At 69.5% G+C, this 113122-nt stretch carries 112 protein-coding genes and 1 pseudogene (1 of these 113 cut by a window edge); 77 read left to right on the plus strand and 36 right to left on the minus strand.

Translation table 11 applies throughout. The features are described 5' to 3' along the window. Positions 1-524 precede the first annotated feature (524 nt). A complete protein-coding gene (locus tag B0I29_RS24160) occupies positions 525-1787 on the minus strand; it encodes a nucleotide sugar dehydrogenase (protein WP_111651352.1) in 1263 nt (420 codons plus the stop codon). An 18-nt stretch (positions 1788-1805) separates the two neighbouring features. After that, positions 1806-3575: a stealth family protein gene (locus tag B0I29_RS24165; RefSeq protein WP_245972717.1), complete on the minus strand. Its 1770-nt coding sequence runs from the start codon at positions 3573-3575 to the stop codon at positions 1806-1808. A 239-nt stretch (positions 3576-3814) separates the two neighbouring features. On the opposite strand from B0I29_RS24165, the gene B0I29_RS24170 reads away from it, so the two are divergent. From B0I29_RS24170 to B0I29_RS24185, 4 genes are all read left to right on the plus strand, one after another. Beyond that, complete coding sequence (locus tag B0I29_RS24170) at positions 3815-4045, plus strand: hypothetical protein (RefSeq protein WP_111651353.1); 231 nt, start codon at positions 3815-3817, stop codon at positions 4043-4045. Positions 4046-4109: 64 nt separating this feature from the next. Beyond that, positions 4110-5660, plus strand: coding sequence for a signal recognition particle protein (gene ffh, locus B0I29_RS24175; RefSeq protein ID WP_111651354.1), 1551 nt, complete (start codon positions 4110-4112; stop codon positions 5658-5660). A gap of 68 nt (positions 5661-5728) precedes the next feature. Continuing rightward, positions 5729-6331, plus strand: coding sequence for a Uma2 family endonuclease (locus B0I29_RS24180; protein WP_221402022.1), 603 nt, complete (start codon positions 5729-5731; stop codon positions 6329-6331). A 25-nt stretch (positions 6332-6356) separates the two neighbouring features. Then, a complete protein-coding gene (locus B0I29_RS24185; RefSeq protein WP_111651355.1) occupies positions 6357-7433 on the plus strand; it encodes an amidohydrolase family protein in 1077 nt (358 codons plus the stop codon). 6 nt (positions 7434-7439) lie between these two features. Here B0I29_RS24185 and B0I29_RS24190 read toward each other — a convergent pair whose 3' ends face one another. Both B0I29_RS24190 and B0I29_RS24195 read right to left on the minus strand, forming a co-directional pair. Further along, positions 7440-8867 carry an outer membrane protein assembly factor BamB family protein gene (locus B0I29_RS24190; RefSeq protein ID WP_111651356.1) on the minus strand — a complete coding sequence of 476 codons (1428 nt, stop codon included), beginning with the start codon at positions 8865-8867 and terminating at the stop codon, positions 7440-7442. Next, positions 8857-9339 carry a SigE family RNA polymerase sigma factor gene (locus B0I29_RS24195; protein WP_111651591.1) on the minus strand — a complete coding sequence of 161 codons (483 nt, stop codon included), beginning with the start codon at positions 9337-9339 and terminating at the stop codon, positions 8857-8859. Before B0I29_RS24195 ends, B0I29_RS24190 begins: the two co-directional genes overlap by 11 nt. An 80-nt stretch (positions 9340-9419) precedes the next feature. Here B0I29_RS24195 and proS point away from each other — a divergent pair, with 80 nt between their 5' ends. The 13 genes from proS to B0I29_RS24260 all read left to right on the plus strand — a co-directional run bounded on the left by proS (position 9420) and on the right by B0I29_RS24260 (position 18166). Further along, positions 9420-10826 carry a proline--tRNA ligase gene (proS, locus tag B0I29_RS24200; protein ID WP_111651357.1) on the plus strand — a complete coding sequence of 469 codons (1407 nt, stop codon included), beginning with the start codon at positions 9420-9422 and terminating at the stop codon, positions 10824-10826. A gap of 2 nt (positions 10827-10828) precedes the next feature. After that, complete coding sequence (locus B0I29_RS24205) at positions 10829-11476, plus strand: ribonuclease FAU-1 family protein (protein ID WP_111651358.1); 648 nt, start codon at positions 10829-10831, stop codon at positions 11474-11476. A gap of 173 nt (positions 11477-11649) precedes the next feature. Beyond that, on the plus strand, positions 11650-12144 hold the full coding sequence (gene rpsP, locus B0I29_RS24210; RefSeq protein WP_111651359.1) for a 30S ribosomal protein S16: 495 nt from the start codon (positions 11650-11652) through the stop codon (positions 12142-12144). Beyond that, a complete protein-coding gene (locus B0I29_RS24215) occupies positions 12122-12379 on the plus strand; it encodes an RNA-binding protein (protein WP_111651360.1) in 258 nt (85 codons plus the stop codon). Before rpsP ends, B0I29_RS24215 begins: the two co-directional genes overlap by 23 nt. Positions 12380-12387: 8 nt before the next feature. Continuing rightward, positions 12388-12957 carry a ribosome maturation factor RimM gene (gene rimM / locus B0I29_RS24220; RefSeq protein ID WP_181557967.1) on the plus strand — a complete coding sequence of 190 codons (570 nt, stop codon included), beginning with the start codon at positions 12388-12390 and terminating at the stop codon, positions 12955-12957. Then, complete coding sequence (trmD, locus tag B0I29_RS24225; protein WP_111651362.1) at positions 12954-13718, plus strand: tRNA (guanosine(37)-N1)-methyltransferase TrmD; 765 nt, start codon at positions 12954-12956, stop codon at positions 13716-13718. Before rimM ends, trmD begins: the two co-directional genes overlap by 4 nt. A gap of 119 nt (positions 13719-13837) precedes the next feature. Continuing rightward, positions 13838-14194: a 50S ribosomal protein L19 gene (gene rplS / locus B0I29_RS24230; RefSeq protein ID WP_111651363.1), complete on the plus strand. Its 357-nt coding sequence runs from the start codon at positions 13838-13840 to the stop codon at positions 14192-14194. Between the two features lie 165 nt (positions 14195-14359). Continuing rightward, on the plus strand, positions 14360-15253 hold the full coding sequence (gene lepB, locus B0I29_RS24235) for a signal peptidase I (RefSeq protein WP_111651364.1): 894 nt from the start codon (positions 14360-14362) through the stop codon (positions 15251-15253). Further along, complete coding sequence (lepB, locus tag B0I29_RS24240) at positions 15250-15912, plus strand: signal peptidase I (RefSeq protein ID WP_111651365.1); 663 nt, start codon at positions 15250-15252, stop codon at positions 15910-15912. The genes lepB (B0I29_RS24235) and lepB (B0I29_RS24240) overlap by 4 nt, the downstream gene beginning before the upstream one ends. 41 nt (positions 15913-15953) lie before the next feature. Then, on the plus strand, positions 15954-16415 hold the full coding sequence (locus B0I29_RS24245) for an NUDIX hydrolase (protein WP_111651366.1): 462 nt from the start codon (positions 15954-15956) through the stop codon (positions 16413-16415). Further along, a complete protein-coding gene (locus B0I29_RS24250) occupies positions 16416-17294 on the plus strand; it encodes a ribonuclease HII (RefSeq protein ID WP_111651367.1) in 879 nt (292 codons plus the stop codon). Next, complete coding sequence (locus B0I29_RS24255) at positions 17291-17614, plus strand: DUF2469 domain-containing protein (RefSeq protein WP_067505225.1); 324 nt, start codon at positions 17291-17293, stop codon at positions 17612-17614. The genes B0I29_RS24250 and B0I29_RS24255 overlap by 4 nt, the downstream gene beginning before the upstream one ends. 72 nt (positions 17615-17686) lie before the next feature. Beyond that, the gene (locus tag B0I29_RS24260) at positions 17687-18166 is read left to right on the plus strand and encodes a murein hydrolase activator EnvC family protein (RefSeq protein ID WP_111651592.1); all 480 of its coding nucleotides are present in this window, start codon (positions 17687-17689) and stop codon (positions 18164-18166) included. Here the strand turns inward: B0I29_RS24260 and B0I29_RS24265 are convergent. The 3 genes from B0I29_RS24265 to B0I29_RS24275 all read right to left on the minus strand — a co-directional run bounded on the left by B0I29_RS24265 (position 18134) and on the right by B0I29_RS24275 (position 20605). After that, positions 18134-19321 carry an aminotransferase class V-fold PLP-dependent enzyme gene (locus B0I29_RS24265; RefSeq protein WP_111651368.1) on the minus strand — a complete coding sequence of 396 codons (1188 nt, stop codon included), beginning with the start codon at positions 19319-19321 and terminating at the stop codon, positions 18134-18136. The two genes, B0I29_RS24260 and B0I29_RS24265, sit on opposite strands and share 33 nt — an antisense overlap. Before the next feature lie 18 nt (positions 19322-19339). Further along, positions 19340-20275: a tyrosine recombinase XerC gene (locus tag B0I29_RS24270; protein ID WP_111651369.1), complete on the minus strand. Its 936-nt coding sequence runs from the start codon at positions 20273-20275 to the stop codon at positions 19340-19342. A gap of 87 nt (positions 20276-20362) precedes the next feature. Beyond that, entirely contained in the window at positions 20363-20605 is a 243-nt protein-coding gene (locus tag B0I29_RS24275) for a hypothetical protein (RefSeq protein ID WP_111651370.1), read from the minus strand. 394 nt (positions 20606-20999) lie between these two features. On the opposite strand from B0I29_RS24275, the gene B0I29_RS24280 reads away from it, so the two are divergent. Beyond that, positions 21000-21185 carry a DNA-binding protein gene (locus tag B0I29_RS24280; protein WP_111651593.1) on the plus strand — a complete coding sequence of 62 codons (186 nt, stop codon included), beginning with the start codon at positions 21000-21002 and terminating at the stop codon, positions 21183-21185. 151 nt (positions 21186-21336) lie between these two features. Here B0I29_RS24280 and B0I29_RS24285 read toward each other — a convergent pair whose 3' ends face one another. The 3 genes from B0I29_RS24285 to B0I29_RS24295 are packed head-to-tail and all read right to left on the minus strand — an operon-like array spanning position 21337 to position 24405. Then, entirely contained in the window at positions 21337-22509 is a 1173-nt protein-coding gene (locus B0I29_RS24285; RefSeq protein WP_111651371.1) for a DNA-processing protein DprA, read from the minus strand. After that, the gene (locus tag B0I29_RS24290) at positions 22496-24046 is read right to left on the minus strand and encodes a YifB family Mg chelatase-like AAA ATPase (RefSeq protein WP_111651372.1); all 1551 of its coding nucleotides are present in this window, start codon (positions 24044-24046) and stop codon (positions 22496-22498) included. Before B0I29_RS24290 ends, B0I29_RS24285 begins: the two co-directional genes overlap by 14 nt. Continuing rightward, positions 24046-24405 carry a YraN family protein gene (locus tag B0I29_RS24295; protein WP_111651373.1) on the minus strand — a complete coding sequence of 120 codons (360 nt, stop codon included), beginning with the start codon at positions 24403-24405 and terminating at the stop codon, positions 24046-24048. Before B0I29_RS24295 ends, B0I29_RS24290 begins: the two co-directional genes overlap by 1 nt. Positions 24406-24793: 388 nt before the next feature. Between B0I29_RS24295 and rpsB the strand changes: the two genes are divergently transcribed. From rpsB to B0I29_RS24330, 7 genes are all read left to right on the plus strand, one after another. Further along, complete coding sequence (rpsB, locus tag B0I29_RS24300) at positions 24794-25762, plus strand: 30S ribosomal protein S2 (RefSeq protein ID WP_111651374.1); 969 nt, start codon at positions 24794-24796, stop codon at positions 25760-25762. Between the two features lie 87 nt (positions 25763-25849). Further along, positions 25850-26677, plus strand: coding sequence for a translation elongation factor Ts (gene tsf, locus B0I29_RS24305; RefSeq protein WP_111651375.1), 828 nt, complete (start codon positions 25850-25852; stop codon positions 26675-26677). A 102-nt stretch (positions 26678-26779) separates the two neighbouring features. Continuing rightward, positions 26780-27541, plus strand: coding sequence for a UMP kinase (pyrH, locus tag B0I29_RS24310; protein WP_111651376.1), 762 nt, complete (start codon positions 26780-26782; stop codon positions 27539-27541). A gap of 61 nt (positions 27542-27602) precedes the next feature. Then, positions 27603-28160, plus strand: a complete 558-nt coding sequence (gene frr / locus B0I29_RS24315) for a ribosome recycling factor (protein WP_111651377.1) — start codon at positions 27603-27605, stop codon at positions 28158-28160. 208 nt (positions 28161-28368) lie between these two features. After that, positions 28369-29379 (plus strand): phosphatidate cytidylyltransferase, encoded by a 1011-nt coding sequence (locus B0I29_RS24320; protein WP_111651378.1) that lies wholly within the window; start codon positions 28369-28371, stop codon positions 29377-29379. 63 nt (positions 29380-29442) lie between these two features. Continuing rightward, positions 29443-30621: a dual-specificity RNA methyltransferase RlmN gene (gene rlmN / locus B0I29_RS24325; protein WP_111651379.1), complete on the plus strand. Its 1179-nt coding sequence runs from the start codon at positions 29443-29445 to the stop codon at positions 30619-30621. Positions 30622-30658: 37 nt separating this feature from the next. Next, complete coding sequence (locus B0I29_RS24330; RefSeq protein WP_111651380.1) at positions 30659-31903, plus strand: DivIVA domain-containing protein; 1245 nt, start codon at positions 30659-30661, stop codon at positions 31901-31903. A gap of 64 nt (positions 31904-31967) precedes the next feature. Here the strand turns inward: B0I29_RS24330 and B0I29_RS24335 are convergent, their stop codons facing one another. After that, a complete protein-coding gene (locus B0I29_RS24335; RefSeq protein WP_111651381.1) occupies positions 31968-32204 on the minus strand; it encodes a DUF2631 domain-containing protein in 237 nt (78 codons plus the stop codon). 132 nt (positions 32205-32336) lie between these two features. Between B0I29_RS24335 and B0I29_RS24340 the strand changes: the two genes are divergently transcribed. Next, positions 32337-33887 carry a Rieske 2Fe-2S domain-containing protein gene (locus tag B0I29_RS24340; protein ID WP_111651382.1) on the plus strand — a complete coding sequence of 517 codons (1551 nt, stop codon included), beginning with the start codon at positions 32337-32339 and terminating at the stop codon, positions 33885-33887. Here B0I29_RS24340 and B0I29_RS24345 read toward each other — a convergent pair. Beyond that, on the minus strand, positions 33884-35452 hold the full coding sequence (locus B0I29_RS24345) for a phytoene desaturase family protein (protein WP_111651383.1): 1569 nt from the start codon (positions 35450-35452) through the stop codon (positions 33884-33886). The genes B0I29_RS24340 and B0I29_RS24345 overlap by 4 nt on opposite strands. A gap of 11 nt (positions 35453-35463) precedes the next feature. Further along, positions 35464-36279: a YhjD/YihY/BrkB family envelope integrity protein gene (locus B0I29_RS24350; protein ID WP_111651384.1), complete on the minus strand. Its 816-nt coding sequence runs from the start codon at positions 36277-36279 to the stop codon at positions 35464-35466. A gap of 50 nt (positions 36280-36329) precedes the next feature. Between B0I29_RS24350 and B0I29_RS24355 the strand changes: the two genes are divergently transcribed. From B0I29_RS24355 to B0I29_RS24375, 5 genes are all read left to right on the plus strand, one after another. Beyond that, positions 36330-36809, plus strand: a complete 480-nt coding sequence (locus tag B0I29_RS24355) for a YcxB family protein (protein WP_111651385.1) — start codon at positions 36330-36332, stop codon at positions 36807-36809. Positions 36810-36832: 23 nt separating this feature from the next. Further along, a complete protein-coding gene (gene dxr / locus B0I29_RS24360; RefSeq protein WP_111651386.1) occupies positions 36833-38041 on the plus strand; it encodes a 1-deoxy-D-xylulose-5-phosphate reductoisomerase in 1209 nt (402 codons plus the stop codon). Continuing rightward, the gene (locus tag B0I29_RS24365) at positions 38041-39300 is read left to right on the plus strand and encodes a M50 family metallopeptidase (protein WP_111651387.1); all 1260 of its coding nucleotides are present in this window, start codon (positions 38041-38043) and stop codon (positions 39298-39300) included. The genes dxr and B0I29_RS24365 overlap by 1 nt, the downstream gene beginning before the upstream one ends. 7 nt (positions 39301-39307) lie before the next feature. Then, a complete protein-coding gene (gene ispG, locus B0I29_RS24370; RefSeq protein WP_111651388.1) occupies positions 39308-40480 on the plus strand; it encodes a flavodoxin-dependent (E)-4-hydroxy-3-methylbut-2-enyl-diphosphate synthase in 1173 nt (390 codons plus the stop codon). Positions 40481-40584: 104 nt separating this feature from the next. Continuing rightward, complete coding sequence (locus B0I29_RS24375) at positions 40585-42084, plus strand: hypothetical protein (protein WP_111651389.1); 1500 nt, start codon at positions 40585-40587, stop codon at positions 42082-42084. Here the strand turns inward: B0I29_RS24375 and B0I29_RS24380 are convergent. Beyond that, the gene (locus tag B0I29_RS24380; protein WP_111651390.1) at positions 42033-42872 is read right to left on the minus strand and encodes a GNAT family N-acetyltransferase; all 840 of its coding nucleotides are present in this window, start codon (positions 42870-42872) and stop codon (positions 42033-42035) included. The genes B0I29_RS24375 and B0I29_RS24380 overlap by 52 nt on opposite strands. A gap of 186 nt (positions 42873-43058) precedes the next feature. On the opposite strand from B0I29_RS24380, the gene B0I29_RS24385 reads away from it, so the two are divergent. Beyond that, complete coding sequence (locus B0I29_RS24385) at positions 43059-43625, plus strand: PadR family transcriptional regulator (RefSeq protein ID WP_245972729.1); 567 nt, start codon at positions 43059-43061, stop codon at positions 43623-43625. A gap of 659 nt (positions 43626-44284) precedes the next feature. Here B0I29_RS24385 and B0I29_RS24390 read toward each other — a convergent pair. Continuing rightward, a complete protein-coding gene (locus B0I29_RS24390) occupies positions 44285-44767 on the minus strand; it encodes a GNAT family N-acetyltransferase (RefSeq protein ID WP_111651392.1) in 483 nt (160 codons plus the stop codon). Between the two features lie 99 nt (positions 44768-44866). Between B0I29_RS24390 and B0I29_RS24395 the strand changes: the two genes are divergently transcribed. After that, positions 44867-46813 (plus strand): PAS domain S-box protein, encoded by a 1947-nt coding sequence (locus B0I29_RS24395; RefSeq protein WP_111651393.1) that lies wholly within the window; start codon positions 44867-44869, stop codon positions 46811-46813. Here the strand turns inward: B0I29_RS24395 and B0I29_RS24400 are convergent. Further along, positions 46810-47772, minus strand: a complete 963-nt coding sequence (locus tag B0I29_RS24400; RefSeq protein ID WP_181557969.1) for an LLM class F420-dependent oxidoreductase — start codon at positions 47770-47772, stop codon at positions 46810-46812. The genes B0I29_RS24395 and B0I29_RS24400 overlap by 4 nt on opposite strands. Positions 47773-47902: 130 nt before the next feature. Here B0I29_RS24400 and B0I29_RS24405 point away from each other — a divergent pair, with 130 nt between their 5' ends. From B0I29_RS24405 to B0I29_RS24415, 3 genes are read left to right on the plus strand one after another with little or no spacing between them, the layout of a single operon-like run. Continuing rightward, positions 47903-48535, plus strand: coding sequence for an ATP-binding cassette domain-containing protein (locus tag B0I29_RS24405; RefSeq protein ID WP_111651395.1), 633 nt, complete (start codon positions 47903-47905; stop codon positions 48533-48535). Next, positions 48532-50664 (plus strand): YhgE/Pip family protein, encoded by a 2133-nt coding sequence (locus tag B0I29_RS24410; RefSeq protein WP_111651396.1) that lies wholly within the window; start codon positions 48532-48534, stop codon positions 50662-50664. The genes B0I29_RS24405 and B0I29_RS24410 overlap by 4 nt, the downstream gene beginning before the upstream one ends. 9 nt (positions 50665-50673) lie before the next feature. Continuing rightward, positions 50674-51276, plus strand: coding sequence for a TetR/AcrR family transcriptional regulator (locus B0I29_RS24415; RefSeq protein WP_111651397.1), 603 nt, complete (start codon positions 50674-50676; stop codon positions 51274-51276). Here B0I29_RS24415 and B0I29_RS24420 read toward each other — a convergent pair. From B0I29_RS24420 to B0I29_RS24440, 5 genes are all read right to left on the minus strand, one after another. Then, entirely contained in the window at positions 51273-52328 is a 1056-nt protein-coding gene (locus B0I29_RS24420) for an ABC transporter permease (RefSeq protein ID WP_111651398.1), read from the minus strand. The two genes, B0I29_RS24415 and B0I29_RS24420, sit on opposite strands and share 4 nt — an antisense overlap. Next, positions 52325-53218: an ABC transporter ATP-binding protein gene (locus tag B0I29_RS24425; protein WP_111651399.1), complete on the minus strand. Its 894-nt coding sequence runs from the start codon at positions 53216-53218 to the stop codon at positions 52325-52327. Before B0I29_RS24425 ends, B0I29_RS24420 begins: the two co-directional genes overlap by 4 nt. A gap of 49 nt (positions 53219-53267) precedes the next feature. After that, positions 53268-53927, minus strand: coding sequence for a response regulator (locus tag B0I29_RS24430; RefSeq protein ID WP_111651400.1), 660 nt, complete (start codon positions 53925-53927; stop codon positions 53268-53270). Then, positions 53924-55210 carry a sensor histidine kinase gene (locus B0I29_RS24435; RefSeq protein WP_111651401.1) on the minus strand — a complete coding sequence of 429 codons (1287 nt, stop codon included), beginning with the start codon at positions 55208-55210 and terminating at the stop codon, positions 53924-53926. Before B0I29_RS24435 ends, B0I29_RS24430 begins: the two co-directional genes overlap by 4 nt. Before the next feature lie 125 nt (positions 55211-55335). Further along, positions 55336-55701 carry a MerR family transcriptional regulator gene (locus B0I29_RS24440; protein ID WP_111651402.1) on the minus strand — a complete coding sequence of 122 codons (366 nt, stop codon included), beginning with the start codon at positions 55699-55701 and terminating at the stop codon, positions 55336-55338. Positions 55702-56582: 881 nt separating this feature from the next. Here B0I29_RS24440 and B0I29_RS24445 point away from each other — a divergent pair. The 7 genes from B0I29_RS24445 (at position 56583) to B0I29_RS24475 (ending at position 65098) form a co-directional block, all read left to right on the plus strand. Continuing rightward, the gene (locus B0I29_RS24445) at positions 56583-58106 is read left to right on the plus strand and encodes an amino acid permease (protein ID WP_111651403.1); all 1524 of its coding nucleotides are present in this window, start codon (positions 56583-56585) and stop codon (positions 58104-58106) included. Positions 58107-58119: 13 nt separating this feature from the next. Continuing rightward, positions 58120-59466 carry a glutamine synthetase family protein gene (locus tag B0I29_RS24450; protein WP_111651594.1) on the plus strand — a complete coding sequence of 449 codons (1347 nt, stop codon included), beginning with the start codon at positions 58120-58122 and terminating at the stop codon, positions 59464-59466. Positions 59467-59481: 15 nt separating this feature from the next. Further along, positions 59482-60837, plus strand: coding sequence for an aldehyde dehydrogenase family protein (locus B0I29_RS24455; RefSeq protein ID WP_111651404.1), 1356 nt, complete (start codon positions 59482-59484; stop codon positions 60835-60837). Further along, on the plus strand, positions 60838-61602 hold the full coding sequence (locus B0I29_RS24460; protein ID WP_111651405.1) for a 3-oxoacyl-ACP reductase: 765 nt from the start codon (positions 60838-60840) through the stop codon (positions 61600-61602). It begins immediately after the preceding gene. Positions 61603-61772: 170 nt separating this feature from the next. Next, the gene (locus B0I29_RS24465) at positions 61773-62495 is read left to right on the plus strand and encodes a gamma-glutamyl-gamma-aminobutyrate hydrolase family protein (protein ID WP_111651595.1); all 723 of its coding nucleotides are present in this window, start codon (positions 61773-61775) and stop codon (positions 62493-62495) included. Further along, the gene (locus B0I29_RS24470) at positions 62480-63214 is read left to right on the plus strand and encodes a gamma-glutamyl-gamma-aminobutyrate hydrolase family protein (protein ID WP_111651406.1); all 735 of its coding nucleotides are present in this window, start codon (positions 62480-62482) and stop codon (positions 63212-63214) included. Before B0I29_RS24465 ends, B0I29_RS24470 begins: the two co-directional genes overlap by 16 nt. Positions 63215-63280: 66 nt before the next feature. Then, the gene (locus B0I29_RS24475) at positions 63281-65098 is read left to right on the plus strand and encodes an ATP-binding SpoIIE family protein phosphatase (RefSeq protein ID WP_111651596.1); all 1818 of its coding nucleotides are present in this window, start codon (positions 63281-63283) and stop codon (positions 65096-65098) included. Here the strand turns inward: B0I29_RS24475 and B0I29_RS24480 are convergent. After that, positions 65067-65387, minus strand: coding sequence for an STAS domain-containing protein (locus B0I29_RS24480; RefSeq protein WP_111651407.1), 321 nt, complete (start codon positions 65385-65387; stop codon positions 65067-65069). The genes B0I29_RS24475 and B0I29_RS24480 overlap by 32 nt on opposite strands. A gap of 67 nt (positions 65388-65454) precedes the next feature. Here B0I29_RS24480 and map point away from each other — a divergent pair, with 67 nt between their 5' ends. Together map and B0I29_RS24490 are read left to right on the plus strand one after the other, a co-directional pair. After that, a complete protein-coding gene (map, locus tag B0I29_RS24485) occupies positions 65455-66312 on the plus strand; it encodes a type I methionyl aminopeptidase (RefSeq protein WP_111651597.1) in 858 nt (285 codons plus the stop codon). Then, positions 66309-66998 (plus strand): VIT1/CCC1 transporter family protein, encoded by a 690-nt coding sequence (locus B0I29_RS24490; protein WP_111651408.1) that lies wholly within the window; start codon positions 66309-66311, stop codon positions 66996-66998. Before map ends, B0I29_RS24490 begins: the two co-directional genes overlap by 4 nt. Positions 66999-67005: 7 nt before the next feature. On the opposite strand, the gene B0I29_RS24495 is transcribed toward B0I29_RS24490, so the two are convergent. From B0I29_RS24495 to B0I29_RS24505, 3 genes are read right to left on the minus strand one after another with little or no spacing between them, the layout of a single operon-like run. Beyond that, entirely contained in the window at positions 67006-67713 is a 708-nt protein-coding gene (locus B0I29_RS24495) for a nucleotidyltransferase domain-containing protein (protein ID WP_111651409.1), read from the minus strand. A 19-nt stretch (positions 67714-67732) separates the two neighbouring features. Then, positions 67733-68158 (minus strand): ferritin-like domain-containing protein, encoded by a 426-nt coding sequence (locus tag B0I29_RS24500; protein WP_111651410.1) that lies wholly within the window; start codon positions 68156-68158, stop codon positions 67733-67735. Positions 68159-68168: 10 nt separating this feature from the next. Next, positions 68169-68648: a hypothetical protein gene (locus B0I29_RS24505; protein ID WP_245972718.1), complete on the minus strand. Its 480-nt coding sequence runs from the start codon at positions 68646-68648 to the stop codon at positions 68169-68171. Positions 68649-68842: 194 nt separating this feature from the next. On the opposite strand from B0I29_RS24505, the gene rimP reads away from it, so the two are divergent. From rimP to B0I29_RS24595, 19 genes and pseudogenes are all read left to right on the plus strand, one after another. Then, positions 68843-69463, plus strand: coding sequence for a ribosome maturation factor RimP (gene rimP, locus B0I29_RS24510; RefSeq protein ID WP_111651411.1), 621 nt, complete (start codon positions 68843-68845; stop codon positions 69461-69463). Next, on the plus strand, positions 69460-70476 hold the full coding sequence (nusA, locus tag B0I29_RS24515; protein ID WP_111651412.1) for a transcription termination factor NusA: 1017 nt from the start codon (positions 69460-69462) through the stop codon (positions 70474-70476). Before rimP ends, nusA begins: the two co-directional genes overlap by 4 nt. Positions 70477-70513: 37 nt before the next feature. After that, entirely contained in the window at positions 70514-70840 is a 327-nt protein-coding gene (locus B0I29_RS24520) for a YlxR family protein (RefSeq protein WP_111651413.1), read from the plus strand. A gap of 107 nt (positions 70841-70947) precedes the next feature. Beyond that, positions 70948-71098, plus strand: a pseudogene (locus B0I29_RS47835) (translation initiation factor IF-2 N-terminal domain-containing protein); the annotation flags it as partial. Positions 71099-71205: 107 nt separating this feature from the next. After that, complete coding sequence (infB, locus tag B0I29_RS24525) at positions 71206-74055, plus strand: translation initiation factor IF-2 (RefSeq protein WP_375790599.1); 2850 nt, start codon at positions 71206-71208, stop codon at positions 74053-74055. Between the two features lie 100 nt (positions 74056-74155). Then, a complete protein-coding gene (locus tag B0I29_RS24530) occupies positions 74156-75181 on the plus strand; it encodes a TRM11 family SAM-dependent methyltransferase (RefSeq protein WP_111651415.1) in 1026 nt (341 codons plus the stop codon). A gap of 33 nt (positions 75182-75214) precedes the next feature. Then, the gene (locus B0I29_RS24535; RefSeq protein ID WP_111651416.1) at positions 75215-75508 is read left to right on the plus strand and encodes a DUF503 domain-containing protein; all 294 of its coding nucleotides are present in this window, start codon (positions 75215-75217) and stop codon (positions 75506-75508) included. Between the two features lie 74 nt (positions 75509-75582). Then, positions 75583-76041, plus strand: coding sequence for a 30S ribosome-binding factor RbfA (gene rbfA, locus B0I29_RS24540; protein WP_111651417.1), 459 nt, complete (start codon positions 75583-75585; stop codon positions 76039-76041). After that, entirely contained in the window at positions 76038-77042 is a 1005-nt protein-coding gene (locus B0I29_RS24545; RefSeq protein WP_111651418.1) for a DHH family phosphoesterase, read from the plus strand. The genes rbfA and B0I29_RS24545 overlap by 4 nt, the downstream gene beginning before the upstream one ends. A gap of 452 nt (positions 77043-77494) precedes the next feature. Next, the gene (locus tag B0I29_RS24550) at positions 77495-78814 is read left to right on the plus strand and encodes an MATE family efflux transporter (protein WP_111651419.1); all 1320 of its coding nucleotides are present in this window, start codon (positions 77495-77497) and stop codon (positions 78812-78814) included. A 9-nt stretch (positions 78815-78823) separates the two neighbouring features. After that, a complete protein-coding gene (gene truB / locus B0I29_RS24555; protein WP_111651420.1) occupies positions 78824-79705 on the plus strand; it encodes a tRNA pseudouridine(55) synthase TruB in 882 nt (293 codons plus the stop codon). A gap of 47 nt (positions 79706-79752) precedes the next feature. Next, positions 79753-80685, plus strand: a complete 933-nt coding sequence (locus B0I29_RS24560) for a bifunctional riboflavin kinase/FAD synthetase (RefSeq protein WP_111651599.1) — start codon at positions 79753-79755, stop codon at positions 80683-80685. Positions 80686-80799: 114 nt separating this feature from the next. Continuing rightward, entirely contained in the window at positions 80800-81069 is a 270-nt protein-coding gene (rpsO, locus tag B0I29_RS24565; protein WP_111651421.1) for a 30S ribosomal protein S15, read from the plus strand. Between the two features lie 190 nt (positions 81070-81259). After that, positions 81260-83602 carry a polyribonucleotide nucleotidyltransferase gene (locus B0I29_RS24570; protein ID WP_111651422.1) on the plus strand — a complete coding sequence of 781 codons (2343 nt, stop codon included), beginning with the start codon at positions 81260-81262 and terminating at the stop codon, positions 83600-83602. 84 nt (positions 83603-83686) lie between these two features. Next, positions 83687-84979 carry a M16 family metallopeptidase gene (locus B0I29_RS24575; protein WP_111651423.1) on the plus strand — a complete coding sequence of 431 codons (1293 nt, stop codon included), beginning with the start codon at positions 83687-83689 and terminating at the stop codon, positions 84977-84979. Positions 84980-85072: 93 nt separating this feature from the next. Next, positions 85073-85963 carry a phosphatase PAP2 family protein gene (locus tag B0I29_RS24580; protein ID WP_111651424.1) on the plus strand — a complete coding sequence of 297 codons (891 nt, stop codon included), beginning with the start codon at positions 85073-85075 and terminating at the stop codon, positions 85961-85963. A 4-nt stretch (positions 85964-85967) separates the two neighbouring features. Continuing rightward, positions 85968-86726, plus strand: coding sequence for a 4-hydroxy-tetrahydrodipicolinate reductase (gene dapB, locus B0I29_RS24585; protein WP_111651425.1), 759 nt, complete (start codon positions 85968-85970; stop codon positions 86724-86726). Positions 86727-86769: 43 nt separating this feature from the next. Next, positions 86770-87237 carry a hypothetical protein gene (locus tag B0I29_RS24590; RefSeq protein WP_111651426.1) on the plus strand — a complete coding sequence of 156 codons (468 nt, stop codon included), beginning with the start codon at positions 86770-86772 and terminating at the stop codon, positions 87235-87237. A 5-nt stretch (positions 87238-87242) separates the two neighbouring features. Further along, a complete protein-coding gene (locus B0I29_RS24595) occupies positions 87243-88085 on the plus strand; it encodes an MFS transporter permease (protein WP_221402111.1) in 843 nt (280 codons plus the stop codon). Between the two features lie 411 nt (positions 88086-88496). Here B0I29_RS24595 and B0I29_RS24600 read toward each other — a convergent pair whose 3' ends face one another. Together B0I29_RS24600 and B0I29_RS24605 are read right to left on the minus strand one after the other, a co-directional pair. Then, positions 88497-88901 (minus strand): thiol-disulfide oxidoreductase DCC family protein, encoded by a 405-nt coding sequence (locus tag B0I29_RS24600; RefSeq protein WP_111651428.1) that lies wholly within the window; start codon positions 88899-88901, stop codon positions 88497-88499. Next, on the minus strand, positions 88873-89442 hold the full coding sequence (locus B0I29_RS24605; RefSeq protein WP_111651429.1) for a GNAT family N-acetyltransferase: 570 nt from the start codon (positions 89440-89442) through the stop codon (positions 88873-88875). Before B0I29_RS24605 ends, B0I29_RS24600 begins: the two co-directional genes overlap by 29 nt. 40 nt (positions 89443-89482) lie before the next feature. Between B0I29_RS24605 and B0I29_RS24610 the strand changes: the two genes are divergently transcribed. The 5 genes from B0I29_RS24610 to B0I29_RS24630 all read left to right on the plus strand — a co-directional run bounded on the left by B0I29_RS24610 (position 89483) and on the right by B0I29_RS24630 (position 95478). After that, positions 89483-90715 (plus strand): winged helix-turn-helix domain-containing protein, encoded by a 1233-nt coding sequence (locus B0I29_RS24610; RefSeq protein WP_111651600.1) that lies wholly within the window; start codon positions 89483-89485, stop codon positions 90713-90715. 5 nt (positions 90716-90720) lie between these two features. Further along, positions 90721-91245, plus strand: a complete 525-nt coding sequence (locus B0I29_RS24615; protein ID WP_111651601.1) for a DUF2752 domain-containing protein — start codon at positions 90721-90723, stop codon at positions 91243-91245. A 26-nt stretch (positions 91246-91271) separates the two neighbouring features. Beyond that, the gene (gene dapA, locus B0I29_RS24620) at positions 91272-92165 is read left to right on the plus strand and encodes a 4-hydroxy-tetrahydrodipicolinate synthase (RefSeq protein WP_111651430.1); all 894 of its coding nucleotides are present in this window, start codon (positions 91272-91274) and stop codon (positions 92163-92165) included. Positions 92166-92178: 13 nt separating this feature from the next. Further along, complete coding sequence (locus B0I29_RS24625) at positions 92179-93867, plus strand: ribonuclease J (protein WP_111651431.1); 1689 nt, start codon at positions 92179-92181, stop codon at positions 93865-93867. Positions 93868-93954: 87 nt separating this feature from the next. Then, complete coding sequence (locus B0I29_RS24630) at positions 93955-95478, plus strand: S1 family peptidase (RefSeq protein WP_111651432.1); 1524 nt, start codon at positions 93955-93957, stop codon at positions 95476-95478. A 57-nt stretch (positions 95479-95535) separates the two neighbouring features. Here B0I29_RS24630 and B0I29_RS24635 read toward each other — a convergent pair whose 3' ends face one another. Continuing rightward, positions 95536-95949 (minus strand): YbjN domain-containing protein, encoded by a 414-nt coding sequence (locus B0I29_RS24635; RefSeq protein WP_375790592.1) that lies wholly within the window; start codon positions 95947-95949, stop codon positions 95536-95538. An 86-nt stretch (positions 95950-96035) separates the two neighbouring features. Between B0I29_RS24635 and B0I29_RS24640 the strand changes: the two genes are divergently transcribed. Next, complete coding sequence (locus tag B0I29_RS24640) at positions 96036-98582, plus strand: DNA translocase FtsK (RefSeq protein WP_111651434.1); 2547 nt, start codon at positions 96036-96038, stop codon at positions 98580-98582. Here B0I29_RS24640 and B0I29_RS24645 read toward each other — a convergent pair. The 5 genes from B0I29_RS24645 to B0I29_RS24665 all read right to left on the minus strand — a co-directional run bounded on the left by B0I29_RS24645 (position 98530) and on the right by B0I29_RS24665 (position 103477). Beyond that, positions 98530-99786 (minus strand): glycosyltransferase 87 family protein, encoded by a 1257-nt coding sequence (locus tag B0I29_RS24645; RefSeq protein WP_146616881.1) that lies wholly within the window; start codon positions 99784-99786, stop codon positions 98530-98532. The two genes, B0I29_RS24640 and B0I29_RS24645, sit on opposite strands and share 53 nt — an antisense overlap. 58 nt (positions 99787-99844) lie before the next feature. After that, positions 99845-100312 (minus strand): DUF3291 domain-containing protein, encoded by a 468-nt coding sequence (locus B0I29_RS24650; protein ID WP_111651436.1) that lies wholly within the window; start codon positions 100310-100312, stop codon positions 99845-99847. 32 nt (positions 100313-100344) lie between these two features. Continuing rightward, positions 100345-100986, minus strand: coding sequence for a helix-turn-helix transcriptional regulator (locus B0I29_RS24655; RefSeq protein WP_111651437.1), 642 nt, complete (start codon positions 100984-100986; stop codon positions 100345-100347). Further along, entirely contained in the window at positions 100983-102191 is a 1209-nt protein-coding gene (locus B0I29_RS24660; RefSeq protein ID WP_111651438.1) for a hypothetical protein, read from the minus strand. The genes B0I29_RS24655 and B0I29_RS24660 overlap by 4 nt, the downstream gene beginning before the upstream one ends. Before the next feature lie 62 nt (positions 102192-102253). Further along, positions 102254-103477: a hypothetical protein gene (locus B0I29_RS24665; RefSeq protein ID WP_181557958.1), complete on the minus strand. Its 1224-nt coding sequence runs from the start codon at positions 103475-103477 to the stop codon at positions 102254-102256. Positions 103478-103600: 123 nt separating this feature from the next. Here B0I29_RS24665 and rimO point away from each other — a divergent pair, with 123 nt between their 5' ends. From rimO to pspM, 6 genes are all read left to right on the plus strand, one after another. Then, positions 103601-105061: a 30S ribosomal protein S12 methylthiotransferase RimO gene (gene rimO, locus B0I29_RS24670; RefSeq protein WP_111651439.1), complete on the plus strand. Its 1461-nt coding sequence runs from the start codon at positions 103601-103603 to the stop codon at positions 105059-105061. After that, positions 105058-105648: a CDP-diacylglycerol--glycerol-3-phosphate 3-phosphatidyltransferase gene (gene pgsA / locus B0I29_RS24675; RefSeq protein ID WP_111651440.1), complete on the plus strand. Its 591-nt coding sequence runs from the start codon at positions 105058-105060 to the stop codon at positions 105646-105648. Before rimO ends, pgsA begins: the two co-directional genes overlap by 4 nt. 16 nt (positions 105649-105664) lie before the next feature. Continuing rightward, positions 105665-106150 carry a CinA family protein gene (locus B0I29_RS24680; RefSeq protein ID WP_111651602.1) on the plus strand — a complete coding sequence of 162 codons (486 nt, stop codon included), beginning with the start codon at positions 105665-105667 and terminating at the stop codon, positions 106148-106150. A gap of 158 nt (positions 106151-106308) precedes the next feature. After that, the gene (locus B0I29_RS24685) at positions 106309-106680 is read left to right on the plus strand and encodes a helix-turn-helix domain-containing protein (RefSeq protein WP_111651441.1); all 372 of its coding nucleotides are present in this window, start codon (positions 106309-106311) and stop codon (positions 106678-106680) included. Positions 106681-106920: 240 nt separating this feature from the next. Further along, on the plus strand, positions 106921-107778 hold the full coding sequence (locus B0I29_RS24690) for a PspA/IM30 family protein (RefSeq protein ID WP_111651442.1): 858 nt from the start codon (positions 106921-106923) through the stop codon (positions 107776-107778). Positions 107779-107803: 25 nt separating this feature from the next. Continuing rightward, positions 107804-108592, plus strand: coding sequence for a phage shock envelope stress response protein PspM (gene pspM / locus B0I29_RS24695; RefSeq protein WP_111651443.1), 789 nt, complete (start codon positions 107804-107806; stop codon positions 108590-108592). Here the strand turns inward: pspM and B0I29_RS24700 are convergent. Both B0I29_RS24700 and B0I29_RS24705 read right to left on the minus strand, forming a co-directional pair. Beyond that, positions 108546-109343: a DNA-formamidopyrimidine glycosylase family protein gene (locus B0I29_RS24700; protein ID WP_111651444.1), complete on the minus strand. Its 798-nt coding sequence runs from the start codon at positions 109341-109343 to the stop codon at positions 108546-108548. The two genes, pspM and B0I29_RS24700, sit on opposite strands and share 47 nt — an antisense overlap. Before the next feature lie 6 nt (positions 109344-109349). Continuing rightward, on the minus strand, positions 109350-110138 hold the full coding sequence (locus tag B0I29_RS24705; protein ID WP_111651445.1) for an SAM hydrolase/SAM-dependent halogenase family protein: 789 nt from the start codon (positions 110136-110138) through the stop codon (positions 109350-109352). Positions 110139-110211: 73 nt separating this feature from the next. On the opposite strand from B0I29_RS24705, the gene B0I29_RS24710 reads away from it, so the two are divergent. Then, positions 110212-111138 (plus strand): LLM class F420-dependent oxidoreductase, encoded by a 927-nt coding sequence (locus tag B0I29_RS24710; RefSeq protein WP_111651446.1) that lies wholly within the window; start codon positions 110212-110214, stop codon positions 111136-111138. A 1272-nt stretch (positions 111139-112410) separates the two neighbouring features. Here B0I29_RS24710 and B0I29_RS24715 read toward each other — a convergent pair. Beyond that, positions 112411-113122 carry the 3' portion of an ATP-dependent helicase gene (locus tag B0I29_RS24715; protein ID WP_111651447.1) on the minus strand. The gene runs 3848 nt beyond the window's last position, so only the last 712 of its 4560 coding nucleotides appear in the window; its start codon lies off the right edge, out of view; its stop codon occupies positions 112411-112413.

Consider the following 113122-nt stretch of genomic DNA (forward strand, 5'->3'; position numbering starts at 1 on the left):
CTCTCCTTCTGATCTAGACAATCCGAAGGATCTGCGGTGGCCGCCTCTTTCGTCCCGGAAAGTCCGGGTCATACACCACTTCGGTGGACGTGACCCTCGGCACCGAGGTGTCGGCACACGTAAGGGGCCCATGGCGGTGATGAGGCCTCACATAGTGCGTGTGTGAGCTCGTGTCTCGGCCCTGGCGTGGATGAAGTCGCACGTTGTCGTTGCGTGCGTCCTCAGCAACGCCGGCCGTGCGTTACGTGCGATCTCGTTCCCGCTGATCGTCGTTGCGGTGGCCGCGTATCCGTGGAATCCAACTAGGCGGACGAGGACACACGGTGGTCCCTCGGCGCGCCGAGACGGGAGCACACGGTGGGCCGCCGGCGCGCCGGGACGAAAGCACACGGTGGGCCGCCGGCGCGCCGGGGCGGGAGCTCACCGTGGGCGCCAGGCCCGGCGAGCCGGGAACCCACTGTGAGCTCCCGGCTCGGCTCTGAGCGCGTACCCAAGCAGTGCTCCGCGCGTACCCAAGAAGGGGTTTAAAGGCGGTGCGCCTCGCGCGCCGTGGTGACGCCTCGGGTGTCGAAGAAGCGCTTCGCGATGCGGGCCAGGTGATCCGGGTCGTATTCGCGGTGGTTCTGCACGAGGATGACCAGGTCGGCGGACGCGGCGGCGCCTTCCAGGTCGTCGGTACGGGAGACCGGCACCCCACTGACATCCCAGGTCCGCACGTGCGGGTCGTGATAGGCGACCGTCGCGCCGAGTGCGGCCAGCTGCCGGGCCAGGGGAGCGGCCGGCGATTCGCGCTGGTCGGCGATGTTCGCCTTGTAGGTGATCCCGAGCAGCAGCACGGTGGCACCGCGGACAGCCTGGCCATCGGCGTTGAGCAGGTTCTGGGCACGGCGGGCCACATAGGCCGGCATCGTCGTGTTGATCTCCTGGGCCAGCTCGACGAACCGGAACGGATAACCGAGCTTGCTGCGCACGTTGTGTGAGAGGTAGTTCGGGTCGATCGGGATGCAGTGGCCGCCGACGCCCGGGCCCGGGTAGAACGCCTGGAACCCGAACGGCTTCGTCGACGCCGCGTGGATCACGTCCCAGAGGTCGATGTCGAGCTCGTGGCAGAACCGGGCCATCTCGTTGACCAGCGCGATGTTGACGTGCCGGTACGTGTTCTCGAGCAGCTTCGCGGTCTCCGCCTCCCGGGTTCCGCGGGTCGGCACGACGGTCTCGATGAACCGGCCGTAGAACCCGGCGGCGGCGGACGTGCACGACGGGGTGTAGCCGCCGACCACCTTCGGGGTGTTGTGCGGACCGTAGACCTCGTTGCCCGGGTCGATCCGCTCCGGGGAGAACGCCAGGTGGAAGTCGATCCCGGCGGTCAGGCCGGAGAGCTGCTCCAGCCGCGGGCGCACCTCTTCGTCGGTGGTGCCCGGGTACGTGGTGGACTCCAGCACGACCAGCATGCCGGGGCGCAGGTTGCGCCCGACCGCGGAGGTGGCGCCGAGGACCGCGCGCAGGTCCGGCCCGTCACCTTCGGAGAGCGGCGTCGGTACGCAGATCACCGCGGTGCGGGCCTGCGCGATCAGGGTCTCGTCGGTGGTCGGCAGGAAGCCCTCGGCCACCATCTTTGCGACATCGTCGTCGCTGAGGTCGTCCACGTGCGAACGGCCGTCGGCGAGGGCGCGGACCACGGTCTCGTCGACATCGAAGCCGAGGACGGTGAGGCCGGCCCGGGTCGCCTGCTGCGCCAGCGGCAGCCCGACGTAACCGAGCCCGAGGATGACTACGTCGTAGCTCACGGTAAGACTCCTTGCTGGTCAGGCGACGGGCGGAAGCGCCACGTCGGTGGGTGGGACGGGACGTTCGCCGACGCCGGGCTGGCGCGGTGCGGTGACCGCGCGGGTGGCCGGGGCTGTCGCGGGCCGTGGCTGGCGCAGCTCGAACGGCGAGGCGAACGGCAGGTAGAGCGGCAGGAAGTCGGCGAGCATGGCTTCCTGATCGGCCTTCGCGGCGCTGGCCACGTCCACGTCGTTCAGGCAGAACGCGTCGACGTCGCGAAAACGCAGCAGCCGGGCGAGACGCAGCGCGGTGACCGGCTGGGCCAGGTCGGTGTAGAGGTACTTGATCTTTCCGGGGGCGGCCCGGCCGGTCAGGTACGCGTAGTACTGCTGCAGCGACGACAGCAGCGACAGATCGTCCGGGTGCCGGAACTGGTGTCCCGCGGTCGCCGTCACGTGCTCGGCGAACCGGGCCTCGATCTCGTCGATGACGCTGCGCCGCGACGGGTGCGGCGTGTGCTTCATCTTGCGGGTCAGCACCCGGCCGAAGGCCTGCTCGATGAGCTTGCGGTTGTTCTTCGCCGCCGAGTCGGCCGGCCGGTCGCCGGGACCGCGGGGCTTGACGTCGACCTGGGCCTTCGACGGGAAGAACTTGGTCAGCCCGCCCGGTGTGAAGAACAGGTCCGGGGTGATCGGACGACCCAGGATCACGTCGTCGTTGAGGTACAGGAAGTGCTCGGCGAGCCCGGGGATGCGGTGCAGCCGGGACTCGATCGCCTGCGAGTTGAACGTCGGCAGGGTCCCGGTGTCACCGAAGATCTCCTGGTGGCTGACCAGGGTGATCTTCGGGTTGCCGATGTCCAGCCAGGCCGGCACCTGGTCGTCGGTGACCAGGAAGATCCGGCGGATCCAGGGCGCGAAGCTGTGCAGCGCGCGCAGTGAGTACCGCAGCTCGTCGCGGCTGGCGTACCGGGAGTCGTTCGCGGCCTGCGCGTTGACACCGGTGACCCAGGGGTTGTTCTCCAGGGCGCGGGCCTTGCGGCGCTGCCAGGCCGGGTCGTCACCGTCGACCCAGGTGTAGACCACGTCGATCGGGAACTCGATCCGGTCCGGGTCGACAGCGGTGAAGATCTCGCGGGTGCGGTACCCGGTCACGTCGTCGGGGGAGCTGAACGGGCCGAAGACCGGCTCGGGAGCGATCATCGGCGGCTCGTCGGCGGAGATCGTGTCGGCGACCGGGTTGCGCCGGGGAGCGATCAGCTTGCGGCCCGACTCGCGCCAGAACTCGATCTCGCAGGCGTACTCGGCGCCGAGCAGCATGCTGCCGTCCGGGTCGGTGACCGGCCAGTGGACCGAGACGACCTGGGTGTTCCCCCGCCCGGCTTCGAGGACCGTGCGGAGCCGTCCCTGGTCACGCCCGGCGAGCTCGCGCAGCAGTTCGAGAGCGCGTTCCCGGCCGGACTCCGGCACCGCCACCACGGTCTTCAGCGGTGTGGGCGCGGGCAGCCGGAACCAGTCGATGCCGGCCGCGTCGAGGGCCTGTGCGACCCGGTCCAGGTTCTCCCGGCGTACCTCGGCGGGTGAGGCCGCGTTCGCCACTCGCGCGGCGACGCCGCGCACTCGCAGCACCCCGCCGCTGGTCACCCTTGATCGCCGCGGCATCCGGCTGGGTGCGAGAGGCATGAGGGTACGCGCCAAGCCCAGCCGCCGTTCCGGAGCGACTCGGGGCAGCAGGTGTTTCTCGGCCGACGTGAAGATCCGTCGCCGGACTGCCCAGGGGGTCAGCCGCAGGATCTGCCGCAGGGTCACGCCGTCGTCCTCTCGCCGCATGTCCGCCGAGCGCTTCAACGCGCCAGACGAGACGGAAGTTGCGGTCTATATCAGGAGTTGCACCCTTTAAATGCGGTATACGTGGTTCATGGGCTTCTTGTGGCTGTTTGCGAGAGAGCCCACCCCTAGGGGAACGGATAGGGGTCACGGCCGATGCGGGTTGTTGCGTGCGCACTGCATGGTGGAAAGCGGCAACGCGACGACGGCGGGAGGCCGAGATGGGCAAGGCAGTGGCGTTTCTGGCAGCACTGATCGCTGGTGTGATCGTGGTGGGCTGGGTGGCCAGCTCGCTGCTCGGCGGGTTCCTGTACTACCTGATCGTGGGTGCGCTGGTGGTCGGCGGCGGAGCGTGGCTCTACGCCCGGATCAAGCGCGAGCTGGCGCCCGGGACCCGCACTCAGCGGCGCATCGAGGCAGCGGCCAAGACCTACCGCATGCGGAACAGGTGAGGCTGGGGCGGTGCGGCTAGGCTTGGTGGCGAACGCCAACTACAACTGACCGGGATGTCGCACTGTGTTTGACACCTTGAGTGACCGCCTGTCCGGGATCTTCACCAAGCTCCGCGGTAAGGGCAAACTCACCGACGCCGACATCGATGCCACCGCGCGCGAGATCCGTCTCGCGCTGCTGGAGGCCGATGTGGCGCTGCCGGTGGTCAAGGCGTTCATCGCCAGCCTCAAGGAGCGGGCGCGCGGCGCTGAGGTCTCCCAGGCGCTCAACCCCGCGCAGCAGATCATCAAGATCGTCCACGAGGAGCTCATCAACATCCTCGGTGGCGAGGGCCGGCGCCTCGTGTTCGCGAAGCAGCCGCCGACCGTCATCATGCTCGCCGGCCTCCAGGGCGCCGGCAAGACGACGCTCGCCGGCAAGCTGGCCCGCTGGCTGCGGACCCAGGGGCACCAGCCGCTGCTGGTCGCCGCCGACCTCCAGCGGCCGAACGCTGTCAACCAGCTCCAGGTGGTGGGTGGCCGGGCCGGCGTCGACGTCTACGCCCCCGAGCCGGGCAGTGGTGTCGGTGACCCGGTCAAGGTCGCGAAAGACTCGATCGAGGTCGCCCGGCGCACCGCCAAGGACATCGTCATCGTCGACACCGCCGGTCGTCTCGGCATCGACGCCGAGATGATGCGGCAGGCCGCCGACATCCGCGCCGCGGTCGACCCGGACGAGGTCATCTTCGTCATCGACGCGATGGTCGGCCAGGACGCGGTGCAGACCGCCGAGGCGTTCCGCGACGGCGTCGGCATCACCGGCGTGGTGCTCTCCAAGCTCGACGGCGACGCCCGCGGTGGTGCCGCGCTCTCCGTCCGGCACGTCACCGGCCAGCCGATCCTCTTCGCCTCCACCGGTGAGAAACTGGAGGACTTCGACGTCTTCCACCCGGACCGGATGGCCAGCCGGATCCTGGGCATGGGCGACGTCCTGACCCTCATCGAGACCGCCGAGGCGGCGTTCGACGAGGATCAGAAAGAGAAGATGACCAACAAGCTGCTCGGTGGCGAGCAGTTCACGCTGGAGGACTTCCTCGACCAGCTGATCGCGGTCCGCCGGATGGGCCCGATCGCCAACATCCTCGGCATGATGCCGGGCATGGGCCAGATGAAAGACCAGCTGGCCGAGCTGGACGACAGCCACTTCGACCGGGTCACCGCGATCATCCGCTCGATGACCCCGCAGGAGCGCACCACCCCTAAGGTCATCAACGCCTCCCGCCGCCTGCGCATCGCGAACGGCTCCGGCGTCACGGTGATGGACGTGAACCAGCTGCTCAACCGCTTCACCGACGCACAGAAGATGATGAAGCAGATGAGCGGCATGATGGGCCTCCCCGGCGGCCGCCGCTCCGCGACGAAGAGCCCGAAGAACAAGCGCAAGGGTACGAAGAGCGGCAACCGCCCGCGCGGCGGTGGCGGCGGCATGCCGGCCGGTTTCCCGGGCGGCGGAATGCCGCAGCTCCCGCCGGGCATGGACCCGGGCGCCCTGGGCGGCGGAGGCATGCCGCCCGGCTTCAAGCTGCCGAAACTCGACTTCAACAAGCTGAACAAGCCCAAGGACGACAAACGCTGAAACGTGGCATGGCGCTACCTGCTTCATGCCTAGTACCGTGAGGGGTGAGTCCCATCGAGGAGGAATCGATGAGCGTCACCCTTCACGTTGATCTCGCCGCGCTCCTGGCGCGGCGGGATCTGACCGTCGACGACATCGCAGACCTTCCCGAGGATCTTCGATACGAGTTGATCGACGGAAGGCTCGTTGTGTCTCCCCTCGCCCTGCCCATCCACCAGTTCATCGCCTTCCGGATCGCTGTCGCGAGCGAGGAGCGCTGTCCGGAAGGCGTTCTCGTCAACGGCGAGCAGGCGGTCCTGCTGGACCGGCGCAACGAGTTGCGACCGGATGTCGTGCTCATCTACGAGGAGGGCGCGGGGAGGTCGCCGGTTCGACCGGACGACGTTCCGCTCGTCGTCGAGGTGATCTCGGAGTCGTCGAAGAAATTCGATCGCGACGAGAAGCTGAAGAAGTACGCCTACGTCGGCATCCGCAACTATTGGATCGTCGACCCGCTGGCCGAGCGCGTCACGCTCACCCAGTTCGCGCTGGGTCCCGGCGGGGATTACCAGCAGCTGATCCAGACCGATGAGCTGGTCACCGTCGACTGCCCGTGGGAGATCACGCTCGATCTCCCGGCCTGGACGCGCCGGCGAGATCGGATCCGGGCGGTGGCCCGGCCGGACAGCTGAACGGGTGATCAGGTAGGACTGTTCCATGGCGTTGCATGTGCGTGGGACGGTCCTGCCGGACGGTGAAGTCCGGGACATCTGGCTGGTCGGCGATCGGGTCACGTTCGAGCCCGTCGCTGACGCCGAGACGATCAGCGACGGCGGGTTTGTGGTGCCCGGGCTGGTGGACGCGCACTGTCACCTCGGGATCGCGTATGGGGCGAAGCCGATTCAAGGGCTTGACCAGGCTCGGGAGCTGGCCGCGATCGATCGGGACGCGGGCGTTCTGGCTCTGCGGGATGCCGGTTCGCCGTACCCGTACCCGGAACTTGATGACGAACCTGGCGTGCCGCGCCTCGCGCGGGCCGGGAGGCACGTGGCCGCGCCGCGCCGATACCTGAGGGACATCGGTGTCGAGGTGGCTGCTGACGAGGTGGCCGCCGCGGTGACCGCGCAGGCGAAAGCCGGCACCGGCTGGGTGAAACTGGTCGGCGACTGGATCGACCGCGGTGTCGGTGACCTGGCGCCGAGCTGGGACGCGGCGACCATGGCGGCCGCTGTCGAGGCGGCGCACGCGGCCGGGGCCCGGGCCGCGGTGCACACGTTCTCCGAGGAGGGCGTGGAGATCATGGTGAAGGCCGGGGTGGACTCGGTCGAGCACGGCACCGGCCTCACGCTGGACCTGATCGACGAGATGGCCCGGCGCGGCACCGCCCTGGTGCCCACGATGATCAACATCCGGACCTTCGGGAACATCGCCGATTCGGCGAGGGGCAAATTCGATGGGTACGCGGACCACATGATCGCCCTGCGCGACCGATTCCCATCAGTGGTGCTGGCCGCCCACGAGGCCGGCGTCCCGATCTTCGTCGGCACCGACGCGGGCGGCGGCATCCGGCACGGGCTGGCCGCCGACGAGATGCTCTACCTGCACGAGGCCGGGATCCCGGCGGAGGCGGTGCTCGCCGCGGCGTCGTGGAAGGCGCGGGAGTGGCTCGGCTTCCCGGGACTGGTCGAGGGCGGCCTGGCGGACCTCGTGGTCTACGACGCCGACCCGCGGGTGGACCTGCGAGTGGTGAAGGCGCCCCGCCGGATCGTGCTGCGAGGCGCCGTCATCAGGTAAGCGGGCTCACCGCTCGAATCGCCACAGCTTGAGCTCGGCGCCGTCCCGGCACGCCAGGATCTCGCTCGTCCACGTGCACTCGGCGTTGACCGCGGACAGCGTTCCGAGCGTGGTCCTTCTCCCGTCCACGGCCGAGATCGTGGTGATGTCGTACCCCTTGGCCGTCGGGGTCTGCAGCAGCACGTTCGCGTCGTCGATCCAGCCCTGGCCGATGTGGCCGAAGGTGTCCCCACCCTGGGCGATCACCCGGCCGTCCACGTCGTACAGGCTCGCCGAGCCGCTCGCGCTGGTCACCAGGACCCGCCCGGCCCGGCTGGACGCCGAGAGCAGGGCGTCCCCGAACTGGGCCGTCCAGAGGATCCGGCCAGTCGTCGTGTCGATCACCTTGACGGTCTCCGGGTTCAGGCCGCCGTCCCTGGTGTATCCCTCGGTGGAGGCCACGCAGATCCGACCCGTTCCGCACGGGGCGGCGTCCCGCATGAGGCCGGTCCTGATCGAGTAGAGATCCCGGACCTTCCCGGTGGACACGTCGGCTGCGACGAGCCGGGACGGTTTGTCGAGATATCCGACCGTGTCCTTGATCAGCGCCAGATCGCCGGAGACGCTGAAGCCGGTCATCAGTTTCGGCCGGACGGTCGTCGCCACCGACTTCAGGATCTTTCCGGTGTGGATGTCCCGGACCAGCACCGTGCCGCCGAGCGTGAGCTGCGCGAACCGGTCGTCGCTGAAATGGAGGCTCCGCCTGGTGGTGTTCTCCAGGAAACCGATCGAGTGGCGGGGGCGGTCGTCGCCAGAGGCGGGTACGGACCAGAGCTTCTTGCCGGTGCGCAGCGCGAAACCCTCGGACAGGCCGCCGACGTTGACCCGGACCAGCACCCCGTCGCCGACCACGACGTCGCCGTTGGCCGGGTCCACCGTCTTCCAGAGCTCGGCGCCGGTCTCCGGGTCGCGGACACTCAGGTCCGGCCCGTCGTAGAGGACCATGCCGCCGGGCACCGCGACCGGCCCGTTCATCTCGATCGCGTTGAGCCGGCCGGCATCCCAGACCTTGGCGCCGCTCCGGGCGTCCACCCCGATCACCTCGAGCGGGTCGTTCTCGAAGCCCCCGGACGCGACCGAGACCCGGTCGTCGTTGATGGCGATCATGCTGAGCATGGTTTCGTCGGCCGGCCCGTGCAGGCGCAGGGGCGACCCGATCGGGGCGATTCCGCGGATGGTGTTCGCCGGCAGGATGGGCTCGGGGGAGGGGTCGTGCCGCCAGGCGACGCCGGCGCCGGCGCCCGCGACGACGATCAGCACCGTGGCGGCCGCGGCGATCACCGCGTTCCGGTTGCGGCGCCGCCCGATCCGGCGCGCGGCGTCCGGCCCGGCCAGCGGGAGGACGTCGGCCTGACGGCCCATCGCGGTGAAGATGTCATCCAGATCAGCGGCCACGACGAGCTCCTTCCGGGATCTCTTCCCGATGCAGGGCGGCGGCCAGTCCGGCCCGCCCTCTCGACAGCCACGACTTGACGGTTCCGGCCGAGGCTCCGGTCTCCACCGCGATCTCGGCGATCGACCGGTCCAGCAGGTAATGCAGGGCCAGCGCCCGCCGGTGCGCGGCCGGCAGCGTCCGCATGGCCTGGACCAGCAGGACCACGTCCTCCGACGGTGGTGGCACTGTCGGGCCGGGTGGCTGGGCCGTGGCGTGGTCACGGCGGACGAACAATCGCCGCCATCGGTCGGTGGAGAGCCTGTTCACCACGAGACGCAGCCAGGCCTCCGGATCCTCGTACCCGGAGACCCGCCGCCAGCGCTGCCACGCGCGGGCGTACGCCTCCTGAACCAGGTCCTGTGCCTCGGCCGGGTCACCGGTCAGGCCGTACGCGTATCGAAGCAGCCGCCGGGATGTGTCCCGGTAGAACATGTCGAAGTCGACCTTCACAGAAAGGGACACGGGATGCCCGCCCGGATGGTTGCGCGGCGTCACGACTAGGATTCTTCGACATGGCTCGTGTGCTCACTCCCCGCGCGGAGGACTTTCCCCGCTGGTACCAGGACCTGATCGCCAAGGCGCAGCTCGCCGACAACGGCCCGGTGCGCGGGACGATGGTGATCCGGCCGGTCGGGTACGCCATCTGGGAGCGCATGCAGGCCGACATGGACGCCCGCATCAAGGCGGCCGGCGTGCAGAACGCGTACTTCCCGCTCTTCATCCCGGAGAGCTACCTGCGCCGCGAGGCCGACCACGTGGAGGGCTTCTCCCCGGAGCTCGCCGTGGTCACCCACGCCGGTGGCAAGGAGCTCGCCGAGCCGCTGGTGGTCCGTCCGACCAGCGAGACCGTGATCGGCGAGTTCATGGCCAAGTGGGTCGACTCGTACCGTGATCTGCCCCTGCTCCTGAACCAGTGGGCGAACGTGGTCCGCTGGGAGCTGCGGCCGCGCACCTTCCTGCGGACGACCGAGTTCCTCTGGCAGGAGGGTCACACCGCGCACGCCACCGAGGCGGACGCCCGCGAGCACGCCCGGGACATCCACCACAACGTCTACCAGGCGTTCATGGAGGACATCCTGGCGATCCCGGTCATCCCGGGCCGCAAGACCAAGGGTGAGCGTTTCGCCGGCGCGACGAACACGATGACCGTCGAGGCCATGATGCGCGACGGCAAGGCGCTGCAGATGGGCACCTCGCACGAGCTCGGCCAGAACTTCGCGAAGGCGTTCGACATCACCTACTCCTCGGCGGACCGCACCGTCGAGCACGCTTGGACCACCTCGTGGGGCACGTCGACCCGGATGGTCGGCGGTCTGATCATGGTGCACGGCGACGACAACGGCCTGCGGCTTCCGCCGCGCCTCGCGCCGATCCAGGTTCAGATCATGGTGGTCAAGGCAGGCGAGGGCGTCACCGAAGCGGCGGCCAAGCTGAGCGAGGACCTCAAAACCGCTGGGGTACGCGTAAAGCTCGACGACCGCGTGGACATCCCCTTCGGCCGTCGTGCCGTCGACGCGGAGCTGCAGGGTGTGCCGATCCGGGTCGAGGTCGGCCCGCGTGACCTGGCGACCGGCAACGTGACGGTGGCCCGCCGGATCGACGGCACCAAGTCGCCGATCCCGCTCGCCGAGGTGGTGGGCGCGGTCACCAGCGCGCTCAAGGCCGACCAGCAGCGGATGTACGACGACGCGCTGGCGTTCCGGGTGGAGCACACGGTAGACGTGAAGACCCTCGGTGAGGCGATCGAGGCGTCGCAGACCGGGTTCGCCCGGGTGCCGTGGTCGGCCGTCGGCGAAGCGGGCGAGAAGGAAGCGAACGGCAAGGCCGTGACGGTCCGCTGCCTGACCCGCGAGGACGGCACGATGCCGGAGTCGGACGACGAGCCGGACCTGATCGCGTACCTGGGCCGCTCCTACTGAGCATGGTCTTCATACCGGGCCGGCCGGTCCTCTACCGCAACTTCTCGGGTGGCCGGCTGGTCCATGTCCGGCCCTGCCGGGTGATCTCCGACGACGAGCGCGGGCTGCTGCTCTGGCTGGCCCGCGGCTCGGCCGTCCTCAACCTGGTGGCCGTGGACGGCCGGGGCGTGCGTGACATGACGTTCGCCGAGTGGTCGGTCACCGAGCGCCACCTGGCCCCGGCGACCTGGGCCGGCCCCGGCATCCTGATGTTCCTGCCGGCCGAGGGCGAGCACTCGGTGTGGTTCTTCCGTACCGACGAGGGCGCGTTCCGCGAGTGGTACGTGAACCTGGAGGAGCACGGGGTTCGCTGGGACGACGGCGAGATCGCCGGCGTCGACGTGGTGGACCAGGACCTGGACGTGGTCGCCGGTCCGGACCGCGGCTGGCGGTGGAAGGACGAGGACGAGTTCGCCGAGCGCCTGGCCCTGCCCGAGCACTACTGGGTGCCGGACCCGGACGCGGTCTGGGCCGAGGGCCGCCGGGTGATCAAGAAAATCGAGGCCGGAGAGTTCCCCTTCGACGGGACCTGGACCGATTTCCGCCCGGACCCGGCATGGCCGGCACCCGCCGGGATTCCGCCCGGCTGGGAACGGCCGCCGGCACTGTGACGACCCGGTTGGGCTAACCGGCCTTTCATCTGGCAGAATGGCTTGTTGGTATCCGGCACGCGTCAGGCGCCCTCTAACCCCTGATCGCGACGCCAGTCCACGAGGCATCGGCCCCATGTCCCCACGTGGGTTCCGGTCGGCTCACCCACGTACTTATCAGGAGCGAAAACACCGTGGCCGTTAAGATCCGGCTCCTGCGGATGGGCAAGATCCGCAACCCGCAGTACCGCATCGTCGTCGCCGACTCGCGCACCAAGCGTGACGGTCGCGCCATCGAGTACATCGGCATCTACCAGCCGAAGGAACACCCCTCGGTCATCGAGGTCAAGTCCGAGCGCGTGCAGTACTGGCTGAGCGTCGGCGCGCAGCCGAGCGAGCCCGTGCAGCGCATCCTCGAGAAGACCGGCGACTGGCAGAAGTTCAAGAACCTGCCGGCCCCGCCGCCGCTTCTGGTTGCCCCGAGCCGCCAGAACAAGACCGAGATCTACCAGGAAGAAGCGAAGGCCGCTGCCGGTCTCGCCGACACTAAGCCGGCCACGACCCCGAAGAAGGGCGCCAAGGCCGAGAAGACCGCGGAGTCGAAGCCCGTCGAGGCCGCCGAGCCGAACCGCGAGGCTGTGGCCGAGACGGCAGAGGACCCGGCCGGTGCCGGCGCCGACGCAAGCTGACGGGGCGCTCCGGCCCGCGCTGGAGCACCTCGTCAAGGGCATCGTCGACAACCCGGACGACGTCCGGGTCCGGCTGGTCGACTCGCGCCGCGGCAAGCGGCTCGAGGTTCGCGTGCACCCGGAGGACCTGGGAACGGTCATCGGGCGCGGCGGACGGACGGCCAAGGCCCTGCGTCAGGTGATCGGCTCGATCGGCGGGCGCGGCATTCGCGTCGACATCGTCGACGCGTACTGATTCAGATGCTGCTCGTCGTCGGCCAGATCGGTAAGCCGCACGGGATCCGGGGCGAAGTCTCGGTTGTCGTGCGGACCGACGAACCCGAGGCACGCTTCACCGCCGGTTCGGTGTTCATCACGGAGGTCCCCCGGGACCGCCGGGTGAGCACCGGCCCGGCGGGCGCGCCTGCCGAACAAGGGGTTCGCTACCAAGTTCCCGCACAGCTCACTCTCGAGTCGATCCGCTGGCATCAGGGCCGCGGCATCGCCGTCTTCGAGGGCATCGCCGACCGCAACGTCGCCGAGGAGCTGCGAGGCGTCTTCCTCCAGGTGGACAGCGCCGGTGTGGCGCCGCCGGAGGATCCTGAAGAGTTCAACGACCACCAGCTGATCGGCCTGCGGGTGGAGTCGCTGGACGGCACCGAGCACGGGACCGTGCTGCGGATCGACCACGCGCCTTCCTCGGACCTGATCGTGCTGAAGAAGACCGGCGGTGGGACGGCTCTCATCCCGTTCGTCACCGTGATGGTCCCGACCGTGGACATCGCCGGTGGACGGATCGTCGTCGACCTACCGGAAGGCCTGCTGGATCTGTGAAGGTCGACATCATCTCGATCTTCCCGGACTATTTCGCCCCGCTGGACCTGTCGCTGATCGGCAAGGCGCGGACGACCGGGACGCTGAACCTCTCCGTGCACGACCTGCGGACGTGGACCCACGACGTGCACCGCACGGTGGACGACAGCCCGTACGGCGGCGGCCCGGGCATGGTGATGCGTCCGGAGCCGTGGGGCCAGGCGCTGGACGCGGTCGGATCGCCGGGCGCGACGCTTGTCGTCCCGTCCCCGGTGGGCAAGCCGTTCACCCAGGCCGGCGCGCACGAGCTCGCCGGCCTGGACCACCTGGTCTTCGCCTGCGGCCGTTACGAGGGCATCGACCAGCGCGTGATCGACGAGGCCGCGGACCGGATGCCGGTCCGCGAGGTCTCGCTCGGTGACTACGTGCTCTTCGGTGGCGAGGTCGCGGTCATCGTGATCCTGGAAGCGATCACCAGGCTGCTGCCGGGTGTTCTCGGCAACGCCGATTCGCTGACCGAGGAGTCGCACGCGGCCGGCCTGCTGGAGGCCCCGGTCTACACGAAGCCGGTGTCGTGGCGTGACCGCGAGGTCCCGGACGTGCTGCGCTCCGGCGACCACGGCCGGATAGCCCGCTGGCGGCGCGACCAGAGCATGCTGCGGACGCTGACCCGGCGCCCGGACATGTGGGCCGATTACCCTCCGGAAAATCTGGACAAGAAGGACCGGAAGGCGCTGCTAGAGGCCGGATTTCAGATCCCGCCGGGCCGTGTGGCAGAGTAGTGAGGTTGCCGTCTCCACCCGCGCCGCGGGTCGAGGCGAGGATCCCTTGGAGTGGCGGGGGATCAGAATCACCCACCGCGCACCGACACCCGGTGCGCCTCTAGTACGAGGATGCAGCGATGAACACGCTGGACGATCTCGACGCCCAGTCGCAGCGCACCGACAACCCCGACTTCCGCGCCGGTGACACCGTCAAGGTGCACGCCCGGGTCGTCGAGGGTAACCGTTCCCGTGTCCAGGTCTTCCAGGGTGTGGTGATCGCCCGCCACGGTTCCGGCCTGCGCGAGACCTTCAAGGTCCGGAAGATCAGCTTCGGCGTCGGTGTCGAGCGGACCTACCCGATCAACAGCCCGGCGCTGGACCGCATCGAGGTCCTGACCCGTGGTGACGTGCGCCGCGCCAAGCTCTACTACCTGCGTGAGCTCCGTGGCAAGAAGGCCAAGATCAAGGAGCTTCGCGAGAAGCAGTCCGTCTGACGGACGACCGGGTCCGGCACGCAAGGCGCGGGCGAACTACGCTTGCGCCTGTACCGGACGGTTCTGATGAACCTTTTCAGTCCTACCGCCCGTAACTTTCCCTAGCCGGGAAACTCGGGCGGTAGTGCTGTATCCGGGGGCGGTTCGGCCGGGCGACGGCAGGAGATGCGAAGCGTGGAACCGATGGAAGGCTATACGCCGTCCCGACGACGCCGGTCGATGATCCGGCGTAAGGAGATGCCGCTCTGGCAGGAGCTGCCTCTGCTGCTCGTGGTGGCGTTCTGCCTGGCCGTGCTGATCCGGACATTCTTGGTCCAAGCGTTCTACATTCCGTCGGGCTCGATGGAGCACACGCTGGAGATCCAGGACCGGGTCCTGGTCAACAAGGTCGTCTACGACATGCGTGACCCGCTGCGTGGCGAGATCGTGGTGTTCCGCGGCACCGACGACTGGGCGCCCGAGGTGACCGAGACGGTGAGCAACACCTTCCTCGCGAAACTCGGCCGTACGATCGGCGACCTGGTCGGCGTCAGCCGGCCCGGCGAGCGCGACTTCATCAAACGGGTGATCGGCCTTCCGGGTGACAAGGTGGCCTGCTGCGACGAGCAGGGGCGGATCACCGTGAACGGGATCGGCATCGATGAGCCGTACATCTCCGAGGGCTTCAACTCGGACCTGAACCAGCCACCGATCCCGGGGCAGTGCACGAGCCGCCGGTTCTCTGAGGTGGTCATCCCGGCCGGGCAGATGTTCGTGATGGGTGACCATCGATCGGTTTCCCAGGATGCCCGCTGCCAGGGTCCGGTGCCGATCGAGAACGTCATCGGCCGGGCGTTCGTGGTGGTCTGGCCGAGTGATCGGTTCACCAGCCTCAACGTTCCTGACGTGTGGAAACAGTTCGAGGTGGATCATCCGACCGCTGCCGCGGGCCTGCCGGCCCAGCGCCGGGAGCCGGATCCGATCGTGGCGACCGAGGTTCTGCCGCTCGGGCTCGGCGTGTTTTTATCCGCGCGTTCCGGCATGTCGTTCGTGACTCGACGACGTAGGCTCCGAGCGTGATTGACGAGCAAACCGAAAAGCGCAAAGGGTCGTTCTGGCGCGAGCTCCCCATTCTGCTGGGTGTAGCGATCCTGGTGGCGGTTCTGGTCCGCGCCTTTGTGCTTCAGACCTTCTACATCCCGTCCCCGTCGATGGAACACACCCTCAACGTGTGGGACCGGGTCCTGGTCAACAAGCTCGTCTACGACTTCCGCGACCCGCGTCGCGGCGAGATCGTGGTCTTCAAGGCGCCGTCCGAGTGGCAGTCCGGCACCGAGGGCGAGGACTTCATCAAGCGGGTCATCGGCACCCCCGGTGACAACGTGGTCTGCTGCGACAGCGAGCAGCGCCTGGTCATCAACGGCGTCTCGCTCGACGAGTCGTACATCTACACCGAGGACGACGGCACCCGTAACCAGGTGGCCGATCAGAACTTCGACATCACCGTGCCGGCCGGCCGGATCTGGGTGATGGGTGACCACCGCGAGGCCAGCGGCGACTCCCTGGAGCACTACGAGCAGAGCAGCGCGACCGACGAGGCCGGCAAGCTCGCTGACGCGACCGTCCCGATCGAGTCGGTTGTCGGGCGCGCGTTCACCATCTTCTGGCCGGCGAATCGCGCCACCTGGCTCTCCGTGCCGGATGAGTACGAGACGATTCCGAACGCCTCGGGGCAGTGACCGGTTCGCCGGTTCGACCGCGAGCGCAATAGGCTGGTCCCGTGACCGTGATTGACCGCCGCGCCGGCCGCGTCCTGCTGCTCGACCGGGCCGGGCGCGTTCTGCTGCTGCACGGCGGCGATCCGGCCCGTCCGGGCATGCGCTGGTGGTTCACTCCCGGCGGTGGCCTGGAGCCGGGTGAGACGGTCGCCGAGGCGGCCGTCCGCGAGCTCTTCGAGGAGACCGGGCTGCGCGCGCGGCCCGGCGACCTCGACGGCCCGGTCTGGCACGAGGTGGCCGAGTTCGAGTACGACGGCGGCCACTACCGTCAGGACCAGGATTTCTTCGTCCTGCGCGTCTCCGAGTGGCAGGTCGACACGGCCGGGATGACCGCGGACGAGCAGCTGACCATCACCGAGCACCGCTGGTGGTCGGCCGCCGAGATCGAGTCGAGCACCGAGCAGATCTTCCCGGACGGCCTGGCCGGCCTGCTGCGCGCCACGACGGTGGAAAGGGGCCGGTAAATGCTGGCACCACCGCGCACCGTGGTCCGCCGCGAGGCCGGGCTGTACGCGCTGGAGCAGGCCCTGCAACGCCGGGGCTTCCGGCACGTGGCCGGCGCTGACGAGGCCGGCCGTGGCGCCTGCGCCGGCCCGCTCGTGGCAGCAGCCGCGATCCTGCCCGAGGGCAAGCGTGGCGAGATCCCCGGCTTGGCCGATTCGAAACTGCTCACCGCGGCGGCCCGCGAGCGCGTCTACGAGCAGGTGGTGGCGAAAGCCCTGGCCTGGTCCGTGATGATCATCCCGCCGACCGAGGTCGACGCCCGTGGCCTGCACGTCTGCAACCTCGCGGCGATGCGCCGGGCGCTGGCATCACTGACGGTCCGGCCGGACTATGTTCTGACCGACGGTTTCCCGGTGGACGGCCTCGGAGCTCCGGGCCTCGCCGTGTGGAAAGGTGACCGGGTCGCCGCCTGCGTCGCGGCGGCGAGCGTGCTGGCCAAGGTCACCCGGGACCGTCTCATGGTGGAGCTGGACTCGGAATTCCCGCTGTACGGCTTCGCCGTGCACAAGGGTTACATCACCGATGACCACACTGCCGCGTTGACGAAGCACGGGCCGTGCGCCGAGCATCGGTTCTCGTACGTGAACGTCGCCGCGGCGTCCGGCCGGGGAAACCGGCCGCCCCGTGCGCGCCGCCCGGCCGAGCCGGCGGCGGCCGTACCCACGCTGTTCGACGCAGTCGTTAGTTTCGACGAAACCGCGTCTTCCGACGCGGCTGTTACCGAGCCGCTGCTGCTTCCGGGAGCAGCTGAGGGTACCGTCGGCGTGGCGTCGGGCGGACAGCCTCAGCCACCGGCGTCGGTGGTGGAAGATAAGGCCATGGAGGGCGAGAAACGATGAGCGCAGAGGATCTCGAGAAGTACGAGACCGAGATGGAGCTCCAGCTCTACCGGGAGTACCGCGACATCGTCCGCCAGTTCTCCTACGTCGTGGAGACCGAGCGCCGGTTCTACCTGGCCAACCAGGTCGACCTGCATGTGCGCAACTCCGACGGCGAGGTGTACTTCGAGGTCGAGATGCACGATGCCTGGGTCTGGGACATGTACCGTCCCGCCCGCTTCGTGAAAAACGTGCGGGTGATGACGTTCAAGGACGTGAACGTCGAGGAGCTGGAAAAGCCGGACATCTCCCTGCCGGACGAGCCCGGTTTCGGCGGCTGACGGTTTTCCACAGCCCGCGGTTGTCCACAGGGGCGGTCGCGGGCCAAGGCGATGCCGGGCACGCTGGCCGGCATGTCGTGGTTCGTGGCTGCCCTGATCAGCCTGCTCTCGTTGCCCGTGGCGCCTTCGGTCTACCGCTGGCCGGTGGTCTCGCCGAGGGTGGTGCGGCATTTCGACCCGCCCCCGCAGCCGTGGCTGGCCGGCCACCGAGGCGCTGATCTCGCGGTGCGACCGGGTGCCGTGGTGAGTTCGGCCGGCGCGGGGATGGTTCTCTTCGCCGGCACGATCGCCGGTCGCGGTGTGGTCAGCGTGGCGCACGCCGGCGGTCTGCGGACCACCTACGAGCCGGTGACCGCGGTGGTCGGCATCGGCGATCAGGTCGTGGCCGGTGATCCTCTCGGCACGATCGAAATCGGTCACCCGGGCTGTCCCGAGCCGGTCTGCCTGCACTGGGGACTGCGCCGCGGTGACGCGTACCTGGATCCGCTGGCGCTGCTCGGCCTGGGCCGCGTCCGGCTGTTACCGCTGGAAGGCCGCCAGCAGGGCCGGTAGGTGTTCGGCCAGGTGCTGGTACTCCTCCGGGCGGTTGTAGACCTGGGCGCTCAGCCGGAGCAGCCCGCGTCCGCCCCACGCGTTTACCGAGGTCTCCACCGCCAGCTTGTCGGCGATCCGCTGGCGCAGCGCGAGCGCCTCGGGCGACGTGGTCGCCAGGCCCGCGGGCAGCGGAATCACGCGCATCCCGATCCCCGGTCCGTCGTGGCCGGGCAGATCGGAGGGCGCGAGGCCGAGGGCCTCACCCACAACCCGTTGTCCGTACGCGGCCAGCGCGGCGTTGTGATCCCGTACCGATTCCCAGCCGAGGGTGCGGAGGGTGAAAACGCCGGTGGGAGCGGCCAGCCACGGGGTGTAGTCGATCGTGCCCTGGGACTCGACGGCGAGGGGATAACCCTCCTCCTGGTCCCACGAGACGATCAGCGGGTCGATCCGGCGCCGCCACTGCTGTGCCACGTTCAGCAGCGCGGTGCCCCGGGGTGCCCAGGCCCACTTGTGCAGGTTGCCGACCCAGAAGTCGGCGCCGATCGCCGCCACGTCGACCGGCAGCATCCCGGGCACGTGAGCGGCGTCCACCAGCACCGGGATGTCGTGTTCACGGGCGGCGGCCACGATGTCGCGTACCGGGAAGACGGTCGCGGTGGCCGAGGCGATCTGGTCGACCACCAGCAGCCGGGTCCGGCCGGGGCGCAGCGCGGACCGGATCCGGGAGACCACCTCGGCGTCGGTCGCGCCGAGCGGGATCGCCACGGTACGCGCGGTGGCCCCGGAGCGCCGGCACTGCCGCCGGACCGCCATCGTCACCGCCCCGTACGAGTGGTCGGTGAGCAGGACCTCCTCGGCCGGCTGGAACCGGATCGACTGGAGGATCAGCGAGACGGCGGCGGTGGTGTTCGGCACCAGCGCGCTGCCGTCCGGGTCGGCGCCGAGGAACGAGGCCAGGTGCCGTCGGGTGTGGATCACACGGTCGGCCAGCCCGGTCCCGTAGAACCGGAGCGGGTTCGCCTCCATCTCGTCGCGCAGCCGTTGCTGGGTGCGCTGGACGGTGATCGGGACAGCGCCGAACGCGCCGTGGTTCAGATAGGACACCGCCGGGTCCAGCGTGAACATCAGCCGAGCGCCGGGGATGGACCGTGGCGGATCTTCGGCGCTCATGAATCGGATCGTACGTCGTCAGGCTCGGGGGTGCGCCTGTTTGAATGCCGACCGCAACCGCTCGGTCGACACATGGGTGTAGATCTGTGTGCTCGACAGCGAGCTGTGCCCGAGCAGTTCCTGCACCGCGCGAAGATCGGCGCCGCCGTCCAGCAGATGGGTGGCCGCGGAGTGCCGCAGATCGTGCGGGCTGGTGTGCGGCAACCCGGCGGACCGGGCGGCACCGGCCACGATCCGGCGGACCACTGTCGGCTGGAGGCGGCCGCCTTTCGTGCCGAGGAAGAGGGCGTCCTTGCTGTACCGCCCGGCGAGCTCCGGCCGGCCCACCCGCAGCCACACGTCGAGGGCGTCGCGCGCCGGATGCCCGTACGGAACGGCCCGCTCCTTGGCACCCTTGCCGAAGACGCGGACGACCTGCCGGCCGTGGTCGACGTCGGCGCGGTCGAGGCCGCAGAGCTCGGAGACGCGTACCCCAGTGGCGTAGAGCATCTCGAGGACCGCGCGGTCGCGTACCGAAAGGGGTTGGTTCTCTGATGGGTCTGGCGCCGCAGGCGTCATCATCGCCTCGGCCTGGTCGGCGCGGAGCACTGTCGGCAGGTCCCGGTGCGCGCGCGGGCTGGCGAGCTGGGCGCCCGGGTCGCCGGGCGCGCGACCGGCGCGATGAGCCCAGCCGGTGAAGGCGCGTGCGGCAGCCGCGCGGCGAGCCTGCGAGGTACGCGCGGCGCCCCCGCTGAGCCGGGCCGCGAGCCACCCGCGCAGCACCGTGATGTCCAGGTCGGCGAGGGTGATCCGGCCCTCGCGCACGGCGTGGTCGAGCATCGAGACCACGTCACCGAGATAGGCGCGCACGGTGTGCTCGGAACGGTTCTCGACGCCGGCCAGATGATGCCCGAAGTCGTCCACCGCCTCGCGCAGCGCGGGCGGCAGGGCTTCGTGCATCTGGCGAATACGCATCGGTTGCCATCGTATTTTCTGCCGCGCCCTCGGCCTAGCCTCCTGGTGATCGAGTCCTGGCATGCCAGGACTCGATCACCTCGGGTGTCAGCGGGAGCGTTTCCGGGCCCAGGCGAGGAAGCGCTCGTAGAGGTTCGGCGGCGACTCACCGTTGACGGTCAGGTCGTCGAGGGCGTCGTACATCAGCGCCGTGAGATAGATCTTCAGCAGGGACGGGAACACGCGGTACTCGTCGAGCAGCCCGGTCCGTGCCTCCGGGCAGGGCCAGGGCTGGCCGCAGACCCGGCAGTCCCACTGTGGCCGGACGTGGGTGTGGTCCTCGGCCGTCATGCCGGCCCTCCTTGCTGGCCCGGAGCATCACGGCGGTGGTATCTGGCTGGCGACGGCTGGTTGGCCTGGTGTCGCTGAACTGGCGGAGGGAGGACCGGCGGTGGGGGCGGGTCCTCGGGTGCGGCGTTCGGCGGGTGCTGATGAGCCGGCGGTGGGTTCACGGCGAGCTTGGCGTCGATGCAGGGGGCCGGGAGGCCACAGATGCACCGAAGCCAGAACGTGCGCCAATCGCGGCGGTGCCGGGGAGAAGTCGGCACCGGATCCACAGGCGTGAAGCGTCTAGGCATGAAGGAAAAGTACTTGCCCGACGCCTAGCTGTCCCATAACAAGTTGGACTTCGACTAATAGTCTCACGCCTGCGGTCGATCATGTGGGAGTGAAGCCGATCCGCCTCATGGGCGCACACGAGATCCGCATCCGGCTGGGCGGGGTAAGCCGTCAGCGGGCCTACCAGATCACGAGTCGCGCGGACTTTCCGAAGCCGGCCGCAGACCTTGCTCAGGGCAAGGTTTGGCTGACCGAGGACGTAGAAGCATGGATGAAGGTCCATCGCCGAGACATCGACGACTCCGAGGACTGACCCGCCTCACGCCGGATTTTCTCGGCGTCGGAACGCACCGGCCACCCGCGTCGGCGTACGGTCGGAATGGGACCGTGCGCGGCGGGCAGGCCGGTCGTAACCGTGCGATTCGGACGCTTGATCAGCGGTGAAGAATCACCCGTGCAGGGACTCAACAGCTGTCTAGTCTGAACGCCACTCCGTCGCCCTTCCTGACCACGAGTCCGGCCAGTTCCAGGTAAGACAACCGTCGAAGTACGGTTCGCACGTCCAACCCGGCGGCCGCCGCGAGCTCCTCCGGACTGGACGCACCCCGCCGGGGCAGTGCCTCCAGGATGAGCGCCGACTCCTCGTCCAGAGCGTCCCGCGCGTGGTCCGGCCCACGCGGCGGCTCGGTCAGGTACTCACCGAGCCGTCCGACCTCCTCCAGCACCTCGTCGGCGGACGTGACCAGCCTCGCGTACGGGTTGCCGCGCAGGATCGCGTGACAGCCGACCGACATCGCCGAGGTCACCGGGCCGGGCACCACCATGGCCGGCCGGCTCAGGGCGAGCACCCGGCTCATCGTCTGGGTGGCGCCACTGCGGGCGGCCGCCTCCACCACGACGGTCCCGGCGGTCGCGGCCGCGATGACCCGATTGCGGACCAGGAACCGGTGCCGCAGCGGCTCGGCGCCGATCGGCCACTCGCTGACGATCAGGCCGGTCTCGGCGATCCGCTCGAACAACGCCGCGTTCCCCTGCGGATAAGGACGTTCAACCCCACAGGCAAGGACCGAGACGGTACGCCCACCGGCCGCCAGCGCACCCCGATGCGCCGCCGCGTCGATTCCGAAGGCGCCGCCCGACACGACGGTCCAGCCCTTCTCGGCCAGCGCGTACGCCATGTCGCTCGCGACGTGGGTGCCGTAACTCGTCGCCGCGCGGGCCCCGACGATCGCCACCGAGCGGTCCATGGCCGGACCCAGTGGGTGCGCGCCGCGTACCCAGAAGCAGAGCGGAGGCCGGGTGTCCTGATTGATCCGTCCGGTGGTGCTCAGCCGCAGCCGGGCGAGCTCGTCCACCCGGACCGGCCACTCGGAGTCGGCCGGCACCACGAGCCGGGCGCCGAGCCGCTCACCCCGGTCCAGCGCGGTCTCGGCGAACCGCCGGGCGTCGGTGATCGCGTTCCGCGCGGCCACGGCGGCCCGCAGCCGATGGTCCGGCACGTCCCCGCCGAGCAGCCGGTCCAGCGTTTCTGCCGCACCCACCTCCTGGACCAGGGTCCAGACCGCCCGATGCCCCGGCTCGAACAACCACGTCAAAGCCACCCGAGCCACCCGGTCCAACTGATCAGGGCTGGTCATCGCGATCTCCGTTCAGGTCGGGTTCCTCACCCATCCGCAGCTGGAATGCCTCGGCGATGTCGCCCTCCCGTGGCCGGTCCCGGCCGTCCAGATCAGCGATGGTCCAGGCGATCCGCAGGACTCGATCGAAACCTCGCGCGGAGAGAACGCCCTGATCCAGGGCTCGGCGCAGCAGAACGGTGTCCGGGGGAGGGAGTCCCCAGGGACGTCGTCGCAGTGTGGGGCCGGGCACCTCGCTGTTGTGCCGCCATCCGGCATCGGACCAGCGGGCCCGAGCGGCTTCGCGTGCGCCGGCCACCCTCGCACCGACGGTGGCTGAAGACTCCGCCGGAACCGATAGATCGGTCAGCTGCGCGGCACGCAACGGCCGCACCGTGACATTGATGTCGATTCTGTCCATCAGCGGACCGGAGAGTCTTTCCAGATAGCGTCGCCGCACCAGAGGCGGGCAGACGCAGTACTGGTCGCCGGAGGCGGTGGCGCAGGGGCAAGGGTTCGCGGCGGCCACGAGCTGGACCATTGCCGGGTATTCGGTCGTGCCTCGGACCCGGGCCAGCACCACCCGCCCGCTCTCCAGCGGCTGACGCAGCGCCTGGAGCGAACTGCGGGGCATCTCCGGAATCTCGTCGAGGAAGAGGACGCCCCGATGAGCCAGTGACATGGCACCCGGACGGGCCAGGCCTTGGCCACCGCCGATCAGAGCGGCACGTCCGGCGCTGTGGTGCGGAGCCTGGAACGGCGGGCGGCGGACCAGACCGGCTCCTGGAGGCAGCATCCCGGCGATCGACTGCAGAGCGGTGACCTCGAGAGCCGCGTCGTCGTCGAGCTCCGGGAGGATCGAGGGGAGGCGTTCGGCGAGCATCGTCTTCCCCGCGCCGGGCGGTCCGACCAGCATCAGATGATGACCACCGGCGGCGGCCACCTCCAAGGCATAGCGCGCGGTCTTCTGTCCGGAGACATCGGCCAGGTCCGGTTGGGGACCCGACGCCTTCGCCGGCGCGGGTGGTGGTTCCAGCAGGGGGGCGTCGCCCTGGACGAATTCGACGAGGCGGCGCAGGGAGTCGACGGCTCGGACCGTGACGCCGGGGATCACCGAGGCCTCGTGGGCGTTGTCCAGCGGCACGATGACCCGGGTGACGCCGGCCCGGACGGCGGCCGCGACCATCGGCAGGACCCCGCGGACCGGGCGGACCGTGCCGTCCAGGCCCAGCTCGCCGAGCAGGGCCACCCCGTTCAGCCGCTCGGTCGGCAGGTCGCCGGCGCCGGCCATCAGCGCCGCGGCTATCGCCAAGTCAAAACCGCTGCCATGTTTGGGTAGGCCGGCCGGTAGCAGGTTCACGGTCATCCGGCGGTTCGGCCACTCTCGCCCGGAGTTGACCACGGCTGCGCGTACCCGGTCGCGGGCCTCGTGCAGCGCGGTGTCCGGCAGGCCGGTGAGCACCAGGGCGGGCAGGCCCTGTGAGAGGTCCGCCTCCACCTCGACCAGGTGGCCGGTCACGCCGACCAGGCCGGCGCAGAGCACCCGTGCGTAACTCATCAGAACGCCGCCCTGATGTGCACGACACGGGTGGCGCCGCGCGGCTGCGGGAAGACTTCGACCACGTCGAAGCGCACCTGCTTCGGGCGTACCCTGGTCTCTTCGAGCCATCGCGCGGCGAGAAGCCGCAGCTTGCGCACCTTCCGCTGGCCGACGGCCGCGGATGGCGGACCGAAGGTCGCCGTCCGCCGGGTCTTCACCTCGCAGAAGACCACGTCGTCGCCGTCGCGCAGGATCAGGTCGACCTCGCCGTCCGCGCAGCGCCAGTTGCGGTCCAGCAGCACGAGGCCGCTCTCCTGGAGGTGCCGGGCCGCGAGCCGTTCGCCGTAGGCGCCGATCGCTTTCCGCTGTGTCGTCATGAGGCGGCACCGTGGCAGGGTTCCGAGGGCGCCGCGCGGGACCCTGTGGACGGGCCGGAATTGTGGATAACGCCTGCGCGCTCGCCCGATGTGGTACCGGGCGGGCGTTACGCACAGTGACTTTCGACTCGGTTCCGCAGGCCTGACCCGGGGCCGCCCGGGCCGCCGCGCCGGTTGGCGTATGCTTGACGACGGCGACCGCCTCGTGCGGTCGACCTCGCGCGCCCTCCGACCGTTTCGTTCGCTGGTCCACCCAGCGACGGTGATCGTCGGCGACGGCCCTCCCTGGTCCCGATCTTGTCGGGTCCGACTGTGGCCGCCGACCGGGCGCCAGGACGCCCACCGCCGGTGAGCGTGACAACCAGGGAAGACCAGGGAGTAACTCACCATGGCCGTAGTGACCATGCGCCAGCTGCTGGAAAGCGGTGTCCACTTCGGGCACCAGACCCGCCGCTGGAACCCGAAGATGAAGCGCTTCATCTTCACCGAGCGCAACGGTATCTACATCATCGACCTGCGCCAGACCCTCGACTACATCGAGAAGGCGTACGCGTACGTGCGGACCACCGTCGCCGAGGGTGGCACCATCCTCTTCGTCGGTACCAAGAAGCAGGCGCAGGAGGCCATCGCCGAGCAGGCGACGCGGGTCGGCCAGCCGTACGTGAACCACCGCTGGCTCGGCGGCATGCTGACCAACTTCCAGACGGTGTACAAGCGTCTCCAGCGGATGAAGGAGCTGGAGGGTCTCGGCGACCTGACCGGCACCGCCGCTGGTTACACCAAGAAGGAAACCCTTCAGCTTTACCGCGAGAAGACCAAGCTCACCAAGACCCTCGGTGGTCTGCGTGACATGACCAAGACGCCGTCGGCGATCTGGGTCGTGGACACGAAGAAGGAGCACATCGCCGTCGACGAGGCCCGCAAGCTGGGCATCCCGGTCATCGCGGTGCTGGACACCAACTGTGACCCCGACGAGGTCGACTTCCCGATCCCGGGTAACGACGACGCCATCCGCTCGGCCGAGCTGCTGACCCGGGTCATCGCCGCTGCGGTCGCCGACGGTCTGATCGCGCGTTCCGGCCGTCACCGCGGCAACGCCGACGAGAAGCCCGAGGCGGGCACCGTCGCCGCCGGCGAGCCGCTCCCCGAGTGGGAGCGCGACCTCTACGAGGGCGCCGAGAAGAAGGCCGCTGAGGTTCCGGCCGAGGCCCCCGCCGCCGCTGCCGCCGAGGCCCCGGCTGCTGAGGCCCCCGCGGCCGAGGCTCCCGCTGCTGAGGCGCCCGCCGCCGAGGCGCCGGCTGCCGAGGCTCCCGCCGCTGAGGCTGAGAAGAAGGCCGAGCCGGTCGCGGCCGAGTAATTTCGGCCCGAAGTCCCAGGTGCGTTTCGGCCGCCGCTGCTCCTCGCGGCGGCGGCCGAGTCCCGAACTGACATCGAGAGAAGAGTCATGGCTAACTTCACCGCCGCGGACGTCAAGAAGCTCCGCGACCTCACCGGTGCCGGCATGATGGACTGCAAGAAGGCGCTGGACGAGGCGGACGGCGACTTCGACAAGGCCGTCGAGTTCCTGCGCATCAAGGGTGCCAAGGACGTCGGCAAGCGTGCCGGCCGCACCGCGGCCAACGGCATCGTCGCGCACTCCGGCAAGGCTCTGCTCGAGCTGAACTGTGAGACCGACTTCGTCGCCAAGACCCCCGACTTCGTCGCCCTCGGCGACAGCCTGGTCAAGCTCGGCGAGGAGAACAAGGTCGCGGACGCCGCCGGCCTGCTCGCCGCCGAGCTGAACGGCAAGACCGTTGCCGACACCATCCAGGAGTACGCGGCGAAGATCGGCGAGAAGATCGTCGTGAACCGCTTCACGATCCTCGACGGCACCGTCGCGATCTACCTGCACCGCAAGGCGCAGGACCTCCCGCCGCAGGTCGGCGTGCTTGTCGAGTACACCGGCAAGGACGACGAGGCCGCGGACGCGGACGCCCGTGGCGTCGGCATGCAGATCGCCGCGATGCGCCCGAAGTTCCTCTCCCGTGACGAGGTTCCGGCCGAGACGGTCGAGACCGAGCGTCGCGTCGCCGAGCAGACCGCTCGCGAGGAGGGCAAGCCGGAGCAGGCTCTGCCGAAGATCATCGAGGGCCGGGTGAACTCCTTCTTCAAGGACTTCGTCCTCCTCGAGCAGGCGTCGGTCGTCGACAACAAGAAGACCGTCAAGAAGATCCTCGACGAGGCCGGCATCCAGGTCACCCGGTTCGTCCGGTACGAGGTAGGCCAGGAGTAAGGCAACAAAAGCAGTGACGCCGGGAGGTCGGGTACGCGATTCTGCGACCGGCCTCCCCGTCGCATAAGGTCTCTTGCAGAAACTGAAAGGAAGGCGGGTTCCATGACGATGGTGACCGACCAGTCCGCCACGGTCGACGGTCAGAACCCGCCGACCATGCGGCCGAGGCGGGTTGTCCTCAAGCTCTCCGGCGAGGTGTTCGGCGGCGGTGCGGTCGGCGTCGACCCCGACGTCGTACAGGCGCTGGCCCGGCAGATCGCAACCGTCAATCAGCGCGGCATCCAGGTCGCCGTGGTGGTCGGTGGCGGCAACTTCTTCCGCGGCGCCGAGCTGCAGAAGCGCGGCATGGACCGGAACCGCGCCGACTACATGGGCATGCTGGGCACGGTGATGAACTGCCTGGCGCTCCAGGACTTCCTGGAGAAGGAGGGCATCGAGACGCGGGTGCAGACCGCGATCACGATGGCCCAGGTCGCCGAGCCGTACATCCCGCTGCGGGCGATCCGGCACCTGGAGAAGGGCCGGGTTGTCATCTTCGGCGCCGGCGCGGGCATGCCGTACTTCTCCACCGACACGGTGACCGCCCAGCGCGCGCTGGAGATCCACGCCGACATGGTGCTGATGAGCAAGAACGGCGTCGACGGTGTCTACACCGCCGACCCGCGGGTCGACCCGACCGCTCAGAAGCTGGACAACATCACCTTCCAGGAGCTTCTCCAGCGTGGTCTGCGGGTCGCCGACCAGGCGGCCTTCAGCCTCTGCGAGGAGAACAAGCTGCCGATGCTGGTCTTCGGCGCGGAGGGCGACGACACCATCGTGCGCGCGTGCGCGGGCGAGAAGATCGGCACCCTCATCACCGCGTGATCGCGCGTCCACGTCCCCACATCCCGCACCACCGAAGACAGCGAGGAGGCGAGAAGAGCCGGTGATCGAGGAAACCCTCTTCGAGGCCGAGGAGAAGATGGACAGCGCGGTCGAACACGCCAAGGAGGAGTTCGCCGCCATCCGTACCGGCCGGGCAACCCCGGCTATGTTCTCCAAGATCCTGGTGGACTACTACGGCGCGCCCACGCCGGTCACCCAGATGGCGTCGGTCGGTGTGCCGGAGCCACGCATGGTCATCGTCAAGCCGTACGACGCGTCGCAGCTGGGCCCGATCGAACGGGCGATCCGCGACTCCGACCTCGGCGTGAACCCGAACAACGAGGGTACGCAGCTGCGCATCCACCTCCCGCAGATGACGGAGGAGCGGCGCCGCGAGATGATCAAGGTGGCGCGGGGCAAGGCCGAGGACGGCCGGATCGCAATCCGCAACGTCCGCCGCAAGGCCAAGGACCAGCTGGACAAGCTGGTCAAGGACGGCGAGGCGGGCGAGGACGAGGGCCGTCGTGCCGAGAAGGAGCTGGACGACCTGACGCACAAGTACGTCGGCGTCATCGACGAGCTCCTCAAGCACAAGGAAGCCGAGCTGCTCGAGGTCTGATACGAAGTCCGTACGTCTGCCCGGTCTTGTGCCTTTGTGCCGAGGCCGGGCTTTCGTATGTACGGAACAAACCACCGCTCAGGCCCGCTGTTAACCCTTTTGCTGTGCAGTAGGCTCGGGGCCGACTCCTGTCCGGGGGGAGAACAACAGGCGACGGCACGTAGGGGATGGCTTTGATTTCGCACACGACGGGGCTGCTCGAACTCTGATGTCCTACCTCGATCCGCGTGCCGGCCGTCCGCCGGGCGACGACACCAACGTGCCGGCGCCCTATTTCTATGACACCCCCGCTCCGGCCTGGCCGGAGAACCCCGACGCGGACTCCCCGGTCACCGAGCTGGGAACGGACGTGCCCACGCCGAAAGGCGCCAAGGGCCGCCGCCGTGCCAGCCGGAGCCAGAGCAAGGGCAAGAGCCGCGCCGGGCGCAACCTCCCGGCCGCCATCGGAGTCGGGCTGAGCCTCGGCGTCGTCGTCCTGGCCTCGTTGCTGATCGAGCGGCGTGCGCTGCTGGCGGTCCTGGTCGCGGCATCCGGCATCGGCGTCTGGGAGATGTCCAAGGCGCTCACCGCGGCCGGCAGCCGGGTCCCGCTGATCCCGTTGGTCGGCGGCTCCGCCCTGATGACCGGCCTCGCTTGGTACGGCGGACCGGACGCCCTGGTCCTCGGCCTGCTCGTGACGATCGGCGCGGCCGTGCTCTGGCGTCTCGCCGACGGCCTCGCCGCGGTCCGCCGTGACTTCACCGCCACCGTGCTGACCGCGGTCTACGGGCCGTTCCTGCTGAGCTTCGCGGCGATGCTGGTGTACCCGGACGACGGCGCGTGGCGGGTGATCTGCACCCTGGTGGCTGTGGTGCTCTCGGACACCGGTGGTTATGCGGCCGGTGTCTTCCTCGGCCAGCACCCGATGGCGCCGAAGATCAGCCCGAAGAAGTCGTGGGAGGGTTTCGCCGGCTCGCTGACGGCCGCCGCGATCGGCAGCGGCGCTCTGCTCTTCTTCCTGCTCGACGTTCCGGTCTACTGGGGCCTGCTGTTCGGCGCGGTGATCTCGGTGGTGGCCGTCATGGGCGACCTCGCGGAGTCGATGCTCAAGCGGGACCTCGGGATCAAGGACATGAGCAACCTCCTGCCGGGGCACGGCGGCCTGATGGACCGGCTGGACTCGATCCTGTTCGCTGTCCCGACGGCTTACCTGCTCTTCGCGATCATCATCCCGAGCTGACCCGGTGCCTGCCGAACAAGCTATGGCTGACCGATTCGACGGGCGTGGGAGACTGGATACGCCATGACGATTCTTCCGGTCATCCCGATCAGTCCAGACCAGCCCGACGCGGTGATCACCCGTCGTCGCCCCAGCATGCCGCCGAAGCACCTCGCCGACATGGACCTCGCCACACGCAAGAGCGTCGTCGCGAGCCTCGGCGAGCCAGCCTTCCGTGCGAAGCAGCTCTCCACCCACTATTTCGGCCGCCTGGTGCGTGACGCCTCGGCGATGACCGATCTGCCGGCGGCGTCCCGCGACCGGCTCACCGCCGAGCTCTTCCCGCAGCTGCTGACCCCGCTCCGGGAGCAGGCCTGTGACGACGGCGCGACCCGCAAGACGTTGTGGCGGCTGCATGACGGCGCTCTGGTGGAGAGCGTCCTGATGGGTTACCCCGACCGCGTGACGGCCTGTGTCTCCAGCCAGGCCGGCTGTGGCATGGCGTGCCCGTTCTGCGCGACCGGCCAGCAGGGCCTCACCCGCAACCTCTCGGTGGCCGAGATCGTCGACCAGGTGGTCTATCTGGCCGGCGTCGCGGCCTCGGGCGCGGTCACCGGATCGCCGCCCCGGCTGTCCCGCGTGGTCTTCATGGGGATGGGTGAGCCGCTGGCCAACTACCCCCGGGTGATCGAGGCGGTGCGCCGCCTCACCTCGCCGGCTCCGGAGGGTCTGGGGCTGTCACAACGGCACATCACGGTGTCCACGGTGGGTTTGGTGCCCGCAATGCGCCGGTTGGTGGCCGAACAGCTCTCGGTGACTCTTGCGTTGTCACTGCACGCCCCCGATGATGATCTGCGCGATGAGCTTGTGCCCGTCAACCAGCGTTGGAAGGTGGCCGAGGTACTTGATGCCGCGTTTGATTACGTGGCTCAGACCGGCCGCCGGGTCTCCATCGAATACGCCCTGATCAGGGACGTAAACGATCAGCCCTGGCGTGCCGACCTGCTCGGCAAGCTTCTGAGCGGCAAGCTGGCCCATGTGAATCTCATCCCGCTCAACCCGACCCCGGGGAGCAAGTGGGATGCAAGCCCCAAACCGGTCGAGCGCGAGTTCGTCCGCCGGCTCCGAGAGGCCGGTGTGTCGACCACTGTTCGCGACACCAGGGGGCAGGAGATCGACGGCGCATGCGGCCAATTGGCCGCGGGCGAGCTGACGCAAGCGAGCGCAGGGGGCGCCGCAGCCGACGCGGAGGTGGCACAGTGACTGGGCGCAGGTCCCAGCAAACGAAGTGGGAGACGTTGTGACGAGTCAGGGGCAGCGTTTCCGGCGGCGTGCGCTACGGCGTGGTTACAAGGTCGACGAGGTCGACGCGTTCCTGGACCGGGTCGAGGCGACCCTGGCCGGTGAGCAGGTCGGCCCGCCGGTCGGTGCGCAAGAGGTGCACGACGTCGTCTTCCGGGTGCGCTTCGGCGGTTACGACGAGTGGCAGGTCGACCTCCACCTGGACCGCGTCGAGCGCCAGCTCGCCGAGTTCGAGGAGCGCGGCGGCCGTCCGGCCCCCGACCCCATGCGCGATTCGATGCGTGGCGGCCTCTCAGCGGTCCCTCAGGCGCCTCAGGGTCCCCCGCCCGGCATGATGGGTGCCCCCCAGGGGATGGGCGGCGGCCAGGGCATGGGCGGCGGCCAGGGCCAGTTCGGCCCCGGCCCCGGTGGCATGGGCCAGCTTCCGCCCGGCCCGCAGAACCCGGCGATGAACCCGGGGATGAACCCCGGCATGAACCCGGCCGCGGCCCGGATGGCCCCGCCGACCGAGCGCCTTCCCGCTCCGGTGCGCGACGACCGGATGCTGCCGCCGCAGATGCCCCCGCAGATGCCGCAGCGCCAGCAGATGCCTCAGCCCGACCCCTACGGCCGTTACGACGAGCCCACCGGGTACGGCCAGCAGCAGCCCCCGCAGCGCCAGCCGCAGGCGCCCCAGGGCTACGACCAGGGTGGTTACGACCAGGGCCCGCCGCCCGGTTACGACCAGCAGCCGCCTCGGTACGACCAGGGTCCGCCCCAGGGCTACGACCAGGGCGGTAGCTACGACGGCTTCGAGCCGGGCCGGCACGGCAAGGCCGACATGACGGCCGAGATCCGGATGCCGGACCGTGACCCGCGCGGAGGGTACGGCGCTCCGCAGATGCCGGCCGCGATGCCCGGTTCACCGATGCCGGGTGCGCCGATGAGCGGCCCTCCCGGTGGCTTCGGCCCGCCGCAGCAGCAGTTCGGCCCGCCGGTCGGCGAGCCCGGCGGCGAGCTGCACCGGGTGGACCAGATGCGCCGCACGTTCCAGCCCCGGCGTTTCGGCAGCGGTTACGACCCGATGCAGGTGGACCGGCTCTTCGAGGGCATCCTGCAGGCGATGACCGGTCGCGGCCCGATGCCGGTGAACGAGAACGATCTCGACATGCTGCAGTTCGGCCTCGTACCGAATGGTTATTTCGAGGCTGAGGTCGACGCCGCGCTGCGCGAGGTGAAGGACATCCTCCTGCGCCGCCGCTGAGCGACGAGCCGGACAGCGAGAAAGAGGGGGCCATCGGCCCCCTCTTTTCGTTGCTGAACAGTCGTTACTGGTCGTTGGGGCGCAAACCCGCCCGCCGCAGCACCGCGTCGCCGATGATGATGGCGACCAGGCCGATGGCGATCACGACGAGCCACACCTTCTCGGTGTTGCCCTGCTGGTTGCCCCAGAAGAAGAGCAGCATGATCGCGGCCGAGATGATCGCACCCTTCTGGGCCCGCTTCCGGTTTCCCGGCTTGAGCTGGTCCGGCGCGTAGACCTCGTCGTGTTCATCCGCAGCCACGGTGGCGTCCTCCTATAACCGAGCTATAACGAGGATCTCAGTGTGTCACGGGGTCGCCGGGCGGAACCCGGCAACCCGGCTGTACTTTCGATGCGGCAAAGGGCAACACCGCTTGAGCAGAGGAGCGAACAAGTGCGGATCACCGGCACCGGACACGCGAGCATGCGGATCGACACCGCCGCAGGCAGCATTCTGTGCGATCCGTGGGTGAACCCGGCGTACTTCGCCTCGTGGTTTCCGTTCCCGGACAACTCGCAGCTCGACTGGGAGACCCTGGGAAACGTCGACTACCTGTACGTCTCGCACCTGCATCGCGACCACTTCGACGCGGAACATCTGAAGCGCTTCATCAGCAAGAAGGCGACGGTTCTGCTGCCGGAGTACCCGACCAGCCAGCTTGAGGACGAGCTGCGCGACCTGGGCTTCACCAGCTTCTTCCGGACCAGGTCCGACGAGGTCCACGAGCTGGACGGTGGCCTCAAGGTGATGATCCAGGCGCTGATCAGCCCGACCGACGGCCCGATCGGCGACTCGTCGCTCTGGGTGGAGCACGACGGCATCCGCGTGCTGAACCAGAACGACGCCCGCCCGTCCGACCTGACCCGCTTCAACGAGCTGGGCCACGTGCACGCGCACATGCTGCAGTTCTCCGGCGCGATCTGGTACCCGATGGTCTACGAGCTGCCGGAGAACGCGAAGACCGCGTTCGGCAAGCAGAAGCGGGAGCGGCAGTTCGACCGCACCTGGCGGTACATCGACGACCTGAAGGCGGACTTCGTCTTCCCGATCGCCGGCCCGCCGTGTTTCCTCGACGACGAGCTGTGGCAGTTCAACGACATCCACGGTGACGAGGGCAACATCTTCCCCGACCAGTCGGTGTTCCTGACCGAGTACGCGAAGGTCGGCGGCACCAACGCGGTCGTGCAGCTCCCGGGCAGCGTGACCGAGCTCTCGGACGGCGGCCGGACGCAGTCCACGACGCACCCGACGCCGGTCGACGAGTTCTTCGCCAACAAGGTCGCCCACCTGGAGGAGATGCGCGAGCGCAAGCGCCCCGCCCTGGAGGCGGAGAAGGCGTCCTGGCGGCACCCCGAGGTCGACGTGCTCGGCGAGCTGAAGAAGCGGATCGAGCCGCTGCTCGAGGAGTCGATCTACCTGGCCAAGGGTGTCGGCGGCCCGGTCCGGTTCGACCTGGTCTCCTACGACGGCGAGGAGATCGAGTCGATCGTCGTCGACTTCCCGGGCAAGCAGGTCCGGCCGTACGCGGACGAGAAGGTCCGGTACCGCTTCAAGACCCAGCGTGAGCTGATCGAGCACCTCATCTTCATCGACGAGGGCGACTGGGTGAACTCGCTCTTCCTCTCCTGCCGCTTCTCGGCGGCCCGGATCGGGCAGTACAACGAGTTCGTCTACGCGTTCTTCAAGTGCCTCTCCGAGGAGCGCCTGCAGTACGCCGAGGGCTGGTACGACGAGCACGAGAAGTCGGTCGACGCCGAGGACATCGAGTTCGGCGACTGGACCGTGCAGCGTCGCTGCCCGCACCTGAAAGCCGACCTGTCCCGGTTCGGCATCGTCGAGGGCAACGTGCTGACCTGCCAGCTGCACGGCTGGAAGTTCGACCTGCCCAGTGGCCGATGCCTGACCGGCGTCGGCCACAAGATCAGGGCGACGAAGAACTCCTAAGAAGCGAGATCCTTCAGGATGCGGCGGGCCACGTTGTGGCCCGCCGCGCCGATCACGCTGCCCGCCGGGTGAGCGCCGGCGGAACCGGCGTACAGCCCGTCCAGGCCGGTGAAGTACGGCATCCGCTTGTCGAACGCGACAGTGTTGTCGACGTGGTGGATGTGCCCGCCGGTGATCCCGAAGCGCTTCTCGATCCCGGGCGGCGTGAGCGGCATGACGTCCGCCACGAGATCGCTGGTTCCGGGCGCGTAGCGGTCGCAGATAGCCAGCAATTTCTGGACATATCCGTCGATTTCCGCGTCCCACGAGCTTCCCGCCGGCGCGAACGGCACCGACTGCACGAACAGCGCCGACGAGTGATGCCCGGCGTCATCCTGGAGCGACGGATCGACTGTCGTGTGCAGGTACCACTCGATCGTCGGCTCCGACGGCAGCCGCCCGGCCTGCACGTCCGCCCACATCTCACGCAGCGACGCCATCGGCGAGCCGGAGTCCGGCAGCAGGTGGATGGTCGCGCCGAACGGCGACGGCGCCCCGGCCGGCAGGCACGAGAAGACCGGCAGATCACGCAGCGCGAGGTTCACCTTGAGCGTGGTTCCCGGCCGCCTCACGGCGGCCATCCGATCGGTGAGCTCCGCGGGCAGCGCACCCTGCGGGACAAGACCCATCAATGCGTACGGGTCACAGCTCCCCAGAACGACACGGGCCGAGACGCTCCTCCCGTCGGCGAGCACGACACCGCTGGCAGCCCCGCCGTCGACGGTCACCTCGCTGACCCGGGCGTCCGTGTACAGGCGCGCCCCGGCTGCCCGAGCCGCGTCCGCGAAGATCCGCGAGACGGTGCCCATGCCGCCCTGGGCGATCATCCAGGTGCCGTCCGCGCCGGGCAGCCGGCACATGTTGTGCGCCAGGAAGTTGTGCCCGGTGCCCGGGTCGTCCGGCCCGGCGTTCAGCCCGGAGAGGCCGTCGGTCACCGCGTACATGCTGACCAGCAGTTCGCTCTTGAAGCCGAACCGGTCGAGATAGTCGGCCACGGATCCGCGTACAAGATCTAGGAAAGTGCTCTGGAGCTGCGGCCGGATGTGGCGGTCGGCGATCTCCTCGACGGAGGCCGGCTCTTCGAGCCACGCCGGTGCGAGATCGGCGCGAAGCGCGCCGATCTCGACGGCGAGGGCCTCGTCGGCGGCGGCGTCCCGGGGCGAGAAGAACTGCTCCAGCTGGGCCCGGGTGTCGTCGCGGTCACGGCCGAACAGAAGGTACGGCGAACCGGCCGGACCGGGCGTCGGCAGGAAGTAGTGCGGGTCGCGGCGCAGGACCGGGATGTCCAGGTCGAGCGTGCGCAGCAGCTCCGGTGGCATCAGGCCCAGCAGGTAGGACCCGGTCGACTGGCCGAGGCCGGGAACCTTGGCGAAGGGATGTTCGGTGCGGGTCGCGCCGCCCAGCACGCCGGCGGCCTCGAGCACGACGACGTCGAGCCCGGCGCGGGCGAGCAGAATCGCCGAGACCAGGCCGTTGTGCCCGGAGCCGATGATCACCACATCGGCGCGATCGGGGATGGAGGTCATGGCGAGCGAGACTACCCCGCGAAGAGGCCGGGCACCCTCGGTGAATCGTCCGTTAAATACGTCTTGACGGTGTGCGTGACGGTGAACCCGGCCAGCAGGACGATGTGGAACAGGTAGAGCCAGAGGAGCGTCGCGACCATCGCGCCGATCTCGGCGAAGCCACCGAACGGCACACCCAGGTCCAGCGGCAGCGAGCAGAACAGCACCGCGCCGTGCAGGAACCCGGACAGGTTCGCCGCGGTGAACGAGCCGATCACGATCGTCGAGAGCCAGGGTGGCCGGCCCGGCGCGACGTACCGGAAGACCCAGATCACCACCGGGGTCAGCACCAGCCAGGTGGCGAGGAACGAGAGCACCACGCCGAGCACCGACCACCAGCCGCCGCGCAGCCAGAGTCCGCTCGTGGTCGGCAGCGCGAGGAAGAGGGCGAGCAGAAGTGCGGGCGCGGCCGCCAGCAGCGGAAGCCAGAGGATCCGGCCGCGCCAGCCGACCAGCGACTCCCCGGGACGGCGCAGCGAGACGAAGGCCCGGCGCAGACCCTCACCGTAGAGCGTGGCCGGCAGCAGGCTGGCGAGCGCCAGCATCGGCGTCAGGTTCAGGCCGGCCTCGATCAGGGCGGCGAGCGCCTGCGGCGCTCCGATCGCGTCCGGCAGGGCGGTGATGGTCCGGCCGGTCAGATTTCGTACGCGGTCAGCGCCGATCACCAGCCCGGTGAGCCAGACCGCGAGCAGGGCGACCGGCACCACCGCGATGGCGGCGTAGAACGTGATGGCGGCCGCGTGCAGGGAGACGTCGCGTCCCCGCAGCGGCGCAAGCAGCGAGCGCACGTCGATGGGGTACCCCGTCGGGCCCTCCGGATCACTAGGATCCAGCGCTTATGCCGCCCTTCGCATTCTCCGCGCAGATCACCGATGATCAGCTGCGCATCGCCCTGAACGTGTTTCTGCGAGGTCAGTACCGTCTGATCCGCATCATGGGCGTGGCGCTGATCGTGCTCAGCGTGGTGCCGCTCGCACTGGGCGACGTCATCTTCGGGGTGATGGCGATGCTGCTGGGGCTCGTCATGATCTCGGTCGCCCCGGCGCTCAATACCTGGGTCGTGCTGCGGAAGATTCGCGACCAGCTCGCCCGCCCGACCGAGTACCGGATCGACGAGGACGGCGCCTGGATCTCCAACGACCTGGCCGAGAGCACGTTCCGCTGGCCGGGTGTCGACCGGCTGGAAGAGGCTCCGGGGATGCTGATCGCGCGGGTGGGCAAGGCCGGCTTCTTCGCGATTCCGACCGGCGGCCTGCCGCTGACGACCGCGTCGGCGCTGACCGCGTTCGTCCGTTCTCAGGTCCCGGCCCAGCGCTGAGCGGCGTGCGCGCCTGCGGGAGGATGGGCACCATGCGCGACCTCGTTCTGCTCGGGTCCACGGGATCCATCGGTACTCAGGCCATCGACATCGTCCGCCGCAACCCGGACAAGTTCCGGGTGGTGGCCCTCGGCGCCGGGGGTGGCAACATCGAGCTGCTCGCCGCCCAGGCACTGGAGCTGAGCGTCGAGGTGGTCGGCGTGGCCCGCTCGTCGGCCGTACAGGATCTGCAGCTGGCTTTTTACGCCGAGGCGCAGAAGCGCGGTTACGCGACCGGTGACTTCAAGATCCCCAAGATCGTGGCCGGCCCGGACGCGATGACCGAGCTGGCGCGCTGGAAGTGTGACGTCGTGCTCAACGGCGTCGTCGGCAGTCTCGGCCTCGCCCCCACGCTGGCCGCCCTCTCCGAAGGCCGCATCCTCGCCCTGGCGAACAAGGAATCCCTGGTCGCCGGCGGGCCGCTGGTCCGGGCCATCGCCAAGCCGGGCCAGATCGTCCCGGTCGACTCGGAGCACTCCGCACTCGCGCAGTGCCTGCGCGGCGGCCGGGCCGACGAGGTACGCCGTCTCGTGCTCACCGCGAGCGGGGGAGCGTTCCGCGGCCGGCGGCGCGAGGAACTGGGCAACGTCACACCGGAGGAAGCGCTCAAGCACCCGACCTGGGACATGGGCCCGGTCGTCACGATCAACTCGGCGACGATGGTGAACAAGGCGCTCGAAGTGATCGAGGCGCACGAGCTGTTCGCGGTGCCGTACGACGACATCGAGGTGATGGTCCACCCGCAGTCCGTGCTGCACTCCCTGGTCGAGTTCACCGACGGCTCCACGCTGGCGCAGGCCAGCCCGCCGGACATGCGGCTGCCGATCGCCCTGGCGCTGGCCTGGCCGGACCGGGTGCCGGCCGCGGCCGCGGCGGTCGACTGGACGCAGGCACACAACTGGGAACTGCGCCCGCTCGACGAGGAGGCGTTCCCGGCGGTCCGGCTGGCGAAGGAGGCGGGCCGCACCGGCCGATGCCTGCCGGCGGTCTACAACGCCGCCAACGAGGAGTGTGTGGCCGCTTTCGTCTCCGGTCGGCTACCTTTTCTGGGCATCGTCGACACCCTTGAGCGGGTGCTCGCGGCGGCCCCGGATTTCGCGGAACCCGGTACCGTCGATGACGTGCTTGCCGCAGAGGCATGGGCGCGGGCCCAGGCACAGCGGACCATCGCGACAGTGGCTGAAGGAGCCTGATGCTTTTCTGGCTGGGTGCGGCGGCTTTCGCGCTGACCATCCTGATCTCGGTGAGCCTGCACGAGCTGGGTCACATGATCACGGGCAAGCGCTTCGGGATGAAGGTGACGCAGTACTTCGTCGGCTTCGGCCCCACGATCTTCTCGTTCAAGCGCGGCGAGACGGAGTACGGCCTGAAGGCCATCCCGCTCGGCGGCTTCTGCAAGATCGTCGGCATGACGCCGCAGGACGAGGACGTCCTTCCGGAGGACCAGCACCGCGCGATGTGGCGGTTCCCGGTGTGGAAGCGGACCGTCGTGATGTCGGCCGGCTCGATCACCCACTTCCTGCTCGCGATCGTCGGCGCGTACTTCATGGCGCTCACCGTGGGCCTGCCGAACACGGACATCCCGCAGACCGCCGAGGCGCAGCGATCCGCCCCGGCGATGATCTACGTGGGTGACTGCATCCGCACCACGCTCGCCGACACCTCCACCGAGTGCGTGCCCGGCACGGGCAGTGCCGTGGCGGCGCCGGCCAAGGCCGCCGGTCTGGAGACCGGTGACCTGATCACCAAGGTGGGCGTCAAAGACGTCGCCAACTACGGCCAGCTGACCGACGCGATCCGCTCCTCGGCCGCCGGGCCCACCCCGTTCACCTACGTGCGTGACGGCCAGACCGCCACCGCCACGGTGAACCTGGTGAGCGCCGAGCGCACCCCGCTCGACGACCCGAACGGCGCGGTGTCGCAGGTCGCGGTGGCCGGCGTGAGCTGGACCACGGAAGAGCCGTCGGTTCTGACGTACGGTGCCTTCGGAGCTGTCCCCGCGGCCGGCGACTTCAGCTGGTACCTGGTGGAGAACTCCTTCAAGGCCATGGCGCGGATCCCGGAAAAGGTCCCCGCCCTGTGGAACTCGATCACCGGCGAGGAGCGTGACCCGGACACCCCGATCAGCGTGGTGGGCGCGAGCCGGATCGGCGGCGAAGCGATCGAGAAGGGCGTGCCCGAGGTCTTCTGGCAGGTCTTCATCTCGCTCAACATCTTCATCGGCCTGTTCAACCTGCTGCCGCTGCTCCCGCTCGACGGCGGCCACATCGCCATCGCGTGGTTCGAAAGAGTTCGCTCCTGGCTCTACCAGCGTTTCCGGCGGCCTGATCCGGGCCGGGTCGACTACTACAAGCTGATGCCGGTGACGTATGCGGTCATCCTCATCGGTGGCGCGTTCACGGTGCTCACGGTCACCGCGGACATCATCAACCCCATTACGATCTTCAAGTGAGCTGAATGTGACTGCGATCAGTCTGGGAATGCCGGCCGTACCCCCTCCGCCGTTGGCTCCGCGTCGCAAGAGCCGCCAGATCAACGTCGGCGGGGTGCTGGTCGGTGGTGGCGCCCCGGTCAGCGTTCAGTCGATGACGACCACGCTCACCTCGGACGTCAACTCGACGCTGCAGCAGATCGCCGAGCTCACCGCGTCGGGCTGTCAGATCGTCCGGGTCGCCGTCCCCTCGCAGGACGACGTCGAGGCGCTGCCCGCCATCGCCAAGAAATCGCAGCTGCCGGTGATCGCGGACATCCACTTCCAGCCGAAATACGTGTTCGCCGCGATCGACGCGGGCTGCGCGGCGGTCCGGGTCAACCCGGGCAACATCCGGCAGTTCGACGACAAGGTGAAGGAGATCGCGAAAGCCGCCGGCGACGCGGGCATCCCGATCCGGATCGGCGTCAACGCGGGTTCGCTCGACAAGCGGCTGCTGGAGAAATACGGCAAGGCCACCGCCGAGGCGCTGGTCGAGTCGGCTCTCTGGGAGTGCTCGCTCTTCGAGGAGCACGGCTTCCGGGACATCAAGATCTCGGTGAAGCACAACGACCCGGTCGTGATGATCCGGGCGTACCGGCAGCTGGCCGAGCAGTGCGACTACCCGCTGCACCTCGGCGTCACCGAGGCGGGCCCGGCGTTCCAGGGCACGATCAAGAGCGCTGTCGCGTTCGGCGCGCTGCTGGCCGAGGGCATCGGCGACACGATCCGGGTCTCGCTCTCCGCCCCGCCGGTCGAGGAGATCAAGGTCGGCAACCAGATCCTGGAGTCGCTGGGTCTGCGCGAGCGTGGCCTGGAGATCGTCTCCTGCCCGTCCTGCGGGCGGGCCCAGGTCGACGTCTACACGCTGGCCGAGCAGGTCACCGCCGCGCTGGAGGGCTTCCCGGTCCCGCTGCGCGTCGCGGTGATGGGCTGCGTCGTGAACGGTCCCGGTGAGGCCCGCGAGGCCGACCTCGGTGTGGCCTCCGGCAACGGCAAGGGCCAGATCTTCGTGAAGGGCAAGGTCATCAAGACGGTGCCCGAGTCGATCATCGTGGAGACGCTGGTCGAGGAAGCGCTGCGGCTGGCCGACGAGATGGGCGCCGAGCTCCCCGAGGAGCTGCGCGACCTGATCCCCGGCCCGACCGTCACGGTCCATTAGTCCCGGTTCGGTCACGGAGTTCAAGGAGATCCATACGCGGGGCCTCCCGTGGCGGCAAGGAGTCTTTACGATGCGCTCCTTGTCTTTCACGGGAGGAACCCGCGATGCACCACCGCTCGGCCTGGCGCCTGGTGGCCGGACCGGCTGCCGCCATCGCGGCAGCCCTGTCGCTGACGACTCCGGTCCTCGCGGCCGCGGCCACCACCCTTGATGTCGAGCTGACCGCCGTCACGCTCGGCGTGGGGGCACAGACCCCGATCGAGACGCTGCTCAGCGCCAGCCCGGCCGCCACGCTCGTCAGCCCGACCGTGCGGTACGAGATCTCCGGCCTCACCGGCGTCACTGTCGTCTCGGAGGACTCGTACTGCGAGAGCTTCTCCGGCACCGTGCTGGTCTGCGCCCGCCCGTTCGAGCTTGAGGTGGGCCCCAGCCCCGAGGCCGGACACTTCGGCGTCGCCCTGAAAGCCTCCGGCAGCGCTGTGGCGGGGGAGTCCGGCACGCTCACTGCAACGTTCGGCGCCGACGGTGTCACCGAGGCCACCGACCAGGTCACCATCACGGTCGCCGACGACGTGGATCTGGCCGCCGGGGAGTCGTACGCGCTCGGCGTCACCCCCGGCGAGGCGTTCACGGCATCCCTGCGGGTCACCAACACCACGGCGAAAGTGGTGCGCGGCGCCGACGTCCGCTCGCATGCCGGTTACGCCTTCGAGGCCGCCGAGAAGTTCAGCAACTGCGTCTACCGGGAGGACGACCGGCTGACCGGCTGTGTCTTCGAGCATGATCTGTTGCCGGGTACAACGTACGAGGTGGCCCTGCCTTTCACACTGCGCAAGGACACGATGGCGCCGGGTGCGAGCGCCGGCGAATTCGAGTGGCTGACCGCCGGCGACCACACCGATGACAGGAAAGCGACAACGGCCGGCACGCTCCGCCTCACTCCCGTCGCGAGCGCTGGGCGTGCGCCGCGGACCGGCGGGGACCCGGAGGACAGCTGGCAGGCCGTCACCGTGAACGCGACAGGCAAGCAGGGCGCCGACATCGCCGCGGTGGGCACGCAGGTGCACGGCGAAGCCGGCGCCGTGGTCGACGCCACGTTCGGCCTGCGTAACAACGGCCCGGCGACGATCGACTCAAGCCGGCCCGGTGACGCCGCCGGCGTCGTGCTGGTGACGGTTCCGTCCGGCACCACTGTCACGAAGGTGCCGGAGTCCTGCTCCGTCGCCGAATACGACAGGACCGATCTGGATGCCGTGCAGTACTACTGCGGGGTGGGCCCGCTCTTTCCGGCCGGCGAGACGGTGACGTGGACGTTCGGGCTGCGCATCGCCACGGTTCAGGTGGACGCCACCGGCGCGGTCGAGTCGAATCCGGCGTGTCAGTGCGCGCGATTCGACCAGGACATCGACAGGTCGAATGACAGAGCCGAGCTGATCGTCAACCCAGCCGGCCGGGGTGCTCTCCCGATTGCCGGCCCGCGGGGTGTCATGATCGGCCTGACCGGCGCGTTGCTGCTGGCGGCCGGCATCGCCGCGTTCCTGATGGTCCGCAATCAGAACAACACGGTGGCGAACGACCCCGCCGAAACGAAACCGCAGCGCTGATAGACCCGCCGTGCCGCCCGGTTGTAGTCGTTCACGTACAGGCTCACCGTGGGCGCCACCCGGCGCAGCGCGTCCGCCACCACCGCCGCCATGGCCGCGGTGGCGAGGCCCTGCCCCCGGTGGTCCGGGTGAACCCAGACGCCCTGGACCTGTGTCGTCCGCCGGGTGATGATCGCCAACTCGGCCTTGAAGATCACTTGGTCGCCGTCGAACCGTGCGTACGCCCGCTTGCCTTTCACCAGCTCGGCGATCCGCCGCCGGTAACCGCGCCCGCCGTCGTCCTGCATCGGTGAGACGCCGACCTCTTCGGTGTACATCGCCACGGCCGCCGGGAAGAGCTGGTCGACCTCGCTGGGCCGGACCAGGCGTACGTCGGGGTCCGGGCGTACCAAAGGGTCTCGGTCCGTGACGAGAAGCGGCTGGTTGGGCCGCACGTCGCGGGCCGGACCCCAATGGCCGCTGAGCCGGTCCCACAGGTCCAGGACCGCTTCCGAGCGGCCGATGATCGACGAGCAGATCCGCGCCTCGGCGCCGAGCAGGTCGGCGAAGGCCGCGACGGCCGGCGGTGTGGCGCCGACCGGCACCAGATGCGCGCCGGACCAGATGATCGACTCGATGCGGCGTGCGGGTTCGTAGCCGTAGATCCGCCCGTCCGAGCGCCACCAGTTGAGCCCGTGCGAGGCCACCCGTTCGGCGATCTGGGCACCCGCGTACGGGTCGGCGTCCAGGATTCGCTGGACTGCCGGGCGCTCGGGCTCGCCGAGCTGGCGAATGGGCACCGTCAACACAGGTACCAGATTGCCAGATGGCGGGTGCTCGACACCTACCGCAACCCAACGATCCCAGAAACCCTTGCCGACGACAGTTCGCCGATATATCGTCTAACTATCGACGAACGAACGGAGAAGATCATGAGGTACACACACGACGGCGAGCGCGGCCACGGTTTCGGTGGCCACGGCGGACGCGGCTGGATGTTCGAGGGCCGCCGGCGCGGCTTCGGATTCCCGCCCGGGTTCCCCTTCGGCGGTGGCCCCGGCCCTGGCGGCCCCGGCTTCGTCCCGCCGGATTTCGCGGGTCACCGCCCCCGGCGAGGTGGCCGAGGCAGCCGGCAGAACGTGCGGCCCGCCATCCTCGCGCTCCTTCTCGAAAGGCCGATGCACGGCTACGAGATGATCCAGGAGCTCGACGCACGCACCAACGGCATCTGGCGCCCGAGCCCCGGCTCGGTCTACCCGACGCTCCAGCTCCTCGAGGACGAGGGCCTCATCGAGGTCACCGCCGAGGGCGGTCGCAAGAGCTACCAGCTCACCGCCGACGGCCGTCCCGAGGCCGAAACCGCCGCGGAGAACCCGCCGTGGACCCAGTTCGGCGAGGACGCCATGTCCCAGGTGCAGGATTTCCGCGACGCGGCGGTCGGCATCATGGGTGCTCTGAAGCAGGTCGGTTTCACCGGCACCGCCGAGCAGCGCCAGAAGGCGCTGGAAGTGCTCAACGAGACGAAGCGCAAGCTTTACGCCATCCTCGCCGACAGTGAGTAAAACCCCCGGAAAAGCGCGCTCAGACTTCCTGAGCGCGCTTTCCTTCTTTGGGTACGCGTAACCGCAAGCCCCCGTGGCACCCACCGCGACCGATTGCCCACACCGGGCCGCCCGGCGCCCATCGCTACCGCTGCATGGTCACCCTCAAACCCGAGCTCGTGTCTCCCGCCGCACGAGGCGTCTTGCAGATCTTGTGCGGTTCGGCCACCCGATCAACCGCGAACGCACGAGTTTGCCGGGTAGGCCGGGGTAGCGGGTCGGTCCGCGAACTTCCGGGTGACGCGCTGTCACTACAAAGGTGGAGAATTCTGGCTTTGTGGAGACCTGTGGTGGTCAGATCACCCACAAGTCTCCAAGATCAGGCCAGCCGATTTGCCGGCCGCCCACCCTCCGTGACAGGCCGGTGAGATGAGCGACGTCGGCCGGCCGCCCGGCCGCAGCCGACGAGAATTCTGGACGCCGTGCCGCCTGGCCGCACCGAGACGAGGTCGCACGCAACGACTCGGTGCGGCTTCATCCACGCCAGGGCCGAGACGAGAGCTCACACAGCCATTCGGTGCGGTCTCATCACTGTTGTCGGCGCCTTTCGTGTGCCCGCGTCCCTGGCCCGGTTGGCGGGGTGAGGCTGTGCCGGGACTGTCCGCGGCTGGGGCGGGCCGTTACAGGGCTTTGTAGTAGTGGACCAAGGGGAGCGCGGTGAAGCCGGCCTTCTCGTAAGCCGCTCGGGCCGGGGCGTGGCCCGGGTCGCCGCCGGTGCCGATGCCGGCCACCGTGAGGCCGTCGGCGCGCATGCGTTCCAGGGACTGCGCGATCAGGGCCGCGGCGATGCCACGGCGCTGGTGGTCCGGGTCGACCGCGATCATCTCGATCTCGCCGCTCGACGCTTCCCTGTCGTGGATCGAGGCGGCGAAGCCCACCGGCCGCCCGTCGCGGACCGCCACCAGTGTGTGCTCGGCGTGCTCGGTGCAGACCCGGGCGACGTCGCGGGCCTGTGAGGCGAGCCAGTCCGGGTAGACACGGGAGTAGATCTCCGAACCGAGCACCTTCTCGAAGGACGCGAACACCGGCGCCCAGGCGCGCAGCGAGAAATCGACGACCGTCGGCACATCGTCCGCTGTGAGCAGTCTGATCTCGAACGTCATACCGAACAGCCTGACATCTTCGGCAAGCGGGATATCGGCTGGGAAAGGGGGAATGCTCGCCTAGGCTCGGGTCTATGCCCCGGTGGAATGAGGTGCGGGGTGGCTAATCCTTCTGATGCTGTGGTGATCGGTCTGCTCGAAGCGGCACCCGACGCCATCATCGGCGTCGACCGGGACGGGCGCATCGCCGTGGTGAACGCGCAGACCGTCCGGCTGTTCGGGTACGAGCGAGCGGAACTGATCGGTGAGCCGATCGAGTTGCTGATCCCGGAGCGTTTCCGGCCGCAGCATCCCGGCCACCGCCAGGAGTACCTGCGGGATCCGCGTCCCCGGCCGATGGGTGCCGGTGTCCCGCTCGCCGCCCGGCGCAAGGACGGCAGCGAGTTCCCGGCCGAGATCTCGTTGTCGGCGCTGGCGGCCGAGGACATGGTGGTCGCGGCCGTCCGGGATGTGAGCGATCGGGTACGCCGGGAGGCCAAATTCCAGGGCCTGCTCGAAGCCGCCCCGGACGCGATCGTCGGCGTCGCGTGTGACGGCCGGATCACCCTGTTCAACGCGCAGGCCGAGCGTCTCTTCGGATATTCGCGCAGTGAGCTGCTCGGCCTGCCGATCGAGGTGCTGGTGCCGGACTCGGCCCGGCCCGGCCACCCGGACAAGCGGCTCCGGTACTTCGCCGATCCGCAGCCCCGGCCGATGGGTTCGGGCCGGCCGCTCGGCGCGCGCCGCAAGGACGGCTCCGAGTTCCCCGCCGAGATCAGCCTTTCCGCGCTCGAGACCGAGGACGGCGTGATCGTCTCGGCGGCGATCCGGGACGTCACCGATCGGATCGAGGCGCAGGCCGAGCGACAGCGGCTGGAAGCGGAGGGCGAACGCCTCGCCGCGGCCGCCGAGCGGGAACGGCTGGAGGCGCAGCTGCATCAGTCGCAGCGTCTGGAGAGCCTGGGGCAGCTGGCCGGCGGGGTGGCACACGACTTCAACAACCTGCTCGCCGTGATGCTCAACTACACCGGGTTCGTCGCCGAACAGATCCAGGACGCGGCCGACGCCGAACCGGGCAGCGACTGGCCGCAGGCCGCCCAGGATCTTCAGCAGGTGCTGCGGGCCGGGCAGCGGGCCACCGAGCTGACGCATCAGCTGCTGGCGTTCGGCCGCCGCGAGGTGGTCCGGCCCCGGGTGCTCGACCTCAACGTGGTGATCCGTGAGGTGGAACAACTGCTCCTGCGTACGCTCGGCGAGCACATCCGGCTGCACGCGGAGCTGGAGCCGAGGCTGTGGCCGGTGCTCGCCGACCCGGGTCAGATCGAGCAGGTGCTGGTGAACCTGGCGGTGAACGCCCGGGATGCGATGCCCGGCGGCGGCACGCTGACCGTCCACACCGGAAACCACGAGGACGCCGGCGGAGGCCGCCATGTCCGGCTGCGAGTGGGCGACACCGGGACCGGGATTCCGCCCGAGGTGCTGGAGCGGGTGTTCGAGCCGTTCTACACGACGAAGGCGCCCGGCCAGGGCACCGGTCTCGGGCTGGCCACGGTGTACGGCATCGTCACCCAGGCCGGCGGCTCGGCGACCCTGCAGTCCATCGTGGGCGCCGGCACCGTTTTTACCGCGTTGCTGCCGGTCACCGCCGAGCAGCCGGTCGCGCCGGCGCCGGCGGTGGCGCCGGCCCAGCTCCGGCACGGCGGGGAGACGATCCTGGTGGTCGAGGACGAGGTGGCGCTGCGGGCGGTGACCGAGCGGATCCTGACCCGCAACGGGTACCGGGTACTCACTGCCGCCAGCGGCCCGGAAGCCATGAAGATCGTGGAGGACCCGGCCGTCGAGGCGGATCTGCTGCTCACCGACGTGATCATGCCGCACATGCACGGGCAGGAGCTCGCCGAGCAGATCCGCCGGATCCGGCCGGGCATGCCGGTGGTCTTCATGTCCGGTTATGCCCAGCCGTTCATCACCGGTGGCGGCACTCTGGACGCCGGCACCATCCTGATCACGAAGCCGTTCGCCCAGCCCGAGCTGCTGCAACGCCTCCGCGAAGCGCTGGACGGCTAGCGTCCCAGGGCGGTGATCAGCTCGCCCAGGGCGGCAGCGCCACCGCGCTCCAGTTCCGGCGTCGGCATCAGGGCCATCACCGGGACGGTCACGCCGGCCCGGGCGTACGCCTCGACGCGGGTGCGGCACTCGTCCGGTGTGCCGTGCACGATCAGCTCGTCGACCAGCGAGTCCGGGATCGCGGCGAGCGCGCCCTTGCGGTCACCCGCTTTCCAGGCCAGCCACATCGGGTCGAGGATCTCGGACCGGCCGAGCCAGCGGTGGAACGCCGCGTACGCCGGAACGGTCAGGTACGACGTGATCATGCGGCGGCCGACCGCGCGGGCGTAATCGGCGTCCTCGGTCGGGATCACGAAGATCCGGGCGGCCACCTCGAACCCCGGGCCGGCCTCTTTCGTCTCGGCCAGCGCGGTCGCCACGTCGGTGGCCGAGAGCCAGTTCAGGATCACGCCGTCCGCTTCGGCGGCGGCCAGCCGGAGCATCTGCGGGCGCAGCGCGGCGAGCAGGAGCTGCGGCGGGACCGCCGGCGGGCGTTCCAGCCGGAACCGCCGGACGGTGAACGACGGGTACTGCTCGTCGATCGTCTCGCCGGCCAGCGCGGATTTCAGGAACCGGAGCACGTCGCGGCTGCGGGCGAACGGCTCGGTGAAGTCCACCGCGTTCCAGTCGCCGACGACGACCGGGGACGAGGCGCCGATGCCGAACTGGAAGCGCCCGGGCGCGGTCTCGGCCAGCGCCGCGGCGGTCATCGCGAGCAGGCCGGGCCCGCGGGTGAAGACCGGGGTGATCGCGGTGCCCAGTTTGAGCCGGGACTCCCACGCGGCGGCGAGCGTCAGCGGTGTGAAGGCGTCCGTGCCGTTCACCTCCGACGACCAGACGTCGGTGAATCCGGCGTCGGCCAGTCCCCGGAAAACGGCGGCGTGCTCCGCGAGCGGAACGCCACTGAGCGGCACGGTCATGCCCCATCGCATCGACATGCCCTTGATCCTGCCGGTCGGCGGCGCGTGATGTCCACCACCTGACGATGTTGACGCGTACCCATGTGGGTATGTTTTTGAACTGACCAGTCAGTCTAAATAGGGAGCCGACATGTCGGTGCTCACCGCGACCGGCGCCGGGGTCCGGCACCACCGCCGCTGGCTCGTGCGCGGCCTTGACCTGCGGGTCGAGCCCGGCGAGCTGGTCGCGGTCACCGGTCCACCGGGCAGCGGACGCACCAGCGCGTTACTCACCCTGGCGAGGCGGCTGCGGCTTTCCGCCGGCACGGTCGACATCGTGGGTACGGCTTCACTGGGCCATGTTCCCGATGTGGAGGAGCCCGAACCGGTCTTCACCGTGGCGGAGCACATCACCGAGAGGCTCGCCCTGCTCGGCCGGCCGCGTGGCGAGGACGTGCCGCTGCACGGGCTGGACCCGGAGCTGCGCGGGCGGGATCTGACGCCGTATCAGAAGCAGGTCCTCGGGCTGGTCCTCGCGCGCATGGAACGTCCCTCGGTGATCGCGCTGGACGGCGTCGACGCGGGACTGGACGCCACCGAACGGGCCGCCCTGTGGGAGCTGCTCGGCGAGATCACGGCGAGCGGCGTGGCGGTGCTGCTGACCGCACGTGAGGTTGCTCCGGCCGAAGTGGACCGGATCGTGCTGCTCAGCGATCCGCAGACGGACGAACCGGGGCTGACGACCGTACACATGGGTGGCCGGGAAAAGGGTGACCGGGAATGAAGAGCCTGACCCTCGCGGGTTTTGAACTGAAGCGATTTCTGCGCAGCCGGCTGACGGCGGCGGCGCTGGCGGTCCTCGCGGTGGTGCCGCTGCTGTACGGGGCGCTGTATCTGTACGCGTTCTGGGATCCCTACGGCCGGCTGAACCACATCCCGGCGGCGCTGGTCGTCGAGGACACGTCCGCGAAGGCGTCCGGCGGCGAGACCGTGCGCGCCGGGCAGGACCTCGCCGACGAGCTGATCAAGCGGGAGATCTTCGACTGGCACGTGGTCGACGCGGCGGACGCGGAGCGGGGCTTGGAGGACGGGAAATACCAGATCGAGCTGCTGATCCCGGCCGGGTTCTCGGACGATCTGGCGACCGCGCCGGACGCCGGCAGCATGCCGCGGACCGCGCAGCTCAGCGCGGTGAGCGACGACGCCACCAACTACCTTTCCGGAGTCTTCGCGCGGACCGCGTTCGACGAGGTGCGGGCGGCCGCGGCGTCGAGTGCGTCGGCGCGGTACTTCGACCAGATGCTGATCGGGTTCACCGATCTGAAGGAGCAGACGCAGAAGGCGGCGGACAGCGCCGGGCAACTGCGGGACGGTTCCGCGAAGCTGGAGGGCGGCGCTGATCGTCTCTCCGGCGGGATCGACGATGCTGAGGCGGCGACCGGGAAGCTGGCGAACGGGATCGACAAAGCCGGTTCTGGTGCTGATGAACTGGCGGACGGCCTGAAGCGGTTGGAGGCCGGTTCCGCGCAGCTGGCGTCGGGGACGGCGGAGGCCGCGCGGGGTGGTCGTCAGCTGGCGGACGCGGTTGATGCCGTCTCGGACCGGATCGAACCGGTGCTGCGGGACAACGCGCAGACCATCGCCGATGCGGCGCTGCTCGTCGCCAAGGGTGCGGACACGCTTTCCGCGAATGTCGGCGCGATCGACGATGCGGCTTCCCAGGCCGTGACTGATGCCCGGAAATTGCAGAAATATCTGGACTCGCTCCCGGATGACACCGAGGGCGTCGAGCGCGCCCGTGTTCTGGCCGCCGACCTGGTCGCCGACGCTCAGCGCATCCAGTCCACGATCGACGCTGCCGATCTGGACGGCCTCAGCGCCCGGCTCAAGCAGGTGGCGAAGGACGCCCGCGCGGTCGCGGCCGCCGCACCGCACCTCGCCGACGATGTGAAAGCCGCCCGCACCCAGGTCGACAAGCTCGCGAACGGCCTGGACTCGCTCGCGACCGGTGCGAAGAAGCTGAACACCGGTCTCGGACAGTCGGCGGACGGCGCCACTGATCTGCGCAACGGCATCTACAAGCTCTCCAGCGGCGCCCGGCAGATCGAGGACGGCCTCGGCACGCTGTCCACGGGCGGGCACCAGGTCGCGTCCGGCCTCACCCAGCTGACCGACGGTGCGTCGAAGCTGACCGACGGGCTTTCCGACGGCGCCGACAAGATCCCGGCGTACAGCGACACCAGCGACCGGGCCGACGTCCTGGCCGACCCGGTCTCGCTGGACCGCGTCGTCCGCCACCCGGCCGGAACCTACGGCGTCGGCTTCGCCCCGTACTTCCTGGCCCTGGCGCTCTGGGTCGGCGCGATGATCAATTACATGCTGCTGCGGCCGCTGAACCGGCGCTATCTGGCGTCCGGCGCCCCGCCGCACCGGGTCGCCCTGGCCGGTCTGCTGCCCGGCGTCGCGATCGGGGTGGTCCAGGCCACGCTGCTGTTCCTGGTGGTCCGGTTCGCGCTCGGGCTCTCGCCGGTGCACCCGCTGACGACGTACGCGCTGATGGCCGGCACGGCCGCCGTCTTCGCGGCGATCATCCAGCTGCTCGGCGCGGCGCTCGGCCCGGCCGGACGGGTCGCCGCTCTGGTCCTGCTGATGCTCCAGCTCACCTCGTCCGGCGGGACGTACCCCGTGCAGACGTCGCCGGGCATCTTCCAGGCCATCCACCCGCTGCTGCCGATGACGTACGTGGTCGAGGCGATGCGGCACTCGATCGACGGCGGGTCGGGCACGACCGTGGCACACGCGGCGCTGATCCTGGCCGGGTTCGGGCTGGCCGCCGCGCTGCTGACCGTGGTGCTCGCGGGCCGGAAACGGCGGATGACCGCCGCGGACCTGCACCCCGAACTGGTCCTCTAGGGTTCTCCCGTGGGTTCTCTCGCAGGTGCGGACGGCCGGAGCCGGCGGCGTCTCGACAGCCGTCAGCGGCTCTTCGAGGCGGCGGTGGAGCTGATCGCTGAGCAGGGTTTCTCGGCGACCACTGTCGACGACATCGCGCTGCGCGCCGGCGTCGCCAAGGGGACCGTCTACTACAACTTCAAGTCGAAGAACGAACTCTTCGAGGAGCTGCTCCGGCACGGTGTCGGGCTGCTCACCGAGGAGTTCCGCACCGCGGTCGCCGGGCTGCCGGCCCGGGACGCGGTGCGGGCGCTGGTCCACGCCCAGCTGGAGTACATCCGGCGTTATCGGGCCTTCGCCCAGCTGCTGCTCTCCGAGATGTGGCGTACCAACCGGGAGTGGCAGCAGACCCTGATCCTGCTCCGCGAGCAGGCCATCGGGGTCATCGCCGAGACCGTTCAGTCCGGCGTGGACTCCGGCGACCTGCCCGCTGAGCTGGACGTGCGGGTGGCGTCGGCGGCGCTTTTCGGTGTCGGGCTGGTGGTCGCGGTGGACTGGCTGGTGTTCCAGCCCGACCGCGACATCGCCGACGTGGAGGAGTCGTTGCTGGCGATCGTCCGCCGGGTCGCCTAGGCGTTCTTCCAGGCGGCCAGCAGCGACGTCTTCTGCCGGGTCCGCATCAGCGAACCCTGGTAGATCCGGGCGCCGGCGGCCAGCAGCAGCACCGCGGTGACCGCCAGGATCAGCAGCGACACCAGCGGCTCCCAGGCCGCCGCGTCACCGTTGAACGTCCGGATCGGCATGGCGATCGGCGACGAGAACGGGATGTACGACAGAATCCGCTGCGCCTCCGCGTTGTCCTGCAGGAACAGCACCGCGAAGAACGGGATCAGCACGGCCATCTGCACCGGCGACGACGTGCTGGTGATCTCCTCCTGCCGGGAGGCGAGCGCGCCGACACCGGCCCAGACCGTCGCCAGCATCAGGAAGCCGAGCACGAAGAACGGCAGGAACCAGCCGAGCGCCGGGCCGACCGCGTTCACCACGCCGGTGTCCACGTCGGTCACCTTCATGCCCACGAACGCCACGAGTGCGAGCAGGGCGATCTGACCGAACGCCAGCAGCGTCATGGCCGCCACCTTGCCGGCCAGCAGCGCCCGCACCGAGACGCTGGACACCAGGATCTCCACGATCCGGGTCTGCTTCTCCTCGATGACGCTCTGCGCGATCTGCAGGCCGTACGTGTACGACGTTATGAAGAAGAGCATCGCCAGGATCGACGGGATCAGGAACTTCAGGAACGGGTCCAGGTCGCCGGCTTCGAGAAGGCGTACCGGCGGGGCGACGCTGAGCGCCGCCACCACCTCGGACGGCGGTTCCTCCATGGCGAGGACCTCAGGCCCGGGTACGACAGCGGCCTCCACCTCGCCGTCGCGCAGCAGCCGCTCGGCGGCAGTGACGTCGGTGACCTCGACGACCTCGAACCCGGCCTGCCGCAGCGGTGCGGTCGCGGCCGGCACGGCGGTCGCCACCTTCGTCGGTCCGCCGCCGAGGATCGCCGGCAGCACGATCGAGGCGATCACGATCACCAGGAAGAACGCGGTGCTGTAGAGGAACGCCTTGTCCCGCAGCTTGGTCCGCAGCTCACGGGCCGCGACCAGCCGGGTGGCCTCGAAGGTTGTCACTGGATGACCTCTCGGAAGATCTCGGCGAGGGAGGGGCGGACCGGGCCGAACGACCGGACCGGGCCGCGGTCCAGGGCGGCCCGCAGGATTTTCTGGTCGTCCGTCTCCGGCGTCAGGTCCAGGACGGCACGTGGGCCGTCCAGCTCGACCAGCGTCACGCCGGGTTCGTCGCGCAGCCAGCCCGCGTCGGCGTCCACCTCGATCGAGTACCGGGGGAGGGCGTACTGCTCACGCAGGTAGGAGCGGGGACCGGAGGCGCGGATCGTGCCGTCCGCGATGATCACCAGGTCGTCGCAGAGGCGCTCCACCAGGTCCAGCTGGTGGCTGGAGAAGAGCACCGCGGCGCCGGCCGCGGAACGCTCGCGCAGCACCGCCACCACGGTGTCGGCGGCGAGCGGGTCCAGCCCGGAGAACGGCTCGTCGAGGACCAGCAGCTCCGGCTCGTGCACCAGGGCGGCGGCGATCTGCACCCGCTGCTGGTTACCCAGCGACAGCTTCTCCACCAGGTCGCCGGCGCGCGGGCCGAGATCCAGGCGGTCCAGCAGCGTGGCGGTCCGCGCCTTCGCGTCAGCGGCACTCATCCCGTGCAGCCGGCCCAGGTAGACGACCTGCTCGGCGACGGACATCTTCGGGTACAGCCCGCGTTCTTCCGGCATGTAGCCGAAGCGCTGCCGCACCTCCCGGGTGATCGGGGCGCCCCGCCAGGTGGCTTCCCCGGACTGGGCGCCGAGCACGCCCAGGATGATCCGCATCGTGGTGGTCTTGCCGGCGCCGTTCGCGCCGACGAAGCCGGTCAGGCGGCCGGCGTCCACGGCGAAGGACACGTCCTTGAGAACGTGCCGGTCGCCGAAGGACCGGTTTACGGCATCGACGTTGAGGACGGTGGTCATGGGTAAACGCTATGGCCGGACCGCGCCGCTGTCGTCCGGCTGGAGAACGTCATCCCTGCGAAGGACGAACAACCCCTAATTCGTACGCGAGAACCACCGCCTGCGTCCGATCGCGGGCACCGAGTTTCATCAGCACCCGGCTGACGTGCGTCTTCACTGTCGTCTCGCCGAGACGCAGGCCGGCGGCGATCTCGGCGTTGGTGGCGCCGCCGGCCAGCAGGACCAGCACCTCGTGCTCGCGCGGGGTCAGCTCACCGAGTCGCACCGTGGGCTCTGGTACACGTGGCCTCGGTGCCGTGAATCCGGCGATGACACGGCGGGTCACCGCCGGGGCGAGCAGGGCGTCACCGGCGGCGATGACGCGTACCGCCTCGGTCAGGTCCTCGGGGGTGCCGTTCTTCAGCAGGAAGCCGCTGGCGCCGGCCTGGAGTGCGGCGTACAGGTAGTCGTCGCGGTCGAACGTGGTCAGGATCAGCACCGACGGGCCGCCGGCCGCGGCGATCCGGCGGGTCGCCTCCAGGCCGTCGACGCCGGGCATCTCGACGTCCATCAGCACGACGTCGGGGCGCAGGCTCAGGGCCAGTTCGGTGGCGCGTTCGCCGTCCGCGGCCTCGCCGACGACAGTGATGTCGTCCTCCATCTCGAGGATGACCCGGAAGCCGGTGCGGACGAGGGCGTGGTCGTCCGCGACGAGGACGGTGATCGTCACGTGGTTTCTCCTGCCATGGCTTCTTTCGGCACGGCGGTGTGCGGGAGCCTCACGCGTACCCGGTAGCCGCCGCCGGATCGGGGTCCGTTCTCCAGGACGCCGTCGTGGACTGCCACGCGTTCGCGCATGCCGATCAGGCCCATCCCCCCGGACTTATCCGATTTATCAGCATTTCCGTCGTCGCTCACGTCGAGTTCCACCTCGCTGCTCAGATAGCGGAGGCGAATGTCCAGAGTGGTCGCGCGGGCGTGCTTCAGGGTGTTCGTCACGGCTTCCTGCGCGATCCGGTACGCCGCCTGCGACACCGAGTCCGGCAGCGGCACCGGGTCGCCGAAAACAGCGAAGTGGACGGTCAGCCCGGTCTCCCGGGCGCTGTCGGCGATCTGCGGGATCCGGTCCACGCCGCTGGTGGCGGCTTCCGCCGTCGCACCCGACGCCCGCAGTGCGCCCAGCATCCGGCGCAGCTCGTCCACCGCGGTCCGGGCGCCCTCCTCGATCGCGGTGAGCGCGGTCCGCGCCCGGGCCGGATCCTTGTCCAGGGCACGCCGGCACGCGGACGCCTGAATGCCCATCACCGACACGTGGTGAGCCACGACGTCGTGCAGCTCCCGCGCGATGCGTACCCTCTCGTCGATCACCGCGCGCTCGGCCGCCGCGGCCTGGGCCGCGCGCAGTTGCGCCGCCTGCGACTCGACCGTGTCGAGCCGGCGGGCCGCCTGCCAGGCGGAGTCGCCCATCAGGTAGACCGCGACGAAGAAGACCACGTTGACGATGTACAGGTTGAAGACCAGCGCCCAGAGTGCCGGCAGCTCACCGGAAGCGCCGTCGAACCCGTCGCCGACGATCTCGTCCCACGACATCACGAACGCGACGGTCAGCCAGACGAACATCGCGGCGATGATGACCAGCCGCAGGTTCCGCGCCCGATGCCGGACCGGCCCCCACGCGCCGAGCGTGTAGATCGCGGCGAACAGGGCGTACGAAGCGACCTGTTGCTCCTGCGCGCCGCGGAACTGGCCGCCGATGAAGAGCGCCGACATCACGATCGCGGCCGCGTCCGGCCGGCTCCGCCGCCAGATCAGCGGCAGCGTGGTGCCGAGCGCCCAGGCGATCTGCTCGATCCTGGCCGGCGCGTCCTCGGTGTGCAGCATGCCGAAACTGCGTGAGAGGAACAGGTTGAGCACGGCGCCTGCCGCGACGCCGAGCCCGATCCACAGATCGGTCCGGCGCTGCGCGGCGGTCGGCCCGGGGCGACGCCATTCTTCGATGTTCCGCGTGCGCATGGAGTGACCATCGCACGGGTGAACCTGTCAGAGGCCTGAGGGGGTCAGGTCCTTGCGAGCCGGGGTCGTCGGGCCGGGGTCATCGGGCCTGCGTCATCGGGCCTGGGGCGTCGGGCGGGTCTGCGTCATCGCGTTCTGGTCGTCGGGCGGGCTTGGGTCGTCGGGCGGGCCTGCGTCGGGATCGTGGCGTCCTCGCTGGGCTCGAGCGTGCCGCCGAGCGCGACGATGTGCCGGTGCGCGGCGGCGAGACGGTCCTCCAGCGTGACGATCCGGCAGGCGGCGGCGAGCAGGAAACCCTGATCGAGCAGCACCCGGACGCGGGCCGCGAGGTCGAGTTGATGGCGGGAGTAACGGCGGTGCCCGCCGGACGAGCGTTCCGCCTCGATCAGCCCGGTGTCGTCCAGGCTACGCAGAAAGGCCGCGGTCACGCCGATCAGCTCGGCGGCCCGGCCCATGGTGAACGCGGCAACATCACGAGTCTCCGCGGCCATGCTCTCCCTGTCTGTCCCCGCATAGGTCCAGGGCCCCGGCGGGTAACCGGAGCCCTGGATTTTCAATTCTTGTGCCGATCACTGTCGGCGCATGTTGGTCGACCAGCTGCGTGCCGCTAGCAGTCGACCGGAGTGATGAGCATCGGCTGCGATCACCTCTCGTCGGGCCGGGGACGTTGTGATTACGCGTTTCTGCGGTATCTCGTCCTCCTTCTCCAACTCAGCGTCTGTGCCAGTTGCTAACCGGTTTGTGAGAACCGGCTCCGTCGGCCGTGACCGACCCATTGAATGTATGCCTCCCCTCGCCGGATTTCTAGAGTCGCCGCTGTAGATTTTTTAGCGGCCACCCTAATTGACCTGCGAGAATGAGGCACCCGGTCAATGCCTCACGCGCACCCCGCACCCTGCCCCCGGGCACACCCACCCGCCCGCGAGCGTGTCGACTTCGGGTTCGCTACGCCCCCAAAATCGACACGCCGGCGGGATGCTCACGGCGCGTCGGGGGCGCCGCGGTTGGGCGTACGGAAAGGGTGGAGGGTGAGGTAAATGCGTTGCTGGGGGGAAATGGGGGTGCGAGCCTTGGTGGCAAGCGGGTCCTCGGACGGCTCGTGAGTCCAGGGCCACTCGTGATGGCCCTTCGCGGCGGTGCGGGGTGCGGTCACCTCTCTCTTCAGCGCGCCCCCACGCGCAAGCGCCCACCTCGCGCCGCCGCCCCCACGCTCTCTCCATAAAGGTCGCGCTGACTTTCGCGGGGCTGTTTGGACGGGTTTCGGTGGGCGTTGGTTGATCAATTAACGCGCGTCATTGACGGCTGTAACACGGCGGCGAGATCATCACGGCATCGCGTGGTCCAGGTCACACCCGGGCAAGGGAGCACTCAGATGAGCGCTGATCACGGCATCGCCCCTACTTCTGATGAAGAACGACTCGCACAACTCGGTTACAAGCAGGAGCTGCATCGGCGCCTGTCGGGTTTCTCCAACTTCGCCGTCTCCTTCTCGATCATTTCCATTCTGGCCGGTGCGATCACCTCGTACGGCATAGCCATGACGGCGGGTGGCCCGATGGCCATCACGCTGGGCTGGCTGTTCGTCGGCATCATGGTGACCTTCGTGGCGCTGGCGATGGCCGAGGTCTGCTCGGCCTATCCGACCGCCGGCGCCCTGTACTGGTGGGCCGCCGCTCTGGCCAAGAAGAACAAGCCCGCGTGGGCCTGGTTCGTCGGCTGGTTCAACTTCCTCGGTGAGGTCGCGGTGACCGCGGCCATCGACTTCGGCGCGGCGATCACCACGTCGGCGTTCCTCAGTCTCGCCTTCGACGTGGAGGTGACGACCGGGCGCACGTTCCTGATCTTCCTGGTCATCATCATCGTGCACGGGCTGCTGAACACGTTCGGCGTGAACCTGGTGCGGCTGCTCTCCGACGTGAGCGCGTGGTGGCACCTGGTCGGTGTCGCGGTGATCGTCGGCGTGCTGGCCGTGGTGCCGGACCAGCACAAGCCGGTCTCCGAAGTGTTCTTCGAGGTGCAGAACGCGACAGGCTTCAGCTTCTCCGGGGCGGGCGTCTACGCCGTCCTGATCGGTCTTCTGATGGCGCAGTACACCTACACCGGGTACGACGCCTCGGCGCACGTGGCGGAGGAGACGCACGACGCCGCCCGGGCCGCACCGCGGGGCATTGTGCTGTCCGTCGTCGTCTCGGTGATCGCCGGTTTCGTGCTGCTCTTCGCGATCACCTGGTCGATCCAGGATTACGAGGGTGCGCGTACCAGCGATCTCGCGCTGCCGCCCGCGCAGATCTTCATCGACGCGGTCGGGCACGACCTCGGTACGTTCCTGCTCTTCATCTGCATGGTGGCGCAGTGGTTCTGCGGCATGGCCTCGGTCACCGCGAACTCCCGGATGTCGTACGCGTTCGCCCGCGACGACGCCATCCCCGGCGCGCGGATCTGGAAGAAGGTCAACGCGCGTACCGGTACGCCGACCAACTCGATCTGGCTCTGCGTGACGCTGTCGATCCTGCTGGTGCTCCCGTCGCTGTGGAACACCACGGCGTACCTGGCGGCCACCTCGATCGCGGTGATCGGCCTCTACATCGCGTACGTCGGACCGGTGCTGCTGCGCCGCCGGCTGGGCGACGACTTCGAGCCGGGTCCGTGGAACCTCGGGAAATGGAGCGCCCCGATCGGCTGGATCGCGATCGTGTGGGTAGGTGTCATCTGCGTGCTGTTCGTGCTGCCGACCGCGAGCCCGATCACCGCGTCGACGTTCAACTACACGATCGTCGCCGTGGCGGTGGTGCTCGGCGCGGCCACGATCTGGTGGTTCGCCAGCGCGCGTAAGTGGTTCACCGGCCCGAAGCAGAACCTGATCGAGAAGGCCCACCACGGCGAGCAGATCGACTGATTGGATGGCGAACATGGATCTCGAGGAACTCGACGTCTCGGTCGACAACGGCAGCATCGACACGGTGCTGCTCGCCCTGACCGACATGCAGGGGCGGTTGCAGGGCAAACGGCTGCACGGGCGCTACTTCCTGGACGAGGTGGTGTCCGGCGGCAGTGAGGGGTGCAACTACCTGCTCGCCGTCGACGTGGACATGAACACGGTCGACGGGTACGAGATGTCCTCGTGGTCCACCGGGTACGGCGACTTCGTGATGCGGCCGGATTTCAGCACGCTGCGCCGCGTCCCGTGGCAGCCCGGCACCGCGCTGGTGCTCGCCGATCTCTTCGACACGGCGGGGCAGCCGGTGGCGCCCTCACCCCGGCAGATCCTGCGCCGCCAGCTGGACCGGCTGGCGGCGCACGGTCTGACCGCGTACGCGGGAACCGAGCTGGAGTTCGTCCTGTACCGGGACACGTACGAGCAGGCGTTCACCAAGAGTTACCGGGACCTGACCCCCGCCAACCAGTACAACGTGGACTACTCGCTGCTCGGTACCGCCCGGGTGGAGCCGCTGCTGCGCCGGATCCGCAACGAGATGTACGGCGCCGGCCTGATCCCGGAGAGCGCGAAGGGCGAGTGCAACCTCGGCCAGCACGAGATCGCCTTCCGGTACGCGGACGCGCTCACCGCCGCCGACGGGCACGTGGTCTACAAGAACGGCGCGAAGGAGATTGCCGCGCAGGAGGGCATGGCGCTCACCTTCATGGCGAAACCGAACGAGCGGGAGGGCAACTCCTGCCACATCCACTTCTCGCTGCGTAACCCGGAGGGCAAGTCGGCGATGCTCGGCGACGGGCCCGCCCATCTGAGCGAGACCGGTCAGCGGGTGCTGGCCGGGCTGCTCGCCACGATGCGCGAGTTCAGCCTGCTCTTCGCGCCGAACATCAACTCGTACAAGCGGTACCAGCCGGGCTCGTTCGCGCCGACCGCGGTGCGGTGGGGCGTCGACAACCGGACCTGTGCGCTGCGGATCGCCGGGCACGGCGAGGGGATGCGGGTGGAGAACCGGGTGCCGGGCGGCGACGTCAACCCGTACCTGGCGATCTCCGCGCTGATCGCGGGCGCGCTGCACGGGATCGAGAACGAGTTGTCGCTCGAGGACGAGTTCGCCGGGAACGCGTACCTGGACGCCGACGCGCCCCGGGTGCCCGGGACGCTGCGCGACGCGGCCACCCTCTGGTCGGACAGCGGCGTCGCGGAAGCGGCATTCGGGTCCGAAATCGTCTCCCATTACGCGAACATGGCGAAGGTGGAACTGGCCGCTTACGACGCGGCGGTCACCGACTGGGAGTTGCGCCGCGGATTCGAACGTCTCTGAGGGGATGATCAAGTCGTGACTGAGGTGATCAACCCATCGACGGGCGAGGTGCTCACGACCGTACCCTCGCTGGGTCTGGCAGAGACCGACGCGGCGATCGAGCGTGCGCAGAAAGCTTTCGGGAAATGGCGCGAGGTCGCGCCCGGGGACCGGGCGCGGCTGTTGCGCCGCTTCGCGGCGGTGGTCGAGGACCACATCGAGGAGCTCGCGCTTCTTGAGGTACGCAACGCGGGGCACACGATCGGCAACGCTCGCTGGGAAGCGGGCAACGTCCGGGACGTGCTGAACTACTACGCCGGTGCGCCGGAACGCCTCTCCGGGAGGCAGATCCCGGTGCCCGGCGGCATCGACATCACGTTCCACGAGCCGCTCGGCGTCGTCGGGATCATCGTGCCGTGGAACTTCCCGATGCCGATCGCCGGCTGGGGTTTCGTGCCGGCGCTCGCGGCCGGCAACACGGTGGTGCTCAAGCCGGCCGAGCTGACCCCGCTCACCGCGATCCGCCTCGGTGAGCTGGCGCTCGAAGCCGGCCTGCCGGAGGACGTCTTCCAGGTGCTGCCCGGCAAGGGCAGCGTGGTGGGGCAGCGGTTCGTCACCCATCCGGCGGTCCGCAAGGTCTGCTTCACCGGGTCGACGCCGGTCGGCAAATCGATCATGGCGGGCTGTGCCGATCAGGTGAAGCGGGTGACGCTGGAGCTGGGTGGCAAGAGCGCCAACATCGTCTTCGCGGACGCTGATCTTCAGGCGGCCGCGGCGGCGGCTCCCGGCGCTGTCTTCGACAACGCGGGTCAGGACTGCTGTGCCCGTTCGCGGCTTCTCGTCGAGGCTTCGGTCTACGACAAGTTCCTGGCGATGCTGGAGCCGGCGGTGGCGAAATTCCGGGTATTGGACCCGTCCAGCGAAATGTCGGAAATGGGGCCGCTGATCTCTTCCGGTCAGCGGGATGTCGTCGCCTCCTATGTGGATGGCGCCGACGTGGCGTTCCGCGGAACCGCCGACTTCAAGGATGGCTGGTGGTTCCCGCCCACCGTTCTGCTGGCCGGCTCGGCGGACGACGCGCACTGGCGTGAGGAGATCTTCGGGCCGGTGGTGAGCGTGCTGCCGTTCCGCGACGAGGCCGAGGCGATCCGGCTCGCCAACGACACCGAGTACGGCCTCTCCGGCTCGGTCTGGACCCGGGACGTGGGCCGGGCCCTGCGGATGTCGCGGGCCGTGGAGACCGGCGCGCTCAGCGTCAACAGCAATTCGTCGGTGCGGTACTGGACCCCGTTCGGCGGGATGAAGCAGTCCGGCCTCGGCCGCGAACTGGGTCCGGACGCGCTGCTGTCGTTCACCGACGTGAAAAATGTATTCATCTCTATGGGGGCTTGAGTGGAGCGTCTGCAGGACCGCGTTGCCGTGATCACCGGTGCCGGTAGCGGCATCGGGCTGGCCACGGCGCGGCGTTTCGCCGCCGAAGGCGCCTTCGTCGTCTGTGTCGATATTTCCGAAGAAGCGGGCAAGGCGATCGCCGAAGAGGTCGGCGGCGAGTTCGTGGCCTGCGACGTGAGCGACGAGGAGCAGGTCAAAGCGCTCTTCGACGGCGTCGTGGAACGGCACGGCCGCGTCGACATCGCGTTCAACAACGCCGGCATCTCGCCGCCCGACGACGACTCGATCCTGGTGACCGGCATCGACGCGTGGGAACGCGTCATCCGGATCAACACGACGAGCGTCTTCTTCTGCTGCAAGTACGCCATCCCGCACATGCAGCGGCAGGGCAAGGGCTCGATCATCAACACCGCGTCGTTCGTGGCTCTGCTCGGCGCCGCGACCTCGCAGATCGCGTACACCGCCAGCAAGGGCGGGGTGCTCGCGATGACCCGTGAGCTGGGCGTCCAGTTCGCCCGCGAGGGTATCCGGATCAACGCGCTCTGCCCTGGGCCGGTCGCCACGCCGCTGCTGATGGATCTCTTCGCGAAGGATCCGGAGCGGGCAGCGCGCCGTCTCGTGCACGTGCCGATGGGCCGGTTCGCCGAACCGTCGGAGATCGCGGCGGCGGTGGCGTTCCTCGCGAGCGACGACTCCTCGTTCATGACGGCGAACCAGTTCGTCGTCGACGGCGGGATCACGGGTGCGTACGTAACACCGCTGTGATGTTTCAAGACCCGTTACGGTGGGGATGAGACAACATACGCCCAGCTCAACAAGGTGTATTGGGGTCGAATCCCCGCCCGCGCGGGTCGATCCCCGTGTAGGTGGGACAGATGGACCCGTCACGCGGCGCCGGTTCTCCGGCGCCGCGCGCCTGTGACTACGGTGGTGCGATGCGTCCGATCATCGGCATAACGTCCTATGTGGTTCCGGCCACCTGGGGTGTCTGGCAGAACCTCCCCTCCACCCTCGTGCCGCACGACTATGTCGAAGCGGTCACGCTGGCCGGTGGCCGGGCGATTCTGCTGCCTCCGGACGACCGGGACGCCGACGTGCTCCGCGCCCTCGACGGCCTGGTCCTGGCCGGCGGTCCGGACGTCGACCCGGCCCTCTATGGCGCTGCCCCGCATCCGGCGACCGAGTTCCGCGCCGAGCGGGACGCCGGCGAGATGCTGCTGCTGCGGGCCGCCCTCGACGCCGGCCTGCCGCTCCTCGCCGTCTGCCGGGGGATGCAGCTGCTCGCCGTCGCGGCCGGCGGATCACTGCACCAGCACCTGCCGGAGACGCTCGGCCACGAACGGCACCGGCCGGCGCCGGGTGTGTACGGCGAGCACGAAGCGACCTTCACGCCGGGCAGCCGGATCGCCGATCTGATGGGTGCGGACCGCGCCATCCACTGCTTCCATCACCAGGGCGTCGCGGACGCCGGATCGCTGACCGTCACCGGGCGGGCGGACGACGGCACCCCCGAGGCGGTCGAGGACCCGAACGGGGGATTCGTCCTCGGCGTGCAGTGGCATCCGGAATACCGCAGGGACCAGCGCCTGTTCGGCGCACTAGTCGATGCAGCCAGAACCAGGATGAAGGAGAACGGCACCGCATGCGCAGACCGCTGATCGGCCTCACCTGTTACGCGCAGCACATCCAGTACCAGCGCAACGAGTTGATGGCCGCAATGCTGCCGATGAACTACGTGAAAGCGGTGCACGCCGCCGGCGGCAGAGCCGTTCTGATCACGCCGGACGATCCGGGCACCGACGTGCTCGAATCGCTGGACGGCATCGTCTTCACCGGTGGCGGCGACGTCGACCCGGTCGCCTGGCAGGCCGAGCGTCACCCGGCCACCGAGGTCGACGAGGTACGCGACGCCGCCGAGCTGATGCTGATGCGCGCGGCCCTTGCGGCCGACCTGCCGGTGCTCGGCGTCTGCCGGGGCATGCAGGTGATGGCGGTCGCCACCGGCGGATCGCTGCACCAGCACCTGCCCGATCTGGTCGGGCACGAGCGGCACCGGGCCGCCGCGGGCACCGACCCGCTGGCCGCCGGCGCCTCCGATTACGGCCGGCACGACGTCGTCGTCGACGAGAACAGCCGGGCACACCAGCTGTTCGGCCGCCACCTGACGGTGAACTCGTTCCACCATCAGGCGGTCGCCGACCCGGGTGAGTTCGTACCGGCCGGCTGGTGCCCGGACGACCGGGTCGTGGAGATCCTCGAACACCCCGGGCTGACCTTCGCTCTCGGCGTGCAGTGGCACCCGGAACGGACCACGGACCTGCGGGCGTTCACCGCGCTGACCGAGGCCGCTTCGGTGGGTGCGATCATTCCGGCATAAAACGTGGGGAGGTCCGCATTGGGGCTGACGAGCCGGTTGCGCATCGCCTTCGACCGAGGCGGCGAGATGGGCGCGCGAATGTCCGCTCTGGACTGGTCCGCCACCACGGTCGGTGATCCGTCCGCCTGGCCGGAGGAGCTGACCGGCGCGATCGTCACGATGCTCGCCTCGCGGGCGCCGATCGTCGTCTGCTGGGGGCCGGAGCACACCGCCTTCTACAACGACGCGTCCCGGTCGGTGACCGGCGGCGAGCCCGGCCGGCCCGTCGCCGAGACGTGGGACGTGCGGGCGCTGCTCGACGGCGTGATCGCGAACGACGCGTCGTTCGCGTCCGAGGATCACCCCTTCACGCTCGACCCGATCCGGGACGCCGAGGGACGGCCCGCCGGGGTCTTCTGCATCATCACCGACAAGACCGCGGCCTCCGGCGACCTCTGGGAGATCGTGGGCCGGCTGCGCGGCCTGGTCGACGTGGCCTCCTCGCTGAACGCCGTACCGACCACCGCCGAGGTGCTCGACGTCGCGGCCCGGCACGTGCTCGCCCTGACATCGGCCGGCCGGGTCGTGGTGACCGCGCCGGAAGCCCGGGCCGAGCAGGACGGCGGGGCCACCGTGCCACCGTCCGAACCGGACGTGGTGCTGCCGCTGCCGTCGGACAGCTCGCCGGACGACGCCGGGCCGCCGCTCGGCGAGCTGCGGGTCTGGGACGGCGCGGACGGCCCGGCCGAACCGGCGCTGCTCAACCAGCTGGCCCGGCTGATCGGGCTGCGGCTGGCGAACGCGCGGCTCTACGAGACCGAGCACCGGATCGCGTCCACGTTGCAGCACAGCCTGCTGCCGCAGTCGCTGCCCCGGGTGCCGGGCGCGATCGTGGCGAGCCGGTACGTGCCGGGCAGCAGCGAGGCGCGGGTCGGCGGCGACTGGTACGACGCGATCGCCGCCCCGGACGGCGAGTTGTTCCTGGTCATCGGCGATGTGGTCGGCAAGGGCGTGCAGGCCGCGGCGGGCATGGGCCAGTTGCGGAACGCGCTTCGGGCGTACGTTCTGGAAGGTTTTGACTGTGGCGCCGCGCTGACCCGGCTGAACCGGCTGGTCGACACTCTCGGGCGGCGGCAGTTCGCCACGGTCATCTGTGTGGCGTTCGATCCGCGTACCCGGAGGTTGCGGTTCTCCTCCGCCGGGCATCCGTCACCGATCGTCGTGGAGGGTGGCAAGGCGGGTGAGTTCCTCTACGCCACCGCGATGGGGCCGCCGATCGGCGCTCTCGGCAACGTCACCTACCCGACCCGGGAACGCGAGCTCTCCTCCGGCGGCCGGCTGCTGCTCTACACCGACGGCCTGGTCGAGGACCGCCGGCAGGGCATCGACACCGGGCTGGCCGAGCTGACCGCCGACGTCGCCCGGCCGACCGATCACGTGGAGGACCTGCTGGACGCGCTGCTGGTGAAGGCGGCCCGGCACGCGCGCCGCGACGACATCGCGCTGCTCGCGCTGGAGGTGACCGAACCCCGCGAGTTCGTCCTGCGGCTGCCCGCCGACCCGTCCCGGCTCACCGTGATGCGCCGCCGGCTGGAGGACTTCCTGACCGCGCACGCGGTACCCGACAACGACGCGTTCGACCTGGTGGTCGCGGTCTCCGAGGCCGCGGCGAACGCGATCGAGCACCCGCTCGACCCGGACGAGCCGGTGATCGTGGTGGAGGCCTCGCACACCGGTGACGCGGTCGTGGTGACGATCCACGACACCGGTCGATGGCGTCCGGCAACCGATGCGGGTTTCCGCGGGCGTGGCCTGGCGTTGATCGGGGCGCTGACCGAGCTCTCCGTGCACCGCTCCCCGCAGGGCACCGCGGTTACTCTGCGGCGCCCGCTGAATCCGGCTTGAGCCAGGGCTGCCCGGCCAGCCCGGAGATCTCCAGCACCCGCAGAACCCGGGACGAGGGGAACACTGTGAGCCGGCCCGACGGGTAGTGCTCGGCGAGCCGGGTCAGGGCGTGGATGGCGGCCGAGTCGAAGAAGCTCACCCCGCGCAGGTCCACGGTGGCGGCCGCCGCGTCCGGCGGTGTCGCGGTGCTGAACAGCACGTCGGCGGTGGCCATGTCGACCTCGCCGGTCACGATGACGGTGACGTGGTCGCCATCGACCGCGCCCGCCACCGAGAAGTCTTGATCCACCGGAACAGGTTTTCACAGGGGTCCGAGGGCGGCAAGAACGGGGCTGCCGGGCGGATAGGCTGTGAACATGTCCGTACGTGCCCCACTCAGCCCGGGAAAGCAGTCGCGCGAGCGATCGGTCCCGGCGCAGATCGTCCGCCCCGAGTACGTGGGGAAGAAGAAGCCCCGCGAGTGGCGTGGCTCCCATGTGCAGACTCCCGAGACGATCGAGAAGATGCGCGTCGCCGGCCGGATCGCCGCGCAGGCCACCGAGCTCGCCGGTGAGCACTGCAAGCCCGGCGTCAGCACCGACGAGATCGACCGGGTGGTGCACGAGTTCATCCTCGACCACGGCGCGTACCCGTCGACGCTGGGTTACAAGGGCTTCCCGAAATCCTGCTGCACCTCACTCAACGAGGTGATCTGCCACGGCATCCCGGACTCCACGGTCCTGGAGGACGGCGACATCATCAACGTCGACGTGACGGCATATCTGAACGGCGTGCACGGCGACACCGACGCCACGTTCTGCGTCGGCGAGGTGAGCGACGAGGCCCGCCTGCTCGTCGAGCGCACGCACGAGGCGATGATGCGCGGCATCCGTGCGGTCGCGCCGGGCCGCCCGATCAACGCGATCGGCCGGGTCATCGAGGCGTACGCGCGCCGCTTCGGTTACGGCGTGGTCCGCGACTTCACCGGCCACGGCATCGGCGAGACGTTCCACTCCGGGCTGTACATCCCGCACTACGACAACCCGCGCCTGGAAACCGTCATGGAACCGGGCATGACCTTCACCATCGAGCCGATGATCACCCTCGGCACCCATGAGTACGACATCTGGAAAGACGGCTGGACGGTCGTCACGAAAGACCGCAAGTGGACGGCCCAGTTCGAGCACACCCTCGTGGTGACCGACGACGGCTACGAGATCCTCACCCTCCCGTGATCCTGCCGGCCGAGCACCATCACGCCGACGTCTCCGGCGGGTGGCTGAGGGCCGCGACGTTCGGCGCGATGGACGGCCTGGTCACCAACATCGCGCTGATCGCCGGGGTGGGTGGCGCCCGCTCCGGCCATCACACGCTGATCCTGACCGGCGTCGCGGGCCTGGTGGCCGGGGCGATCTCGATGGCGATCGGCGAGTACACCAGCGTCCGGACCCAGAACGAACAGGTCGCCGCCGAGCTCGACAAGGAACGCCACGAGCTGCGCGTCAACCCGGACGGCGAGGCCGACGAGCTGGTGGCGGCGTGGACGGCCCGGGGTCTGCCGCTCGCGCTGGCCCGGCAGGTGGCCGACGTCCTCAAGGACAACCCGGACCAGGCGCTGCGGGTGCACGCCCAGGAGGAGCTGGGTGTGGTCCCGGACGAGCTGCCCAGCCCGTGGACGGCCGCATCGTCGTCGTTCGTCTGTTTCGCGGCCGGCGCGCTGATCCCGCTGCTGCCACTGCTCGCCGGTTTCGAACCGTTGTGGCCGGCGCTGCTCGCCGGTGGAATCGGTCTCTTCGTGGTGGGTGCCGTGATCGCCCGGCTGACCGCCCGGCCGTGGTGGCGCGGCGGGCTGCGTCAGTTGCTGCTGGGCGGCGCGGCGGCCGGTGCGACGTTCGTGATCGGCACGATGCTCGGCGCCTGAGGGACGCTCAGTCGAAGAGCTCGCCCAGCGTCCCGTCGACCGGGCGGCCCCGGGCGGCCAGCTCCTCGGCCTGGTAATTCAGGATCGCGTCGAGTTCCTGCATGTCGGCCATCGCGACGCCGGTGTGTTTCACCGCGTCCGCCTCGTTGCGAAAGTACGTCCTGGTCAGCAGGCCGGCGACGAGCGCCGCGTGCACCCGGGCCTTGGCCATCAGGACCATCGCGGCGTCCGTGTCGTGCCACTGGGTGAGCCGGACCGCGCGGGCGTGCGCGTTGCTCGCCAGGGCCCAGTTGTGGCGGGCCAGCCGGGTGAACTCGGCCGGGCGGGACTCGGACAGTAGCGTCAGGTGGGCCTCGCGCTGGTCGGCGAACCACTCGTGCGGGTCGTGGAGCGGCAGGGTCGTCAGATATCCGTCCGCCACCAGCGGCCAGCTCGGGGTGAGAACCCGGGCCAGGCCCAGACCGTCCTCGGCGGTGACCACGGCCAACGAGACGCGGACGCCCTCGACCTTGCGGCGGGTCGGTTTCGGGCCGGTCTTCGGGCGATATGTGACCACCACCACGTTCACGTCGCTGGATTCGACGTCGTCGCCGTGTGCGACCGAACCGCGGACGCCGATGGCCTGGACCTCGGCCGGCCACCGTTGCTGGACGACGTCACGGAGGCGGATCGCGAGCGACCCGCGGACTGAGGTGGTGTCGAGCTCGCCGATCACCGCCCCATTCTCCAGACTTTTAGCCCGGACGTCCGGGGAAAGCCATGGTCAGCGGCGTCGTGCCGGAATATTTGCGCCAGGCCGTCGCGCGGACCGCGGAATCGGTCATTGCCGACAGGGCGGCGTTGCGCTGGCTCTGCTCGGTGACCGGCAGCACGGCCCGCCACGCCTGGGCCACACCGTCCTCGATGTGTACGGCCAGCTTCAGTGCGCTCGCCCGGTCGGTCACCTCGAACGGCAGGGCGTACCCGGCAGGTGCGGGCGCGGCGCTGGCCTTCAGTTCGGCGATCCGGTCCACCAGGTAGTCGCGGCGCTGCCGGTGCACCTGCTCGCTGTCCCGGGCACCCTTCACCTCGCGCTCCTTGGTGAGGTGCACGCCGATCAGCCCGTACGCGTAGATGGCCGCTTCCTCGGCGGCGAGCGCGGCGGTCAACTGTTCCTTCACGGCAATCCTCTCAGCGCAGCGCGCTCGCGTGGGTGGCCCGGCAGGCGGCGATCGATCCGACGAGGGCCGCGCGGTCCGCCGGTGCGGCCAGGCACGCGGCGATGGCCGTTGTCTGCGCGTCCTGCTCGGACTTGCGCAGCTGGGCCAGCGTCTCGTCGGCGGACCCGGCCGGCGGGGCGGCGGACGCGACCGGCGCAGCGGCGCCCGACGGCAGCACCGTGCCGATCAGCGTGGCCAGCGCGGCGGCGTGCGCCCGGTGGTCCTCGGCGAGCGGGGTGAGCTGCTCGGCCAGGGTGGCCTGAGCCTGGATCGCCAGGTCGTACGCGGCGGCCATGGCCAGCGCCTCGTCGAGGATCGGTTGCAGCGGGTCGGGGGCCGGCTCGGGCTCCGGCTCGTCGTCGAAGAGGCCACAGCCGGCCAGCGTGGCCGCCGCCACGATCGCGCCGGTCGCGGTCAGTATCCGCCGGCGTGTGTGTACCGAATCGCTCATCCGCACCGGGCCAGTCAACACCATCGGATCGAAGGCCTCCGGCACGGCCCGTTGACCTGCACGCGGGGTGGAATCGGAGCGGCGGCGCTCCGGCCGGGGTCCCGGCACGTTACGCTCTGCGTCAGCTGCGGGGCCGATTGCTGCCCGGCGGCATATAGTCGTTCCAGCACGAAGCTAGTGAGAGGTCGAGCCCGATGACGCAGCGTGGTCGCGCCGGGGCCCGGCCCGGTGGGCACCCTGGTAGCCGCCGTACCAGGCCGGAAGCCGAAACCCGTACCCCTGCTGTTCCCCGCGTCGATCTGACCGCGGCGCGTGCCCGGGTCCGTGAGGTGATCGAGCCGGTGGTCGCCACCTCCGGTTACGACCTGGAGGACGTGCATCTGTCCCGGGCGGGTCGCCGGTTCGTGCTGCGGGTTCTGGTGGACAACGACGGTGGCATCAGCCTGGACGATGTGGCGGTCATCTCCCGGGCGATCTCCGACGCGCTCGACACGGCCGACGAGGCCGGCGGCGAGGTGCTGCCGGGGGAGTACCAGCTGGAGGTCGGCTCGCCCGGTGTGGACCGGCCGCTGACCGAGCCCCGGCACTGGCGCCGCAACACCGGCCGCCTGGTCGCGGTGAACGGACTTACCGGGCGGGTGCTCTCGACCGATGACAAAGGTGTGGCGCTGGACGTGGACGGCAAGACCCGTGAGCTGGCCTGGGCCGAGCTCGGGTCGGGCAAGGTCCAGATCGAGTTCAAGCGCATGGACGAAGCCGAATTCGGCGACGTAGAAGACGACGACGAAGAAGACGAAGGGGAGGGCGAGGAATGAACATCGACCTCGCGGCGCTGCGCGCCCTGGAGCGCGAGCGGGAGATCCCGTTCGACACCATTCTTGCGGCCATCGAGACCGCACTGCTGACCGCTTACCGGCACACCGACGGCGCGGAAGGTCACGCCCGAGTGGAGATCGACCGCAAGAGCGGTGTGGCCTCCGTGCTGGCACAGGAGCTCGACGCGGACGGCACCGTCGTCCGTGAGTACGACGACACCCCGCACGACTTCGGCCGGATCGCCGCGATGACCGCGAAGCAGGTCATCCTGCAGCGCCTTCGCGAGGCGACCGACGAGCAGCACTTCGGCGAGTACGCCGGACGCGACGGCGACCTGGTCACCGGTGTGGTGCAGGCCGACGCGGCCCGTGCCGAGAAGGGCATCGTGATCGTCGACCTGGGCAAGCTCGAGGCGGTTCTGCCGCAGTCCGAGCAGGTTCCGGGCGAGCGGTACGAGCACGGCTCCCGGATCCGCAGCATCGTGGTGCACGTGGCGAAAGGCTTCCGCGGCCCGCAGATCACCCTGTCCCGGTCCCACCCGGCCCTGGTGAAGAAGTTGTTCGCCCTCGAGGTGCCGGAAATCGCGGACGGGACCGTGGAGATCGCCGCGATCGCCCGTGAGTCGGGTCACCGCACCAAGATCGCGGTCCGTTCCACGGTCTCCGGCGTGAATGCCAAGGGTGCGTGCATCGGCCCGATGGGCCAGCGGGTCCGGGCCGTGATGAGCGAGCTGCACGGCGAGAAGATCGACATCATCGACTGGTCGGATGACCCGGCCCAGTTCGTCGGCAACGCGCTCTCGCCGGCGAAGGCGCTGCGGGTCGAGGTGGTCGACGCGGCCACCCGTACGGCTCGGGTCACCGTGCCGGACTTCCAGCTCTCGCTGGCGATCGGGCGGGAAGGTCAGAACGCCCGGCTGGCCGCCCGGCTGACCGGTTGGCGCATCGACATCCGGCCGGACAACGAGCCCACCGGAGTGTCCGACCGGCCCGCGGCAGGGGCGGGGAACTGACCGGATACGCGTTCGCTGCGAACGAGGGGTAGACTCGGTGACGGTCGGCCCGACGCGAACCTGCGTCGGCTGTCGTAATCGCGCGCCGGCCGCATCATTGCTGCGGTTCGTCGCGGTCGGATCCGGGGGAGACCTTCGGCTTCTACCCGATCCGGGCCGCCGACTGTCGGGACGGGGAGCGCATCTGCATCCCGTTCCGGCCTGCTTCGAGCAGGCAGAGCGGCGTCGCGCCTTCGGGCGTGCGCTACGTCTCACCGGTGTTGCTGACACCGAGTTGCTTGCCGAGCACATCCGTTCGGTCTCCGTGCCGTTCGGACCCACCGATGACGAGGCGTCGGCGTCTCGTCACGACCCAGCAAGGTAGGACGACCCAGATGAGCACACGATGAAGTCCCTGAAATGACCAGGCTTCTAGTGCACGAGTGAGGTCTGTGCGGGTACTGCTCGCACGACCTCGAAGTGAGGAGTGCAGTGCCAGGCAAGGCCCGCGTTCACGAGCTCGCCAAAGAGCTCGGGGTCGACAGCAAGACCGTGCTCGCCACGTTGAAAGAAATGGGCGAGTTCGTCAAATCTGCGTCCAGCACCGTCGAGGCCCCGGTGGCCCGTCGGCTTCGTGGCGCCCTCGAGGCAGGTGGCGCCGTTCCGGCTTCGCCTTCGTCGCCGGCGTCCGGTCCCTCCGCGTCCAGCGCGCCGGGTGCCCCTGGTGGCAACCCGCGCCCGGGCCCGCCGATGGGGCGGCCTCAGCCGCCGCGTCGTCCCGGCCCGCCGCAGGGTGGCGCTCCCAGCGTCGCCCCGACTTCGCCGGCACCCTCGCCCGGGCAGTTCGCCCGGCCGAAGCCGGCTCCCGGCCGTCCCGGCCCGACACCCGGTCCGGTCACCAAGCCGGCCAGTGCGCACGACATCGAGGTGGCCGCCGCCGAGGCGCGCGCCTCGGCGTTGAAGGCTGAGCAGGAAGCGGCCGTCAAGGCGGCTCAGGCTGCTCAGGCCGCACGTGCCCGTGACGCCGAGCGCCGGCCTCCGGCCGACGGTGGCGCGTCTCGTGGCACCGGCCCCGGCCCGCGTCCGGGTCCCGGCATGGTTCCGCCGCGTCCGGGTTCGCCCGCGGCCGGTCGTAACCCCAACCAGGGCGGCGCTCCTGGTGGACCGCGTCCCGGCCCTGCCGGTGGCGCACCTCGTCCGCCGGCGCGTGGTCCCGGTAACAACCCGTTCGGCGTCTCCGGTGGCGCGGCTGCAGGCCGTCCGTCCCCGGCTTCGATGCCGCGTCCCAACCAGCCCGGCATGCCGCCGCGGCCCAGCCCTGCTTCGATGCCGCCGCGGCCTAGCCCCGCGTCGATGCCGGCGCAGCGTCCGGGTCGTCCGGCCGGTCCCGGTGGCGGCGCTGGCCGTCCCGGCGGTCCCGGTGGCGGCGCTGGTCGTCCCGGCGGTCCCGGTGGCGGCGGTGGCGGCTACCGCGGTGGCGGTGGCGGTGCCGGCGGTGGCTTCCGTCCTGGTGGCGGTGGCGGCGCTGGTGGCGGCTTCCGTCCCGGTGGTGGCGGCGGCGCTGGTGGCGGCTTCCGTCCCGGTGGTCCCGGTGGCGGCGGCGGTGGCCCGGTCGGCGCAGGCGCTCCCGGACGTCCGGGTGGCGGCGGTGGCCGTGGTCGTGGCGGTGGCGCGGCGGGTGCCTTCGGGCGTCCCGGCGGCCGGCCGACTCGTGGCCGCAAGTCGAAGAAGCAGCGGCGTCAGGAGTTCGACAACCTCTCTGCTCCGCAGATGAGCTCGGGCGCCCCGCGCGGTAACGGCCAGGAGATCCGGCTGTCCCGCGGTGCGTCGCTGTCGGACTTCGCCGACAAGATCAACGCCAACCCGGGCTCGCTCGTCCAGGAGATGTTCAACCTGGGCGACATGGTGACCGCCACGCAGTCGGTGTCTGACGACACCCTCAAGCTGCTCGGCGTGCACCTGGGCTTCGAGGTTGTCATCGTCAGCCCCGAGGACGAGGACCGCGAGCTGCTCGCGCAGTTCGACATCGACCTCGACGCCGAGGTGGCGGAGGACCGTCTGGTCGTTCGTCCGCCGGTCGTGACCGTCATGGGTCACGTCGACCACGGTAAGACGAAGCTGCTCGACGCGATCCGCAAGACCAACGTTGTCGCCGGCGAGGCGGGTGGCATCACCCAGCACATCGGCGCCTACCAGGTCGTCGTCCCTCACCAGGGCGAAGACCGGGCGATCACCTTCATCGACACCCCGGGTCACGAGGCGTTCACCGCCATGCGTGCTCGTGGTGCGAAGGTGACCGACATCGTCATCCTCGTGGTCGCCGCCGACGACGGCGTCATGCCGCAGACGGTGGAGGCGCTCAACCACGCCAAGGCGGCCGACGTGCCGATCGTGGTCGCGGTGAACAAGGTCGACAAGCCGGACGCCAACCCGGACAAGGTCCGGCAGCAGCTGACCGACTACGGCCTGCTCGCTGAGGAGTACGGCGGCGACACCATGTTCGTGAACGTGGCCGCCAAGCCCGGCATCGGCATCGACGACCTCCTCGAGGCCGTCCTGCTGACCGCCGACGCGGCGCTCGAGCTGACCGCCCCGATCGACGGCCCCGCACAGGGTGTCGCGGTCGAGGCTCACCTGGACAAGGGTCGCGGCGCTGTCGCCACCGTCCTGGTGCAGAAGGGCACGCTGCGTGCCGGCGACTCGATCGTGGCTGGTGGCGCGCATGGTCGCGTCCGGGCCATGCTCGACGAGAACGGCGCCCAGATCGCCGAGGCGGGTCCTGCCCGTCCGGTCCTGGTGCTCGGTCTCACCTCGGTTCCCAGCGCGGGCGACACGTTCCTCGCTGCCGAGGACGACCGCACGGTGCGTCAGATCGCCGAGCAGCGGCAGGCTCGCCGTCGTGCGGCGATGTTCGCGAACTCGCGTCGTCCGAAGTCGCTCGACGAGATGATGCGCGACATCAAGGAGGGCGAGAAGGCTTCGCTCACCTTGATCATCAAGGGTGACGGTTCCGGATCGGTGGAGGCCCTCGAAGAGGCGCTCTTCAACATCAAGATCCCGGACGAGGTGCAGCTCAAGGTCATCCACCGCGGTGTCGGTGCGATCACCGAGAGCGACGTCAACCTGGCGTCGGCGTCCTCGGAGCAGGTTGCCACGATCATCGGCTTCAACGTCCGGGCCTCGAACAAGGTCAAGGAAATGGCCGACCGCGCCGGCGTGGAGATCCGCTACTACAGCGTGATCTACCAGGCCATCGAGGAGATCGAGGCGGCCCTGAAGGGCCTGCTCAAGCCGGAGTACGAAGAGGTCGAGCTCGGCACGGCGGAGATCCGCGAGGTCTTCCGCTCGTCGAAGATCGGACTCATCGCCGGCTGTATCGTCCGGACGGGCCTGCTCAAGCGCAACGCCAAGGCGCGGATCCTGCGCGATGGCGTCGTGGTTGGCGACAACGTCACGATCAGCTCGCTGAAGCGGTTCAAGGACGACGCGACCGAGGTCCGCGAGGGCTTCGAGTGTGGTCTGACGCTCCAGGGTTACGGTTCGCCGCAGGTCGGCGACGTGATCGAGACCTTCGAAATGCGTGAGAAGGCGCGGGCGTAACACCCCGCGACGGACGGCCTCGGCGCGAAAGCGCCGGGGCCGTCCGTCTTTTCAGGGGTACGCGCGAATCAGGCTCAGCCGTCGTTGAAAGAATGGCACCATGTCCCGCTACGCCATGCTGCTCGCACCGTCCGCCAACCGTGTCTACGCCGACCAGGCGGCACGCATATCCCAGGCGGAGCTGGCCGGGTTCGCGCCGGTGCTCTCCTCCGGGATCGACGAGGTCGACGTGGCCGAGATCGGCGGCGTGGAGTACCTGACGTTCTCCGCCGAGCTGACCGAGCTCGACATCGCGTACCTCTCGAACCTCTCCTCGGCGTACGCCCTCTACGAACGGGTCGAGGACCTGCTGCGGCCGCTCATGCTCACCCCGCTGGCCCGGTATGACAGTGACCTGATCACCATCCCGAAGTACGCCGGCAAGACCAACGAGCAGTTCACCAAGCTCGTGCTGAACCTCACCCTGCTCGGCTCCGCCTTCGCCCGGCGGATGCTCGACGGCAACCTCACCGTCTTCGACCCGCTGTGCGGCCGCGGCACCACGCTCAACCAGGCCCTGATGTACGGATATGACGGCATCGGCGTGGAGATCGACGGCAAGGACGTCGAGGCGTACAAGCTGTTCCTGCAGACGTGGCTGAAGCGCAAGCGGCTCAAGCACACCGCCGACCTGGTCCCGGTGCGCCGGCAGGGCCGCCGGGCCGCCCGCCGGCTGGAGGTGACGATGGCCGCCAGCAAGGACGACCACAAGTCCGGCGCGGTGCAGAAGATCACCGTCTTGAACGCCGACACCACCGGGCTGGACGGCCTGATCAAGGGCAACGTCGCCGACCTGATCGTCACCGACCTGCCGTACGGCGTCGCCCACGGCAGTTACGACGAGGACGGCGGCGGCATCACCCGTCGCCCGCTGGACCTGCTGGAGCGCGCGGTGCCGGAGTGGCTGAAGCTGCTGCGCCCGGGCGGGGCGGTCGGGATCTCCTGGAACACCAAGGTCGCCAAGCGTGAGCTGGCCGAGGACATCCTGGTGGCGAACGGCCTGAAGCTGATCGATTACCAGCCGCTGTCGCACCGGGTGGACCAGGGCATCGAGCGTGACGTCGTGGTGGCCCGCAAATACAGCTGACGCCGATGGGGGTCCGGCGTACCCTGCTCGCTGATGTATATCGAGACCGCAGTCTTCGACCTGCTCCTGCCCGGTGACGCGCAATCGCTGAAGCAGAAGCGTTCCTACGTCCGCCCGATCATCGCGATGCTGAAGAAGTTCGAAGTCAGCGTCGCCGAGGTCGGTTTCCACGACCTGCACGGCCGTGCCCAGATCGGTGTGGCCGCGGTCGCGCCGGACCCGGCACAGGCCCGCAGCGTCGTCGACACCTGCGAGAACCAGGTGGCCGGCCGTCCCGAGATCGAGTTGCTCTCGGTGAAGCGACGGCTGTACGGGGACGACGACTGACCTAGGTAGGCTTGCTCGGTTAGGGCGGGATGGTGTTGACCGACCCGCGGGATAGACAGTCGGAGGTGGGCTAGATGGCGGATCCGGCCAAGACACGGAAGCACGCAGAGCGAATCCGTGAGCTGGTGGCGTCGCTGGTACGGGAGATCAAGGACCCGCGCCTCGGCATGGTGACGATCACGGATGCCCGGATCACCGGCGACCTGCGTGAGGCGACGGTCTTCTACACGGTTCTCGGCGACGTGGCCGAGCAGGCCTCGACGGCGGCGGCCCTGGAGAGCGCGAAAGGCATGCTGCGGACCCGGGTCGGTCACGCGCTGAGCCTGCGGCACTCGCCGAGCCTCGCGTTCGTCCTGGACAACGTGCTCGACACGGTCAAGGAGATCGACGACCTCCTGGAGCAGGCGCGCCACCGGGACGAAGAGGTCCAGCGGCTGGCAGCCGGCAAGGAGTACGCCGGCGAGGCCGACCCGTACAAGAGCGACGAGGACGAGGACGCCGAGTCGGTGGGTGCCGCCGAGGACAAGGGGTGAGTCCTTCCGCCGAGCAATGGGCCGCCGCTGTGGCGGCGGTCCGCTCGGCCGGCGCCGGCGACGAGGTCCTGCTGATCTGCCACGTGAACCCGGACGGGGACGCGCTGGGCAGCATGCTCGGCTTCGCCCTCGGATTGCGGCGGCTCGGATTCACCCGGATCCAGGCGACGTTCCCGGGCCAGTTCAGCATTCCGGACCCGTACGCTGGTCTGCCCGGTCTTGATCTTCTGGTGCCGGAGACGGACGCCTACGGTGACCCGGGCATGGTCATGGTCTTCGACGTGGCGAGCGAGTCCCGCCTCGGCGGGCTCGCCGGCCGGCTCGCGGCCGCGCCCCGCAGCGTCGTGCTGGACCACCACGCCTCCAACACCGGTTTCGGCCAGGTGCGCCTGGTGGACCCGCTGGCCGCGGCCACGTCGGTGGTGGCCGAGCAGCTGCTGAGCAGGCTCGACGTGCCGCTGGACGCCGAGATCGCCGAGTGCTTCTACGTGGCGCTGGCGACCGACACCGGCTCGTTCAAGTTCGACATGACCACGGTGGCGGTGCACGAGTTGGCGGCCCGGCTGATCGCGACCGGGATCCGTCCCGGCGAGATCTCCCGGCGGATCTTCGACAGCAAGCCGTTCGGCGCCATGAAACTGACCGGCGAGGTGCTGGGCCGCGCGGTGCTCGATCCGGCGGCGGCCGGCGGCCTCGGCATGGTCTGGACCTACGCGACGCTGAGTGACCTGGAGCGGTACTCCCAGCCGCCCTACGTGCTGGACACGCTGATCGACCCGGTCCGCTCGGTGGCCGAGGCGGATGTCTCGGTGCTGGTGAAGCAGGTCGGAACACGCGAGTGGTCGGTGTCACTGCGGAGCAAGGGCGCGGTTGATGTGAGTGGTGTGGCCATCTCCCAGGGCGGTGGCGGTCACCGGCTGGCGGCCGGTTTCACCGGTTTTGGGGAGCCGGATGACGTGGTGGCCACCGTGCGTCGCCTATTGGACGATTTCCTGAACTGATCGACGTTTGCGCAGTTGAATGGGGGTCACCCGAACGGGTGGCCCCCATCTTCGTTGTCCCGGATAGCGGGATCCACCCAACGGCCCGCCGGGTGAACGTTAGTTTGGGACCTGAACGGTGATTTGGTTTCACGCGGCTGACACCACCGCCTCTCCGTGAGACCTCGAGCCTCCCGGGTCCACCGACCCGGGCCGGCGTCATCTCCGCCAAGGACCCGGCGATCCCGGGCCGGCCCTCTTGTGACGCCTCGCTCGACCGATTCTGGGCGCCCGTCTCCGTGCGGCGCGCCCACACCCACCGTGTGGAAGGAAGCCCTCTCATGGCTGCCAAGCAGAAGCCCCAGCCCAAGCCCGCCGACGACGCCCGCGAGCAGGCTCGCCGCGCGCTCCAGGCCTCGCTGGACACTCGCCAGTAACCGCTCTTTTTCGTCGGGCGGGCATCATGGGCAACCATGAGCCCGCCTGTCGCGTCTGAACCCACCGCCACACCCCGGCGGATCGCCGCACTGGCGCTCCCCGCGCTCGTGGTGCTGGCCGCCGAGCCGCTCTATGTCCTGGTGGACACCGCTGTCGTCGGCCACCTCGGCCCGCTGGAGCTGGCCGCGATCGCCGTCGGCGGCACCGTGATGTCGGTGGCAGCCTGGTTCGGCACGCTGATGGCATATGGCACGACCGGCCGCGCCGCCCGCCGGTTCGGCGCCGGTGACCGTGCCGCCGCCGTGGCCGAAGGCGTGCAGGCGTCCTGGCTCGCGCTCGCCATGGGTCTGCTGCTCGCGCTGCTCGGCCTGGTCGGGGCCGGACCGGTGGCACACCTGCTGGCCGGCAACGAGCAGACCGCCGAGGCGGCTGCCGGCTGGATGCGGATCGCCGCGTTCGGCGCCCCCGGCCTGCTGCTCGCCGCGGCCGGGAACGGCTGGATGCGGGGCGTCCAGGAGACCCGGCGCCCACTGTGGATCGTGCTCGGCGCCAACGTGCTCTCCGCCGTGCTCTGCCCGGTGCTGGTCTATCCGCTCGGCCTCGGCCTGACCGGCTCGGCGATCGCCAACGTCACCGCGCAGACCGTGGGCGGCGGACTCTTCCTGGTGGCGCTGATCCGCGAGACCCGCGACCTGCGGCCGGTGCCCTCGATCATCGTGCGTCAGGTCGTTCTCGGCCGTGACCTGCTGATCCGTGGTGCGGCCTTCCAGGCGTGCTTCCTCTCCGCCACCGCCGTGGCGTCCCGGTTCGGCATCGCGGCCGTCGGCGCCCACCAGATCGGGTTGCAGCTCTGGTTCTTCGCGGCGCTCGCCCTGGACGCGGTGGCGATCGCCGCGCAGTCCCTGGTCGGCGCGGCACTCGGCGCCGGCGACGCGGACCAGGCCCGGGACGTGGCCCGCCGGGTGACGGTGGCCGGCGGTGTGGCGGCGGTGGTCTTCGCGGCACTGGCGGCGGCCGGGGCGCCGGTGATTCCGGGCTGGTTCACGCCGGACCCGGCCGTGCACGACCAGGCGATGATCATCTGGCCGTGGTTCGTCGGGCTGCTCCCGTTCGCCGGCGTGGTCTACGCCCTGGACGGGGTCCTGATCGGAGCGGGGGATGTGGCTTTTCTGCGTACCGTCACGATCCTCTCGGCGGTGCTCGGGTTCCTGCCGGCGATCTGGCTGGCGTACGCGCTGGACCTGGGCCTCGGCGGGGTGTGGGCCGGCCTTGGTCTGTTCACCCTGATCCGATTCGTCACTCTTGTCTGGCGGTGGCGGTCACCACGATGGGTCGTGGTCGGTGCCACCCGCTAGGGTTTTGCGGTGAACGTGGACGGACTCATCGTGGTGGACAAGCCGGCCGGCATGACGTCGCATGACGTCGTCGCCCGGATCCGGCGGCTGGCGAAGACCCGGCGGGTCGGGCACGGAGGGACGCTGGACCCGATGGCCACCGGCGTGCTGATCATCGGGGTCAACAAGGCGACTCGCCTGCTTACCTACGTGATCGGCGCCTCGAAAAGCTATGCCGGGACGATCCGTCTGGGACAGACGACGATCACCGATGACGCCGAGGGTGAGGTTGTCGCGACCGTCCCCGCCGGGCATGTCGGAGACGACGCCATCAACGCGTTTCTGGCAACCCAGGTCGGCGAGATCAGCCAGGTGCCCAGCGCGGTCAGTGCCATCAAGATCAAGGGTGTCCGGTCCTACAAGCGCGTCCGGGACGGCGAGGCGGTGGAAATCCCCGCCCGGCAGATCACGATCTATCAGCTCGATGTCCTGGAGATTCGCCGCGACGGCGACGTCATCGATGTGGACATCGACGTGACCTGCTCCTCCGGCACCTACATCCGGGCCATCGCCCGTGACCTGGGCGCGGCGCTCGGCGTCGGCGGCCACCTCACGGCCCTGCGCCGGACCGCGGTCGGTGACATGACGCTTGACGCGGCGGCCACCCTGGCCGAGCTGGAGGAGCGCGCGCCGGACGTGGTCTCGCTCCCGATGGCCGAGGCGGCCCGCCGGGCGTTTCCGCAGCGCGTCGCCTCCGAGGAGGAGACCGGAGTCCTCCGGCACGGCGGTCCGCTGTCGCCTGCCGGCATCGAGGGGCCCTATGCGGTCTTCGATCCCGACGGCGTGCTCCTCGCGATCGTCAGCGAGCGTGACGGAAAGGCCAGGGCCGAGATCGTCCTGGCGCCCGCCTGAGTCGATACGCTGAGCCGGTAACGAAGAATCGACAGGGAGTGTTTTCGATGCAGCGGTGGCGGGGCTACGAGTCGGTCCCCGGTGGATGGGGTCGTTCGGTCGTGACGATCGGCGTCTTCGACGGCGTGCATCGCGGGCACCAGGCGATCATCGGGCACGCGGTGAAACGGGCACGCGACCTCGGCCTCCAGTCGGTCGTGGTGACCTTCGACCCGCACCCGGCCGAGGTGGTCCGCCCGGGCTCGCACCCGGCGGTGCTGACCGAGCCGGTCCGCAAGGCCGAGCTGATCGAGGAGCTCGGCGTCGACGCGCTCTGCGTGGTGCCGTTCACCCCGGCCTTCTCGCAGCAGACGCCGAACGCGTTCGTCCACGACGTGCTGGTCGAGGCCCTGCACACGGCCGTGGTCGTGGTGGGGGACAACTTCAGGTTCGGCCACAAGGCGGCCGGTGACGTCACGATGCTGGAGACGCTCGGCCGGACCTTCGGGTTCACCGTCGAGGACGCGCCGCTGGTCTCCGAGGACGGGCTGGTCTTCTCCTCGACGTACATCCGCAGCTGCGTCGACGCGGGGGACGTGCGGGCCGCGTCGGTCGCGCTGGGCCGGCCGCATCGGCTCTCCGGCGTGGTGGTCCGCGGTGACGCTCGTGGCCGGGAGCTCGGATTCCCCACCGCCAACCTGATGGTCCATCGGTACGCCGCTGTTCCGGCCGACGGCATCTACGCCGCCTGGCTCACCCGCACCGGGGAGAACGCCGGTCGCTGGGCCGCGAGTGTGTCGATCGGCACCAATCCGACTTTCTCCGGCCGGGAGCGCCGCGTCGAGGCGTACGTGCTGGATTTCTCCGGTGATCTGTACGGTGAGCGGCTCAGCCTCGATTTTGTCGCGCACCTCCGTGAGCAGCGAACATACGACGGAATCGAGCCGTTGATCGCCCAGATCCAGGCCGACGTCGAACAGACCCGGGTAATGCTCACGTGACCGGCTGGTAGTGTGGAATGGTCGTTGGAATATCCGACACCGGTCCCGCCTGCCTGCCCGACGCCGCGGGGCGCGGGGTAACCGTGCAATCGGCAACACAGAAGTCCGGAGAACATGGCGCTCGATCAAGAGACCAAAAACAAGATCATGGGTGAGTACGCGACCAAGGAGGGCGACACCGGTTCGCCCGAGGTTCAGGTCGCCATGCTCACCAAGCGGATCGCCGACCTGACCGAGCACCTCAAGGTGCACAAGCACGACCACCACAGCCGGCGTGGCCTGCTGCTGCTGGTCGGCCAGCGTCGTCGCCTGCTGAACTACGTTCAGAAGAAGGACATCGCGCGTTACCGGACGCTCATCGAGCGTCTCGGCCTGCGCCGATAGTTTGCTGAGGGAGCGGCCGTCCGGCCGCTCCCTTGGAAATCTCACCCCACGGACCCGCGCGGATCACACCGTCAGCACCGGTCCTCGGTAGTGGTTCCCAGGCCTTGGACCTGGGCACTTCGATCGAAGACCGGCTCGACTGGAACGCGCTGTAGACCGCCGGGTCCTCGACGAAGGAGTACCGCACTTCATGACAGAGCAGAACACCGCTCTCGGCACCGAATCCCGCACCGCCGTCATCGACAACGGATCGTTCGGCACCCGCGAGATCGTCTTCTCCACCGGCCGCCTCGCACAGCAGGCTGCCGGTTCGGTGATCGTCCAGCTGGGCGACACCACCGTCCTCTCCGCCACGACCGCGAGCAAGCAGCCGAAGGAGCACTTCGACTTCTTCCCGCTGACCGTGGACGTCGAGGAGCGGATGTACGCGGCCGGCCGGATCCCCGGCTCGTTCTTCCGCCGCGAAGGCCGTCCCAGCGAGGACGCCATCCTCACCTGCCGCCTGATCGACCGGCCGCTGCGCCCGTCGTTCACCAAGGGCCTGCGCAACGAGGTTCAGGTCGTCGAGACCATCCTCGCGCTCGACCCGGCACACCCGTACGACGTCGTCGCCATGAACGCGGCGTCGATGTCGACCAAGCTCTCCGGCCTGCCGTTCAGCGGACCGGTCGGCTCGACCCGCGTCGCGCACGTCGAGGGTCAGTGGATCGCGTTCCCGACCCTGGAGGAGCTCGAGCGGGCCACCTTCGACATGGTCGTGGCCGGCCGGGTCACCGCCGACGGCGACGTCGCGATCATGATGGTCGAGGCTGAGGCCACGCCGCACGCGATCAAGCTGATCTCGGCCGGCGCCGCCGCCCCGACCGAGGAGATCGTCGCCAGCGGCCTCGAGGCCGCGAAGCCGGCCATCCGCGAGCTCTGCCGCGCGCAGAGCGAGCTGGCCGAGATCGCCGCGAAGCCGGTCGCCGACTTCCCGGTCTTCCTGGACTACCAGGACGACGCCCTGCAGGCTGTCAGCGACGCGGTTCGCGCCGAGGTCGCCGAGGCTCTGAAGATCGCCGGCAAGCAGGAGCGCGAGGAGTCCCTCGACCTGGTCAAGGCGAAGGCGCACGAGCTGCTCGACGAGCGGTTCGAGGGCCGGGAGAAAGAGATCAGCGCGGCTTTCCGCTCGATCACCAAGTCCGAGGTCCGGCAGCGGGTCCTGCGTGAGCAGATCCGCATCGACGGCCGCGGCCCGCGCGACATCCGCCCGCTGACCGCTCAGGTCGGCGTGCTGCCCCGCGTGCACGGCTCGGCCCTGTTCGAGCGCGGCGAGACCCAGATCCTGGGTGTCACCACGCTGAACATGCTGCGCCTCGAGCAGTCGCTGGACACTCTCGCTCCCGAGAAGACCAAGCGCTACATGCACAACTACAACTTCCCGCCGTACTCGACCGGTGAGACCGGCCGGGTGGGCTCGCCGAAGCGCCGCGAGATCGGCCACGGCGCGCTGGCCGAGCGGGCCCTCGTGCCCGTGCTGCCGTCGCGTGAGGAGTTCCCCTACGCGATCCGTCAGGTCTCCGAGGCCCTCAGCTCCAACGGGTCGACGAGCATGGGCTCGGTCTGCGCCTCGACGCTGGCCCTGCTCTCCGCCGGTGTCCCGCTGAAGGCGCCGGTCGCCGGCATCGCGATGGGCCTGATCTCGGACGAGGTCGACGGCAAGACGCAGTACATCGCGCTCACCGACATCCTCGGGGCCGAGGACGCGTTCGGCGACATGGACTTCAAGGTCGCCGGTACGAGCGAGTTCGTCACCGCTCTGCAGCTGGACACCAAGCTCGACGGCATCCCGTCGGACGTGCTGGCCGGTGCCCTGCAGCAGGCGCACGAGGCTCGCGCCACGATCCTCAGCGTGATGACCGCCGCGATCGAGGCCCCGGCCGAGATGAGCGAGTACGCGCCGCGCGTCACCACGGTGAAGATCCCGGTCGACAAGATCGGCATGGTGATCGGGCCGAAGGGCCAGACCATCAACGCGATCCAGGACGAGACCGGCGCCGACATCTCCATCGAGGACGACGGCACGATCTACGTCGGCGCGACCAACGGCCCGTCGGCCGATGCCGCGGTCGAGCGGATCAACGCGATCGCGAACCCGACCATGCCGAAGGCCGGCGACAAGTTCCTCGGCACCGTGGTGAAGACGGCCGCGTTCGGCGCGTTCATCTCGCTGCTGCCGGGCCGCGACGGCCTGCTGCACATCTCCAAGGTGGGCGACGGCAAGCGGGTCGACAAGGTCGAGGACTTCCTGAACGTCGGTGACAAGGTCGAGGTCTCGATCGCGGACATCGACGCTCGCGGCAAGATCTACCTCGACAAGGTCCGCCCGGAGGGCGAGGAGGCCCCGGCCGCCGCGCCGGCAGCTTCCGGTGAGGGTCGTCCGGAGCGGGCGCCGCGCGAGGACCGCGGTCCCCGTGAGGGTGGCGCGCCCCGTGAGGGTGGCGGCGAGCCCCGCCGTCGCCGGCAGCGTCCGGCCGGCGAGCGCCGCGACTAAGTGACAGCGAACAACCGCGGGCCGGCCGAAAGGCCGGCCCGCGCCGTTACCCCATCCGACCGCCCCGCCACCACCCTAAAACGGATGAAAAGCATTTCCCTTCCGGACGGAATCCAGAAAACGGTCCTGCCCAGCGGCCTGCGCATCCTCACCGAGTCGATCCCGCACACCCGCAGCGCAGCGCTGGGGATCTGGGTGGGCATCGGCTCCCGGGACGAGACGCCGTCGCTGCACGGCGCCTCCCACTTCCTCGAGCACCTGCTCTTCAAGGGCACGCACAAGCGCACCGCGCTGGACATCTCCTCGGAGATCGAGGCGGTGGGCGGCGAGACGAACGCCTTCACCACGAAGGAATACACCTGCTACTACGCGCGGGTGCTCGACGCTGATCTGCCGCTCGCGGTCGACGTGCTGTGCGACGCGCTCGCCGACTCGCTCCTGGATCCGGACGACGTCGAGACCGAGCGTGGCGTGATCCTCGAAGAGATCGCCATGCACGAGGACGAGCCCGGCGACGAGGTCCACGACATCTTCTCCGAGGCGATCTTCGGAAATCACCCGCTCGGGCGGCTGATCTCCGGTACGCCCGAGTCGATCACCCCGATGACCCGGGACCAGATCAACCGGTTCTACCGCAAGCGCTACACGGCCCCCGAGGTCGTCATCGCGGCGGCCGGCAACTTGGACCACGCGGCCGTGGTGAAGATGGTCCGCAAAGCCTTCGCCGGCACCCCGCTGGACACCGAGCCGGCCGCACCCGCGCCGACCCGCCCGTGGGAGAAGCCGGTACGCCTGCAGAAGCCCTCGACCGTCGTCGTACGCCGCGACACCGAGCAGGCGCACATCGTCCTCGGTGGTGGCGGCCTGGGCCGGCACGACGAGCGCCGGTTCGCCCTGGGTGTGCTGAACAACGTGCTCGGCGGCGGCATGTCGAGCCGTCTCTTCCAGGAGATCCGGGAGAGGCGCGGCCTGGCCTACTCGGTCTACTCGTACGCGAGCCAGCACGCCGACGCCGGCCTGGTCGGCGTCTACGCCGGCTGCGCGCCGACCCGGGCCCAGGAGGTGCTCGACCTGATCCGGGTGGAGCTCGACCGGGTCGCCACGGACGGCATCACCGCCGGTGAGCTGCTCCGGGGCAAGGGCATGGTGAAGGGCTCGTACGTTCTGGGCCTGGAGGACACCGGGTCGCGGATGAGCCGTCTCGCCAAGTCGGAGCTGCTGCACGGCGACATCATGGGTGTCGACGATCTGCTGGCCCGGGTGGACGCGGTCACCGTCGACGAGGTCAACGCGGTCGCCGCCGAGCTGTTCTCAGGCTCCGGCGGGCGTTCGCTGGCCGTGGTGGGCCCGTTCGACGAGGCCGATTTTTCGGCCTGATTACCCTTGGACCCCGTGACAACGCTGGAGACACCGCCCGAGACACCCGCGACCCCGCCGCCACCGGAACTCCGGAGGCGCCGGATCATCGGGATGCTGATCTGGGCGGTGGTCTTCGCGGTAGGTGTCTACTTCACCGGGGTGCCCACCAGCGACCCGCTGATCGCTTTCGGCTGGCTGTGGCTGGCGACGATCGCGTGGCGCAACTACGAGCCGTGGAAGACGCACCTGCGGTTCCTGCGGGACTGGCTGCCGATCTGCCTGCTCCTGGTGATCTACAACGTGTCCCGCGGTTACGCCGACAAGCTGTTCGCGCCGCATGTCACCGAGTTGATCGCCATCGATAAGGCGATGTTCGGCTGGTTCACCGGCGACCTCACCCCGACCGAGTGGCTGCAGAACCACCTCTACCAGCCGGACACGGTCCAGTGGTGGGAGGTGGTCACCTCGATCGTCTACTTCTCGCACTTCCTGACGCTGCCGACGATCGCCGTGGTGCTCTGGATGCGCTCCCGCCCGCAGTGGGCCCGGTTCATGCGCCGCTGGTTCACCCTCTGCGTGTTCGGCCTGGTCACGTACTTCCTGTACCCGGCGGCCCCGCCGTGGTGGGCGGCGGAACCCGAGCACGGCTCGCTGATCTCGGCGACCCGGATCTCGACGAACGGCTGGGACGCGATCGGCCTGCACGGCGCCGGCAACACCCTCAACGCGCTTCAGGTCGAGGCGTCGAACCCGGTCGCGGCGATGCCGTCGCTGCACACCGGTTTCGCGTTCATGGCCGTGGTGTTCTTCCTGCCGGTGGTCCGGCGGCGCTGGTGGCCGCTGCTGCTGGCGTACCCCCTCGCGATGACCTTCACGCTGGTCTACTCGGCCGAGCACTGGGTGATCGACGTGCTGGTCGGCTGGGCGTACGTGGGTGTGGTCTTCCTGGTGGTGGGCGCTGCGGAGCGGTGGTGGGAGGCCCGCCGCCGTACGTTAAATTGACGGTGTGACAGACCTGCCTGAACCCATTCGTGTCGGTGTCCTCGGTGCTCGGGGCCGCATGGGCCTCGAGGCCTGCAAAGCGGTCGACGCGGCCGCCGACCTCGAACTGGTCGCCATGATCGATCAGGGTGATCTGCTCTTCCAGGCCTCTGACACCGGCGCTCAGGTCCTCGTCGACTTCACCAACCCCGACGTGGTGATGGACAACCTGCAGTGGGCGATCGAGCAGGGCATCAGCGTGGTGGTCGGCACGTCCGGCTTCACCGAGGACCGCCTTGAGCAGGTCCGGGGCTGGCTCGCCGCGAAGCCCGAGGTCGGCATCCTGATCGCTCCGAACTTCGGCATCGGCGCCGTGCTGATGATGCAGTTCGCGGCTCGGGCGGCCCGCTTCTTCGAGTCCGCCGAGATCATCGAGCAGCACCACCCGCGCAAGCTCGACGCGCCCAGCGGCACCTCGATGCACACCGCCAAGGTGATCGCCGAGGCCCGCGCCGCGGCGAACTGCCCGCCGATGCCGGACGCGACCAAGGAGGAGCAGCTCGGCGCCCGCGGCACCGACATCGACGGCGTCCGGGTCCACTCGGTCCGCGCCGCCGGTCTGGTCGCCCACCAGGAGGTGCTGTTCGGCACCACCGGCGAGACGCTGACGATCCGGCACGACTCGCTGGACCGTTCCTCGTTCATGCCGGGTGTGCTGCTCGCAGTTCGCAACGTGCGGCAGCGCCCGGGTCTGACCATCGGCCTCGACCCGCTGCTGGACTGACCCGCTGCTGGACTGATTGCGCGCGGTGGCTAGGTTGGCGTCGATGACCGAGCAGACGACGACCCAGCCGCCGACGGCCGAGCTGACGCCGACCGGCCGCCGGGTCCGGGTCCTGGTGACCGTTGCCGGGCTCGTCCTGCTGCTGGCCGGCACCTTCTGGGGCCAGGACGACGACTTCCCGTTCGGCCCCTTCCGGATGTATTCGACCGCGCCCGATCCGAACGGCGCCGCGAAGGACACCCGGGTCGAAGGGGTGGACGTGACCGGCGCCGTCGTGGCGATCACCGAGGCGAACAGCGGCATCCGCCGTGCCGAGATCGAGGGCCAGCAGGCGGCATACGAAGCCGACCCGTCGCGCCTGAGCCGGATCGCCGCTGCCTACGCCGAGCACACGCCGGGCGCTCCGGCGCTGCGTGAGGTGCGCATCGTGATCCGCTGGCATCTGGTCGAGCACAGCCGCCCGACCGGCACCTACACCGACGAGGTCGTCGCCGATTGGGTGAAACGGTGACGCGCCTGGTCCGCTGGCTGACCGAGCCGGTTCCGAAAGGCCGGGTCGCCGCGTTCCGTACGCTGGTCTATCTGTTCGTCGCTCTTGATCTTGTCGTTTTCACGCCGTGGGTGCGCTCGCACGCGAACACGCCCGGTGATCTTTACGAACCGCTGCTGGTCGGCCGTCTGCTGCATCTGCCGACGCCCGGCCCGCTGCTGGTGAACGGCATATTCTGGGCGCTGATCGTGCTGGCCCTCGCGGCCGCGACCGGCCGCGCGCCGCGCCTGCTGGGCTGGACGGTCTTCCTGCTCTACTTCGAGTGGATGATCATCGCGATGAGTTACGGCAAGGTCGATCACGACCGCGTCGGCCTGCTCGTCGCGCTGGCGGTCCTGCCGACTGTCGGCGCAGCCCGACACGGTGATCAGGAACGGACAGAAGCCGGCGGCTGGGCCCTGCGCGTCACGCAGATCGCGGTCATTTGCACCTATTTCCTGGCGGCGCTGGCGAAACTCCGCTTCGGCGGCATCGACTGGGTGACCAGCTCAGTCCTCGCCCAGGCGATCATCCGCCGCGGCACCGCCCTGGCCGACCTGATCGCCGGCGTACCCGGCCTGCTGATCCTCGCGCAGTTCGGCATCATCGCGTTCGAGCTGCTCAGCCCACTGATCTTCTTCGTGCCGGCCCGCTGGCGCAGCGCGGTGGTCGCGTTCTTCTACAGCTTCCACGTGATCACTTTCGCCACGATCACGATCTCTTTCGCCCCGCATCTGGTCGCGATGGCGAGCTTCCTACCCTTAGAGAAGATCAAACTCTTTGGGTACGCGTATCGGGCCCGGACAAAAGCAGTCGACGCGCCCCCGTGAGTCCCCCGCGACCCCAGAGCGCCGTCCAGGCCGCTGCGCGCCCTACGGCGCCCGGTGCACCGTCCCGCCCGCCCCAGGGCTGATCCCACCGCCGCTGCGTCCCCGCGTGTCGAGTTCGGGTGCGTATCAAGCCTGAAGTCGACACGCACTCTGCGAATCGTTGGCCTGTGTCGATTTTGGGGTTGATGTGCGCCTCAACTCGACACGCGTTGGGCGGGAAGCTCGTGGCGTTATGCCCTTGGCCCCGCCGGGCGGACCCGGGGATCTGTGGGGGCTGCTGGGTTTGCGGGAGCTGGGGTCTTGGGTCGCCGGGGGGGTGGGGTGGGTGCGCCGGGGTGGGGACCGTCAGGTGTCGGGAGACTACGGATGCCGTCGGCTGCGGTTGGGCGACCCCGGACGCGTACCCAAGGATCAGGGGTGGGGGCGGACCGCACAGGCGGCTGTGCCGCCGGGCATGAGGTGGCGGTGGTCGGCGACCCACTGGTAAGCGGGCCAGGCCGCGAAGCGGACCGGGCCCAGGGTGAGCGCCGCGCCGGGGAGTGACCAGAAACGGCCTGCGTCTTTCAGCAGGAGCGCGATGGCGTCCGGGCCGGCGGCGGTGGAGCCGTCCGCGGCGACCCATTGGACGGCGGCTTCGCACTGTTCGACGGTGAGGCCCAGGGCCTTGAGGTCGGCGAACTGCCAGGGGATGACCTTGGCGTGGGTGGGGATGCGGCGCTCGATGAAATCGGCGCAGAGGGTGCAGAAGGAGCAGTCGCCGTCGAAGACGAAGGTGGGTGTCACTGTTCTATTCTCCGTCGCGGTCGAGCGATACATGCAGGCGGACCTGGGGTACGAGAAGGTCGTCCACATCGAGGGCTCGGCCCGCTCCGTCGGGCTCCCAGCCGGTGGAGCCGAGGAACTTGAGCATCGCGCTGTCGGCTTCGTAGGCCCAGGCCACCGCGGCCCGGAACTTGTCGTCGCGCCAGTGGTCGACCACGGCTGCCAGCAGCCGGCTGCCGTGGCCGCGACGGGCCCAGCGGGGCTCGATCAGCAGGTCGGTGACGGCGGCGACGTCGTCCGGCAGCGGGGTCTCCTCAGGGGCCAGGGCCTGCTCGTCGGCGGGGCCGGCGGCGGCGAAACCGACGACGTTCTTCGCCGTGTCGCTCTGCTCCACGGCGATCAGGACGCGGTGCCGGACCGACGGGGGCGCGGTGATCGCCTCGGTCCAGCCGCGAGCGAGGTACGCCTCGTCGAGGTTCGCCAGAACGTGCGGCGGGAACATCCGGCGGTACGCGGTGCGCCATGTGGAGAGCTGGATGCGTGCGATCTCCGAGGCGTCCTCGGGACGCGCGGGGCGGACGAAGCCGAGAGCCATGGCCGCAACTTTGTCACACCCCTGTCCTATGTTGCTTCACGTGGCTGTCCCCGATTCTCTCTCCGTCGCCCAGGCCCGCCGGATCACCCTGGCGGCGCAGGGTTTCGCCGACCCGAAACCGGGTGGCGCCACCGACATGCGCCACCTGCGCCGGGTGCTGCGCCGCCTGCACCTGATCCAGATGGACTCGGTCAACGTGTTGCAGCGCGCCCACTTCATGCCGCTCTACAGCCGGCTCGGCCCCTATCCGGTCGACCTGCTGGAGCGGGCCGCCTACAAGCGACCGCGGGACCTGTTCGAGTTCTGGGGGCACGAGGCCTCGCTGATCCGCACCGACCTGCAGCCATTCTTCCGGTGGCGGATGGCGCGGGCCGCCGAGTTCGCCTGGGGCAACATGCGGCGGATCGTCGCCGAGCAGCCCGAGCTGGTCGCCTGGGTGCTCGACGAGGTCCGGTCCCGGGGCCCGATCACGGCCGCCGAGATCGAGCACGACGCGCCCCGCAGCAAGGACCACTGGGGGTGGAACTGGTCGGTGGTGAAACAGGCCCTGGAGTGGCTCTTCTTCACCGGTCAGATCACCGCGGCCGACCGGACCAACTCGTTCGCCCGGCGTTACGACCTGACCGAGCGGGTGCTGCCCGCCGCGGTGCTGGAGGCGCCGACGCCGGCGCCGGAGACGGCTTTCCGGCACCTGGTGGAGCTCTCCGCCCGGACGCTGGGTGTCGCCGCCGAGCCGGAGCTGCGTGACTACTTCCGGTTGCCGGCGCAGGCGACGAAACCGGCGATCGCCGAGCTGGTCGAGGCCGGCGTCCTCCGGCCGGTCACGGTCGCCGGGTGGAAACAGCAGGCGTTCCTGCACCACGAGGCGCGGCTGCCGCGCTCGATCAAGGCACGCACGCTGGTCAGCCCGTTCGACCCGCTGATCTGGGAGCGGGCCCGCACCGAGCGGCTGTTCGAGATGACCTACCGCATCGAGATCTACGTGCCCAAACCCCAGAGGCTGTACGGCTACTACGTGCTCCCGTTTCTGCTGGGCGACCGGTTCGCGGCCCGGGTCGACCTGAAAGCGGAGAGGCGGACCGGTGAGTTGCAGGTGCCGGCGGCCTGGCTGGAGCGCGGCGCCGACCCGGAGGAGACGGCCGCCGCGCTGGCCGCCGAGCTGTTCCGGCTGGCCGCCTGGCTCGGCCTGACCAGCGTGGCGCCGCCGGAGCGAGGTGACCTGGCGGCGGCCCTCGCCGACGCGCTCAAGGCGGGCGACCCGGGTGTACCGTGACCGCCATGAGCAGTGAGCAGCCGCCGATCCAGGGGCCGCCGGTGCCCCCGGAGTGGCTGACTTATCAATACCCGCCACCCCAGCAGGACCGGGTGACCCGGTTCGTCGACAAGGTGATGGCACGCTCCCCGATCTGGCTCGCCCCGGTCGCGCTGCTCGCCTGCATGGGTGCCGCGGCGGGATACACACTGGTCACCGACCCGGTCTCGGCCGAGGCCGGCGCCGAGCCGACCTGCCTGCTGAAATATGTCACCGGTTTCGTCTGCCCGGGCTGCGGCGGCACCCGCGCGGCGTGGTACCTGTTGCACGGTGACCTGCCGGCGGCGGCCCGGCACCACGCGCTCTTCGTTTTCGCGGTGCCGTTCATGCTCTATATCTACGTGGCCTGGGCCGGGCGCAAACTGTTCCGCTGGCGACTGCCCCAGTTGACCATCAGTCCGGCCGCCATGATCACATTCATGGGGGTCTGGGCGGTCTGGAGCATCCTGCGTAACCTCCCATGGGCCCCGTTCACCGCTTTCTACGTGTGACCGGGGCGTCCGATAGGTTGTCAGGTATGACGCACGACCCGCGGCCCTTCGGACGGCTGCTGACCGCCATGGTGACCCCGTTCACCCCGGACGGATCCCTGGACCTCGAGGGCGCGGCACGACTCGCCGCCCACCTCGTTGACGAGCAGCGCAACGACGCTCTCGTGGTCAGCGGGACCACCGGGGAGTCGCCGACCACGACCGACGCCGAGAAAGACACCCTGCTGCGCGTCGTGGTCGACGCTGTCGGCGACCGGGCGAAGGTTGTCGCCGGTGTCGGCACCAACAACACCGCGCACACCATCGAGCTGGCCAACGCCGCCGAGAAAGCCGGCGCGCACGGCCTGCTGGTCGTCACGCCGTACTACAACAAGCCGCCGCAGGCGGGCGTCGAGCGGCATTTCCGCACGGTCGCCGACGCCAGCGGACTGCCGATCATGGTCTACGACATCCCGCACCGGGCCGGTACGGCGATCGCCACCGAGACCATGTGCCGGATCGCCGAGCATGAGCGGATCGTCGCGGTGAAGGACGCCAAGGGCGACCTGATCGCCACGTCCTGGGTCCTCTCCCGGACCGACCTGGCCTACTACTCCGGCGACGACGCGGCCACTCTGCCGCTGCTCTCGATCGGCGGGGTCGGCCTGGTCGGCACGTCGACGCACTTCACCGGTGTGCTCGCCAAGGAGATGATCGAGGCGTACGAGCGGGGTGACACCGCCACCGCTCTGACTCGTCACCGGCAGGCTCTCCCGCTGTTCACCGGCATCTTCCGGTCACCGGGGACCATGCTGGTCAAAGCGGGTCTGAATGCTTCCGGGCTGCCTGCGGGGCCCGTCCGATCACCGCTGGTGGACGCCGGCGCGGACGAATTGAACCAACTGCGCAAGGACGCCGCCGCAGCCGGCATCGTGCTCTGACAGGAAGAGGCGAATGAGTCAAGCTCACGTGGAGCTGGGTCCGCCACCGCCGCTGCCGGAGGGCGCACTCCGCGTCACTCCGCTCGGTGGGCTCGGCGCCATCGGCCGCAACATGACGGTCTTCGAGTACGACGGCAAGCTGCTGGTCGTCGACTGCGGGGTGCTGTTCCCCGACGTCGAGCAACCGGGCGTCGACCTGATCCTGCCCGACTTCGCACCGGTCCTCGACCGGCTCGACGACATTCAGGCGATCGTGCTGACGCACGGCCATGAGGACCACATCGGCGCGGTGCCCTACCTGCTCGCCCACAAGCCGGACATCCCGCTGGTCGGCTCGGAGTTCACCCTCGCGCTGGTCGAGGCGAAACTGGCCGAGCGGCGCCTTGATCCGTACACGCTGACCGTCCGCGAGGGCGGTATCGAACGGCTCGGCCCGTTCGAGTGCGAGTTCTTCGCGGTCAACCACTCGATCCCGGACGCGCTGGCGGTCGCCGTGCGCACCCCGGCGGGTCTGATCCTGCACACCGGCGACTTCAAGATGGACCAGGTGCCGCTGGACGGCCGGATCACCGACCTGGCCGGTTTCGCGCGGCTCGGGGCGGAGGGCGTCGACCTGCTGCTCTCCGACTCGACAAACGCCGAGGTCCCCGGGTTCGTCACACCGGAACGCGACATCGGCCCGGTGCTCAGCTCGATCTTCGGCAAGGCGCGTGGCCGGATCATCGTGGCCAGCTTCGCCTCGCACGTGCACCGCGTGCAGCAGGTGATGGACGCCGCCTGGGAGCACGAGCGCAAGGTCGCCCTGATCGGCCGTTCCATGGTCCGCAACATGGGCATCGCCCGTGAGCTGGGCCTGCTGCGCATCCCGGACGGCCTGCTGGTCGGCCTCGACGAGGCGACGCACCTGCCGCCCGACGAGATCGTCTTCATGTCGACCGGTTCGCAGGGTGAGCCGATGAGCGCCCTGGGCCGGATGTCCACCGGTGACCACCGGCACATCTCGATCGCCTCCGGCGACACCGTGGTGCTCGCCAGCTCGCTGGTTCCGGGCAACGAGACCTCGGTCTACCGGGTCATCAACCAGCTGTCCCGGGCCGGCGCCACGGTCGTCCACAAGGAGACCGCCAAGGTGCACGTCTCCGGGCACGCGCCCGCCGGCGAGCTGCTGTTCCTGCTCAACGTGGTCCGGCCGAGCAACCTGATGCCGGTGCACGGCGAGTGGCGGCACCTGCGCGCGCACGCCCAGCTCGGCATCGAGTCCGGTGTCGCGCCGGATCGGGTGGTGCTCTGCGAGGACGGCGACGTGGTCGACCTGGTCGAGGGCCACGCCCGCGTGGTCGGCCGGGTGAAGAGCCGGTACGTGTACGTCGACGGCCTCGCGGTCGGCGACGTCAGCGAGTCGCTGCTCACCGAGCGGCGGATCCTCGGCGACGGCGGTTTCATCTCCGCCACCGTGGTGATCGACTCGGTGACCGGCAAGGTGGTCGGCGAGCCGAGCATCTCCGCGAAGGGCTTCTCCGAGGACCCGGAAGCGTTCAATCCGGTCATCCCGTTGCTCACCGCGGCGCTGCACCGGTCGGCCGCTGACGGCGTCACCGACCCGCATCAGTTGCAGCAGGTCGTGCGCCGGACGGTGGGCCGCTGGGTCAACGACGCGTACCGGCGGAGGCCGATGATCGTACCCACTGTGGTGGAAGTCTGAGGGGTTTTTCAACCATTCTCGGACTAGCTGCGTACTCCCTGGCACGGTGCCGCCCCCACGGCACCGATGGCGGAGGGAGTTCTCCAGATGCAGCGCAGACCGATCGCCGTGGCGGCGGCGGTGGTGGTGGCCGGTGGAGCGGCGGTGGCATTCACGCTGCCGTCGCTCGCCGGGACCAACGAGTCGGCCGATACGGCCGTCACCACCGATGGTGTCTCGCCGGAGCTTCTCAAGGCGTTGAAACGCGACCTGGGCCTCAGTGGCGACCAGGCGCGGACCCGGCTCGCCCGGTCCGAATGGGCCGGCGGTGTCTCGGCGACACTGGCCGCGCAGACCGGCGAGGATTTCGGCGGCGCCTGGCTCGCCGATGACGGCACCACGCTGAAGGTCGCGGTGACCGGTAAGGACGCGGCCGAGGCAGTGAAGGCCGCCGGCGCGGTCCCGGTGCTGGTCAAGCGCAGCGAGGCCCAGCTGGACGAGGCGAAGACCAAGCTGGACGCGGTGGTCTCCGAGGCCGCCGGGCTGACCGGCTGGTACGTCGACGTGCCGACGAACAAGCTGGTGGTGGTCGCGCGTACGGCGGACCAGGCCGACGCGCTCGAGTTCGCCACCGACGCCGGTGTTCCGGCCTCCGCACTGACCGTGAAGGTCAACAAGGCGCAGCCGAAGCCGCTGTTCGACGTACGCGGCGGTGACCCGTACTTCATCAACCTGGACGGCGGGCAGGCCCGCTGTTCGATCGGTTTCTCGGTGGATGGCGGCTTCGTGACCGCCGGGCACTGTGGCGCCGTGGGCACCACGACCACCGGCTTCAACGACGAGGCGCAGGGCACCGTGGAGGCCTCGGTCTTCCCGGGCGAGGCCGACATGGGATTCGTCGCGGTGAACGGCGACTGGACCCCGCGCGCGGTGGTCAACGACTTCGAGGGCAACGAGCTGCCGGTCGCCGGCAACACCGAGGCTCCGGTCGGCGCGGCGATCTGCCGGTCCGGTTCCACCACTGGCACGTTCTGCGGCACGATCCTCGCCAAGAACCAGACCGTCCGGTACCCGGAGGGCGCGGTCACCGGTCTGACGCGTACCGACGTGTGCGCCGAGGGCGGCGACTCCGGTGGGCCGTGGCTCTCCGGTGACCAGGCCCAGGGTGTGACCTCGGGTGGTTCGGGTGACTGCACGGTCGGCGGGGAGACGTTCTTCCAGCCGGTCAACGAGATCCTGGCGACGAACAACCTGACGCTGGTGACCAGCGGTGGGGGAGCGGCGGCGGAGGAGACGACGCCGCCTGCCGCGGAAACCAACGCCTGCGCCGCTCTTCCGGTTCAGCGTGAGGGCGACATCGCCCGGGCCGGCGCCACCCAGGTCCAGCCGAACGGCGGGGCATATCGTGCCCGCGCCGGCACGCACACCGCCTGCCTGGACGCTCCGGACGGCACCGACTTCGACCTGGTGCTGCAGCGGCAGAACAACCGTGGTTCGTTCCGTACCGTGGCGCGGGCCGAGGGTGACGGGGACAAGACGCTGAGCTTCACCGGCCGGTCCGGCACGTACCGGTACGTGGTCGTCTCGGCCAGCGGCACCGGGTCCTACCAGCTGGGCTTCAACGTCTCCTGAGGCGTTTCCTGAAGCACTGTCATGGCCTCCACGCACGCGTGGAGGCCATGACTTCGTTTACAGGGACGTCTTGAGCTCACCCAGCGACTCGCCCAGCCGGCAACCGGTGGCGATGCCGCAGAGCAGCACCTGGTCCAGCTGTTCGAGGGTGACGCCGCGTTCCCAGTCGGCCGACACCTCGCCGATGACGATGGCCTGGCCGTCGTCGGTGACCTGGACGTACGCCTTCGGCCAGAGCTGGTCGCGGTTCCACGCGTTGCAGAACTCGTACAGTTTCGGCACGTCCTCGATCGCGAAGACGTGCTGCATCATCGCCCGGACCTGCAGCATCTCCTGCCGCGCGCCGAGCCGGAAGAAGTAGATGAGGTTGCCCTGGAAGTTGCCGGCGATGTCGCCGTCCGCATCGACGAAGTACGCGAACTTACGAGCGTCCAGCGCTTCCTTGATCATGTCGTTACTGAGAGGCTGCACCTCGTGATGGTAATTGCCCGGAAAGCGAGAAGCTGTCACGGTGCGCCTTCTCGGCAGGATGGCCCTCGCGGGCTACGGTGACATCCATGGCGGGCCGTACTCCTCCGGCGAGCCGGGGTCGCGCCGCGTCCACGCCGCGCGGCGCCGGTACCAACCGTGCCCAGCAACCGGCCGCGCGCAAGCCCGCGGCTCGGAAACCGGCCGCGCGTACCGGCACGACACGTAAGACGACAGCCGCCGCCCGTAAGCGTCCGGTGGCCCGCCGTTCCACAGCCGGCGCCACGCTCGCGACCGGGCTCGGCCGCGGTGTCGGCGCGCTCTGGATGGGCATGGCGCACAGCGTCGGCTGGGTGTTCCGCGGGGTGGGCCGGCAGGCCGCGACCGCCCGCAACATCGATCCCGAGCATCGCCGGGACGGCGCCGGGCTGCTCCTGCTCGGCTTCGCGATCCTGATCTCGGTGTCGATCTGGGCGAACAGCGGCGGGCCGGTCGGCGTCTGGCTGGCCGACACGATCCGGCTCTTCCTCGGCAGTCTCGCGGCGCTCTTCCCGCTGCTGCTCTTCTACGGCGCGATCCGGCTGATGCGCGAGCCCGCCGACGCCGACCATCGCGGGCGCACCCTGGTGGGCTGGACGGCGATCATCGTCTCCACGGCCGCCCTGATGCACGTCTCCGAGCGTCCGGGCGACAGCCTCGCCGTGGATCAGGCCGGTGGCCTGCTCGGTTACGGCATCGGCGGGTTGCTGGAGCGGGCCGTGACCGCCTGGGTGGCCGTACCCCTGCTGGTCCTGCTCTTCGTCTTCGGCTTCCTGGTGATCACCGCGACGCCGATCGCGCGCATCCCGGAGCGGATCATCCAGGTGATCGACCTGGTTTCCGGGCGCGCGGCGCCGCACCAGCCGCGGCCCGTCGCCGAGCTGCCCGAGGACGACGACGAGGAAGAGGCCGCCGAGCCGAAACCGCGCCGCCCGGCACGGCGGCGGCAGGCCGCACTGGTCGAGCCCGAACAAGAATCGGTGCCCCCGGACGACTTCGACGAGGAGATCATCCTCCACGACACGGTGGCCCTGCCGAAGGTGCCGACCAGCCGGAAGAAGCCGCCGCCCGAGCACACGCCGATGCCGCCGACCCGGGCCGAGCAGCTGGAGATCTCGGCGGTCAAGGGTGATTACCGGCTGCCGCCGGCGAACATCCTCGCGACCGGCCCGCCGGCGAAGGCCCGCAGCCGCGCCAACGACGAGATCATGGCCGCGCTCACCGGGGTCTTCGAGCAGTTCAACGTCGATGCGCTGGTCACCGGCTTCACCCGGGGCCCGACCGTCACCCGGTACGAGGTGGAGATCGGCCCGGGCACCAAGGTCGAGCGGATCACCCAGCTCTCCCGCAACATCGCGTACGCGGTGAAGTCCCCGGACGTGCGGATCCTCAGCCCGATCCCGGGCAAGAGCGCCGTCGGCGTGGAGATCCCGAACACCGACCCGGAGAACGTGTCGCTCGGTGACGTGCTGCGCTCGCGGGCGTCGGCCGCCGACCACCACCCGATGCTTGTCGCGCTCGGCAAGGACATCGAGGGCGGGTTCGTCGTTGCGAACCTGGCGAAGATGCCGCACATCCTGATCGCCGGCGCCACCGGCGCGGGCAAGTCGAGCTGCCTGAACTCGATCCTGGTGAGCCTGCTGTCCCGGGCCACGCCGGACGAGGTGCGGCTGCTGCTGGTCGACCCGAAACGGGTGGAGCTGACGGCGTACGAGGGCATTCCGCACCTCGTCTCGCCGATCATCACGAACCCGAAGAAGGCCGCCGACGCCCTGGAGTGGGTCGTCGCCGAGATGGACAAGCGGTACGACGACCTGGCCGCGAACGGCGTACGCCACATCGACGACTTCAACCGCAAGGTGCGCAGCGGCGAGATCACCGCCCCGCCGGGTGTCGAGCGGGAGATGAAGCCGTACCCGTACCTCCTGGTGATCATCGACGAGCTGGCCGACCTCATGATGGTGGCGCCGCGCGACGTGGAGGACTCGGTCGTCCGGATCACCCAGCTGGCCCGGGCCGCCGGCATCCACCTGGTGCTCGCCACCCAGCGCCCGTCGGTCGACGTGGTCACCGGCCTGATCAAGGCGAACGTGCCGTCCCGGCTGGCGTTCGCCACGTCCAGCCTGGCCGACTCGCGGGTCATCCTGGACCAGCCGGGCGCGGAGAAACTGCTCGGCCGCGGTGACGGTCTCTTCCTGCCGATGGGCGCGTCCAAGCCGGTACGCATCCAGGGCGCCTGGGTCGACGAAAAAGAGATCCACGCGGTCGTCAAGTTCTGCAAGGACCAGCGCGAGCCGGAGTTCGCCCAGGGTGTCACCGACGCCCCGCCGACAAAGAAGAAAGAGATCGACGAGGAGATCGGCGACGATCTGGCACTGCTGATCCAGGCCATCGAGCTCGTCGTGACCAGTCAGTTCGGCTCGACCTCGATGCTCCAGCGCAAGCTGCGGGTCGGTTTCGCCAAGGCGGGCCGCCTGATGGACCTGATGGAGAACCGGAACATCGTCGGCCCGTCCGAGGGCTCGAAGGCCCGCGACGTGCTGGTCAAGCCTGATGAGCTGGAAGAGGCTCTCGCCGATCTTCGCGTCGACGGCTGACCGGCTCGGAGTGCCCGCCGCGGAACCAGCCCGCCGGCGGCTGGGCACGCAGCGCGTCGGTGATCACGGTGTGCCCGAGAACGAGCACGGCGGCCCCCATGATCACGGCGAGCGGGACCATCGAGAGCGAGTGGAAACCGAGCAGCGACGGCGTGTACGAGCCGAGTGACGCCGTCTGGACCAGCAGTGGGACGTACCAGAGCCGGGGCCGGTAGAACACCAGCACGACGGTGAGCACGTCGCCGAGGTAGAAGTAGCGCTCGTGCATGCTCGGCAGCGTGTACGGCACCAGGATCGCGAAGAACGCGGCAAGAGTGACCAGCCGGACGGCATCCAGCCGGACCCGCCGGGCCACGGTCAGGTAGCAGATGCCGAGGACCAGTGCCGCGGTGAAGCCGTACCCGAGCAGCCGCAGTGCCTCGACCCGGCTCTCCTGGTCGTACCAGGTGGCGGAGAGCTGATCGACGCCGAAGAAGGCGAAGATGTTCGGCGCGTGCGCGTTCAGCGCGGTGGTCGTGTACTTGGCCTGCCGGCTGGGTTCGTACATGGTCAGCAACTCGAACGGATCGCGCCCGAGCAGCATCGCCGGGACGTCCAGCAGCACGAACACGATCGGCCCGGCGAGCAGCGCACGCCATCTGATGCGCCCGGCCAGCACGCAGACCAGCAGCAGCGGGAAGATGAAGACGCCCTGCGGCTTGAAGGCGAACGCGATGGCGCAGAACGAGACGGCCCAGACCGGCTTGCCGCGCAGCAGGAAATAGAGGCCGCCGACCGCGAACGACGCCCACATCGAGTCGATCTGGCCCCAGAAGGCCGCGTTGATCGTGACGGTCGGCAGCATCAGGACGATCAGTCCGGCGGCCACCGCGGGGTGACCCGGGCGGCGCAGCGCGACCGTCCGATAGGCGAACCAGGCGAGCAGCAGATCGAACACCACGTACACGGCCTTGATCTTCAAGATCAAAGACCCGGGAAGGTACGTGGTCAGCAGCAGCAGGTAGAGGTACGGCGCGTTGTAGTTGCCGATCTGCCGGTCCATGCCGTGGATGCCGCCGGCCGCCTCCAGCTGGTGGTACCAGCGGATGAACACCAGCATGTCGTAGGTCAGCTGGTCGCGGCCGGCCCAGCGCACGCCGGCGGCGATCACGAGCAGGGCGCCGACCAGGAGCGTGGCGGGCAGATTGGCGCGGAGGCGGGTCAACGGCACATCTTGCGACAGTACTGATGTGAGCTTTCGGTAAGGTGTGGCTCGCTGTGAGTCAGTTATGACTTTGCTGAAGAGCGGGCGCCGGAAACGGCTGCCGGAACGTGAACGCCTCCTGGCCCGGCCCGTCGGCGGCCAGCCGGTCGAGCAGGTCGAGCGACTCCCGCATCGTCGGCGTGTGGCCCGCCGGGACCCACCAGAGCACCAGCGCGGACTCCGAGCCGTGCGGGAGGAACCACTCCCGGCGGCGGCGCAGGTAGTCGAGATGCTCGCTCTGGTACGCGAACGCCCTCAGATGCTCGACCGACTCCCAGACCGAGAGTGTGTAGATGCGCAGCGGGTCGGCGGGCGCGGCGATGGTGCCGTCGCCGGCCTCGCCGATCAGCCGCCAGACGAAGCCGGGCGAGCGGTCGGCCAGCGCGTTCATCACGGTCAGGCCGGTGACGAACTCGGACATCGACGGGTCGTCCAGCGGGGCTCGGAGGCGGGCGGTGTTCATCTGGGCCAGGTGGAAGCCGGTCATGTCGTCCAGCTCATCAGCCCGGCTTTCTATTGTCAATCAGATTTGGATTTAGACAGAGTCACACAGCATCTGCCCGGGGCGGCGTCCATCCGCGCCGACCACTCGCTGCCCTCCAGGAGGCCGTTGATCAGGGCGAGGTTCATCCCGCAGACCAGCGGCGGGAAGTGCTCCGCGAGCCGATGGAAAGGACAGTTCCGAAAAATCGCGGTTTCGCCGGAAAAATCGGGCTCGTAACCCTGCTCGGTCAGCCGGGTGACCACGTCCGCGCTCCGCAGGCCGCGCCCGTGCGCCCGTGCCACCTCGTTGAGCGTCTCCTCGGCGCCGACCCGCTCCAGCGCCTCGGCCAGCAACTCGGCGGCGCCGCGATAGGCGCGCGGCGGCACGCTTACCGCGTGCTCCGCCGCGGCGAGGTGGTACAGCTTCGCGGGACGCCCGGCCCCCGGGCCGGTCCTTCCCGACAAGCGAGCGTACGAGGCGTCGAGCAGCCCCGCCGCCACCAGCTTGTCGAGATGGAACGCCGCCAGGGTGCGGCCCACACCGAGGGCCTCTGCCACCTCGTCCCGGCCGACCGGGTCCGGCTTCGCTTCCGACACGATTCGGTACGCGTTCCGGCGTACCGAATCGGAAAGAGCGGCGACGGCCGCGAGGTGGGTGAGGTCTTCCGGGGTTGTCACCCGGCAATCGTATTGCCAACCGGAGTTGGTGCTAGAGGGGCCGGTTTCCGGACTCGGAACAGGTATCCGATCGTGGTGGCGAGCGCGGTGAAGACCAGCAGCGTCAGGATTCGCAGGTCCACCGGCGCCGGCTTGGCCTGAACCAGGTACGTCTCGTAGGTGATGATCGACGCGGCCTGGACCAGCACCGGCACGAACCAGAGCCGGCGCGGCACCCAGAACGCGGCGACCACGGTCAGCACCTCGGCGAGCATGAAGTACCGCTCGTGCATGCCGGGCAGCAGGAACGGCGCGAGCAGCGAGGAGGCGGCGGCCAGGACCACGACGTGCTCGGTGTCGAGAACGACCTCGCGGGCGACGATCAGGAAGATCAGCCCGAGGATCGCGGCGATCGCGAAGAGGATGCCGGCGGTGCGGACCATGTCCAGGTGATCCTCGGCCGGCCGGATGAAGGCGTAGATGTTCGGCGCGTTGAGGGTGAGCTCCGGGAACCGGTCGGTCTGGCCCACGTAGATCAGCATGAGATCGCCGAACGGCCGCCCGGCGAGCCAGGCCGGCACCGCGAACAGCACGTAGATCACCGGAATCGTGATCATGCAGCGCCACCGCAGGCGCCGGGTCAGCAGCAGCGCGGCGAGCGCCGGGAAGAGGAAGATCGCCTGGACCTTGAACGCGAACGCCACAGCGATCAGCGCGGTGCCGGCCCACTGCCGGCCGCGGAGCAGGTGGTAGAGCCCGGCTACGGCGAAGGCGCTGTAGATCGTGTCGCACTGCCCCCAGTACGAGCCGTTCAGCACCACGGTCGGCAGCAGCAGCACGCTGAGGCCGGCGAGCAGCGGCATCCGCCAGCCCGGGCCGCGCAGCGCCACGATCCGGGCGGCGTAGACCGCGAGCACGCCGTCGAAGAGCGCCGAACCCAGCTTGATCCAGAAGAGCACCGGCAGCGGGGTGTGCTGGGACAGCCAGGTGAAGCCGGTGAGCAGGTAGAGGTACGCGACGTTGTAGTCGGAGAACGGATGCGCCAGGGCCGCGAAGCCACCGTGTGCCGCGATGAAGCGGCTCCACGGCCCCAGGTACCAGTCGTAATCGACGGTCTCGAGTCCGAAACCGAGAGAGCGTACGGCGATGGCCACCGCGATGAGAGCGGCGGTCAGCAGCACCTCCGGTGCGACGCGTGACCCGGTGGGCGCACGGTCTCCGTCCAACGTCGCTCCCCGTCAGCGCGATCGACACAGATGGACGGAAAGATACCGGTACCGCGCCGCGTCTAGACGAGCGCGGGCACCCGTTCGGGGTCCCTCGCCGGTGTCCGCGCCACTTCCGGCAGTTCGGGCTCATCGGGCAGCTCGGTGTGCCGCAGCAGCTGGGCGGCGGTGGCCACCAGGGCCGCACCGGCCAGCAGGGTCAGGATCCGCAGGTCCACCGCCGACGGCGACCGGAAGAGATAGGACTGGTACCCGATGAAGACCGCGACCTGGGTCAGCACCGGCAGGAACCAGAGCCGCCGCGGGAGCCAGAACGCCGCGACGACCGCGAGCACCTCGGCCTGCATGAAGTACCGCTCGTGCATGCTCGGCAGCAGGAACGGCACCATGATGCTGAACGTGGTGAAGAGCAGGACGATGCCGGTCTGGTCGAGCCTGACCCGGCGGATCAGCAGCACGCTGACGAACGCCAGCACCGCGGCCACCGCGAGCAGCGACCCGACGGCCCGCATCATGTCCACCTCGGCGCCCGGGCGGACGAACGCGTAGATCGACGGCGCGCCCATGGTCATGCTCTTCCAGGTGCCGGTCTGACCGGCGTAGATGAACATGAGGTCGCCGAACGGCCGGCCCACCAGCCAGGCCGGCACCGCGGCCAGGACGTAGATCGCCGGGATCACCGTGAGATGCCGCCAGCGAACCAGGCCGGCCAGCAACAGCGTCAGCAGGGCGGGGAAGACGAAGATCGCCTGCAGCTTGATGGTGAGGCTGACGGCGAGCAGCGCGACACCCCACCACGGCTTGTTGCGGAGCAGGTAGTAGATCCCGGCCAGGGTGAAGGACGTGTAGATCGAGTCGCACTGTGCCCAGTAGGAACCATTCATCACGACGGTCGGCAGCAGGAGCACGCCGGCCGTGGCCAGCGCCCGGATACGCCAGTCGCTCCAGCGCAGCCCGACGATCCGGCCCGCGTAGTACGCCAGCACCGCGTCGAAGACGACAGTGACCACCTTGATGAGGAACATCAGGCCGAGCGAGGTGTTCGTCGAGATCCAGGTCAGGGCGGTCAGCAAATACAGGTAGGGCATGTTGTAATCGGCGAAATCGTACGCGAGGGCGGGAATGCCACCCTTCGCGGAAATGAACTCACTCCATGGCCGCAAGAAGGCCAGATAGTCTCCGGAGATCATGCCGAAGCCCAGGTAGCGGACGGCGCCAGCAACGCCGATCAGGGTAATGAAGAGCACTATCTCCGGGATGATCCCCCGAATCCGGATTGTCTGCACGGATTCAAGAATCTACAAGTTTAATCTGTCCAGAATCCGCGATCTCGGTGAACAGTGCGTACTCCACGGGTTACCGGCCGAGCGGACGAAGTTGGCGCCGCCCGCGCCCGGTAACCTAGCTGAGTGTCTGTAACCCCTTCTCCTCATCGCCGCGTCGCCCTCCTGACCCTGGGCTGTGCCCGCAACGAGGTCGACTCGGAAGAGCTCGCCGCCCGTCTCGACGCCGACGGCTGGGAAGTGGGTACCGATGCCGAGGGCGCTGACGTCGTCGTCGTGAACACCTGCGGCTTCGTCGAGAAGGCGAAACAGGACTCCATCGACACGCTGCTCGCGGCCGCCGACACCGGCGCCAAGGTGGTGGCCGCCGGCTGCATGGCCGAGCGGTACGGCAAGGAGCTCGCCGAGAGCCTCCCCGAGGCCAACGCGGTGCTCGGCTTCGACGACTACACCGACATCGGGGCCCGCCTCGACAGCGTGCTGCGCGGCGAGAGCCACGACGCGCACACCCCGCGGGACCGTCGCGAGCTGCTCCCGATCACCCCGGTGCAGCGGCACACCGCCAAGGTGGTCGTGCCCGGTCACGCGACCGTCGACGAGCACACCCCGGCCCACCTGCGCAAGATCCTGCGCCGCCGGCTGGACAGCGGCCCGGTGGCCTCGCTCAAGCTGGCCAGCGGCTGCGACCGGCGCTGCGCGTTCTGCGCGATCCCGGCGTTCCGCGGCGCGTTCGTCTCCCGCGACCCGCAGGAGCTGCTCGCCGAGGCGGAGTGGCTGGCCAAGACCGGCGTCCGCGAGCTGGTCCTGGTCAGTGAGAACAGCACGTCGTACGGCAAGGACCTGGGCGACCCCCGCCTGCTGGAGAAACTGTTGCCGCAGCTGGCCGCGGTCGACGGCATCGTGCGGGTGCGTGCCAGTTACCTCCAGCCGGCCGAGACCCGGCCCGGCCTGGTCGAGGCGATCGCGACGACGCCCGGCGTCGCGGCGTACTTCGACCTCTCCTTCCAGCACTCCAGCGAGACGGTGCTGCGCCGGATGCGGCGTTTCGGCTCCACCGAGCGCTTCCTCGAACTACTCGAGTCGGCCCGCAAGCTGGCGCCGGCGGCCGGCGCCCGGAGCAACTTCATCGTCGGCTTCCCCGGCGAGACCAAGCAGGAATACGAGGAGCTGGTCCGGTTCCTCAACGAGGCCCGGCTCGACGCGATCGGCATCTTCGACTACAGCGACGAGGACGGCACCGAGGCCGCCGGGATGACCGGCAAGGTCAGCGAGGCCACCGTCCAGAAGCGGTACGACCGGATCACCTCGCTGGTCGAGGAGATCTGCGGCCAGCGCGCCGAGGAGCGGATCGGCAGCACCGTCGAGGTGCTCGTCGACTCGATCTCCGACGACGAGATCGAGGGCCGTGCCGAGCACCAGGCTCCCGAGGTCGACGGCTCCACCACGCTGGTGGCCGGTGACCAGGGTGTCGACGTCAGCGCGCTGCGCCCCGGCGACCTGGTCCGGGCGCGGGTGACCGGCACCGAGGGCGTCGACCTGATCGCGGTGCCGGTGGAGATGATCTCGGCTGCTCCGGTGCCGCGGTGACCAACGAGCCCGCTCCGGTGCCCGCCCCGCGCGTGGTGTCGCTCTACAACGCTGCCAATGCGTTGACCGTGATCCGGATCGTGCTCGTCCCCGTTTTCCTGGCCTTCGTGGTCGCCTCCGAGATGACCGACACGGACTGGCGGATCGCGGCCTGCCTCGCGTTCTGCGTGGCCTCGGCGACCGACTTCGTGGACGGCTGGATCGCCCGCCGGTGGTCCCTGGTCACCTCGTTCGGCAAGGTCGCCGACCCGATCGCGGACAAGGCTCTGACCGGCACGGCGCTGGTGCTTCTGTCCGCGTACGATCATTTGCCCTGGTGGGTGACGATCGCGATCCTCGTTCGTGAGTGGGGTGTTACCGCCCTGCGGTTCTGGGTGATCCGATACGGCATCATTCCGGCCTCCCGTGGTGGCAAGCTCAAGACCGGCCTGCAGATCGTGGCGATCGCCTGGTACCTGTGGCCGGTCCCGGAGCCGTTCCAGTGGATCGGCGTCGTCTTGATGGGCGCCGCTCTGGTGGTCACCGTGGTCACCGGTGTGGCGTACCTGGTGGAGGCGTTGCGGATGCGCGCCGCCGCCCAGAGGTAGGAGACACCCCGTGGAGATGCCGGTGGCCGCCGCCGCGGCGGTGCACGCGCTCGTCGAACGAACCGAGACGCTCGCGACCGCCGAGTCCCTCACGGGTGGCCTGGTCGCCGCGACGATCGTGGAGATTCCCGGTGTCAGTGCGGTGTTCCGTGGCGGGTTGATCGTTTACGCCACCGAGCTCAAGGCGCGCTTGGCGGGCGTACCCCAGCAGTTGCTCGAAGAGCGAGGCCCGGTGGACGGTGACGTGGCCGCGGCGCTGGCGTCCGGAGCGCGGGAGCGCTGCGGCGCGGATTGGGGCCTGGCGACCACCGGCGTCGCGGGGCCGGAACCGCAGGACGGCAAGCCGGTGGGACTGGTCTACGTGGCGGTCGCGGGCCCTGGTGGCACCCGGGTGCGCGAGCTGCAACTCGCCGGAAATCGGGCGGCCATCCGCACCGAAAGTGTGACGGCCGTCCTGCAATTGCTCACCGACATGATCCATGCCGCGCCGGCCCCGGCCTGAACTGGGAATTCGGCTGTCGCAGTGATCGTTGTCCCCAATGGCCGCCGCCCGAGGGATCGGGAATTCGGCGGGGCGGGATGTCGGCATGGCTCACGCCAGGTACGGTTGCGGGAAGCCTCCGGCGTATGCCGGCGGCCCCGCCCGCAGGAGGAGGTGCCATGGTCCTGCTACGCCGCGTTATAGGCGACGCACTTCGGGCGCGCCGGCAGGGGCAGCACCGCACGCTGCGCGAGGTGTCGACCGCCGCGAACGTGAGCCTGGGTTACCTGTCCGAGATCGAGCGTGGCCAGAAAGAGGCGTCCAGCGAGCTGCTCGCGGCCATCTGCGATGCCCTCGGCGCCCGGCTCTCCGAGTTGCTCAGTGAGGTCAGCAACACTTTGTCTCTCGCGGAGAACATGGAAGGCGTGCTCGTCCCGGTCGAGGACCAGACGATGTCCGGTGACGTCTCCGTCTCCGTGCGCCAGGATTCACCGCTGAAAGCGACGCTGCACGCGACCCGTAAGAAGCGGGACGTCGTTTACGCAGCATGATCAGGTCGATGCGCTCCGGGCTCCCGCATGGGACGGCCCGGCGCGCATCTGTGTCTTCTGGTCCGTGTCGTCTCCGCTCAGGGGAGCGTAGCCTCGAAGCCGGGGGAGAACCCTGAGATCCCCCCGAGGTCACGTGACGTCACTGGCGTCGAGCTGACACGATGGGTTTCGCGCCACTGGAGTTTCACGACGATTCCGGGGGCGCGTCCGGCGGAGCGACATTTGAGGGGACACCACGAGATGGCGAATCCGTTCGTCAAGGGCTGGCATTACGTGATGGCGCTCTTCGGCGCGAAAATCGACGAATACGCCGACCCGAAGGTCCAGATCCAGCAGGCCATCGAGGACGCGCAGCGACAGCACCAGGCGCTCGTTCAGCAGGCCGCGGCCGTCATCGGCAACCAGCGGCAGCTCGAGATGAAGCTGTCCCGGCAGATGACCGAGGTCGAGAAACTGCAGGGGATGGCGCGTCAGGCGCTGGTCCTGGCCGATCGGGCCCGTGCTTCGGGCGACGAGGCCGAGGCCCAGAAATACGAGGCGACCGCCCAGACACTGGCGACCCAGCTGGTCTCCGGCGAGCAGTCGATGGAAGACCTGAAGACGCTGCACGACCAGGCTCTCGGCGCGGCCGGCCAGGCACGCAAGGCCGTGGAGAACAACGCGATGGTGCTCCAGCAGCGCATCGCCGAGCGCTCCCGCCTGCTCAGCCAGCTGGAGCAGGCCAAGATGCAGGAGACCGTGGCGAAATCGCTCGAGTCGATGTCGCAGCTCGCCGCGCCGGGTAACACCCCGTCGCTGGACCAGGTGCGCGACAAGATCGAGGAGCGGTACGCGAACGCCATGGGCCGGGCCGAGCTGGCCTCCAACTCCGTCGAGGGGCGGATGCTGGAGGTGCAGAAATCCAGTCTGGACCTGGCCGGTTCGTCGCGGCTGGAGCAGATCCGGTCGAGCATGGCCGGCGAGAAACTGGGTGGCGCCGCGGCGCAGCCGGCCGTGGAGCAGAACGCTCCGGCCGCCGACCCGGCCAGCGTGGCACGGCTCGACGAGATCAGGGCCAGCATGAACCAGAAGCGGGGCGACACCTCCGCTGCCGGCTGAGTTTTTCCTTGAGGAGGGCAGCGCGATGGACGAGCGGACCAGATACTTCCGGCGGCTCAAACGACTGCGTGGCGCTGCCCGCCGATGGAGTGTCCTGGGCGGCGGCCTCACCGGCGCCGCGGTGGTGCTGACGCCGTACGCGGGGATCGGCATCGCCGACGCCGCGTGGGCGGCCGCCGCCGGTGGCTCGGTCGTGCTCGCCTGGTTCCGCTGGAGCGACCACCGGGTGCTCGCCGCGACGCCGGCGCCGCCGCCATCCCTGGGCTCTCCGAAACTCACCGCGGCCCTGGAGAGCTTCCCGGCCGGCCGCACGGTCATGCAGGAGGTTCGCCGGCAGCGCAGCCGTTACGCGTTGCGTGGCTCCGGGATCGTCGACGCGTGGGACCGGCTCGACCGGGCCTCGCAGACCATGGTGGGTCTCGCCGGCCGGTTGACCGGGCCCGGCGAGGCGGCGCTGCTGGAAGCGGCGACCGCCGAGGAGTGGCTGCGCGATCTGGGCCAGCGGGTGGCCAGTGTGGAGCGGGCCATCCCGCTGACCCAGTCCGGCCAGCGTGACGGGCTGGAGCAGGCACACGCCGGGCTGACCGTCCAGTTCACCGAGGGCGTCACGGAGTACGAGAAACTCGTGGCGGCGGCAGCGAGTTATGTCGCTGAGGACGGGCATCCGGTCGCGGACACCCGCCACCCGGCGTACTTCGGCCTGATCGAGGCGACCGACCGGTTGCGGGGCTTCGCCGAGGGTCTCGCCGAGCTGCGGACCACCGAGATCAGGATCCCGTCCGATCGGGCTGGCAGCGCGGACACCAGTAGGTGACCCGCTCGTCCTGTTCGGCCTTCTGGATCGGGCCGGCACAGCGGCGGCACGGCTGGGCCCGTCTGCCGTAGACATAGCTCGTCTGTCCACGACGCAGCGATCCGGTGGTGGTCTGTGTCCACCGGCCCTTGTTGGACGCGACGAGTTTCTGGGCGAGCACGACCGTACCCATCAGGTCCTTGATCTTCTCGACCGGCGTCCACGGCCACAGGCCGCGCAGGAACAGCGTCTCCGCCTTGTACAGGTTGCCCACGCCGGCCAGGTTCCGCTGGTCCAGCAGGGCCTCCGCGATCGATGCGGACGGTTTCGCGCTGATCCGGCGTACCGCCTCGGCCGGGTCCCAGTCGGCGCCGAGCAGGTCCGGCCCGAGATGGCCGACGAGCTTCTCCTCGTCGGCGGTCGGGATCAGCGCCAGCTCGTGCAGGTGGTACCCGACCGCCACCGACCGCGCGGTCTTCAGCGCCACGCGGATCAGGTGCGCCGGGCGTCCGGTCCAGCGTTCGCCGGGTGCGTAGGCCCGCCAGGCGCCCTCCATCCGCAGATGCGAATGGAGGGTGTGCGGTTCACGACCCTCGCGGGTCAGGCGCAGCAGCAGGTGTTTGCCGCGGCTCGCCGACTCGGCCACGGTCCAGCCGGTCAGGTCGGTGGTGGCCAGCTGCGGCACCCGGAAGTCCGATCCGGTCAGCACCTCTCCGGTGAGCGCCTTCTCCACCACGCGTGCCGTGTTCCACACGGTGTCGCCTTCTGGCATGGGGTATCAGCGTTCGGTGATGCGGATGATGTCGCCGGGGCGGACCGACAGGACCACCACAGCTCGGCCGTTGTTGACGGCGATGGACGCCCGGTCGGCCGAGTCGGTGAAGACCAGCAGCTCGCCTGCGCCCACGTCGGCGAAGGTCGCGCCGCGCCGGGCCCGGACGTTGCCGTTCACGGTCAGCTCCGGGCCGAGGCCGGTCAGCACCGAGCCACCGGCTGCCAGCTGCACGTTGCCGAACCGGTCGACGGTCAGCACCTCGGCCTCGATCCAGCCGTCGCCGACTGTCACGAGGGGGTCGGGTAGGCGTACCAAAGTGGTGGGATCGACCGGCGGCCCGGCGTCGGCGGCGGCAGAGCCGGCGGCGAGCCGGGCCGCGGCCGGTGCGAAGACGTCGCGTCCGTGGAACGTGCGGGAGACGTCGCCGAGCGTCCAGTCCTTGTTGCTGAGCTCGTGGGCGGTCGTGACGCCGCCGAGTGCCTCGGCCGCCCAGATCAGCAGGCCGTTGTCCGGGCCGACGAGCACGCCGTTCGGGGTGGTCAGCACCACGCCGCGGCGGGCCGTGCCGACGCCCGGGTCGACAACCGCGAGGTGCACCGAGGGCGGTAGGTAGGGCGCGGTCTGCGCCAGGACGGCGGCGCCGCGGATCACGTCGGCCGGCGGAACATGATGAGTGACGTCGATCACTCTGGCCTGCGGCGCGACTCGGGCGATCGATCCGTGGCACGCGGCGACGAAACCGTCGAATGTGCCGTAATCGGTCGTAAAACTGATCCATTCATAACCGGCCATGGTGACTGACGTTACTGCCTGTTGTTTCGGGGTGCGGGACAGGCGCGCCGCGCCTCCGTGGCAGTGTGGATCCATGCGTCTCGTGATCTTCACCGAACCCCAGCAGGGCGCCAGCCATGACGATCTCCTGCGGGTGGCCAAGGCCGCGGAGGATGGCGGCTTCGACGGATTCTTCCGCTCCGACCACTACCTGAAGATGGGTGACGGGTCCGGTCTGCCCGGCCCGACCGACGCCTGGATCACCCTGGCCGCGCTAGCCGTGCAGACGTCCCGGATCCGGCTCGGCACGCTGGTCAGCTCGGCCACGTTCCGGCTGCCCGGCCCGCTGGCGATCGCCGTGGCCCAGGTGGACGCGATGAGCGGCGGCCGGATCGAGTTCGGCCTGGGTGGCGGCTGGTTCGAGGCCGAGCACCAGGCGTACGGCATCCCGTTCCCGGCGCTCGGCGAACGCTTCGACCGCCTCGAAGAGCAGCTTGAGATCATCACCGGCCTGTGGAAGACGCCGGCCGGTTCGCCGTTCTCCTTCGACGGCAAGCACTACCAGCTGGTCGACTCCCCGGCGCTGCCGAAGCCGGTCCAGTCCCCGCTGCCGGTCGTCGTCGGCGGCCACGGCAAGAAGCGCACCCCGGCGCTCGCGGCGAAGTACGCCGCCGAGTTCAACGTCCCGTTCTCCAAGATCTCGGACCTGCCGGCGCAGTACGAGCGTGTCCGTGCGGCGAGTGCCGCTATCGGCCGCGCCGAGCCGCCGGCGTTCTCGGCCGCGTCGGTGCTGTGCGTGGGCCGCGATGACGCCGAGGTGCGCCGCCGGGCCGCGGCGATCGGCCGCGAGGTCGAGGAGATGCGCGAGAACGGCGGGATCGTGGGTACGCCCGCCGAGGCGGTCGAGATCATCAAGAGGTACGGGGAGGCCGGGGCCTCGCGTTTGTTCCTGCAGGCCCTTGACCTGTCCGACATTGATCACATCGAGCTGGTCGCGTCCGAGGTGGCTCCGCAGTTGTAGCGGGGTGGGGTGTGGTGGGGGTGGCCGCGTGTCCGTCGTGATCTTGGCGGGTTGCGTCTGTGGTTCGGGTGGTCGAGTTTCGCTGTTTCGCCGGGCGGGTGTTTTGCCGCGGCTCTCGTTGCGGAGGGTGATGGGTGATGGGTGTTGGCGGGGCGGGCCTTATGTATGGAGACCTGTGGGGGTTAGAGCACCAGTGGGTCTCCAAGATTCGCCGGTCACTCAGCTGGTTCATCACCATCGGTCACAAGGGGTGACCGGCATCCTCTGAGGCCTGCCAATGGCGGTTGCTCGGCTCGGTTGTTGGTGGGGGGCGGGGTAGGCGTTTGACGGGGCTTTGGGGCGGTGAGCGCACGCGGACAGGTTTTGCGTGCGCTCACCGCCGCTACGTGAGGTGTTTCGTGTGCGCTCACCGCCGCCGGGCGAGGTTGTTCGTGGCTGGCTGATCAGAGCCGGGTCCTGCGGAACCTCGATCGCTGCGGAACCCCGGATGCTGCGGAGGTCCGGGCACTGCGAGGTCTGGCATCGCGCGGCGTAGATGAAGTCGCACCTAACCGCTCGGTGCGGGTTCATCTACGCCATAGCCGAGATTCGAGCACACACACCGGTTAGGTGAGCGCTCATCACCGCTGGGCGGCTCTTCCGCGTGCCGGAGTCTCGGTTGCGCGCGGTCACTCTCCGGCGACGTCGACCCGTAGGCGGCTTTCCGTGCGCTGGAGCCTCGATGACGTGCGCTCATACTTCGTCGACGTCGACCCGGAGACCACCGTGGGCCATCAGCGGCCGGCCGGCCGCCACGGGCGAAGGGCGACGGGCGAAGGGCGACGGGCGACGGGCGACGGGCGATAGGCGACGCTGGGCTGGCCTACCTGTTGTCGTGGACGCCATGCGAGGCCCCGCTCCATCGTGATCAAGGCAAGCTCTCGACCGCCCAACGGCCGCTGAGCGTCACGGCCCTGCGGATCAAGCCGGCTCCCGACGTGAATCTCGCGTGTGGACCTACCTCGGCGAAGAAGCACAACATTTCGAGGCTTGGAACCGCCGCCCGATCAGGACCAAGATCACCGCCAGCGCCAGCGCCAGCGCCACCGCCAGCGCCAGAAAGCGCACGACCCAAACGCCCCACAAAAGTCGAACAGCCAGAACCCGCCAAGACCTCGCCGCCAAACCGAACTACCGCTGTGAGCGGTCACCCCATCAGACGTGCAGGCCATCGCAGTGAACGAGTGCCACGCTCACGCGTGAGGGTTATCGCCGTGAACAAGGCGGCGCGGGTCAGGCTCGCAGGCGCAGGCCTCTCGGGGTTGCTCGGAAGCCGGCCGCCGTCAAGGCGTCGCTCAGCGGTGACGCGTTCACCGACTCGCCGTCGGCCCGTTCGACGGACATCGTCCCCAGTGCGCCGGACCGCACCGCCGCGGCGAGGGCCTGCCCGGCCGCGGTCAGGGCGTCGCCGTCGTTGCTGAAGGACAGCAGGGTCCGCCCGCCCCGCTCGACGTAGATCACCAGGTCGCCGCCGACCAGCACGACCAGAGCGCCTGCCTTGCGGCCGGCCCGGTGCCCGGCTTTCGCGGTGGGCTCGCCGTCGCCGCTGTCGACCACCCGGTCCGGCCAGGGCAGTGCCGCGCCATAGGGGTTCGCCGGGTCGGTGGAGGCCAGCACCACCGCCGTGGCACCCGTCCGTTTCGCCAGCTCGGCCGGCTCGGCGAGTGCCCGCAGACGGTCGACGGCTCCCGGCACGGCGAACTGCGCCGCCCCGAGCCCTTCGACGAAATAGCCCCGGCGGGCCGCTCCGCGCTCCTCCAGTGCGGCCAGCACCGGGTAGACGGCCGAGAAACCGCCGGTCACCCCCTCGGACATCACCGCGCCGCGGGTCACGACGCCGTGGCGTTCCAGCAGGAGGTCGGCGAGCGCGGCCGCACGGCGGGTCGGGTCGAGATCTCGCTCCGGCAGCCGGGACCAGCGGCCGACCATGTTGAGCGGACCGGTA

The organism is Actinoplanes lutulentus, assembly GCF_003259845.1.
Classification (GTDB): Bacteria; Actinomycetota; Actinomycetes; order Mycobacteriales; family Micromonosporaceae; genus Actinoplanes; species Actinoplanes lutulentus.

Excerpts from the sequence above, each read along its gene's own strand:
- B0I29_RS24255 (WP_067505225.1), top strand. The coding sequence starts at position 17,291 with ATGAGCGCAGAGGATCTCGAGAAGTACGAGACCGAGATGGAGCTCCAG.
- B0I29_RS24705 (WP_111651445.1), bottom strand. The coding sequence starts at position 110,138 with ATGGCCGGTTATGAATGGATCAGTTTTACGACCGATTACGGCACATTC.
- rplS (WP_111651363.1), top strand. The coding sequence starts at position 13,838 with ATGAACACGCTGGACGATCTCGACGCCCAGTCGCAGCGCACCGACAAC.
- B0I29_RS24385 (WP_245972729.1), top strand. The coding sequence starts at position 43,059 with ATGTTCGAGGGCCGCCGGCGCGGCTTCGGATTCCCGCCCGGGTTCCCC.
- rbfA (WP_111651417.1), top strand. The coding sequence starts at position 75,583 with ATGGCGGATCCGGCCAAGACACGGAAGCACGCAGAGCGAATCCGTGAG.
- B0I29_RS24465 (WP_111651595.1), top strand. The coding sequence starts at position 61,773 with ATGCGTCCGATCATCGGCATAACGTCCTATGTGGTTCCGGCCACCTGG.
- B0I29_RS24450 (WP_111651594.1), top strand. The coding sequence starts at position 58,120 with ATGGATCTCGAGGAACTCGACGTCTCGGTCGACAACGGCAGCATCGAC.
- B0I29_RS24505 (WP_245972718.1), bottom strand. The coding sequence starts at position 68,648 with ATGAGCGATTCGGTACACACACGCCGGCGGATACTGACCGCGACCGGC.
- B0I29_RS24290 (WP_111651372.1), bottom strand. The coding sequence starts at position 24,046 with ATGAGTTACGCACGGGTGCTCTGCGCCGGCCTGGTCGGCGTGACCGGC.
- B0I29_RS24605 (WP_111651429.1), bottom strand. The coding sequence starts at position 89,442 with ATGGCTCTCGGCTTCGTCCGCCCCGCGCGTCCCGAGGACGCCTCGGAG.
- B0I29_RS24195 (WP_111651591.1), bottom strand. The coding sequence starts at position 9,339 with ATGTTCTACCGGGACACATCCCGGCGGCTGCTTCGATACGCGTACGGC.
- B0I29_RS24405 (WP_111651395.1), top strand. The coding sequence starts at position 47,903 with ATGTCGGTGCTCACCGCGACCGGCGCCGGGGTCCGGCACCACCGCCGC.
- proS (WP_111651357.1), top strand. The coding sequence starts at position 9,420 with ATGGCTCGTGTGCTCACTCCCCGCGCGGAGGACTTTCCCCGCTGGTAC.
- B0I29_RS24530 (WP_111651415.1), top strand. The coding sequence starts at position 74,156 with ATGTCCCGCTACGCCATGCTGCTCGCACCGTCCGCCAACCGTGTCTAC.
- B0I29_RS24475 (WP_111651596.1), top strand. The coding sequence starts at position 63,281 with ATGGGCGCGCGAATGTCCGCTCTGGACTGGTCCGCCACCACGGTCGGT.
- B0I29_RS24685 (WP_111651441.1), top strand. The coding sequence starts at position 106,309 with ATGGTCCTGCTACGCCGCGTTATAGGCGACGCACTTCGGGCGCGCCGG.
- B0I29_RS24680 (WP_111651602.1), top strand. The coding sequence starts at position 105,665 with ATGCCGGTGGCCGCCGCCGCGGCGGTGCACGCGCTCGTCGAACGAACC.
- B0I29_RS24470 (WP_111651406.1), top strand. The coding sequence starts at position 62,480 with ATGCGCAGACCGCTGATCGGCCTCACCTGTTACGCGCAGCACATCCAG.
- B0I29_RS24250 (WP_111651367.1), top strand. The coding sequence starts at position 16,416 with ATGCTGGCACCACCGCGCACCGTGGTCCGCCGCGAGGCCGGGCTGTAC.
- B0I29_RS24650 (WP_111651436.1), bottom strand. The coding sequence starts at position 100,312 with ATGACCGGCTTCCACCTGGCCCAGATGAACACCGCCCGCCTCCGAGCC.
- nusA (WP_111651412.1), top strand. The coding sequence starts at position 69,460 with ATGAACATCGACCTCGCGGCGCTGCGCGCCCTGGAGCGCGAGCGGGAG.
- B0I29_RS24295 (WP_111651373.1), bottom strand. The coding sequence starts at position 24,405 with ATGACGACACAGCGGAAAGCGATCGGCGCCTACGGCGAACGGCTCGCG.
- lepB (WP_111651364.1), top strand. The coding sequence starts at position 14,360 with ATGCGAAGCGTGGAACCGATGGAAGGCTATACGCCGTCCCGACGACGC.
- B0I29_RS24570 (WP_111651422.1), top strand. The coding sequence starts at position 81,260 with ATGACAGAGCAGAACACCGCTCTCGGCACCGAATCCCGCACCGCCGTC.
- B0I29_RS24390 (WP_111651392.1), bottom strand. The coding sequence starts at position 44,767 with ATGACGTTCGAGATCAGACTGCTCACAGCGGACGATGTGCCGACGGTC.
- B0I29_RS24375 (WP_111651389.1), top strand. The coding sequence starts at position 40,585 with ATGCACCACCGCTCGGCCTGGCGCCTGGTGGCCGGACCGGCTGCCGCC.
- B0I29_RS24400 (WP_181557969.1), bottom strand. The coding sequence starts at position 47,772 with ATGACCGTGCCGCTCAGTGGCGTTCCGCTCGCGGAGCACGCCGCCGTT.
- B0I29_RS24640 (WP_111651434.1), top strand. The coding sequence starts at position 96,036 with ATGGCGGGCCGTACTCCTCCGGCGAGCCGGGGTCGCGCCGCGTCCACG.
- B0I29_RS24355 (WP_111651385.1), top strand. The coding sequence starts at position 36,330 with ATGCCGCCCTTCGCATTCTCCGCGCAGATCACCGATGATCAGCTGCGC.
- rlmN (WP_111651379.1), top strand. The coding sequence starts at position 29,443 with ATGACGATTCTTCCGGTCATCCCGATCAGTCCAGACCAGCCCGACGCG.
- B0I29_RS24410 (WP_111651396.1), top strand. The coding sequence starts at position 48,532 with ATGAAGAGCCTGACCCTCGCGGGTTTTGAACTGAAGCGATTTCTGCGC.
- B0I29_RS24440 (WP_111651402.1), bottom strand. The coding sequence starts at position 55,701 with ATGGCCGCGGAGACTCGTGATGTTGCCGCGTTCACCATGGGCCGGGCC.
- B0I29_RS24625 (WP_111651431.1), top strand. The coding sequence starts at position 92,179 with ATGAGTCAAGCTCACGTGGAGCTGGGTCCGCCACCGCCGCTGCCGGAG.
- rimP (WP_111651411.1), top strand. The coding sequence starts at position 68,843 with ATGACGCAGCGTGGTCGCGCCGGGGCCCGGCCCGGTGGGCACCCTGGT.
- B0I29_RS24285 (WP_111651371.1), bottom strand. The coding sequence starts at position 22,509 with ATGACCAGCCCTGATCAGTTGGACCGGGTGGCTCGGGTGGCTTTGACG.
- dxr (WP_111651386.1), top strand. The coding sequence starts at position 36,833 with ATGGGCACCATGCGCGACCTCGTTCTGCTCGGGTCCACGGGATCCATC.
- B0I29_RS24600 (WP_111651428.1), bottom strand. The coding sequence starts at position 88,901 with ATGTATCGCTCGACCGCGACGGAGAATAGAACAGTGACACCCACCTTC.
- B0I29_RS24550 (WP_111651419.1), top strand. The coding sequence starts at position 77,495 with ATGAGCCCGCCTGTCGCGTCTGAACCCACCGCCACACCCCGGCGGATC.
- dapA (WP_111651430.1), top strand. The coding sequence starts at position 91,272 with ATGACGCACGACCCGCGGCCCTTCGGACGGCTGCTGACCGCCATGGTG.
- B0I29_RS24345 (WP_111651383.1), bottom strand. The coding sequence starts at position 35,452 with ATGACCTCCATCCCCGATCGCGCCGATGTGGTGATCATCGGCTCCGGG.
- tsf (WP_111651375.1), top strand. The coding sequence starts at position 25,850 with ATGGCTAACTTCACCGCCGCGGACGTCAAGAAGCTCCGCGACCTCACC.
- B0I29_RS24590 (WP_111651426.1), top strand. The coding sequence starts at position 86,770 with ATGACCGAGCAGACGACGACCCAGCCGCCGACGGCCGAGCTGACGCCG.
- B0I29_RS24615 (WP_111651601.1), top strand. The coding sequence starts at position 90,721 with ATGAGCAGTGAGCAGCCGCCGATCCAGGGGCCGCCGGTGCCCCCGGAG.
- B0I29_RS24205 (WP_111651358.1), top strand. The coding sequence starts at position 10,829 with ATGGTCTTCATACCGGGCCGGCCGGTCCTCTACCGCAACTTCTCGGGT.
- B0I29_RS24575 (WP_111651423.1), top strand. The coding sequence starts at position 83,687 with ATGAAAAGCATTTCCCTTCCGGACGGAATCCAGAAAACGGTCCTGCCC.
- B0I29_RS24170 (WP_111651353.1), top strand. The coding sequence starts at position 3,815 with ATGGGCAAGGCAGTGGCGTTTCTGGCAGCACTGATCGCTGGTGTGATC.
- B0I29_RS24365 (WP_111651387.1), top strand. The coding sequence starts at position 38,041 with ATGCTTTTCTGGCTGGGTGCGGCGGCTTTCGCGCTGACCATCCTGATC.
- B0I29_RS24270 (WP_111651369.1), bottom strand. The coding sequence starts at position 20,275 with ATGCGTATTCGCCAGATGCACGAAGCCCTGCCGCCCGCGCTGCGCGAG.
- B0I29_RS24580 (WP_111651424.1), top strand. The coding sequence starts at position 85,073 with ATGCTGATCTGGGCGGTGGTCTTCGCGGTAGGTGTCTACTTCACCGGG.
- rpsO (WP_111651421.1), top strand. The coding sequence starts at position 80,800 with ATGGCGCTCGATCAAGAGACCAAAAACAAGATCATGGGTGAGTACGCG.
- B0I29_RS24690 (WP_111651442.1), top strand. The coding sequence starts at position 106,921 with ATGGCGAATCCGTTCGTCAAGGGCTGGCATTACGTGATGGCGCTCTTC.
- B0I29_RS24280 (WP_111651593.1), top strand. The coding sequence starts at position 21,000 with ATGGGCGCACACGAGATCCGCATCCGGCTGGGCGGGGTAAGCCGTCAG.
- B0I29_RS24275 (WP_111651370.1), bottom strand. The coding sequence starts at position 20,605 with ATGACGGCCGAGGACCACACCCACGTCCGGCCACAGTGGGACTGCCGG.
- B0I29_RS24630 (WP_111651432.1), top strand. The coding sequence starts at position 93,955 with ATGCAGCGCAGACCGATCGCCGTGGCGGCGGCGGTGGTGGTGGCCGGT.
- B0I29_RS24710 (WP_111651446.1), top strand. The coding sequence starts at position 110,212 with ATGCGTCTCGTGATCTTCACCGAACCCCAGCAGGGCGCCAGCCATGAC.
- B0I29_RS24700 (WP_111651444.1), bottom strand. The coding sequence starts at position 109,343 with ATGCCAGAAGGCGACACCGTGTGGAACACGGCACGCGTGGTGGAGAAG.
- pspM (WP_111651443.1), top strand. The coding sequence starts at position 107,804 with ATGGACGAGCGGACCAGATACTTCCGGCGGCTCAAACGACTGCGTGGC.
- rpsB (WP_111651374.1), top strand. The coding sequence starts at position 24,794 with ATGGCCGTAGTGACCATGCGCCAGCTGCTGGAAAGCGGTGTCCACTTC.
- map (WP_111651597.1), top strand. The coding sequence starts at position 65,455 with ATGTCCGTACGTGCCCCACTCAGCCCGGGAAAGCAGTCGCGCGAGCGA.
- B0I29_RS24445 (WP_111651403.1), top strand. The coding sequence starts at position 56,583 with ATGAGCGCTGATCACGGCATCGCCCCTACTTCTGATGAAGAACGACTC.
- B0I29_RS24425 (WP_111651399.1), bottom strand. The coding sequence starts at position 53,218 with ATGACCACCGTCCTCAACGTCGATGCCGTAAACCGGTCCTTCGGCGAC.
- B0I29_RS24180 (WP_221402022.1), top strand. The coding sequence starts at position 5,729 with ATGAGCGTCACCCTTCACGTTGATCTCGCCGCGCTCCTGGCGCGGCGG.
- B0I29_RS24320 (WP_111651378.1), top strand. The coding sequence starts at position 28,369 with ATGTCCTACCTCGATCCGCGTGCCGGCCGTCCGCCGGGCGACGACACC.
- B0I29_RS24560 (WP_111651599.1), top strand. The coding sequence starts at position 79,753 with ATGCAGCGGTGGCGGGGCTACGAGTCGGTCCCCGGTGGATGGGGTCGT.
- B0I29_RS24535 (WP_111651416.1), top strand. The coding sequence starts at position 75,215 with ATGTATATCGAGACCGCAGTCTTCGACCTGCTCCTGCCCGGTGACGCG.
- B0I29_RS24435 (WP_111651401.1), bottom strand. The coding sequence starts at position 55,210 with ATGCGCACGCGGAACATCGAAGAATGGCGTCGCCCCGGGCCGACCGCC.
- infB (WP_375790599.1), top strand. The coding sequence starts at position 71,206 with ATGGGGCGGCCTCAGCCGCCGCGTCGTCCCGGCCCGCCGCAGGGTGGC.
- B0I29_RS24185 (WP_111651355.1), top strand. The coding sequence starts at position 6,357 with ATGGCGTTGCATGTGCGTGGGACGGTCCTGCCGGACGGTGAAGTCCGG.
- B0I29_RS24260 (WP_111651592.1), top strand. The coding sequence starts at position 17,687 with ATGTCGTGGTTCGTGGCTGCCCTGATCAGCCTGCTCTCGTTGCCCGTG.
- pyrH (WP_111651376.1), top strand. The coding sequence starts at position 26,780 with ATGACGATGGTGACCGACCAGTCCGCCACGGTCGACGGTCAGAACCCG.
- B0I29_RS24265 (WP_111651368.1), bottom strand. The coding sequence starts at position 19,321 with ATGAGCGCCGAAGATCCGCCACGGTCCATCCCCGGCGCTCGGCTGATG.